A 110,449-nucleotide genomic window follows, 5' to 3' on the forward strand; every position below is an offset into this window, starting at 1 on the left:
CGGAGAGCGTTGAATTGCAGAGACGCCAGCAAAGCATTGCAGACGCGTCGGCGCAATGGCTCCGTTGAATTCCTCCCGCACCCAGGGATCATGCGACAGTGCCCCCTGCCCGCTGGGCGGCCGTCGCTGCTGCATCATCCGCAAAAAGGCATCGGTGCGGGCGCAAATTGATGCTTTTCGCGTGCAGCGATATTTCCTACTCACTGTCGCAACGGCAATGAGAGGCGCGGCGATGGCAATGCCATTTTACTGGAACGAACTGAACAGCTCCGACTTCGCCGGACTTTCGCCCGACACGACCATTGCCATCCTGCCGATCGCCTCGACCGAACAGCACGGTCCGCACCTGCCGATCGCGACCGATGTGGCGATCGCTAACGGCATGCTGGCCGAACTGCGGAAACAGAAGCCCGACAACCTCGATTTCCTGGTTCTGCCGACGCAGGAGATCGGCAAGGCGAACGAACATATCTACGGGCCGGGAACTCTGTCGCTCGGTGCTGAGCTGCTCATTCCCGTCTGGACGGCAATCGGCGCCAAGGTTGCCGAAGCCGGCATCCGCAAGATGGTCATCGTCAATTCGCATGGCGGCAATGTCGACATCATGAGCATCGTCGCGCGCGAGTTGCGCGTCCGCTATCAGATGGCCGTCGTCTCGACGCAATGGGGCCGCTTCGGTCATCCCGAAGGCATGATCAGCGAAGACGAGTTGAAATACGGTATCCATGGGGGCGAGGTCGAGACCTCGCTGATGCTCCATTTCCGCCCCGATCTGGTGCGGATGGACAAGGCACAGAATTTCACCTCCAAGGCCGAATGGATGCGCGGACAATCGAGATATATCCAGCCGCTGCCGCCGCATTCGCTTGCCTGGATCGCCCACGACCTCAATCCGCACGGCGTCGTCGGCGACGCCTCGCGCGGAACGGTGGAGAAAGGCGAAGCGATCTGCCGCCATCAGGTCAAGGGCTTCATCGAGTTGCTGTCCGACCTGAAGCGCTATCCGCTTTCCAGCCTCTATTCACAATAACGCCGGCGAGAGCGACCTAAGGGCCGACAGGCTTTTCCATCGCGATATGGCCTTTGGTCTGCAGTTCCTGCACGAGGCCGGCAAGTTCGGCGAGCAGATATTCGACGAACAGGCTGGTGGCGGAATCGAGCGGCGCGCGGGCGCGGGCAAAAAGCTTCATCGGCTGCTGGCGCGCATGCGGTTCGGCGATCGCCCGGAAGACGAGCTCGCCCTGCCGGCATTCGGTGATGACGTCGAGCGGGTTCAGTATCGTCAGCCCCGCCCCCGATTTTACCAGCTTCTTCAGCATCTCCGACGCATTGGTCTCAAGCACCGGCTCGACATGCACGTCGAGGCGCGCCAAGGCCAGATTGATCACATCACGCAGGCTGGTGCCCTGCTGGGCCAGCACCAGGCGCTCCTGGACGATATCCGCCAGATTGATCGGGCCTGAACCGATCAGGTGATGGCCGGGCGGCAGCACCACGCCGATCGGGATGTCGAAACTGCCAAGCGTTCGGATGCCCGGTGTCGCCGGAATGTTGAAGCCGAGGCCGATATCAACCTCGCCCGACAGCACCGGATTGACCGTCATCGTGCCCGCGTCATTGCGCAGCTGCATGAAGACGCGCGGATGCTCCGCCTGGAACCGAGCGATGATGTCAGGCAGCGGGCCGGCGGCAAGTCCAACCGTGGTAACGATGCGGACCTTGCCGGCCTGCTGCATCTTCAGGCTGCGGATGCGGCCCTCCAGCCGCTCGTAATTCTTCAGCACTTCGCGAATATGTTCGATGCAAAGTTCGCCGGCTGCCGTCAGCCGCAGGCCGCGCGGCAGCCGCTCGAAAAGCGGCGCGCCCATTTCCTCCTCCAGCGCGAGGATCTGCCGGTTGATCGCCGATGACGCCACATTCAGCCGCGCCGCCGCCTTGCGGATCGAACCGGTGCGGGCGATCTCGTTGATGTAGATGAGCTTTCGGGAATGCAGCATCGCAACCTCGTTGCATGAAAATAAAGCAGACGCACAAATTAGGCACAGGCTGCCGTTGAGATGCCAAAAAGGCATCGTTGCGCACGAAATTTGATGCTTTTCAAAGAGCAAAGCAATCGTTCCAATGAAGAAAATCCGACGTCATCACAGGCGTTGCGAACTCAAAAGGGGAACGCTGATCATGCCCAATGCACTGAAGAATACGGTCTTTTCCGCTCTCCTGGGTCTCGGTGGCGCGCTCGCCGCTGCCGGCGCGGCGCATGCGGCCGACAAGGTCAGCTACGGAACGAACTGGCTGGCGCAGGCCGAGCACGGCGGCTTCTACCAGGCGGTCGCCGACGGCACTTATGCGAAACACGGCCTCGACGTCACGATCGTGCAGGGCGGCCCGAACGCGGCCAACAGCGCGCTGCTGATCTCCGGCAAGATCGATTTCTACATGGGTGGGCCGCAGGGCGAGATCTCGGCTGTCGAACAGGGCATCCCGCTCGTCGATGTCGCGGCGATCTTCCAGAAGGATCCGCAGGTGCTGATCGCACACCCCGACGTCGGGATCGACAAATTCGAAGATCTTGCCAAGCTCAAGACGCTGTTTCTCGGCAAGGACGGCTATCTCACCTATTTCGAATGGATGAAGGCGAACTTCAAGGGCTTCAAGGACGAGCAGTACAAGCCCTACAATTTCAGCCCCGCGCCCTTCCTTGCCGACAAGGAATCCGCCCAGCAGGGTTACCTCACCTCCGAGCCATACGAGATCCAGAAGCAGGCCGGCTTCGAACCGAAGGTCTTCCTGCTCGCCGACAACGGCTATTCGCCCTATTCGACGATGATCACCACTACGCAGACGATGATCGACAGCAAGCCGGATGTCGTCCAGCGCTTCGTCGATGCCTCGATCGAGGGCTGGTACAAATACCTCTACGGCGACAACAGCAAGGCCAATGAGCTGATCAAGAAGGACAATCCTGAAATGACGGATGGCCAGATCGCCTACTCGATCGCCAAGATGAAGGAATACGGCATCATCGAATCCGGCGACAGCCTGGACAAGGGCATCGGCTGCATCACCGACGCGCATTACAAGGCGTTCTTCGACGAGATGGTTGATATCAAGGTGTTCAAGCCGGAGACCGATTACGGCAAAGCCTTCACGACGAAATTCGTCTGCAAGAGCATCGGAATGGCGATGAAGAAGTAGGCCCCTCCGACGTCGGCCGATGGTCCGCCCGAGGTGGCGGACCGCATACTCCCCTGGTGAATGAGACAGGCAATGCCGTTAGCAAAGGCCCAGGCCCTATCCCCGCAAGAGACGCGCAAGCGGCCGCTGGTCGTGATGCAGTCGGTCTCGAAGGTCTTTTCCAGCGGCACTGTCGCCCTTTCCGACATGTCGCTCACCGTCGAAAGCGGCGAGTTCGTCAGCCTGCTCGGCCCTTCGGGCTGCGGCAAGTCGACGGCGCTGCGCATCATCGCCGGCCTTGGCGACGTGACGTCGGGGGCGATCGACTGGCCGAGTTCGCGCATCAATGCCAGGGGCCTGCCGGAGGGCGATATCGGCTTCGTCTTCCAGGAGCCGACGCTGATGCCGTGGAAGAACGTATTCGACAATGTCCACCTGCCGCTGAGATTGAGGCGGATTTCGAAGGTGGCGGCGCATGGAGAGATCATGCAGGCGCTGACCACCGTCGGCCTCCAAGATTTCGCCAAAGCCTATCCACGCGAACTTTCCGGTGGCATGAAAATGCGCGTCTCGATCGCCCGCGCGCTGGTGACCAAACCGAAGCTGCTTTTGATGGATGAGCCCTTCGCCGCGCTTGACGAAATCACCCGCCAGAGGCTGAACGACGATGTGCTGCGGCTCTGGAAGACGACAGGCATCACCGTCATCTTCGTGACCCATTCGGTCTATGAGTCCGCCTATCTTTCGAACCGCATCGTGGTGATGAAGGCAAGGCCCGGCCGTGTCCATGCCGATGTTCCGCTGACCACCAGCCTGGAACGCGACGAGCATTACCGCACCTCGGAAGAATACCGGAAGGCGTGCGAGACGGTCTCCCTTTCGCTGATCGGGGCAATCAACGCGGCGGGAGAGCATTGATGCGTAACGAAACGGATACGCCGCAGCTCCTTCATCTTTCTGTAAATGCCGCAGGCGCAAGACGCCGCGATCTCGCGCTGCGCATCGCCATCCCCTTCCTCGTTATCGGCCTGCTGGTCCTGATCTGGTATGCCTATGTGAAGCTCTCAGGCGTGCCGCCCTATATCCTGCCGGGTCCGGCCGCAGTCGCAAACGCTTTCGTGACGGACTGGGATACGCTTGCCCCTGCCCTCTGGGTCACCACCAAGATCACCTTGCTGTCGCTGATGCTGGCCCTTGTCGGCGGCGTCGGCTTTGCGATCTTCCTGGTGCAGTCGCGTTGGATCGAGCTCGCCTTCTATCCGCTTGCCGTCATCCTGCAGGTGACGCCGATCGTGGCGATCTCGCCGCTGATCCTGATCTATGCGCCGTCGACCCAGGTGGCGCTGCTGATCTGCGCCTTCCTTGTCGCCTTCTTCCCGATCCTTTCGAATATGGTTCAGGGGCTGAAGAGCGTCGACCACAATCTCATCAATCTCTTCGAGCTTTACGGCGCCTCGCGCTGGCAGACGCTGCTCTTCCTCAAACTGCCCGCCGCCCAGCCCTATTTCATGACGGGCCTCAGGATCGGCGGCGGCCTGGCGCTGATTGCCGCCGTCGTCGCAGAATTCGCGGCCGGCTCGGCGGGCGCCGGCTCCGGCCTTGCCTTCCGGCTGCTCGAAGCACAGTACCGGCTCAACATTCCGCGCCTCTTCGCCGCGCTGCTGATGCTCTCCCTGCTTGGCGTGGCGATCTTCGCCGTCACCTCGTTCATTTCCTGGCTCGCCCTGCATCGTTGGCATGAGAGCAGCCTGAAACGGGAAAACTGATGACCCATTCCTTCATTTCGCCGCCCAATGCCGGTCGCTTCGTGCTGAGCAATGCGACGCTGCCTGCCGTCGCCGTCGAGGGATTTGACGCGCCGGCGATCGAGGGGCTGGTCAAGGCGGATATCGTCATCGCCGATGGCGTCATCTCCGCGCTGCTGCCGGCAGGTGCAGCACCAGTGGAATTGCCGCGGTCCGATCTGAAGGACGGCATGGTCTGGCCCTGCTTCACCGATATGCACACCCATCTCGACAAGGGGCATATCTGGCCGCGCAACGCCAATCCCGACGGCACCTTCATCGGCGCCCTGGACGCAGTGCGCGCGGACCGGGAGGCGTACTGGTCGACGGCGGATGTCGGCAAACGCATGGAATTCTCACTGCGTTCGGCCTATGCGCACGGCACCAGCCTGATCCGCACGCATCTCGATTCGCTGGCGCCTCAGCACCGGATTTCCTTCGAGGTTTTTGCCGAGATGCGCGATGCCTGGAAAGACAGGGTCGCGCTGCAGGCGGTGGCGCTCTTCCCGATGGAGAATATGGTGGACGCGGCCTATTTCGCTGACCTGGTCGCCGTCGTGCGCGAAAAAGGCGGGCTGATCGGCGGCGTCACCCGAATGAATCCCGATCTCGACAGCCAGCTCGATGTGCTTTTCAGGGCTGCCGCCGACAACGGTCTTGACGTCGATCTTCATGTCGACGAAAGCGACGATCCCGCCGCCGAGACACTGAAGGCGATCGCGCAAGCCGTGCTGCGTAACCGGTTCGACGGCAAGGTGACGGCAGGCCATTGCTGCTCGCTCGCCAGGCAGGACGAGGAGACGGCAAAACGCACGGTCGAGCTCGTCGCAAAGGCCGGCCTCTCCATTGTCTCGCTGCCGATGTGCAACCTCTATCTGCAGGACCGATATCCCGGCCGGACCCCTCGCTGGCGCGGCGTCACCCTGTTCAAGGAACTGGCGGCCGCCGGCGTTGCGACGGCGGTGGCCTCCGACAATACCCGCGATCCCTTCTATGCCTATGGCGATCTCGACCCGGTCGAGGTGTTGCGTGAAGCAGTCCGCATCCTGCATCTCGATCACCCGCTGGACACGGCCGCGCGCGTCGTCACTACCTCGCCTGCGGATATTCTCGGCCGGCCTGACAAGGGGCGCATCGCCGCCGGCGCGCTGGCCGATCTCGTGCTCTTCAGCGCCCGGCGCTGGACCGAATTTCTCTCCCGTCCACAGTCCGACCGCGTCGTGCTTCGTCGCGGCAAGGTGATCGACCGCAGCCTGCCGGATTACCGTGAACTCGATAACATCGTTGGAGCCTGACATGCCGGATTATCAAACGATCAAAAAGGAACTCGAGGGCATCGCCATCGAGGACAATCCGGCGCTGGTGCGCCAGAAGAGCCGCGATTTTTACTGGTATTCGCCGATCCTGAAAGCGCAGCTCGACAATGTGACGGCCGATCTCGTCGTCACGCCGAAAAACGAGCAAGAGGTCATCCAAACGCTGAAGGTCGCCTTCGCCCATGGCGTGCCGGTGACGCCGCGTGGCGCCGGCACCGGCAATTACGGCCAGGCCATGCCGCTTTCCGGCGGGATCGTGCTGAACCTTGCCGCCATGGACAGGATCAAAGAAATCCATCCCGGTCGGGTGGTCTGCGAACCAGGCATCGTCATTGCTCAGCTCGACAAGCAGACCAAGGCGCATTCCGGTCAGGAACTGCGTTTCCATCCGTCGACGGCGCAGACGGCAACGGTCGGCGGCTTCGTCGCCGGCGGCTCCGGCGGCGTCGGTTCGATCACCTGGGGCGGACTGCGCGATCTCGGCAATATTCTGCGTCTGCGCGTCGTTACCATGGAGGCCGAGCCGCGCGTGCTCGACCTGACCGGCTGGGATCTGCAGAAGGTCAGCCATGCCTACGGCACCAACGGCATCATCACCGAAATCGAAATGCCGCTCGCCCCTGCCTATGATTGGGTCGACGCGCTTGTCGGCCATGACGACTTCATGGCTTCGGTGCGCTTCTCGGATGCGCTGGCAAAATGCAACGGCATCCTCGTCAAGGAAATCGCCCCGATCGCGGCGCCGATCCCGCACGATTATTTTACCCGCCACAGACCCTATATCCGCAAGGGCCAGTCGGTGGTGGTGCTGATGATCGCGCCGCATTCGATGGATGCCTTCCTCGCCTTTTCAGCCGCCCACAAGGGCGAGATCATCTTCCGCTCCGACACGGTCGAAAGCATGAAGGGTATTCCGCATGCCTATGAGCTTGCCTGGAACCACACGACGCTGCGTGCCTTGAAGGTCGATCCCGGCTTCACCTATCTGCAGGTTCAGTATCCGGGCCCGGATCACGTCGCCAAGGTCGCCAAGATGGTGGAGATTTTCGGTGATGAAGTGCCGGGCCATCTCGAATTCATCAGGTTCGACGGGCAGATCCAATGCTCCGGCCTGCCGCTGGTGCGCTACACCACGGAGGAACGGCTCGAAGAGATCATCAAGATCCACCAGGACCACGGCTGCCCGATCTTCAATCCGCACCGTTACACGCTGGAGGAAGGCGGCATGAAGCGCACCGACAAGGTGCAGCTCGCCTTCAAGCAGGAAACGGACCCGAGGGGGCTGTTGAACCCCGGCAAGATGATCGCCTGGGAAAATCCCGATTTCGATTTCAATGCCGGCAAGAATTATCTCTTCCCGGGGCTCGCGAGGGTCATGGAGGCCTGATGAGAGTTCTCGTTCTTCACTCACATCCGGTCGAGGAAAGCTACGGCAAGGCGCTCTACAAACAGACGCTGGAAAGCCTGCAAGAGGCCGGTCACGAGGTGGATGCGTGCGATCTCTATGCAGAGAATTTCGATCCGGTGCTCTCCCGACACGACCGGCTCGCCTATCACGATTATCCCGGCAATACCGCGCTGGTGAAATCCTATGTCGAGCGGCTGAAGCAGGCCGAAGCGCTGGTGCTGGTGACGCCGATCTGGAATTTCGGTTTCCCGGCGATCCTCAAGGGCTATTTTGACCGCGTCTGGCTTCCCGGCGTCTCCTTCGAACTGGTCGACGGCAAGGTGGAATCGCGCCTGCGCCACATCAGGAAACTCGCGGCCGTGCTGACATATGGCGCCACGCCGTTTCGCGCCTTCGCCGCCGGCAACCCGCCGAAGAAGATCGTCAAGCGTGTACTGAGGGCGCAGATCAATCCGCTGCGGCCGGTCACCTTTCTTGCCCATTACGACATGAACAACTGCACGCCGGAAAGCCGGGCCAGGTTTTTGGCGAAGGTGAAGACGGCGATGGAGCGGTTTTGAGAGCCCGCATCGTCCTCGTTGCACCCTAGGAAAGGCCTATGAAGATTTTCAATCCCCCGTCTGTCCGCCGTCCATTCGGAAATTACAATCACGGGCTGCTGGTGCCGGCGGGCGCCTCGCTGCTCGTGACCTCCGGCCAGCTCGGCATCGGTCTTGACGATAAAGTGCCGGAGGATATCGCCGCGCAGGCAGAATTTTGCTTCGAGGCTATCAAGGCAATTCTCGCCGAGGCGGAAATGAGTTTTGCCGACGTCATCCGCATCTCCGGCTTTGTGACGAAGCGCGAGGATTTCCCTGCCTATATGGCTATCCGGGATCGCTATACGCTCGATCCGAAGCCGGCCTCGACGCTGATCATCGTCAGCGGCTTCACCCGCCCAGAATTCCTCGTGGAAGTCGAAGTCACGGCCGCCAAACTGTTTTGCTGAAGCGAGCCTGGGGAAGCGCCCTCGTCAGCCGCCCTCTCCCTTGGATTCTCCCACGGCGCCGCCGGTATCACCGCCGATATCCTCTGCAAACTTCCGCATCAGCCGCACCAGCTCGTCGAAGTCGTGCTCGTCCCAGCGCTCGAAAATGGCGCGGCCGATCCTTTCGCGCGCCAGGTCAATGCGGTCGGTCATCGCCTTGCCTTTCGGGCTGATGACCGCCTCGCGCACGCGGCGGTCGGCGGCACTTCCGCGACGCTCCACCAGATCGAGGCTTTCGAGCTTGGCGACCTGACGGCTGACGGTGGTGTAGTCGCGGCCGGCACGGTCGGCGAGTTCGACCACGCCGATCGGACCGAGGCGTTCCACCGTCACCAGCAGCGGAAACAGCGCACGATCGAGCGAAATTCCTGCCTCGCGCACCATCTGCTCGTCGCGCTGCGGACGGTTCATGACGCTGACGATCTCGATCAAAGCCCCGTGCAGCTCGCGCAGCTTCTCAGACATATGTGTATTTTGCACATTTTTTCTTGACGACATATCGATTCTCCTATTATGTGCATAATACACATATGGAGATGACGATGACACAGAATTCTGCAGTCGACGTGCTGATATCGGGCGCTGGTGCTGCCGGCCTGACGCTGGCGATCGAGCTGGCGCGGCGCGGCGTCAGCTTTCGCCTGATCGAAAAATTGAACGACCCGTTCCGCGGCTCGCGCGGCAAGGGCATCCAACCAAGAACGCAGGAGGTCTTCGAGGATCTCGGCATCCTCGACCGGATCGTCGCGCTCGGCGGCACCTATCCCCGGCAGCGGGAATATCGCGACGATGGAAGCTTCAGCGAATCCGATGCCGTCCTGCGCGAGGAGCCGACGCCTGCCGAGCCCTACCATTTTCCGCTGATGGTGCCGCAGTTCCTGACCGAAAGCGTGATGCGCGAGCGACTGCTCGAACTTGGGCACCGCCCGGAATTCGGATGTGAACTCATCGGTTTCGAGCAGGATGATGCTGGTGTAACGGCGTGGCTCCAGGGCCCATCCGGCGAAGAGGCCATTCGCGTGCGCTGGCTGGTCGGCGCCGATGGCGGGCGCAGCTTCGTGCGCCACGCACTCGATATCGGCTTTCCCGGCAAGACGCTCGGCGTGCGCGCCATCGTCGCCGATGTCGTTCTGACGGGCCTGGATCGCGACGCGTGGCACCGTTTCGGCGAAGGCGACATGCAGCGGCAGATCGGGCTTTGCCCACTCGCCGGAACCGAGCTGTTCCAGATCCAGGGACCGATCCCGCTCGAAGGCGAGGTCGATCTCTCCGCGGCGGGATTGACCGCCTTGGTGGCCGAACGCACCGGCCGCGACGATATTCGCGTCCGATCGGTCTCCTGGGCATCGGCCTTCCACATGAATGCCCGGCTTGCCGATCGCTACCGGCTCGGCCGCGTCTTCCTGGTCGGCGATGCCGCCCATACGCATCCGCCGACCGGCGGCCAGGGTCTCAATACCAGCGTGCAGGACGCCTATAATCTCGGATGGAAGCTGGCGGTGGTCGCCGGCGGCGCGCCGGATGGCCTGCTCGACAGCTATGAGGAAGAGCGCCGCCCCATCGCGGCGGCGATGCTTGGTCTTGCCACCGGTCTTCTCGATGCTCTGAAGCGCGGCGATTTCAGGCGCGGCCGCGAGGTCCATCAGCTCGATATCGGCTATCCCGAATCTTCCCTCGCGCTGGAAAAGCCGGAGCGGCGCGGCGGTCTGCTGGCAGGCGACCGTGCGCCCGATGCACCGATCATGGGTGCGGCCGGCCAGCCGAGGCGTCTGTTCGACCTGTTCAAGGGCGCGGCACTGGACGCTGCTCGGCTATGAGGTCGGGCAAGTCACCGTGCCGCCGCGCCCGGGGCTGCACATTCACAGGATTTGCCAAGGCGGCGACGTCATCGATAAAGCCGGGCATTTCCGCGAGGCCTATGGCTTGGCCCCAGGAGACTGGGTGCTGGTGCGCCCGGATGGTTATGTCGGCGCCATCGTCGCCTCGGCTGAGGCCTGGGCGCTGGAAGCCTATCTGGCACATGTCGGTTTCGCGCATGATGCCTGAGCGCCAGGCCGTGGGAAAAGTCCGTGAAGGCTGCCGTTCAAAACGCGGGGCCATCGCCCGTCTGCGCGGCTTGCTGAGGTCGACGCGCGCGTCGACGATCTCTCAATCCTGCCTCGGCTGCGCGACGAGGTAAGAGCGAAACATGATCGTCAGCTGCTTTTCGGCCTCGTGAGCATCGGCAACGGACAAAATGCGGTGGCAGAAGGGCGGAACCGTTCCGTAAAGCGCTGCCGTCAGCGTTTGCGCCAGCAGGCCCGGATCGGCGAAACGGCCATTCCCTGATGTCGACAGCATCGCCTCGATGGCGCTTGCGCTTCGCCTGGCCGCCGCCTCGATCAACGCACGGGCGTCGAGTTCCATCGCGATGCGATAGAGGGCGGGAGAGACCTCGGCGCGCGCTATCTGCGTCTGAAGATAGGCCTTCACCACGGCCTCGGCGATCATCTCTTTCGCAGGATACGGGTTGTGATCACCCGCCTTCTCGATGGCGCCGGCAAGCATGTCGAGGTGCCGCTCCAGCACCGCGAAGAGCAAAGCCTGCTTGTTCGGGAAATATTGGTACAGCGTTCCCACGGAAACGCCGGCACGAAGCGCCACCCGCGTGGTGTTCAGACGGATCAGGCCATCGCTCGCCAAAACCTGAAGGGTTGCCTCGAAAATGGCGTCCACGGTGGCGACGGCGCGGCCCTGACGCGGGGATTTCCGGGGGGTTAGCGGTGGCGGAGAACCCGTTTCCATAGGCGAATCCAAAAGCTGAAGGATGCTTCATATATAACTTCCGGCCCCGCTGCTCCAGCAATCATGCACGTCATGCCGGGGTCGTTCAGAGAAGAATTGGAGACGAATGTGGGTAAATTGGACGGAAAACTCGCTGTCATCACCGGCGGCAACTCGGGAATGGGACTGGCGACAGCCAAGCTCTTTGCACGCGAAGGGGCAAAACTCGTGATCACCGGCCGCGATCAGGCGACGCTCGATGCTGCCGCGCAAAGCATCGGCAACGGCGTTGACGCCATCCGCAGCGATATTTCCAGGATCGCTGATATTGACGCGCTTCGCGACCATATCGAGAAAAAGCACGGTCGCGTCGACATCATCTTTGCCAATGCCGGCGGGGCGAAGCCAAACCTGTTCGAATACATGTCGGAGGAAGAATTCGATTTCTCGATCGCCAACACCTTCAAGGGAACCTACTTCACCGCTGCCGCTGATGCGTTCCGGCGGCTCGATCATCCTCAATACCTCGACGCTCAGCAGACAAGGCCGCCCCTATGTCAGCGTCTACTCAGCGGGGAAAGCGGCCATTCGCTCACTGGCACGCTCGCTGACCGTGGAACTGAGCGAGAAAGGGATACGCGTCAATGCCATGGCTCCCGGCTACATCGATACGGATCAGGCGCGCAAAGCCGGCGTGAGGGAGGAGATGATCGAACAGACCAAGGTGCAGGTGCACGCCCAAATCCCCATGCACCGCAGCGGCACGATCGATGAGATCGCAAAGGCCGTCCTGTTTCTCGCCTCCGATGACTCGGCCTACATCACGGGCTCGGAATTGTGCGTCGACGGTGGCTGGGCGCAGATCTGACGCCGCTTCGGCGCTCGTCGTGAGACGCGTCTGAAAAGACGCGCGGCGTTGCGGGAGGCCCTATTGTGTCAGAGGGCGCCGCGTTTGTATCGCGGCGTCCAGCCGCGGGTCATCCCGCGACTCATCGCCCCCTCCGCCAGCGCCAGTTGCTGGCGGAGATGTTTGCAGTCGTCGAGCAGCGAGCGGATCGCCGCCTTGGCATTGTCGTCGTGCCAGGCCAGCACTGCTTCGACTTCCCAGGCCGCATCTGGCCAAGCGGGATCAGGCCGGGCAGCATCGGGCCAAGCAGGATCAGGCAAGGCCGAACGGGGCCACATGGGATCGGCTTCCGGGATCTTCGCCGGCTGCATCAGTTCAACGCCAATGGCAATTGAACCGGACGCGGCAAGGGAGGCAGCGGCCGGCTGAGTTCGACCTTCCTCTGCCAGGCGGCGCGTCGCAGCTGATCGCGCTCGCGCGCCGCACGCGAAGCTTCGACAAGGGCTAGGGCGTTGGCGATCACTTGTTCCGTATGCGTCATGACCATCTCCAATGTTCATGTTTTGTTCTAAATTAGACTTTCAGCCGGAAAAGTCAAGTCGGGGATCTGCTGTTCAGGACGATGGATCAGATGGACGTTCAGTCCGCCGCTTCGATGACGGCGATGCCGGCTTCCTGCGCGGCTCTGATAAAGGATGCTCTCACCTCTTCCGGCGGGAGATCGCCGATGATCGCATCCAGGCATGACTTCACGGCTTCGAAATAGTCTTCGCCGTCATCGACCGGCCAATCGTGCAGCAGCGTGCGCGCGGCGTCCCACACAGAGTTAATAACGGCATAATGGCCGAGCCCCACTGAGGCCAAGCCGACCGGTCGAAAATGTGCCGTCTGTCTCACTTTACTACAGCTTTTCCAATTTCGGTGAGCTTACGAGTTAGAGATGCAATTTGCATGCCGTGGGGCGGGCGGGAACCGACATGCTCCTCGCCCCCTCCAGCCAGGCGCTTTGAGCACGCGCAACGCTTGAAGCGTCCCGATCGGCCCCGAGAAACCCGCGCCCAGTTACCAAACGACAGATTATGGTAAATATCAGGCTTCACCCTCCTGTTCCCCTCATTAAAATCCGGACTTTGCCTAGTATTCTATAGAATTTATAGCAACGAATCGACTTTTCCGGAAGCAACAGCCAGAATATTCATTCATTGATTGCGCCAAAGGTGGACGAGGAAGCATCCAGACCGTACAGTATCATTCCTTGCACGCGGCGGATCTGGGAGGACGCGCGATGCCTATTTTCATGGACCGGCACTTTCTCGAGGGAATTTCGGCGGCCGACGTTGCCCAGGCGCATCGCATGGATCTCGACATTCAGGATCGCTACGGCGTCAAGTTCCTCACCTATTGGTTCGACCAGCGGCGCGGGACTGCCTTCTGTCTCATCGATGCTCCCGACATGGAAACCGCCCAATGTGTGCATCGCGAGGCGCACGGCTTCGTCGCCGGCGAGGTCGTCGAAGTGGCTTTATCCGCGGTCGAGGCTTTTCTCGGCCGCATTCATGACCCCGAGCCGGCGCCTGGCCAATCCTCCGCCGATATAGATCCCGGCCACAGGGCAATCCTCTTTACCGATATCGTCGGCTCGACCGCGATGACGGCACGGCTCGGCGACCGCATCGGGACCGAAATGGTGAGAGCCCATGACGCGATCGTGCGCCGATGCCTCGGCCAGAATTCCGGCCGCGAAGTGAAGCACACCGGCGATGGCATCATGGCGGCCTTTTCCTCGACAACGGCGGCCGTCGAATGCGCCATGGCGATCCAAAAGGAATTCCAGCTTTACAACGGCGGCAACACCGAGCCGATCCATATCCGCATCGGGCTGGATTGCGGCGAGCCGGTCGAGGACAGCAACGACCTGTTCGGCTCGACCGTACAACTCGCCGCACGGCTCTGTGCGGCCGCTTCCAGCGACCAAATCCTCGTCTCGGAGAATATCTTTCGGGAATATGGTGCCGCCGATCTCTTCGGTCATGCCTCGCGCCGACGCCTCAAGGGCTTTTCGAAGCCGATGATGGTCTTCCGGTGCGACTGGGCGAATGGCGGGCTTGCTTGAGGTTCCGCCAAAATCCCCCACGGTCGCCTCTGCCTCATGCAGATGTTTGTCGTCACGCTTTTTTGGCGAAGAAATAGACGTCCGGCAGGCAGCCGCCATCAAAACCAAAACGCGCCGCAGATGATCTGACGGCGCGTTTTTGTTCATTCTCTCTATCAGGCATTGCCGATATTTCGATCGCCCATCAGCTGCTCGAATTTAGGGGCGCCCTCGACCTTGGCAAGCACACCAGACATCTTCAGAAAACGCCGGAAATTCTCGCGCGCAGCGCTCAGCGGGAAGCGCCCGCTGGCGGTGTCTCTGCACGCCTTCAACAGCGTGTCATATGCCAGACCTCGTTTGTCCTCCGGCCATTCATCCAGAAAATCGAAGATTTCATCGAGACATGTGATCTCCGCGATGAAATGTTGACGATGAAGCAAAACCGGATCGAACCGAGTTTCCGTCATAGTATCCTCCCATTTATATTACTTTTTTATGGCATAATATTACTGAAAAACCTTGATTCATTCAAGACAAAATCGGCCACCCTTACCCAAAAGCATCCGCAACTACTTCCATAACGGCAGAATAGCCCGATGAGCTTATCTTGAGTGAATTGATCAGCGATCAAGGTTCAAACGCACATGCTCAAGGTTGGCTGACCCATCGCACACGTGTTCAGCTAAGCGTGATCGAGCGCGCCGGAAGTTTTCGTATAGGCTCGTGACGGCGTGGTAGATTGTGACCAAGATCAACTCCGCAAGGGAGAGCCCAGATGAATCGATTTCTGACATTTGTCGCAGCCGGGGCGCTGCTCGGCGCGTCCGCGATTACGGCTTCCTGCACCTCGCCCGGCAAGCCCGATCGCGAGGATTTTCAGTACCAACGGGATACATCGATCAACCCGGCCTGCGCGGGCGGCTTCAGGCCCGGCAACGCGCGCTCGTGCAGTTATTGAATACCCCGGCGGCCCGACATTCGTTCAGCGCCTCGCGGCGATTGCCGGGCCGCCGAAGCAAGCCGCTGCCGAACCCCGCTTTGCGGGAGCGCCGCCGCGTTGCAGCAATAGGAGTGGTTAGGGAACCGCAAGCCCGCCCCGCAGTTAAGTCAACGGGTCACGGTTGGCTCAATTCAAACAGGAGAACGGTTCCCAATGAACAATTTGATCTGGCTTGTCGGCGCTGTCGTCATCGTGCTCGCAATTTTGAGCTTCTTTGGCTTTCGCTGATTTAAAGACCTTGCTGATGTAAATCGCGGCGATGGGGCCTTATCTCCACGGCGATCGGATGGAGATGGCACCCGCTGGCGCCGATGGATCGATAAGCTTGGGAGCGACTTGTCTCTCGTGGCCGGACGTTATTTGCGCGCCTTGTCCGCCGAGGTCGACCCGCGCTCCATCGCGTGATTCGTCAAAAAGAGGCCGAGGCGATATCGGATTGCGGTCCTATGCCGCTGGCCGCTTAAGTCGGAGTCTTTCCGGCATTAGCTGGCGCTCCGAACCAGTTGTTCATCGCCTCGCGGAGGCCATCCGTCGTCCCCTCGCCCACCCAGGCCACATAGCCATCGGGCCGGATCAGCACTGCGGTTGGGGCGGAGACTGCGCCCAGCGCCGGCAGTTCCCATGCGCCGTCATAGCCCGCGTCAACCAGTTGGACGCGGCCTGCCCATCGCGCGATGTTAAGGCTGCCGGGTGCGCCGAGATTCAAGAGCAGTGGCCGCGCATTTTGAAGCAGCGCATAGACGCGGTGCCGGCCATCGGGCGTGGTGAGGTCGAGGTCGGGCATGCGGCGGCCGAGCAGCGGATGCCCCTCGCCGAGGTCGTAATGGATCGCCAGCCCGGACATTTCGGCGGCGATCTTCTTGCGTGGCTCGTCCGTCGCGAGGAGTTCCAAGACGATGTCCCGCAAGGCTTCGGTGCGGTCATCGGTCCGTTGCAGCGCGACCTGCGCCATCGTCGTGCGCAGCACGCGGGCGGCCACTGGATGGCGCTCGGCATGATAGGTGTCGAGCAGGCTTTCAGGCGAAGTTCCCTTCACCACTTGCGCCAGCTTCCAGCCGAGATTGACGGCATCCTGCACACCGGTGTTGAGACCCTGCCCGCCCACCGGAGAATGCACATGCGCGGCATCGCCGGCTAAGAAAATCCGGCCCTTGCGGTAGGCCTCGGCCTGCCGCGACATGTCGGTGAACCTGGAAATCCACCTCAGGCCATGGATGCCATAATCCGTCCCGCAGGCGGCGATGAGGGCCTCCTTAAGATCGCCGAGCGTCGGCTCGGTCGTGCCGCCGGCAGTCTCTTCCGTCACCATGACATTGATCGGACCTTCGCTGGCGAAGACGACCTTGCCGTCACGGATTTCGTATTCCTCCCGGCCGAAGGCATGCATGCCGAGCGCCGTCCGATGGACGCCGAGCGGCGGCGGCTCCTCCATCTCGGCCTCGGCGAGAATATTGCTGGTCGTCGCATCCCATCCCGGAAATTCAATGCCGGCGATCTTGCGAACCAGACTGCGGCCGCCATCGCAGCCGACGAGGTAGGCTGCCCTGAGCTTGAAACCATCGGAGAGTTCGATGGTGACGCCGGTGTCGTCCTGCGCAAATCCGGTCAACTCGCGGCCACGATAGATCGTCACCGGCAGTTCGCCGATCCATCCGGCCAGAATGCGCTCGATATGCTTCTGCCGCAGCGCCAGCCCATAATTGTGCCGGGTCGGAAAATCGCTGATATCGAGCCGCGTCACGGCGAACCCGGTGACCTGGGCGATCTGCCCTTCCACGAGGAACCGGTCGACCACGCCCCGCTGATCGAGAACCTCGAGCGTGCGCGCGCTCAGCCCGCCGGCGCGCGAACCGACGACCTCCTGGTTCGGCCGGCGCTCGACGATGGCGACGTCGACACCTGCCAGGGCCAATTCGCCCGCCAGCATCAGCCCCGTCGGCCCGCCTCCGGCAATCACGACGGCATGTTCTCTCATCCGCAAACTCCTCCGTTCCGACTGTCCGAGGGCGATATAGGGGCTTCAGTGCTTCCGGGAAGCCAAATTGATCGGGCGTGCATGCCGTCGATCTGGGCTGGCGCAGGCCGTTCCCTATCAGGCTGGCTCGTGAGCCCGCTCACAAAGCCATGCGCAGAGCTGCCTGGGCGCGGGACGGGAGTCGCCGGCGCGCATCAACGCGAAATGCCAGGCCGGCCCGGTCAGCACATATGGGAAGGGTGCGATCAGCAGTCCTTTCTCCAAAAGCGGTCGAAACAAGGACGGCGACAACAGCGCCACGCCGACACCTGCCACCGCCGCACTGGCGTCCAATTCGTGCGTGGGATAATCGACCATCGCAAACCGCAGAGCCGGCGGCGTCTCGCATTGAGCACCCTGGAACCAGGCATCCCAATCCGGATGCGGCAAAAGCTCGAAATCGGCCAGCCCCTCCGGTCCGTTCAGGGTTCTCGTTCCAAGCAGTGAGGGCGCCAGCATCGGAGTTGCCTCGACCGGGGCGAGCTGATATTCGTCAAGCCCTTCCCATCCGCCACGCCCTGTCCGTATGGCGACGTCAAATGCGCTGGGATCGCGAATATCGGCGGAGACGTCGACCTCGATCGGTGATGTTCCCACGGAGGGATAGCGGGACAGCCGCGGGGCGAGCCAGCGCGAGGCGAATGTCGGCGGCGCCGTCAGCCGGAGCGGTGGCATGGCCGCCTGGAACTCATCAAGCGCGCCGGCAATGCCATCCAATGCCGCCCGAATTCGGCCCGCCAGAACAGCGGCGGCAGCCGTCGGCACAACGCGGCGCCCGGCGCGCCGGAACAGCGGCTGGCCAAGTTCGGTCTCCAACGACCGGGTACGCAGGCTGACGGCCGCTGGGGTGAGGCACAAACGCTCGGCCGCACGGGCAAAGCTGCCGGCAGAAACGCACGCTTCCAGAATTCGCAAGGACTCCAACGGCGGCCGCATCATCTCTTCGCTTTTGATGAGTTTTTCTTGTGATGCTCACAAGCAAAGCGCGTTTTTGGGACAGAGCGCTTGCAGCTAGGGTTGAAGTCAACAATAGGCGATCTGACATGACCCTGCAATCTCGGCCCTTATTCAGACTTTTCATGACACTTCATCCGGCGTTGGAGCTCGGCCAGACGCCGGCCGGAGGTCGCCGCATATTTTCCGTTTCCGGCGGATATTTTGAGGGCGAGCGCCTGAAGGGCGAAGTGTCGCCGCTGATTGGCTCCGATCTCCTGCTTGCGCGCGCAGACGGTACGTTTCAGCAGGATGTCAGGCTCCTGCTCGTCACCGATGACGGCGATTTGATCTTGATGACCTATCGCGGCATCAGGCGCTCCACCCTGGCGGTTGACGAGCGTCTGGCGCGCGGCGAAGCGGTTGACGCCTCCGAATATTATCTGCGGACAACTCCTTATTTCGAGACGGCCGCGCCACGGCACGCGTGGCTCAACCAAATCGTCGCCGTTGCGCAGGGCGGACGGTGTCCGGGCGGCGTTGAGTATGACGTATTTGAAATTCTCTAGATGAGCTACCAAGCCATCGGCGATGGGTAAGCATAATGACGCAACGGCTTCTCTCAGCAGAGGCTGATTCCGTGTCGCAGGTTGTTCTCCCTATAAATAGAGATCCCTACTGGTTGGAACGACTTGCGACAAGAGTTTCTGCCTTGCGTTCCAAAGCCAGGTTGCTTGCCGCTTGCTGCTTTCTTGCCGTGGAACCCGGCCGTTTCAACACGACCTGACCGGGTGGGAAGCCGCTGTCGCAGGTGCTTTCCCGGGTCACCGTTTGTTCTCAAAGGCCGATCAATCAAAAAGCTGGTGTGATGTGCCTCAACGCGGCGCCTGCGCCTTTTGCGGGATCGTCTCCGCCGCCGGCCGCTCGGACGGGTCGGCGGGATGGCCATAGAGGGTGTAAGCGGCACCCGCCAGAACGCCCAGGACGAGAAGAGCGAGTACGTACAACATCATCCCACGGATTGCCGTTTTCGGTGTTCTGTCCATGACGATCTCCAAGATTGCTCAGTGCTCAAATTCACTGCGAGCGCTTCCGGTTCCGAGAATGGAGGTCTGTCGATGATCGCCTTTCCCACCTACCGCGTTGCACTTCATCGAAGCCGCGACCGGCACACATAAGCCGCCGACCAAATGCCGGCGGCTTGAGACAGGCGATGTCTCGCTTACCAGGGCTGGCGGCCGTACCAGTCGTCGATGTCTCTCTTTGCACGGTCTTTTTCGTAACCGTAGCGCTCCTGGATCTTGCCTTCGAGCTGGTCGCGCTTGCCATCGATGATATCAAGGTCATCGTCAGTCAGCTTGCCCCACTGCTCCTTTACCTTGCCCTTCATCTGCTTCCAGTTACCTTCAACGCGATTCCAATCCATGGGTATTTCCTCCTATCGTTGGAATAGAGGAACGGGGATGAAGGGTAAGTGTTCCGATGGACAATGGGCGATTCGAAAACCCGATGGCGCGGGTCGATTTCATGAACAATCGCGTAGCGGTGGTGACGCGGGAACAATCAGATCCTGATCTGGTTTAACCTACACCCTGGTCCCTAGCGGAGGCGACGATGTGGGCAATCCTGATCGGTGCGGCCCTCATAATTGGAGGGCTCGTTTTTCTCTTTCGGTCGACGCTCAGCCGAAGGCCGAGTGACCCGCACCAGATGCCGCAAGGCGGCAGCACGCTGGAACCACGGCACCAAGGCCTCAGATTCCTCGGCGTATCGCAAAATTGGCCAGCCCTGGCTGTGATTGCGGTTGGCGCACTTCTTTTGGCTTTTGGCGGATATTCATGACAACGAGCTGCGCTCGACCGGCGACCTGCGCGTGGTGAAAGAGATTCTGCAGCGGATCGAGGCGACGCAGAAGCGGTTGACCAACTAAAACCGCCGTGTGAGGCGTGTGAGGAATTTCGCCTCACAAATCTCACAAATTTTCCGGTAAGTTATTGATTTTATGGTGAGAGCGTCGGGGTTCGAACCCGAGACCTACTGATTAAAAGTCAGTTGCTCTACCGGCTGAGCTACGCTCTCCCGCTCCGCGGGTGAAGCACCCCGGCTGAAGTGGGCGGAACATAGGCAGGCGACCCATTGCGGTCAACCGAAAAATTCGGCTTTTTCCGGCAGTCGGCACATTTCTTGCCGACGCAAGCCACATATCTTGCGAGCGCAAGCCACATATCTTGCGAGCGCAAGGCACACGACGAGAAATCGGCGGCGAGCAGTCATCGAATCTTTGGCGATGTTCTACGGCCCACAGCGGTTGTCGCTCCTGACCGCACGATCCGGACAGGCCGCCAATCAAACGCAAAAAGGTGATTGGCAATCCACGCCCTGCAAAGCTAGGAACAGGGCGCAGATTGCAGCCGGAGAGAATGTGTGTCGATTGCCGATATTTCCCTGTGGAGCGCGTTGATAGCAGGGGCGCTTTCCTTTCTTTCGCCTTGCGTGCTTCCCCTCGTTCCGCCCTATCTCTGTTACATGGCCGGCATCTCAGTCGAGCAGTTTCGCGGCGGCGGCGCGGTTGCGGTCGCGCCCGATATCAGGCGCGGCGTGCTGTTTTCGGCCCTGCTGTTCACGCTCGGCTTTGCCACCGTCTTCGTGGCGCTTGGCGCCGGCGCTTCCAGCATCGGCATGGCGCTTCGCCAGCATCTCGACCTGTTGTCGAAGCTCGGCGGGCTGATCATCATCGTCATGGGGCTGAATTTCCTCGGCCTCTTCCGGTTAGGGATCCTTGCCCGCGAGGCGCGCTTCCAGGGCGGCGGCAAGCCGGCGACGCTGACGGGCGCCTATGTCATGGGCCTTGCCTTCGCCTTCGGCTGGACGCCCTGCATCGGCCCGGTGCTCGGTGCGATCCTCGGCGTCGCCGCCTCGCGCGAGACGGTCGGTTCCGGCGCCGGGCTGCTCGCCGTCTATTCGCTCGGCCTTGCCATCCCCTTCTGGATCGCCGCCGGCTTCTCCGGGGCCTTCATGCGCTTCCTCTCGCGCTTCCGCCGCCATCTCGGCACTGTGGAAAAGGTGATGGGTGTCTTCCTCGTGCTGACCGGCCTCGCCTTCCTGTTCGGATGGGTCAGCGACGTGGCGATCTGGTTTCAGCAGACTTTTCCGATCCTGATGCAGATCGGGTAAATATCCCCCGGCAAAGCCGGGGGCTTTAGGATATGAGCCGCTCAAAGCGGCTTGAGCGGGACGCAATTGCGTCCCGACGGGCTGGAACCGCCTAAAGGCGGATAATTTCCACATTTCAAGTTGCTCCAGCCTCAAATCCTCTTTCTCCTGGTTGCGAATGTATTGCCTGATCGCTTCCTCGTTTCTCCCAACGGTCGAGACAAAATAGCCCCGCGCCCAAAAGTGCTGCCCGGCGTAGTTTCGTTTGCGCTCGGCATAGGTCCTGGCAAGGTGGATCGCACTCTTGCCCTTCATGTAGCCAACAACCTGGCTCACCGCATATTTCGGCGGGATCGACAAAAGCATGTGCACGTGGTCAGGCATCAGGTGCCCTTCCTCAACTCGGCACTCCTTCTGCTGCGCAAGTTGGCGGAATACCTTTCCAAGGTGCGGCCCCAATGTTCCATAGAGTGTCTTGCGCCGGTATTTCGGTATGAACACAACGTGATATTTGCACTCAAATACGCTGTGGCTTAGGCTTTCATAAGCGTCCATCGGTGTCGGTCCTTGTGTCTGCGTGGTGGCGACACTGCAAACCTTCATCGATGGACTGCCGGAACTGTCAAACTGCTACTGCCTCCCCGGCAAAGCCGGGGGCTCCCGCTGACGCTATATCAAGCACGGCCGGTCGATCGATCCGGTTCACGCAACCTGCATGACAAGACCTATGCGGTGGTATAGCTCGCCCTGTCCTTGGCCCCACTCCCCCTTATCCCTCGACCCAATCGATCGCAGACACGCCTCCGTGTAGCGTCGTCAGTGCCGTGTTTAAGGCGGCGGTCATAAGGAGACGAACATGAACCTTGAGACAAAGATGAGCCCTCGGCTCGACGAGTTGGTTCCGTCGCGCTACGCACTTAATATCGGCGAGATTGAGGTGCTGGTGGTCAGTGATGGAGTGCTGCCGCTCCCAACCGCAATGCTGGGCCACAACGCCGATCCGGCCGCCCGGGCGGCTTGGCTGAAAGACATGTACCTGCCGCTGGACGCTTTGGATTGGGCGCTCAACGTCGTCGTGGTGCGCAGCGGCGGCCAGACCATACTCCTCGACGCCGGGCTGGGGGTCGATCCGGACTTGCACTTGCCGCGAGCCGGACAGTTGATCAAGCGACTGGAGGCGGCCGGCATCGATCTTGCGACCGTGACCGACGTGGTGCTGACCCACATGCACATGGACCACATTGGCGGGCTGCTCGTCGACGGGGTTAAGGACCTACTGCGTCCGGACCTGCGGATCCACGTGGCCGCCGCCGAAGTCAAGTTCTGGGAGGCGCCCGATTTCTCCCACGTTTCCATGCCGCCGGGCTTCCCGGACGCGCTTCGGGCGGCTGCCAAGCAGTTCGCGAAAGAATACAGCGGCCATTTGCGGCTGTTCGACGAGGAGTACGAGGTGGCGCCGGGCGTGGTCGTCCATCGCACCGGCGGCCACACCCCCGGGCACAGCGTCATCCGCATCGCGTCCGGTGGGGACCGGCTGATGTTTGCCGGCGACGCCGTGTTCGCGGTCGGGTTTGAACACCCCGACTGGTATAACGGCTTCGAACACTACCCGGAGGAGGCGGCTCGCGTTCGGGTTCGTCTTTTACGGGAACTGGCGGAGACCGGCGAGCAACTGGTGGCCACTCACCTGCCGTTCCCGTCCGTCGGCCGGGTAGCGGTCGACGGCGACGCCTTTCGCTGGGTACCGGCCTTCTGGGACTACTGACCGCTCGTTAGGTTAGGCCTCAATAAAATTAGAGCGTTTCCGTCTTTCTTCGAACGACGAAAACGCTCTATCTCTTTGTTTTCACGCAACTCCAGCAAAACCGCTGTGCACTTTGGCTGGAATTGCTTTAAAGCGGATCCCTACCCGCCTGTAATCCCCGCGCACTGGAAGACCTCTTGGCCGATATCGTCAGCCTGCTCCTGCCGTTCTTCGGCTTGATCCTCATCGGCTATGCCGCCGCCAAGGCGACGAAGCAGCCGGCCGAAGCGCTCGGCTGGCTGAATACCTTCATCATCTATGCCGCCCTGCCCGCTCTGTTCTTCAAGCTCGTCTCGCGCACACCGATCGAAGAGCTGACGCGCGTCGATTTCATCGTCACCGATATCGCGGCCACCTATGCGGTCTTCATCCTGCTTTTTCTCATCGGCCGCCTCGTGCGCGGCAATTCACTCGCCGATTGCACAATCCAATCCTTCGCCGGCGCCTATGGCAATATCGGCTATATGGGTCCGGGCTTGGCGCTGCTGGCGCTCGGCGAAGGCGCTGCCGTGCCGGTGGCGCTGATCATCTGCTTCGAGAATGCGCTGCATTTCATCGTGGCGCCGGCGCTGATGGCGGCGGCCGGCGACGACAGGCGTTCCGCCGGACGGCTTGCCGCCGATATCGCCCGCAAAGTGGCGCTGCATCCCTTCATCCTGTCGACGGCGGCAGGTTTTGCGGTCGCCGCCCTGCATCTCGACCAGCCGCTGGCGTTTCAGCGGCTCGTCGATTACCTCGCCCAGGCGGCGGCGCCCTGCGCGCTGTTTGCCATGGGCGTGACCTTGGCGCTGCGGCCGCTGAAACGAGTCCCGGCGGAGATCGGCTACATCGTGCCGGCCAAGCTGATCCTGCATCCGATCGTGGTTTTCCTGGCGCTGACTGCTGTCGGCGGTTTCGAGTCAGTGTGGATCCAGGCTGCCGTGCTGCTCGCCTCGCTGCCGACGGCGACCAATGTCTTCGTCATCGGCCAGCAATATGGAGTGTGGCAGGAGCGCGCCTCGGCGACGATCCTGATCACGACGGTGCTTTCGGTGGCGACGGTTTCGCTGTGGCTGCTCGCGATCCGCTCAGGCCTTCTTCCGCTTCAGCTTTTCCCGTAGCGCATCGGGAATATCGCGGAAGCCCCGGCCGGGCTCGATGCCTTCGCGCATCACGATGCTGCGCAGCGGCGGAATGGCCGAGAGGATATGCAGGCCGGCGGCCCGTAGCATCTGCACCGGCAGGAAATCCGAGAGCAGCGAGCGGTTGAGAAGATCGACGCTTGCGGTGCGCGTCATGATGTCGGCACGGCGCTTGCGGTCGAAACTTTCGCCGGCATCGGCTGGCACCGGCAATTCCGCCCTGTCGCAAAGGATGTCGGTCAGCGCCATGATATCGCGCAGGCTGAGGTTCAGCCCCTGCGCCCCGATCGGCGGGAAGACATGGGCGGCCTCGCCGATCAGCGCGATGCGTCCCTTGCCGAAACGATGCGCCATCATGCCCGACAGCGGCCAGAGCTGGACGCCCTCTTCCACACTTACTTTGCCGAGCATGGACTGCATGCGCGCCTCAACAAGGAGGCCGAGTTCGGCAAGTGGCAATTCCATGCGGCTTGCTGCCTCGGCGGGATCCTGCACCCAGACCAGGCTGGAGCGGCTTCCCGGCAGCGGCACCTGGGTGAAGGGGCCGTGTTTGGTGTGGAATTCGCTCGAAATGTTCTGGTGCGGCAGGGAATGGGCGAAATTCAGCACCATGGCCGATTGCGGATAAGACCAGTTGCGCACGCCGATCCCTGATGTTTCGCGCAGTTTCGAGCCGCGACCATCGGCGCCGACGGCAAAATCGGCGAAAAGCGTCTCGCCGCCGGCTAGTGCGATCGACACTTTCTCGGCCGAGATCTCGATCGATTCGGCCATATCGGTGAAGCGGGTGATATTGCCCTCGTCGGCCGTGGCCTGTTCGAGGATCGCGGTCAGCGCCTTGTTGGGGAAATTATAGCCGAAGGCATCGAGGCCCACTTCGGCGGCGCGGAAGGTGGTGGTCGGCGCGCGCAGCAGCCGGTCGGTGCCGTCGATGATGCGCATGCTGGCAAGAGGTGCCGTCGCCGGGCGGAGCTTGTCCCAGAGCGCCAGCCGATCGAGAAAGCGGATCGACTGATCCATCAGCGCCGTGGTGCGCCGGTCCTCCTTTGCGGCAACGGGCGCCACCAGCGCCACGCTGCGGCCGCCGCGGGCGAGCGCGATTGCCGCGATCATACCGGCGAGGCCGCCGCCGATCACCGCCACTTCGAATGTCTTCATGCTACCGTTCCGTCATCGTGAAAAGACGGAGCGGCCGCTTATGCGGCCGGCTTCGCCTGACGGCGCCAACTATAGCCCTTGCCGGCTTCGGCGTCACGCACCGCCGGCTGATAATGATGGGGAATGGCGGGAAGACGGTTTTCGGAAAGCCGCTTCAGCGCCGTGGCATTGCTGACAGCAAAACTGTCGATGCCGACGCGCTGCATCAGCGGCACCTGATCGATCAGCACGTCGCCGACGGCGCGCAGCTCGTTGGTATAGCCGAGACGCTGGCGCAGCAGCGAGGCATGGCTGAAGGCGCGGCCGTCGTTGAAGGCCGGAAAGGCGACGGCAACGATGTCGAGGCGGGATAGATAGGGCTCTAGCCGGCGCACGTCGTCGGCCGGCTTGATCAGCACGCCGAGGCCGACATCATTGCTTTCGTCGGCCTTGGCGATCAGTTCGTCGAGGCCGAGCAGCGGCTTCTGCTCCCCGCTCGCCTTCACCTCGTCGGTCTCGATCACCCAGGGATCGTTCTCGACAAAACCGGTCTCTCTCCAGATCTTCGTCATCATCGCCTCCTTACGCCGCTTCCGCGGCGGCGCCATAGAGCGCGGTCTTGAAAGGCTGCGGTCCGACGCGGCGATAGGCGGCAAGGAAGATTTCGGACGGATCGAGGCGCAGGCCGAGATAGGTGTCGACGATCGTCTCGATCGCGTCCGTCACCCGGTCCGGCTCGAAGCCGCGGCCGATGATTTCACCGATCGAGGTATGTTCGTCGCCGGAGCCGCCAAGCGTGATCTGGTAGAGTTCGGCGCCCTTCTTCTCCACACCGAGCAGGCCGATATGGCCGACATGGTGATGGCCGCAGGCATTGATGCAGCCGGAGATCTTGATCTTCAGCTCGCCGATCTCGGCCTGGCGTTCGGCGCTGCCGAAGCGGCGGGAGATTTCCTGCGCCAGCGGAATGGAGCGCGCATTGGCGAGCGCGCAGTAATCCAGCCCGGGACAGGCAATGATATCGGTGATCAGGCCGGCATTGGCTTCGGCCAGATCGATGGCGACGAGACCGCGATAGACGGCTTCGAGATCGGCCAGCGCCACATGCGGCAGGATCAGGTTCTGCTCGTGGCTGACGCGGATTTCGTCGAAAGCATATTCCTCGGCGAGATCGGCGATCGCATCCATCTGCGCGTCGGTGGCGTCGCCCGGAATACCGCCGATCGGCTTCAACGAAATCGTCACCATGCCGTAATCGGGGTTCTTGTGCGGCTGCACATTCTGCTGGACCCAGCGGGCGAAAGCCGGATCGGCCTTCTTCCAGCGGGCGAGGTTTTCCCAGCCCTCGGCGCGCTGAGGCAGGTCAGGCAGCGCGAAATAGCTGGTGATCGCCTCGACATCCTGTTCCGGCAGTTTCAGCTCACTATCCCTGAGCGAGGCGAATTCGGCCTCCACCTGGCGCGTCAATTCCTCGGCGCCGGTTTCGTGCACCAGGATCTTGATGCGGGCCTTGTATTTGTTGTCGCGGCGGCCATGCAGATTGTACACGCGCACGATTGCCGTGGTGTAGGAGAGCAGATCCTCCTCGGGCAGGAAGTCGCGGATCAGCTTGGCGATCATCGGCGTGCGGCCCTGGCCCCCGCCCACATAGACGGCAAAGCCGATCTCGCCCTTGTCGTTCTTCTTCAGGTGCAAGCCGATATCATGGACCTGGATGGCGGCGCGGTCGCGCTCGGCGCCGGTGACGGCGATCTTGAACTTGCGCGGCAGGAAGGAGAATTCCGGATGGACCGACGACCACTGGCGGAGGATTTCGGCATAAGGCCTGGGATCGGCAATCTCGTCGGCGGCTGCACCGGCGAAGTGATCGGCGGTCACGTTTCTGATGCAGTTGCCCGAGGTCTGCAGCGCATGCATCTCGACGCTGGCAAGATCGGCGAGCGCATCGGGGATTTCCGACAGCTTCGGCCAGTTGAACTGCAGGTTCTGGCGCGTGGTGAAATGGCCATAACCGCGGTCATAGGTGCGGGCGATATGGGCGAGCATACGCATCTGGCGCGCGCTCAGCGTGCCATAGGGAATGGCGATGCGCAGCATATAGGCATGAAGCTGCAGGTAGACGCCGTTCATCAGGCGCAGCGGCTTGAACGCATCCTCGGCAAGCTCGCCGGCAAGGCGGCGCTGAACCTGGTCGCGGAACTGCTCGACACGCTCGCTGACAAAGGCATGGTCAAATTCGTCGTAACGGTACATCGTCTTCCTCAGACTGCAATGAATTCGGGATCGGCCGGAGCGTAGCCCGGTGCATATTCCATGGTCGGACCTTGCGCACGGATGCGCTCACGAAGGCGAAGCGGCCAGAGAATACCGTCGGTTTCCTGAACGTCGACGACGGCGACGTCAACCACCTCGTTGTCGGCATAGGACTTCTTGCCGATCGCCTCCAGCGCTTCGACGGCTTCGTTATGACGGGCAACAAGCGCCTCCTGCAGCGAGGTGGACCACTTGCCGTTCGCATCCAGCCAGACGGCAATGCCGTCCGTCAGCCGGTTGGCCGTCAGAACCTTGTCTACCATATTCAGCTCCTTGCAAGTTCCTCGAGCCGGGCGTTCGCACGCACCAGCGGCTCGGACAGTTCGAAATTGGCGCCGGCAACCGCATCGCCGATAATGACCATGACCGGTCCCGTCAACTCGTCACGGTGCTGCAGATCGGGAAGATCGGCAAGCGTGCCATGCAGCAGACGGCGCTCCGCGCGGCTGGCATTTTCGATAACGGCGACTGTGGTCTCGGAGGGAATGCCGGCCTGCATCAGCCGCTCGGCGACCGAGGCGGCAACCGTGCGGCCCATATAGACGGCGATCGTCGCGCCCGAGACGGCAAGGCTTGCCCAATCGGGCAGCACGTCGCCGGTGAGATCATGGCCCGTGGTGAAGACGAGCGAGGAGGCAACGCCGCGCAGCGTCAGCGGCAGCTCGAAATCGGCAGCGGCGGCGAAAGCCGAGGTGATGCCGGGCACGACCTCATAGGTGATGCCGGCAGCGCGCAATGCGGCCATCTCTTCGCCTGCCCGGCCATAGACCAGCGGATCGCCTGATTTCAGGCGGACGACGCGTTTGCCCTGGCGGCCGAGGTCGACGAGGAGGTCGTTGATCTCTTCCTGCGATTTCGAATGGCAGCCCTTGCGCTTGCCGACGGAAAGCCGCTCGGCGTCGCGCCGGCCCATATCGACGATCGCCTGCGGCACGAGCGCATCGAAGACGATGACATCGGCTTCCATCATGACCCGCTGGGCGCGCAGCGTCAGCAGATCCTCGGCGCCCGGGCCGGCGCCGACCAGCCAGACGTGGCCGGCGACTTTGTCCATCGACCCCAATAGCCGGTCGGCGGCGTGGCGGGCCTGCGGCAGGTTGCCGTTGGCGACCGCATCGGCAACGGAACCGGAGAAGAAACGGCGCCAGAAGACCCGGCGGGAGACGCCTCTGGGGATCAGTTGGTCGACGGCCTTGCGGTAGCTCGTTGCCAGCCCGGCAAGGCGGCCGAGCGAGGGCGAAAGAAGCTGGTCGATCTGCGCCCGGATCATCTGCGCCAAAACTGGCCCTGCCCCTTCGGTGCCGATCGCTACAGCGACCGGGGCGCGATTGACCAGCGCCGGGGTGAAGAAATCGCAGTAATCGGGCTGATCGACGGCATTGGCCGGAATTCGGGCGGCGCGGGCGGCATCGACGATCTCGCGATCCTCGGCTTCATCGCCGGTGGCGGCGAAAACCAGTGCCGAATCCGCGACCTGCTCGGCGGAAAAGCCGGCGCGTACGGTCTCGATGCGGTTGGCAATCAGGAAGGCGTGATAATCGGCTTCCGGCCTGTCGGCATAGGCAACGATCCGCGCCCGCGTGTTGAGCAGCAGCCGCACCTTGGCGAAAGCCTCGTCGCCATTGCCGAAGACACCCGTCTTCTGGCCTTCCACGCGAAAGAAGGCTGGAAATACCGAAAGCTGCTCAGTCTTGGGAGACATCATCAATCCACTTCGAAGTTGCCAGAATATGCCCGTGATCGACAAGGGATTGAAGGAACAGAAATTCGAAAGCCCCAGCAAGCGCGTATTCTTTTGCTCGCGTCGTCGGCGATTTGAGAAAAGTCACCCGTGCTGACGAAAACCACCTGATCCCACTCTCTTTGCTGCAGCGCAGTATAAAGCCTGTGACAAACGGCGTCCACCGGCGTTTGTCGCATTTCGCTCGCGCCGCCAAGACGATAGACTGAGGGAAACCGGAGACGCCAATGCCTGACAAGACCATCGCCGCCCGCCTGCTTTCGGTCATCGAGAACGATATCCTGCCGCTGACCGAGCACGGCGTTTCCTTGGGCAACAAGGTGTTCGGCGCGGCGATCCTGCGCAAATCCGATCTATCGCTCGTCGTCGCCGAGACCAATAACGAGTTGGAGAACCCGCTCTGGCACGGCGAGGTGCATACGCTGAAGCGCTTCTACGAACTCGGCGAGAAGCCGGCGACCAAGGATCTGATCTTCCTGTCGACGCACGAACCCTGCACCATGTGCATGTCGGCGATCACCTGGGCGGGCTTCGACAATTTCTATTATTTCTTCAGCCATGAGGATTCCCGCGATGCCTTCGCCATTCCGCACGACCTGAAGATCCTCAAGGAGGTCTTCGGACTTGAACCCGGCGGCTATCGCAGGCAAAACGGCTTCTGGAATAGCTTTGCCATCGCCGATCTCGTCGAGACCGAAGAGGCTCAGCCGAAGACCGCGCTCACGGCGCAGACCGCCCGCATCAAGGCCCGCTACGACGCGCTTTCCACGACCTACCAGTCGTCGAAGAGCACCAACGATATTCCCCTTAACTGAGTCCCGCTCAACTGAGGCACCATGGAACCTTCCAAAGATATTTCCCGGCTGATCGAGATCATGGCGGCGCTACGCCATCCCGAAACCGGCTGCCCCTGGGACATCGAGCAGAATTTTCAGACGATCAAACCCTATACGATCGAGGAAGCCTATGAGGTCTCCGACGCGATCGAGCGCGGCGATATGGACGATCTCTGCGACGAGCTGGGCGACCTGCTGCTGCAGGTGGTATTCCATGCCCGCATGGCCGAGGAGGCCGGCGAATTCTCCTTCGGCGACGTCGTCAACGCCATCACCACCAAGATGATCCGCCGCCACCCGCATGTCTTCGCCCGCTCGGCAGCCGACACACCGGACGCGGTGAAGATCCAGTGGGACGAAATCAAGCAGGCGGAAAAACGCGATCGCGCCGAGCGCCGGGCAAGGCGCGGGATTACCGAGGATTTCAAGGGCGGCTTCCTGGGATCGGTGCAGCGCAGCTTTCCGGCTTTGACGGAAGCGCTGAAGCTGCAGGAACGCGCCGCCAAGGTCGGTTTCGACTGGTCGGCGCCCGAGCCGATCCTCGACAAGATCGAGGAAGAGATTGATGAGCTGCGGGTGGCGCTGAGAGACGGTGATCGGGCAAAAGTCAGCGACGAACTCGGCGACCTGATCTTTGCGGTGGTCAATATCGGCCGGCATGTGAAGGCCGATCCAGAACAGTCGCTGCGCGGAACGAATACGAAATTCCGGCGTCGTTTCAATCACATCGAGAATGTTCTTGATGCAGCAGGCGAGACACTGGAAGCGGCCAGCCTGGAGCGGATGGAGGAGATCTGGCAGGCGGCGAAGGCGATTGAGCGGGCTGTGATCTCGGGCGCTGAGTGAGCACTCGGCGGCATCGCCTCTCGGCCCATCTGACACGGGATATTCACTTGCTTTGAAAAAAGTGATTCACCGCGCAGACGCGCGGTGGCTGGATTCCTGTGACAGGCACAGGAATGAGGGAGGGTGAGTTTGGCGCCTTCCAAGTCCTTGAGCGCGAACGATTCAGTGGCTGGAGCCCAGAGAGAATAGGTGCCCTACCGCTCCCAATCTTCCTTCGAAGCCTTCGGCCCATTGCCGATGCGGCGTTCTAGTTCGGTGGCTTCGGTTTCGGAGAGGCGCAGATCGAGCGTGATCGAGCCGTCTTCATTGTCCTCGCGGCCGTCGACGATCGCGTGGTCGTAGAGCCAGGGCAGCAGCGCCAGCTTGTCAACGGGAAGGCGGACGGTGGTTTCGGTCATAACGCCGGAGAGCCTGCGGCTGATCTCGTCCATCAGCGTGTCGACGCCCTCGCCGCTGACGGCCGAGACTGCGACGACGTTGCTGGCGCCTATTGATTTCTGCACCATGGCGTCGTGGACCTCGGGCTCCAGCCGGTCGATCTTGTTCCAGACCTCGATCAGCCGCTTGCCGGCTTCGGCCTCGTCGATGCCGAGGTCGCCGAGAATGCGCATGACGTCGGAGCTCTGCGCCTGGTTGTCTGGATCGGACATATCGCGGACATGCAGGATGAGATCGGCTTCCAGCACCTCTTCCAGCGTCGCCCGGAAGGCGGCGACCAGATGAGTCGGCAGGTCGGAGATAAAGCCGACGGTGTCGGACAGGATGACGGTGCGGCCATGCGGCAACTTCATTCGGCGCAGCGTCGGGTCGAGCGTGGCAAAGAGCATGTCTTCGGCCAGCACGCCGGCGCCGGTGATGCGGTTGAACAGCGTCGACTTGCCGGCATTGGTATAACCGACGAGCGCCACGATCGGGTGCGGCACCTTGCGGCGCTTGGCGCGGTGGAGCTGACGGGTGCGCACGACCTGTTCCAGCTCGCGTTCGAGCTTGATGATGCGGTCCTGAAGCAACCGCCGGTCGGCTTCGATCTGGGTTTCGCCGGGGCCGCCCATGAAGCCGCCGCCGCCGCGCTGGCGTTCAAGGTGGGTCCAGCTTCTAACCAGCCGGCCCTTCTGGTAATTCAGATGGGCGAGATCGACCTGCAGCGTGCCTTCCTTGGTGGAGGCGCGGCGGCCGAAGATTTCGAGGATGAGGCCCGTCCGGTCGATGACCTTGGCGTTCCATTCCTTTTCGAGATTGCGCTGCTGCACCGGGGTCAGCGGGTGATCGACGATGACGAGACCGGAATCGCGCTCGTCGAGCAGCGCCTTTATTTCCTCGATCTTGCCGGTACCGAGCAATGTCGCCGGTCGCGGGTCGTTGACCGGCACGATCGAGCCGCTGACGACGTCGAGGTCGATCGCCTGGGCAAGGCCCGTCGCCTCTTCGAGGCGGCTTTCCGGCGTGCGGGTCGAGGCCGATTCGGTCTGACCGCCGCGGCTGCGCGATTTCAGAACCGGCACGACGACGGTCGCGCGCATGTCGTCCCTGTGCTTGGCGGCCTCAGGGATGATCGAATCGTTCTTGGTATCGCGTGTCGAAATGACGGCTGATCCTGTTAGGACGCTGCTTCTTCGCTCTCGAACATCTGCATGGGCTGGCCCGGCATGATCGTCGAGATCGCATGCTTATACACGAGCTGCGAATGGCCGTCACGGCGAAGAAGAACACAGAAATTGTCAAAAGACGTAACAACGCCCGTGAGTTTCACGCCGTTGATCAAAAAGATCGTCAGGGAAATCTTTTGCTTGCGAACAGTATTAAGAAATAGATCCTGAAGATTCTGAGAACGTTCCGCCATCGCGCCGCTTCTTTCTTTATTGCCGACCTGAGCTGGCCGGTGGAGTATCAATCAACCTCACCATGAAAGACCGGTGGCACCCTCATTCCACCCGTCCAGCAAATCTTGGTATCAAATCGCAATCTTTTCCGCAACGTCGAAAAAGGCTTCGCGGACTTTCTGCGAAACGCTGCCCGGATGACCGTTGGCGATCGTCTGGTCATCGACGGAAACGACCGGAAAACAAATACTTGTGGCTGCGGTGAGGAAGACCTCGCGGGCCGCGAGCATCTCGGAAACCGAGAAATTCCGCTCGGCGATTTCAAGGCCGAGCTTGGCTGCGACATCTATTAAGGTGGTGCGGGTAATGCCGCGCAGGATGCCGTGTTCGGCCGGCCGCGTCACCAGCATTCCCTCGGAATCGACGATCCAGATATTGGTCGCGGCCCCTTCCTTCACCATGCCGTCGGCGTCGACATAGATCGCTTCCTGGGCGCCGGCCTCCTTGGCCTGCTGGCGGGCCATGGCATTCGGCAGCAGGCCGACGGATTTGATGTCGACGCGGTCCCAGCGATTGTCGGTAACGGTGATCGCCCTGATGCCGTTGGCATTCTTGGCGGCGATGATTTTGGGATCGGTGCTCTTGGCGGTGATGACAAGCGACGGCGGCGTGCCCTCGGCCGGAAAGACATGATCGCGGCGCGCCACGCCGCGCGTCACCTGCATATAGAAAAGCCCGTTGCGGACGTGGTTGCGGCGCAGAGTCTCGCGGATGACCTGCGTCAGCGCCGCCCGGCTCATCGGCCAGGCGATGCTGAGCTCACCGAGCGAACGGTCGAGACGGTTCAGATGGCGCGTGAGGTCGACGATATAGCCGTGACGTACCTCGCAAACCTCGTAGACGCCATCGGCGAACTGGTAGCCGCGGTCCTCGATATGGACGCTCGCATCGGAATGCTTGACGTAACGGCCATTCACATAGGCAATTCTCGGCATGGGAAACCTGGTCTTGCAGAAAGCTATAAGGAAATGCGGCGCGGCAATGGCCGCGCCGGAAAGATCAGACGCCGAGCGACTTCAGCTTGCGGTGCAGCGCCGAACGCTCCATGCCGACGAATTCGGCAGTGCGTGAGATATTGCCGCCGAAGCGGTTGATCTGGGCGATCAGATAATCCTTCTCGAACATCTCGCGGGCTTCGCGCAGCGGCAGCGTCATGATGTGATAATCGTTCTTGGCCGACACCTTCGGCAGCATGTCGCCGAGATCGGTCGGCAGCATGTCGGCGGTGATCGGCGCGTCCGGGCCGTCGGTACGGGCAAGGATCATCAGCCGCTCGATATTGTTGCGCAGCTGGCGGATGTTGCCGGGCCAATCATGCGCCTGCAGCACCGCCATGGCGTCGTCGCCGATGCGGCGCGGGCGAATGCCGGCCTGCTCGGAAATCTGGCGCATCAGCTGATCGACGAGGAAGGGGATGTCCTCGCGCCGCTCGGCCAGCGCCGGCACCCGCACCGGCACGACGGCCAGGCGATGATAGAGATCCTCGCGGAACCATCCCTCGGTGATACGGCTTTCGAGGTTATAGGCGGTCGAAGAGATGATGCGGACATCGACCTTGACGCGCTTGGAGCCGCCGACGCGCTCGAACTGCTGATCGACCAGCACGCGCAGGATCTTGTTCTGCGTTTCGCGCGGCATCTCGCCGACCTCGTCGAGATAGAGGATGCCGCGATGGGCTTCCTCGAGCGCGCCGATCTTACGCGCCTGGCCGGGCGTGCCCTCGGTACCGAACAGCGCCACCTCCATACGATCGGGCGTGATGTTGGCGGCGTTGATCGCCACGAAGGGGCCGTTAGCGCGGGTCGACTTCTTGTGGATCATCCGCGCCACCAGCTCCTTGCCGGAGCCGGATGCGCCGAGGATCATGATGCGGCTGTTGGTCGGCGAGACCTTCTCGATGGTCTGGCGCAGCTGCGACACGGCGACCGAGGTGCCGATCAGCTCCAGCGCGTCGCCGGTGCGGCGCTTCAGTTCGGAGACCTCGCGCTTCAGCTTGGAATTCTCCAGCGCCCGTTCGGCGATCAGGATCAGCCGGTCGGCCTTGAAAGGCTTTTCGATGAAATCGAACGCGCCGCGCTTGATCGCCGAGACGGCGGTCTCGATGTTGCCATGGCCCGAGATCATCACCACCGGCAGATCCGGATGGCGGGTCTTGATCTCGTCAAGCAGCGAAAGACCGTCGAGCTTGCTGCCCTGCATCCAGATATCGAGGAAGATCAGCCGCGGCACCCGGTCTGATATTGCCGCCAGCGCACTGTCGCTGTCATGGGCCGTGCGCGTCTCGTGTCCCTCATCCGAGAGAATGCCGGAAACGATCTCGCGAATATCGTGCTCGTCGTCGACGACGAGAATATCAGAGGCCATAAACGCTTTCCTTGTCATTGGCTGCGGGAGAGGCGGGCGTCGAATCCCGGCGTGGCAGATGCACGCGGATCATGGCCCCTCTTCCCCGGTCAAAATCGGCGGGCGCATCATGCAGCTCGAGCTGCCCGCCATGTTCTTCGATGATCTTCTTGACGATGGCGAGACCGAGGCCGGTGCCCTTCTCACGCATCGTCATATAGGGTTCCAGAATGCTGTGCCGGTTCTCCACCGGCAGGCCGCGGCCATTGTCGATGACATCGACGGTGAAGCGGTCGCGGCCGGCATCGAGGGCGGCCCGCACCAGAATTTTGCGCTCGTCCCGTTCGTCGCTCGGCACGGCCTCGATCGCCTCAACGGCATTCTTGATCAGATTTCCGAAAGCCTGGCCGAGCATGCGGCTGTCGAACAGGCCCTCCAGCGGCTGGTCCCCGAAATCCTGCCCGAAGGTGACGTGGTTGTTGCCCATCTCGCGCAGGAAGATCGCGTCGCGCAGGATATCGCGCAGGTCGCTCGGCTCCTTGGTCGGCTTCGGCATGCGGGCGAAGGCGGAGAATTCGTCGACCATGCGGCCGATATCGCCGACCTGGCGGATGATCGTATCGGTGCACTGATCGAAGACGGTTCGGTCGTCCGGGTCGATCTGCTTGCCGTAACGGCGCTGGATGCGCTCGGCGGACAGCTGGATCGGCGTCAGCGGGTTCTTGATCTCATGAGCGATGCGTCTTGCCACGTCGCCCCAGGCGGTCGAGCGCTGGGCGATGACGAGATCAGTGATGTCGTCGAGCGTGATCACGTAGGATTCGCTCATATCGCGCACTTCCTCGCGGGTGACCTGCACGCTCAGTGTGCGCACCGTGCCGCCGCGCACGAGCGCGATCTGCTTGCGGAAATCGCCGCGATGACGCGACGCCGCCTCGGTCAGCACCTGATCGACCTCGGGCGCGATGTCGGCCAGCTGCTTGCCGAGCATCTCATCGGCCGACAGCGACATCAACGTTTCGGCCGAACTGTTGACGATGGCGATGCGGCGGTCATGCTCGACGCCGATGACGGCGGCGGTAACACCAGACAGCACCGCCTCGATGAAGCGGCGGCGGTCGTCGACCTCGTCCTTGGCCTCGAGGATCTCGTCGCGCTGGGTGCGGATTTCCGAGATCATCTTGTTGAAGGTGCGCGACAGATTGGCAACGTCGCCATCGACGGCGTGCACCGGCACGACGATATCCATATTGCCCGATGCGACGCTGTCGGCCGCGGTGATCAAGAGCCGGATCGGCCGGACGATGCGGTCGGCAACCGCGATCGCCGTCCAGATCGCCGCGAGCAGCACGATCAGCGCGAAGCCGATATAGAGCACGGCGAAGGCGATCTGCAGCGAGAAGCGGTTGGCTTCCATCGACCGGTATTCGGTAGCGTTCTCCTCCATCATGCGCATGGCGCCCATGACCTTGGGATCGACGGCGCGCACCGTATAGAGGAAGGTGCCCTGGATGGCATCGAGCTTGATGATGGCGCCGACGAGGTTGGTAACGCCGGGCGGAATCAGCGTCGGCTGGCCGGCAGCGGCCTTCTCCAGCGCGTCCTGCGGAATCGCCGGCAACGGCTTTTCGGTGGCGATGTCGGCCTGGACGATCACCGAGCCGTCGCGCTCGACGAGGAAGGAGCCGAGCAGGCCGCGGCCCCTCGCCTGGCGGGTCATCAGGTCGGCAAAGCCCGTCCGGTCGAGGCTGTAGAGTGCGCGGTTGCGCTCCAGGTCGTTGGCCATGGAAACCGTCTGCCCCTGCAGGTAGCTGGCGTTTTCCATCATATAGGCCTGGCCGATATTGCGCGACGAACTGACGATCGACTGGGTGCGCAGTGCAAACCAGCGGTCGAGACCGGCATTCAGCGTGATGCTGGCAAAGATGGCGACGAGAATCGCCGGCGTGATCGCGACGATCGAGAAGAGCACGACGATGCGGATATGCAGGCGTGCCGCCGCCCTGCCCCGGGTGCGCGCCTTGAGCAGCCTTGCCACCTCACGGGCAATCAGCGCCAGCAGCGTCAGGACGAAGAAGGAGTTGACGATCACCGAGGTGATGACGACATGCGAACTCGGCGCGATCGGGGTGAGACCGAGCAGTACGAAAAGTGTGGCCGTGGCGCAGAGGAGCGCGCCGCCGGCGAGCACCAGGCCGGGCACGGCGAAAAGGGCGCGGCGATCGGTCACCGTGGTCACCGCCTCGCCCGCCGCCGCCGGCGATACCCCATCCTGCGTCATTCGGCCTCTCTTCGGACGGCATCCGCCGCCCTCGCCATCCGATCGAAACCAAAGAACGCCGGCTCAAGAAAGCCAGCGCTGCAACGACTCGATCGGGAGCGAATGTCCAAAACCCTGCGTGACCTTTAAGCAACGCAATGTGGCGAAAATGCAACGCACGCCCCCACATTGTCAAGCCGCGCAGGATCGCGTTCCGTCACTAAGGAGAGTTGCCCACGAATATGGGCAATCCCGCATCGTGACATGAGCGTGGGCTAAGCAGCGGTCAACCCATGCGCTCCGACGCGTAGGAGCCGGGTGAAGCCGGGAATACGACGGTCTTGTTGCCGTTGATGAACACCCGGCCGTGGATATGGGCGTGGATGGCTCGGGCGAGCACCTGGCTTTCGACGTCACGGCCGAGGCTGACATAGTCCTCGCCGCTCTGTGCATGCGTCACGCGGACGATGTCCTGCTCGATGATCGGGCCTTCGTCGAGGTCTGCGGTGACGTAGTGCGATGTCGCGCCGATGAGCTTCACGCCCCGTTCGAATGCCTGCTTATAGGGATTGGCGCCCTTGAAACTCGGCAGGAAGGAGTGGTGGATGTTGATGATCCGCCCGGACATCTTGCGGCACATGTCATCGGACAGGACCTGCATGTAGCGGGCCAGCACGATCAGTTCGGCGCGTGAGTCCTCGACGATCTGCATCTGCTTCGCCTCGGCCTCAGGCTTGTTTTCCCTCGTCACCTTGATGCAGTGGAATGGGATGTCGTGGTTCACGACGACCCGCTGGTAATCCGTGTGGTTGGAGATCACGCCGACGATGTCGATCGGCAGCGCCCCGATGCGCCAGCGGTAGAGGAGATCGTTGAGGCAGTGGCCGAAGCGGCTCACCATAAGGATCACCTTCTTCTTTTCGCTCTCATCGAAAAATTCGGCACTCGCCTCGAACTTCCCGGCGATCGGTTCGAAACCTTGACGAAGCTGGTCAAGCGTATGTCCGTCATGCGGCTGGAAGCTGATCCGCATGAAATAGCGTCCGGTGTCGGCGTCGTCGAATTGCGCGCTGTCGGAGATGTTGCAGCCGTTCTGGGAGAGATAGCCGGCGATGGCGGCCGTCACGCCGCGGATCGACGGGCATGCGGCACGCAGAGCGTAGCGGGGAGCCGTGGTGGTCATGTCTATCTCCTTGTTCGTCGTCTCAGGCCGCGGTGATCATCGCGTGATGGCGGCGGAATGCCGTCAGCGTGTTGGACAGCAGGCATGCGATCGTCATCGGGCCGACGCCGCCCGGCACCGGCGTGATGGCCCGCGCGTGGCCGGCTTCGCCATATGCCACGTCGCCGACGATCCGCGATTTCTCGCCGTCCTGGATCCGGTTGATGCCGACGTCGATCACGACGGCGCCGGGTTTGATCCAGTCACCCCGAACGAGGCCCGCGCGACCGGCCGCGACGACAAGAATGTCGGCCGCCCGGCAAAGTTCTGCCGCGTTCCTTGTCTGCGAGTGAACGACCGTGACGGTGCAGTGGGCATTCATCAGCATCTGCGCCATCGGCTTTCCAACGATGTTGGACTTGCCGACGATGACGGCATGAAGGCCGGAGAGGCTCTCGCCGAGCGTATCCTTGATGAGCATCATGCAGCCGAGCGGGGTGCAGGGAACCAAAGCTGGGTTGCCGGTGGCAAGGCGGCCCGCATTCGACACATGGAAGCCGTCGACATCCTTGTCGGGATTGATGGCCTGGATCACGGCGTTCGGATCCAAATGCGCCGGCAGCGGCAACTGCACAAGAATTCCATGCACTTCTGTATCGTTGTTAAGGTGATGCACGAGGTCAAGAAGCTCGCCCTGGGTGGTTTCCGGAGCAAGCCGATATTCGAAGGACTTCATTCCGGCGGCAACCGTCTGACGGTGCTTTGAAGCCACATAAATTGCGCTTGCCGGGTCGTGCCCCACCAGAACGACGGCCAGACCGGGAACGGCTCCAGTCGTTGCCTCCAGCGTTTCGACATCGGCCTTGATGCGCTGCAGGAGCCCTGCTGCGTACTCTTTGCCATCGATGTTTGCGGCGCGTGTGAATCTGTCCATTCCCATGGGGTGCTCCATTGCATCCAAGCTCGAACCAGCAAAATGCCGCGCCCGGAGATGTGGGCGGGGCATTTCCGCATCCTGGGTACGTTGCCTTAGTGGCCGTAGACCGGGAACTTCTCGGTCAGTTCCGCGATCTTCGCCCTGGCAGTTCCGACGATCTCGTCGGTCCTGCCCTCTGTCTCGGCGTCAATGAGATCCGCGATGACATGGCCGAGAACCCGGAATTCCTCCTCCTTCAAGCCACGTGTCGTCGCAGCGGAGGAGCCAAGGCGCATGCCGACCCACTCCGGAGGACGGGGGCTGTCGCCGGGGATCGGGTTCTTGTTGGATGTGATGTTCGCCTTGGCGAGCAGCGTCTCAGCCTGCTTTCCAAGCAGTCCCTTGCTCGACAGATCGAGCAGGATGATGTGGGTGTCGGTGCCGCCGGAAACGATGCGAACGCCACGATCCGCAAGCGTTTCGGCGAGGACTTTTGCGTTTTCAACGACCTGGCGGGCGTAGAGCTTGAAATCGTCGCGGAGGGCTTCCCCCAGGCAGATCGCCTTGGCGGCCAGAACGTTGCTATGCAGCGACCCCTGGACGCCGGGAAACACCGCGGCTTGCAGCTTCTTGTACCATTCCTCGTTGTTGGTGAGGATCAGGCCGCCACGCGGACCGCGCAGCGTCTTCGTGGTGGTGCACGTCACGATGTCGGCATGCGGGAATGGCGAAGGATGAACGCCGCCGGCAACGAGGCCGGCGATGTGGGCCATGTCAACCAGGAAGTGGGCGCCGACCTTCTTTGCGATTTTTGACATGCGCTCGAAGTCGAGTTCGCGCGGATATGCGGAGCCGCCGGTGATCAGCAGCTTCGGGCGGATCTCTTCGGCGATGCGCTCCATCTCATCAAGGTCGATGACCTCGTTCTGCGGATTGACGTTGTAATTGCTGGCGTCAAACCAGCGGCCCGACAAGTTCGCCTTCATGCCGTGCGACAGATGGCCGCCTGCCGCGAGGTCCAGCGAAAGCACCTTTTCGCCCGGCTTCAGCAGCAGGAAGAAGACGGCAAGGTTGGCCTGCGTCCCCGAGTGAGGCTGGACGTTGGCATAGCCGCAGTTGAACAGCTGCTTCGCGCGGTCGATTGCGGCCTGCTCCGCAATGTCCACAAACTGTCCGCCACCGTGGAAACGGTTGCCTGGGTAGCCTTCGAGCGTCTTGTTGGTGATCTCATGGCCCAAGGCGTCCAGAACCGCGCGGCTGACGATATTCTCCGAGGCGATGAGCTCGATCTGATTCTGCTGTCGGGCCCGCTCGGAGGCGAGAGCATCGGCGACGAGTGGATCAGCCTCCTGGACGGTGGTGTTGAAATGCACCCTTGCAGCGTTGGTCATCAAAGTTCTCCAATTCCTCGAAATTTGATGAGAACCTAGATCGACCGACACACCAGAAAAAGTTAATAATATTTGCTTATACGTTCAGCCGTGCTAACGATTCCGCTAAGGAGATCGTTATGGACATCGGACGTCTGCGAGCACTGCGCGAACTATCCATCCGCAAGACCATGGCCGCGGTGGCGGAAGCCTTGCACGTTTCGCCGTCGGCAGTGTCGCAGCAAATTGCGCTACTCGAAGAGGAGGTTGGCTTACGGCTCGTCGAGCGACGCGGGCGGGGCGTTGTCATGACACCTGCCGGCCAGCAGCTGGTGCTGCGCGCGGAGAAGATTCTCATCGAAATCGAATCGGCGAAAGCAGACATCGCCGAATTGAAAAGCGTCGTTTCCGGCGAGCTTCGGGTGGCTGCGTTCCCTTCCGTAGCCGCCGCGGTCATTCCGAAGGTCGTCTATGATCTCGCCGAACGGCACCCTCACCTCATCGTCCAGTTCGAAGAAATGGAGCCCGGCGAAAGCGTCGCCGCGCTGCGGAGTTGGCAGACTGATGTCGCGATTATCGATGACCTGAACATGCCGACCGGCGCGCTCGATCCCAACATCGAGACGATTTTCCTGATGGAGGACGTGTTCAACGTCATGGTCTCGAGGGATCACAGGCTGTCGGAGCGGCCAACTGTCGGCCTGCATGAGCTTCGGGAGGACCGGTGGGCGATCGACACCGCGTCCGACACCTATACGAGGATGCTGGTGGAAGCCTGTCAGGAAGAGGGCTTCAAGCCCAACATCGTGGCGAGGTGCAAAGGTTTCGAAGTGACCATCGCGCTGATCCGGCAGAATTACGGTATCTCGATCCTGCCTGGCCTGCGCGCGAGCTACGATCTCGAAGACGTCTGGGTCTGCAGGCTCGTTCCGGAAATCCGCCGGAGGATATTTATCGCCTTCCGCAAAGAGGAAAAGCGCAGTCCGGCCCTTCAGGTGTTCCTTGACCGAATGGCCGAGAAGCCGCCCCTGTCTTGACGCCGGATGCCGGCGCAACAAGCCCCATGCCGAGCACCTCAATGCGGTGTTGAGGCAACAAAACAACAGATTTCCTAATGTATTACCTCAAGAGAATTAAGTAGATTTGAAGTGACCCCGCTCCTACTCTCCATCTGCCAATTGATGGGACTGGGAGCGAGGATCGCACGCAGACCTTGGCCAATAGTGGGAACGGCGCAGTCAGAAAGGCGATAACGCCTCCAGCGTCTTACCGGACTTTCGATCGAGCCATCGCTCATTGATTTGGCGTCACCGTCACTATGCGATCCGAAAGGGGAACTTCGATGAAACTACTCAAAATCCTGACTGCCGGCGTTTTCGCAGGCGTTGCGTTCACGGCTGCCAATGCTTCCGCTTCCGTTCTCGACACGGTCAAGCAGCGCGGTGTGCTCAACTGCGGCACCGACAACACCGCTCCCGGATTCGGATATCTCAATACCACGACCGGACAGATGGAAGGGCTCGACGTCGACTTCTGCAAAGCGGTTGCCGCCGGCGTTCTCGGCGACGCCTCCAAGGTCAAGTTCATCACGGTGACCGACAAGAGCCGCTTTGACGCAGTCCTTACCGGCCAGGTCGATGTCGTCTTCGCCCACACCACGATCAAACCGGCGCGCGAATCGTCGATCGCGATCGATTTCCTGCCAATCAACTTCTACGACGGTACCGGCCTCATGGTGAAAACCGATGCCGGGATCAAGGAATTCGCAAACCTCGATGGCGCAACGATCTGCACCACCCAGGGATCGGCCACCGAGACCGTTCTGGCTGCCGCTTTCAAAGCGCGTGGCTGGAAGGATTCCAAGGTTCTGACCTATGAAAACCTCGAGAAGCTTTTCTCCGCTCTCAACTCGGGGCGCTGCAACGCGATGAGCACCGACAAATCAGCCCTTGCCGCCTGGGCGGGGAACGCGCCAAAGCCGGCCGACTATGTGATCCTCCCGGACACGCTGGACAAATCCCCGTTCGGTGGCTTCGTGGCTGCCAACGACTCCAAGTGGCGCAACGCGCTGCGCTGGATCGAATACGGCCTCTTCCAGGCAGAGGAGTCCGGGATCACCCAGGCTAATCTGGCCGAAAAGCTGAAGAGCGAGGACCCCTTCATTCAGAAGTTCCTCGGCAGCAATGGCGGCGGCTACGGCAAGGACTTCGGCCTCTCCGACGACTTCATTGCTCAGGCGATCAAAGCCGTCGGCAACTACGGCGAGGCCTATGATCGCAACCTAGGCCCGAAGACCAAGATGTATCTCGACCGCAAGGGCACGCCGAACGCCTTGTGGACGCAGGGCGGCGCCATCTACTCGCCGCTCTGGAACTGATGCCTTCCGGGGGTCGGAACCACAACGTTTCGCCCCCCAAGCTCTTGGAGCCTGAACATGACAATCCACGAAACGAGTGCGATCCGCGGCATGGCAGAGAGCGATAGACTGAGGTCGCGGCGCCTGCGCAATCGCATCCGGCACGAAGCGATCCAGCTCGGAATCGTCGCTCTGGTCGTCGTGCTGCTCGGCATGCTGGCATATGCGGTCAAGGCTGGCCTTGCCGAGAAGGGCATACGATTCAGCTTCTCGTTTCTTGCCAACACCGCCGGCTTCGATATCAGCGAAGGATGGACGCTGACATCCGATGAAGGCGTCGTCCCCAACCTCGCCCAGTTCTCTTCGGAGATGTCGATCGCGTCGGCTTTCGTCACAGGCATTTTCAACACCGCGAAGATCGCACTGCTGGCAATCATCCTCAGCACGACCCTCGGAACGATGCTGGGCGTCGGCCGTCTCTCCACCAACTGGGTGGTGAGGAACCTCTGTTTCTGGATCGTCGAGTTCGTCCGCAACACGCCGCTGCTCATACAGCTCGTCTTCTGGTATTTCGCGGTCGTCCTGCGCTTTCCTCCCATGGCGTCTGCAGCAAAGCTCTACGGCGGTCTTATCGTCAGTCAGCAAGGCATATATGTTCCCACCTTGTCCTGGAGCGGCGGCGTCTCCACTCTTTCGCTCATCCTCGTCACCGCCACATGCGTGTCGGTTCTCGGAGCAGTGTTCGACCCCATCCGTGGAATGCGGCGCATATGCATTTTCGCAGCTGCCGTCTGCTTCGGGCTCCTGATCGCGACCGGCGGAATGACCGTCGATTTTCCCGTCGCCAACAAGTTCAAGGCCAGCGGTGGAACCAGCATAAGCCCTGAGATGGCGGCTCTCCTGCTTGCCGTCGTCGTGAACAGCGCTTCCTTCATTGCCGAGATCGTCCGCGGCGCGATCGACGCTCTTCCGAAGGCCCAGTGGGAAGCCGCGGGGTCGCTCGGCCTCAGCCGACGCGACACCGTCAACGACATCGTCCTTCCTCAAGTATTCCGTGTCGTTCTCCCCTCTTTCGGCAACCAGTATATCAGCCTGACCAAGAACACCGCGCTCGGGATCGCGGTCGGATATCCGGATCTGTTCAACATCTACGGCACGATCGCCAATCAGACCGGTCACAGCCTCGAAGGCATCATCATCGTCATGGCGTCCTACCTGATCCTCAGCTGGATCATCAGTTCGGCCGTGTACTGGGCGAACCGCCGTCTCAACCCAATGGGAGTGTCGCGATGATCACCGCCTCGATCAACTGGACCCGTCACAACCTCTTTGGAAAGCCTTTCGACGTCGTCCTGTCGCTACTGGTCATCCCTGGTGTTCTCTGGCTCGCCTATTCCATCTTTGACTGGGCGCTGACCACGGCACGGTGGGACATCATCGCAGCGAGCCTGCGGGTGTTGATGATTGGCATATTCCCCGCTGATCAGGCGTGGCGGGCATGGACGGCGTCAGCGATCATCGGCGCGATACTCGGCGCCGGTCTCGGCTGCGTGTTTTCGTTCAAGCCCCATCACGGTCTCGTACTCGTTGTCGTGCCGTTGCTGCTTTTGATCGTCGATCATGGCGATCCGGGCAATGCACTGCCGGCAGCAGGCGTCGTCGGCGCGACGATGCTGGGCTGGGTGCTGACGTCGTATATGCCATTGTCCAGGAAGGTGATGCCTGCCGCGGCGTTCACCGGCTTCATCGTCGTTGTGGCGGTCATGGCCTCTCCGGGCGTGGGGCTCTGGGGCGGACTTCTTCTCAGTGTGCTCCTGACGCTGGTGACGTCGGTCCTGTCTCTGCCGATCGGCATCCTGCTCGCGTTCGGACGGCAGAGCCGGCTCTCAAGTCTCAGGATCATCTGCACCTGGTACATCGAGGTGATGCGGTCGGTCCCGCTCATCCTCGTCGTTTACTGGATCTGGATCCTCATGCCGGTCCTTGCGCCGCAGTGGGGACTGGCTGACGTCGCGCGCGGCATGATCGGGTTCACGGTCTTCTATTCCGCCTACGTCGCCGAATACGTCCGCAGCGGCCTTCAGGCGGTTCCCCGCGCCCAGATCGAGGCCGCAAGGTCTCTCGGCATGAGCGAATTCGACATCAACCGCTCGATCGTTCTGCCGCAGGCGCTCCGGGTCGTGGTCGCTCCGCTGGTCGGCAACGTCCTCGATATCTTCAACTCGGCGCCGCTCGTCTTCATCATCGGACTGACGGATTTTCTCCGCGCGGGGCAGATGATCCTGGCGAATCCCCAATATGGCGACCGGACCTTCGAAGTCCTCTCGTTCCTGCTCGTCACCTATTTCCTGGTCGGCTCGATGATCACCTATGCCGCCAGAAAGCTCGAAGACCATATGGCAACGAGCGCCCGGTGAGCTGTTCCAACACGGAGACATCACGATGAACGCCATCGTCGAAATGAAAAGCATGAACAAGTTCTACGGCGCTCACCATGTGCTCAAGGACATCGATCTCGCCGTCACACGCGGTGAAGTGATGGTCATCCTCGGGGCCAGCGGCTCAGGAAAATCGACCCTGATCCGCTGCGTCAACGGCCTCGAAATGTACCAGAACGGCAGCCTCGTGGTGGACGGCTATGAAATGCCGGTCGAGGCGGACCGGAAGCTCGGCGGCGAACGCGAACTCGCGGCGATCCGCAAGGGCGTCGGCATGGTGTTTCAACAGTTCGGCCTGTTCCCGCACAAGACCGTGCTGGACAATATCACCATTGCGCCGATGCGCGTTCGCAGGAAGTCACGGGAAGAAGCCGAAGCGACCGCTGTGAAGCTTCTCGGCCGAGTCGGCCTCAAGGCGCATGCGCACAAATATGCCAGTCAACTGTCCGGCGGCCAGCAGCAACGCGTGGCCATTGCGCGCTCGCTGGCCATGGAGCCGCATGTGATGCTGTTCGACGAGCCCACCAGCGCGCTCGATCCGGAAATGGTCGGCGAAGTCCTTGATGTTATGCGGGAACTGGCCGCCGAAGGCATGACGATGATGGTCGTGACGCATGAAATGGGGTTCGCAAGAGAGGTTGCCGACCGTGTCGTCTACATCGACCAAGGTTCGATCATCGAGGTCGGAAAGCCGGACGAGTTCTTCGACAATCCGAAAAACGACCGGGCTCGCTCTTTCCTCGCCCGCGTCCTAAGACACTGACCCACCGCTGCCCGGCTCACGAATGGAAATGTCCATGAACACGATACTGCCCACGGACCCCGCTCGCGACGATGTTCTCGCGGGCCGGCCGACCCTCTGGCTCAATCCGTCCTACCGGAAACAGGCGATCGATACCTCGGACCTGCCGGTTTCGCCGGCCGACGTGGAGAGCGCGCGCCAGAACTGGCAGCGCCTGGCGCCGCTTCTTGCCACCTGCTTTCCGGAACTGAAGGATACGGGCGGCGAGATCCGCTCCGAACTGGTGGAACTCAAGGAGCTCCGCGAGGCACTCGGCTATCGAACGAGAGAGTTCGGCAATGTCTTCATCAAGGCCGACAGCCACCTGCCAGTCGCCGGCTCCATCAAGGCTCGCGGCGGCGTCTACGAGGTTTTCCTGTTTGCCGAAGGCCTCGCCCGTCAGAACGGACTGCTCGGTGACGGCGAAAATATCCGGAAGCTGGCAACCGAAGAGGCCCGCGCGATATTTTCCTGTTATACCGTGGCGGTGGGCAGCACCGGCAATCTGGGTCTCAGCGTCGGCATCGCCGCGCGCGCCCTCGGCTTCAAAGCTACGGTTCACATGTCGTCCGACGCCAAGGCCTGGAAGGTCGAGCGCCTGCGGAAGCTCGGCGTCGATGTCATCCAGCACGAGGCGGACTACACGACAGCCGTCGAAAACGCCCGCGACATCGCCGGCGCCGATCCGACGATCTATTTTGTCGACGACGAACAATCGCGGCACCTGTTCCTCGGTTACAGCGCAGCGGCGTCGGAGCTGGCAGCGCAGCTCGACGAGCGTGGGATCACCATCGACGAGGAGAACCCGCTTTTCCTCTACCTGCCATGCGGGATTGGTGGAGCGCCGGGCGGCGTCGCCTTCGGCGCCAAAGCGATCTTCGGCGACAACGTGCACGCGTTCTTCGTCGAGCCGGTTCAGTCGCCCTGCGCCCTCGTCCATATGATGTCGGGTTCGCAGGAACTGGTGTCGGTCTACGACGTCGGCCTGACGAACAAGACCGAAGCCGATGGCATGGCCGTCGCCCGCATGTCGGCCTTCGTCGCCAAGGTGATGCGAGAGATGCTCGCCGGCGTCTACACGGCCGCCGACGACGATCTGTTCAAGCTGCTTCGAATGGCGTGGATCACTCAAAGGCAGAAGCTGGAGCCCTCGGCCGCCGCCGCCTTGCTCGGCCCGGACTTCCTTTTGCGCCATAGGGAAGGCCGGCGTTTCCAAACAGTGCACGGCATCGAGAAGAAGATGTCGCGGGCGACGCACATCCTCTGGACGACAGGCGGTTCGTTCGTCCCGGAGGAGCAGTTCCAGAACTTCCTTCGTCAGGCGGAAGCCCTCGCTTAGGCCCACATGCCGAATGGTGCCACAGGCGCGGATCGTTCCCGATCCGCGCCTGTCGACCTGATGCCGCGGCCTTCAGGTCTTTGTTTTCATGCAGGTCGTTAGCGCACAGTCTCGCGCGACAGGTTCTAGAATCGACGCGGGCCTTCCGGTTTGTTTCCGACGATCCCGTCGATCCGGTCCAGCACCTCAGGTGTCATCTTCTGCCTGTGGGACAGCGCCGCGAGATTGTCCTGCAATTGGCTGGCGCGCGAGGCGCCGAGAATGACGGTGGAGACGTTGCGATTGGCAAGGCACCACAACAAGGCGAGATGGGTGATGGACAGGCCGATCTCGTCCGCAAGCTTGGCGAGTTCGCCCACCTGTTTGAGCTGGGCGCGGCCGGCATCGCTGGACCATTTCTCCTTCAGCCATTCGTAGCCCGGCAGGTTCATGCGGCTGTCGGCCGGCACACCGTTATTGTATTTGCCGGTCAGGACGCCGGAGGCGAGCGGAGACCAGATCGTGGTGCCGAGGCCGATCAGGTCGTAGAGCGGCAGATAGTCGGATTCGACCTTCTGGCGTTCGAAGATATTGTACTGCGGCTGCTCCATGGTCGGCGGCGTGATGCGCAGGTCGCGCGCCACGGCATAGGCTTCCGTCAGTTGCTGCGCCGACCATTCCGACGTCCCCCAATAGAGCACCTTGCCCTGGGCGACGAGATCGTGCATCGCCCGCACCGTTTCCTCGACCGGCGTGTCGATGTCAGGGCGGTGGCAGAAGTAGAGGTCGAGATAGTCGACCTGAAGCCGCTTCAGCGCGGCGTGGCAGGCATCGGTCACGTGCTTGCGCGACAGGCCGCGCTGCGTCGGCTTCTGGCCGCCCCAGAAGACCTTGCTCGAGACGACGAAGCTGTCGCGGCTCCAGCCAAGCGATTTCAACGCCTCGCCCATGACGATCTCGGACTTGCCGCTCTCATAGCCTTCGGCATTGTCGAAGAAGTTCACCCCATTGTCATAGGCAAGCTTCATGAGGTCGACGGCGTCGCCTCCATGGACCTGCTTGCCGAATGTGACCCACGAGCCGAACGAGAACTCGCTCACCTGCAGACCCGACTTTCCCAAACGACGATATTCCATCATGCAGCTCCCGAAAAATGTGCCGGCCGGTCACCGGCGTTGCGCGATCGATCGACGACCGACTGGCGTAATCTATGGCATGAGCGACGATATGCGAGGAGCGGAAAGAAAAAGGGCGCTCAACGACATCAGCCGGAGCGCCCGTAGCATGCAATCGACGACGTTTGCGGCGGATGTCGACAGCAGCAACGGCAGATGATGAGATTCGGAACGGATTGGCAACATGCAAATGAAACAGGGACGTTATCGCGAGCCGATCGACCCCTGTCATCCACCTGTTATCCACAGCCTATCCACAGGCGCTGGAGCTACGACCGCAGCAACTTCAATGACATTCGCCAGGCGGCAAACCGCTGGTCGCAAATGCTCTGTGACCGTTGAATGACACTGCGCTTTTGTTTGTCCGCCCGGATATAAACCGCGACCCGGCTCAGCTAGATTCAATCTCTTCCCGACCGTGGCGGCGGACGCCGGGAGGAAGTGGGCGGTGGGCAACATGAGGGCCCGCCGCCCTCTTTTCATTCAGGCAGTTTTCATTCAGGCGGTGCGGGAGCTTCTATAGACCGAAACACCGAGTTCCCTGATCTTCTTGCGCAGGGTATTGCGGTTGAGGCCGAGAAGATCGGCCGCCTTGATCTGGTTGCCGCGCGTTGCCGTGAGTGCCGCCAGGATCAGCGGATATTCCATTTCCGTCAGCACGCGGTCATAGAGGCCGGGCGGCGGCAGGTTTTCGCCGAAGCCTGAGAAATAGGTGCGCATGTTCTCCTCGACGGCTTGCGCGATCGTCATCGAACCGCTGCGGATCGGACCCTTGTCGATCGGGCTGTCGGGCACGTCGGAGCGCAGTTCCGCGTCGATGATCTCGCGGGTGATGACATCCTGCGGATAGAGCGCCATCAGCCGGCGGATGAGATTTTCTAGCTCGCGGACATTGCCCGGCCAGGCATAGGCCTTCATCAGTTCCAGCGCTTCCTGATCGAAGCGCTTGGAGCCGAGGCCTTCCTTTTCGGCCTGCTGGATGAAATGGCGCACGAGATCGGGAATATCCTCGGCGCGGTCGCGCAGCGGCGGCAGGCGCAGCGGCACGACGTTGAGGCGGTAATAGAGGTCCTCGCGGAAGAGGCCCTGGTTGATCGCCTGCTTCAGATCCTTGTTGGTGGCGGCGACGATGCGCACATCCGTGCGGATCGGCGTGCGGCCGCCGACGGTGGTGTATTCGCCCTGCTGCAGGACGCGCAGAAGCCGGGTCTGGGCGTCCATCGGCATGTCGCCGATCTCGTCGAGGAAGAGCGTTCCGCCTTCGGCCTGCTCGAAACGGCCGGTCGAGCGGGTCTGCGCGCCGGTGAAGGCGCCTTTCTCATGGCCGAAAAGTTCCGATTCGATGAGGTCGCGCGGGATCGCCGCCATGTTGATCGCAACGAAGGGGCCGTTGCGGCGCTTGCCGTAATCATGCAGCGCCCGGGCAACGAGCTCCTTGCCGGTGCCGGATTCGCCGGTGATCATCAGCGTCAGGTCCGTCTGCATCAAGCGGGCGAGCACGCGGTAGATTTCCTGCATCGCCGCCGAGCGGCCGACGAGCGGCATGCCGTCCTGCATGTCTTCTTCGAGCTTGGCCGGCTTGCGCTTCGGCTCGGCGAGCGCGCGGCCGATGATGCCGATCAGCTCGGTCAGGTCGAAGGGCTTCGGCAGGTAGTCGTAGGCGCCCTTCTCAGAGGCCTTGATGGCCGTCATGAAGGTGTTCTGCGCGCTCATGACAAGAACCGGCAGGTCGGGACGCGCCTTCTTGATGCGCGGCAAGAGGTCGAAGGCGTTCTCGTCGGGCATCACCACATCGGTGACGACAAGATCGCCTTCACCCGCCGAAATCCAGCGCCAGAGGGTAGCGGCGTTGGAGGTGATGCGAACGTCATAGCCGGCGCGGCTCAAAGCCTGGTTGAGCACGGTCCGGATGGCCGCATCATCATCTGCAACGAGGATCGTGGCTGTCATCGAGAAGGTCCTGTCGAGCTTGCGGAAGAGGCGTCTTCAAGCGAGGCGTCCTTCGACGCCGGCATAAGAACGCGGAATGTCGTGCGGCTGTTCTGGCTGTCGCATTCGATGATGCCGCCGTGATCGCCGATGATCTTGGCGACCAGCGCCAGGCCGAGGCCGCTGCCGTTCGTCTTGGTGGTGATGAAGGGATCGAAGAGATGCGGCAGCAGATCGGCAGGAACGCCGGGGCCGTTGTCGTGCACGCAGAATTCCAGCGGCAGCGAGATTTTTTCACGGGTGCCGGCGACGGAGAGACGGATGCCGGGGCGATAGGCCGTCGTCAGCAGGATCTCGCCGTCCGGCCGATCGCCCACGGCTTCGGCGGCGTTCTTCACCAGATTGAGGAAGACCTGCACTAGCTGGTCGCGATTGGCATAAACGGCCGGCAGCGACGGGTCGTAGCTCTCGGTAACGCGGATGTTGCGGGCAAAACCCGCCTTGGCGACGGCCTTCACGTGATCGAGCACGGAATGGATGTTGACCGGCATGCGGTCGACCGGGCGTTCGTCGGAAAAGACTTCCATACGATCGACCAGCGAGACGATGCGGTCGGTCTCGTCGCAGATCAGCCGGGTCAGCGCCCTGTCGTCGTCGACCGCGGATTGTTCGAGCAGCTGAGCGGCGCCGCGGATGCCGGAGAGCGGGTTCTTGATCTCATGCGCCAGCATCGAGGCGAGACCGGTGACCGAGCGGGCGGCGGCGCGATGCGTCAGCTGCCGGTCGATCTTGTCGGCCATCGAGCGTTCCTGAAAGACGATGACGACGGCGCCGGGCTCGCTGAGCACCGGGGCGACGTAGAGATCGACGAGCTTGTCCTGGCCGAGGCGGGGCGAACTCAGGTCGACGCGATATTCGTTGACCGGCGCCTTGCGCTCCCGCACCTGGTCGATCAGGGCGAGCAGCGGGCTGCCGAAGGGAATGAAGGTCGAGATGCGATAACGCGCCAGATGCGGGGCGCTGGCGCCGAAGAAGGCCTCCGCCTCCCAATTGGCGAAAACGACGAAGCCGGATTCGTCGACCATGACGACGGGGTTCTGGATGGCGTTGAGCACGGCCATGGCGACGGTTCCGCCGGCGTGATCGGGCGGAGAAGTCGTATCCTTCGTCATGCCGCCTCCCGGCTGTCGACAACACCCGATGCCAATGCCTGATAAAGGGCCTGATAAAGGCGTGCGGCCACCTCGCGCGGATCGCGGGAGGTCATGATCGCAGCCTTATCGCCGCCGGCGAGATCAGGGGCGAAACGATCGAGATACCAGCCGAGATGCTTGCGGGCATGGCGGATCGCCACCGCCTCTCCGTAGAAATCCAGCATCATCGCGTAATGTTCGACAGCGATATCGGCGATCTCCTGGGGTCGCGGCGCGGCGGCACCAGCAATGACGCCGGCATGCCATGGCCTGCCCTGGCAACCCCGGCCCATCATCACGGCATCGGCGCCGGAGCGGCGCAATATTTCCTGCGCGTCCTCTGCAGTTTCGACATCGCCATTGGCGATCAGCGGAACCGAGATGACCTCGCGGACGGGACGGATCGCGTCCCAATCGGCGCGGCCTTCGTAAAACTGCATGCGGGTGCGTCCATGAATGGTCACGAGCTGAATGCCGGCCGCTTCGGCGCGGCGCGCAATCTCAGGCGCGTTGATCGAATTCTCGTCCCAGCCGAGGCGCATCTTCAGCGTCACGGGAATATCGACGGCCTTGACCGTCGCCTCGATCAGGCCGAGCGCATGATCGGGATCGCGCATCAGCGCCGAGCCGGAGTAACCGCCGATCACCTTCTTTGCCGGGCAGCCCATGTTGATGTCGATGATATCGGCACCGTGATCGGCAGCGATCTTCGCGGCCTCGGCCATCCAGTGCGCCTCCCTGCCGGCAAGCTGCACCATATGCGGCCGGAAGCCGGCGGCCCTGAGCCGCGACCAGGATTCGGCCGTGTCGTTGACCAGTTCGCGGCTCGCCACCATTTCGGTGACGACAAGGCCGGCGCCGAAGCGCCAGGCGAGCTCGCGGAAAGGCATGTCCGTGACGCCGGACATCGGCGCCAGCACGACACGGTTCCGCACCGATACGGGTCCGATTCGGAAAGGCGCTGCGAGGTCCTTGGAAATCAAATGATTATCTTTCGGGCACACTGTGGAACTGCATGATTTTTAGCCATTGTTCCCTTGCTTGCCAAGGGGGCTCTGATCGAAATCGATATTTTTCGGGCGGATGCTGGAAAAGGCCAATGCAAGACGTTAGAGCACTCGGGTCAATTCCGCATATTTTAGGGGATTTATGCTGCAAATGCCTTCTAAGCAACCGATATCGGCTGGAATTGTCATCGTCGCCGCCGGCCGCGGCGAGCGTGCAGGCTCCTCCAAGGAAGGCCCCAAGCAGTATCGCCTGATCGGCGGCAAGCCGGTTATCGCCCATACGCTTGAAAACTTCATGACGTGGGGGCCGGCGACCGAGATCGTCGTCGTTATTCATCCTGATGACGAGGCACTGTTTGCAAAGGCGTTGCGCCACATCGTCTCGGCAACCCCGATCGAAACCGTGCATGGCGGGGCGACCCGGCAGCAATCCGTGCTGGCGGGGCTGCGACATCTCAAGGGCAAGCAAATCAGCCATGTGCTGATCCATGACGCGGTGCGGCCGTTCTTCGACCATGTGCTTCTCGACCGCATCGCCGAGAACCTTGGCGACGGCGCGGCCGCTGTCCTGCCGGCGACACCCGTGACCGACACGCTGAAACGCGCCGACAGCATTGGCGCCGTGCTGACGACGGTGTCGCGCGAGCACCTCTACGCCGCGCAGACGCCGCAATCCTTCGCCTTCGAAACGATCCTCGACGCGCATGAAAAGGCAGCGGCGAGCGGGCGCAGCGATTTCACCGACGATGCCTCGATCGCGGAATGGGCGGGCATTCCGGTAACGATCGTCGAGGGCACGGCCGATAACGTCAAACTGACGGTGAAGAAGGATATCGCCATGGCCGACGACAAACTGTCGACGTCGCTGCTTCCTGATGTGCGCACCGGCAATGGCTACGACGTGCACCAGCTCGTAGCGGGCGATGGCGTGACGCTCTGCGGCGTGTTCATTCCGCACGACCAGAAGCTGAAAGGCCATTCGGATGCCGACGTCGCGCTGCATGCGCTGACCGACGCGCTGCTCGCCACCTGCGGCGCCGGCGATATCGGTGACCATTTCCCGCCCTCCGACCCGCAATGGAAGGGAGCGGCGTCGCGCATCTTCATCGAGCATGCCGCCGCAATCGTCCGCGAGCGCGGCGGCACGATCATGAATGCCGATGTCTCGCTGATCGCCGAGGCGCCGAAGGTCGGCCCGCATCGCGAGGCCATGCGGGCGAAATTGTCGGAATATCTCGGCATCGAGATCGAGCGCTGCTCGGTCAAGGCGACAACCAACGAGACGATCGGCTTCGTCGGCCGGCGCGAAGGCATCGCGGCGATCGCCACGGCGACCGTCGTCTATCGCGGGGGGAAACGATGAGCCTTTTTCCCGAGGACATTCTGTCGGCGGCGCAGACAATCATCCGTGACTTCACGGCCGCGGGGCTGATGATCTCGACCGCCGAATCCTGCACTGGCGGGCTGATATCAGGCGCGCTGACCGAGATATCGGGATCGTCGGCGGTCGTCGACCGGGGCTTCGTCACCTATACGAACACGGCAAAGACCGAGCTGCTTGGGGTCCAGGCGGAAACATTGCTGCGTTTCGGGGCGGTGTCCGAGGAAACGGCGCGGCAGATGGTGCATGGCGCCCTCTTCCGCTCGCGTGCCGACATCGCCGTCGCCGTCACCGGCATTGCCGGCCCCGGCGGCGGATCGGCCGAAAAGCCGGTCGGCCTCGTGCATCTCGCCGCCCAATCGCGCGCCGGCGCGCTCATCCATCGGAAAATGCTCTATGGCGATATCGGCCGCAGCGAAGTTCGGCTGGCAACGGTCCGGACGGCGCTGGAGATGGTGCGTTCGCTCCTGACGCCCTGACGGTGCTGCAGCCGCCCCTCAGGCCGCCGTGTAGATCTTGCTCGCGCGCGTCTCGAAGGCTTCGGTGAACATGCGGAAGGCGCGGTCGAACATCGAGCCCATCAATGCCCCGAGAATGCGGCTCTTGAACTCGTAGTCGATGAAGAAATCGACGGTGCAGCCGCCGGTCGGCGTCTCGGCGAAATGCCAGCGGTTGTCGAGATATCTGAACGGGCCGTCGATATATTTGACCTCGATGACGCGCTCGGCCCGGTTCAACAGCACCTGCGTCGTGAAGGTCTCGCGGATCGCTTTGTAGCCGACGGTCATATCGGCCACGAGCAGGATCTTGCCGTCACGCTCTTTGCGGCTTCTGACCGACAGCGCCTCGCAAAGCGGCAGGAACTCGGGATAACGTTCGACATCGGCAACGAGATCGAACATCTGGTCGGGCGTATGCGGGACGGAACGGTGCGTTTCGAAGTGCGGCATAGGCGGCACTTAAGCGGCTGCGCCAAGAAGATCAAGAAGCTGGCGCATCCGACGGCGGGATTTTAGCTGAGAACGGGGCGACGGCGGCGCGACTATCTCGTCGCAAGCGCTAGCAGGGCGCTGAGATGCAGATTTTCGGTCTCAGCGCCCATACCACATACGCCGGAGCAACCTGTCGCTGCGGACGAACTGATGGAACAGCGCCGCTCCAACATGTGCGGAAAGCAGTGCCAGCAGAAGATTTGCCCCAAGCCCATGCGGCAGGCGCGGCGGATAGAGGTGGAAGTTCGGCAGTTCCGTGCCGGCACCGAATATGGCTTGCGCCGCGCCGCTCAGCGCGATCATGCCGATGCCGCTCGCAATCATGCCCAGGATGACCACGTAGAAGGCAAGATGCACAGTGCGCGCCAGCCGCTCTTGCCACAAGGGCGCGCCCTGAACAGGCAGCGGCTTCCTGTCGAAAAGCCACCACCAGACGATGCGGCACACAGTCAGCAGAAGAACCATGATCGCCGCTGGGATATGGACACGAAGAAGCGTCGCCTTTGCGACCGGTTCGACGATGTTGCTTGCTCGGAAGCCGGAGACCAGGGCAACGAGCAGGAATATGGCGGTCAGCCAATGCAGGGTGATGGCGATGGCGCCGTAGCGATCAGTCGTGCTTTTCAGCATCAATTTCTCCTTCGAGACTGTTGCGCAGCCTCGTCATGACGCGATGCGCGGTTTGGATTTCGGCAAGTGAAAGCCCTCCGGCCATGGCATTGACCCTCGGATTGTAAGCAGCGATCGCGGCATCGTAAGCTTGCTGTCCTTTCCCGGTCAGCACGACGAGCTGCGCCCGCCGGTGATGCGGGTTGGGTTCGAATGCGACCAGCCCTTCTCCATGCAGATCATTGACGATGCGCTGCACGTTCTGGCGGTTAGCGCCGAGGTCCCGGGCCAGCCATGCCACCGGCTGCGGCCGATCCGCATGCACGATCGCCCCCAATATCTGCCAGCGTGCGCTGGTCAGCCCGTAGGGCGCCACAAGTCGATCTCCCCAGGTCAAGGTCAAGTTGTTCACCCGAAACATCGAGAGGATCAGATCCGTCAAGGCCTCACCTATCGGGGTTCGCGTCGCTTCCTTCATTTGTCACCATCTATCTTTATTGACATCATTATGTCAAGTTATTATGTGTGCACTACACCAGATTGACATCATTATACCAACTCGACAGGAGTCTGTAATGACGCACATGCAACCACTTGATGCGATCGTGTCCCAGGGAGTGGTGTAGCTGGATTTCATAGCCATCGGTGATTTCCGGTAGGGTCGGGTTGCTTAGAGCCAACCTGAAGGACTCCACCGATGACCGACGACATGATGAACCTACGCTCACTCGTTGAGAAGAGCGCTGACGCCGATTTGCTGCGCGAGATGATCGGCTTTGCTGCCGAGAAACTGATGGCGCTGGAAGTCGGCACGAAGACCGGTGCGGGCTATGGCGAGAAGAATGGCTTTCGACTTGCCCAGCGCAACGGCTACCGCGACCGAGACTGGGAGACGCGGGCGGGCACCGTCGAGCTGCGCATTCCCAAGCTTCGTACCGGCAGCTATTTCCCGAGCTTCCTTGAACCACGCCGTATGGCCGAGAAGGCTCTGACGGCGGTTATTCAGGAGGCCTATATCCAGGGCGTTTCGACCCGCTCGGTTGATGACCTCGTCAAGGCGATGGGCATGTCGGGCATTTCCAAGAGCCAGGTCTCCCGGCTGTGCGAGGAGATCGACGAGAAGGTGAAGGCCTTTCTCGACCGGCCTATCGAGGGCGAATGGCCCTATCTGTGGATCGATGCTACCTACCTGAAGGTCCGGCGTGGCGGGCGCATCGTCTCTGTTGCAGTCATCATCGCCGTCGGCGTCAACACCGACGGCCGACGCGAAGTGCTCGGCATGGAGATCGGCACGTCCGAGGCCGAGGCGATCTGGACGGAATTCCTGCGCAAGCTGACCAGGCGGGGTCTGCGTGGCGTCAAGCTCGTCGTCTCCGATGCCCATGAGGGCATCAAAGCCGCAGTATCGAAGGTGCTCTGCGCCACCTGGCAGCGCTGCAGGGTCCACTTCATGCGCAATGCTTTGGCCCATGCTGGAAAGAGCGGACGGCGCGTCGTCTCCGCCTTCATTGCCACGGCCTTCGCTCAAGACACGCCGGAGGCGGCAAGCACTCAGTGGCGCAACGTCGCCGACCAGATCAGGCCAAAGGTCCCGAAGCTTGCCAGTTTGATGGACAACGCTGAGCAAGACGTACTCGCCTACATGACCTTTCCCAAGCAGCATTGGGCCAAACTTCACTCGACCAACCCGATTGAGCGATTGAACGGCGAGATCAAGCGGCGGACAGAGGTCGTCGGCATCTTCCCCAACGACGACGCCATCGTGCGCCTGGTCGGTGCGCTGCTGCTCGAACAGAATGATGAATGGGCCGTCCAGCGATCTCGCTATATGACCCTTGAGACAATCGCTACGATGAGCGATGATCCACTCATCAGCCTGCCAGCAGCAAGCTGACACTCATCCGGCCCTCTGGGATGAGCCGTGGCCGTCTAAGCTACACCACTCCCTGGGACACGATCCTTGATGCGAATTTTCCCATCCAGCGCCAGATCGATATCGATGCTGCCCCGGTCGTGCTGATCAACCTTTTCACGCTCGATCCCGCTGATGAGCCGCGTTTCCTCGAAGTCTGGAGCCGCGATGCCGAGTTTATGAAGCGACAGCCGGGCTTCATCTCGACTCAACTCCATCGAGCACTCGGCGAGAGCGTGACCTACCTGAACTATGCGGTGTGGGAATCGAACGAGGCATTCCGAGCTGCCTTCAATCATCCCGACTTTCGCGCCCAGGTCGCTGCATATCCGGCATCCGCCGTCGCCAGGCCGCACCTGTTTCAGAAGGTCGCCGTATCCGGCATCTGCACAGCTTGAGGGCCATGAAAGGGAAGATATCACATGTCACTGCTGTTCAGAATCATGGCAATCGCCGGTCCCGCAGGGTTCGGGGGCGTCATGCTTGCCATCGGCATCATTCTTGGCGGACATTGGAAGAGCCTGCCTCCCGCCGATTTCCTTGACTTGTTCGGCAGATATGGCGGCTTTATCCAACGCGCCATTCCACTCGTCGTTATCCCAACACTGATCGGGCTGGCCGGCATGCTCTGGATCGACTGGAACAATGCGGCAACCCGCAATCTCTGGCTTGCCGAGGCGGGCTGTATCGCCGCCATCCTCGTGCTGACAATGGCTTATTTTGCGCCTAGCAATGACGCTTTCGCTGCGAGGGCCGTGGCCGTCGACCAGGCTTCGGCGAAGCTCGATACCTGGCTGTTCGTTCACAACTTCCGCATCGCCCTTGCCTTTGCCGCCTCCTCGCTCGGAGTGTGGGCTCTCAGCCGATGAAAGGAAACGCCGCGCCGAGAATCATTCTTCCCGGTGCGGGTTTGGGCGACTGCTGCCGGGGCAGCCGATCACCAGGATACGGCGGGCTTCGGCCAGCGTCGATTTCAACCCGGATGCACTCTTCATCGGCGACCGCCCAAAGAAGAACCGCGGCAGAATCGCCGCGGTCAGCTTGTTCACCAACCTCGCTCTCACTGGATGTCGTCCTCGGCCTTGCCGAGGATCTGCTGCGCATCGACCGGCGGCAGATGCCCGGGACAAGCCCGAGCACGACCAAGGAGAGGTTGGCAGACATTTCGCCAGCAGCCTGACCGTGGGCGAAAGGTTGCGAAATCTTACTCGGCTGCCATCAACAGCTTCTTTTCCCGAGCCGCTCTCAGCCGCGCGAAGTCGTCGCCGGCGTGGTGGGAGGAGCGGGTCAGCGGGCTGGAGGCGACCATCAGGAAGCCCTTGCTGTAGGCGACCGTCTCGTAGGACTTGAACTCGTCCGGGGTGACGAAGCTTTCGACCTTATGGTGCTTGCGGGTCGGCTGCAGGTACTGGCCGATCGTCAGGAAGTCGACATCGGCGGTGCGCAGGTCGTCCATCAGCTGCAGCACCTCGTTTCGCTCCTCGCCGAGGCCGACCATGATGCCCGACTTGGTGAACATGGTCGGGTCGAGTTCCTTCACCCGCTGCAGCAGGCGGATGGAATGGAAATAGCGGGCGCCGGGGCGAACCGTGAGGTAATTGCCAGGGACGGTTTCCATATTGTGGTTGAAGACGTCGGGCTTGGCGGCGACGACGCGCTCCAAGGCACCCGGTTTCTTCAGGAAGTCCGGCGTCAGGATTTCGATCGTCGTTGCCGGCGAGGCCGCACGGATCGCCCAGATCACCTTTTCGAAGTGTTCGGCGCCGCCATCCTCCAGGTCGTCGCGGTCGACCGAGGTGATGACGACGTGGGATAGGCCCATCTCCTTGACGGCTTTGGCGACATTCTCCGGCTCTGCCATGTCGAGCGCGTTCGGCTTGCCGGTGGCGACGTTGCAGAAGGCGCAGGCGCGGGTACAGATCTCGCCCATGATCATGAAGGTGGCGTGTTTCTTGTCCCAGCACTCGCCGATATTCGGGCAGCCGGCTTCCTCGCAGACGGTGACGAGCTTGTGCTCCTTCACGATCGCGCGCGTCTCGGCATAACCCTTGGAGGTCGGCGCCTTGACGCGGATCCAGTCCGGCTTGCGCATGACTTCCGTATCCGGCCGATGCGCCTTCTCCGGATGGCGCACGCGCTTGGCGTCGGGATTGATCGTGTCGAGAATGGTCACCATTGCAGTTTCAGCTTTCTACCGCCCCTATGCGGCAAATCATCAGGACCTAGCGCCGCACCAGCCGCGCAAGGAATATCAGCAGGCATGCGCCAAGGAAACCCGTGACGAAATAACCGAGCCGTCCGCTGGCGAGCTGGACATGGAACTGGGCGAGGATGGCGGTTGCAACGACCGAGCCGACGATGCCGAGCACGATATTCAGGAAAATCCCGTACCGCGCGTCCATCAACTTGCCGGCGAGCCAGCCTGCAAGCCCGCCGATGATGATTGCCGAAATCCAGCCCACGCCTTCCATCCCTGCCCTACCTTTAAGCGACCGCCCTGGCGATCAGCACCACGATAATGGCGCCGACGGTGGCGTGGATGATCTGAACCACCAGCGCATTGTCGATGCCCAGCGAAATGCCGAGCGCGCTGAACAGATAACCGCCGACGAAGGCGCCGATGATGCCGCTCAGCAGGCATCTGATCAAGCCGCCGCCACCGACGACCAGACTTGCGAGGAAGCCTGCAACCAGGCCGATCAGCAAAAACACCAGCAACGCCTGCGTCTCCATAGACATGATGATTTCCTTTCATCTTTTCCACCCCGGAGTGGCTTTCCACTCCTGGAGTAAATTTCCACCCCGGACAAAGAGGGCGGCCCCGGAAATTATCAAGCGTTCAGCACGCGGCCATAGGCATCCAGCACCGCTTCCTTCATCGTCTCGGAGACCGTCGGATGCGGGAAGATGGTGTGCATCAGCTCTTCCTCGGTCGTCTCGAGGTTCATCGCCACGACGAAGCCCTGGATGAGCTCTGTAACTTCGGCGCCGACCATGTGGGCGCCGAGCAGTTCGCCGGTCTTCTTATCGAAGATCACCTTGACCATGCCCTGGTCTTCGCCGAGCGCGATCGCCTTGCCGTTGGCGGCGAAGGAGAAGCGGCCGACGCGGATGTCGCGGCCCAGCTCCTTGGCCTTGGCTTCGGTGATGCCGACGGAAGCGACCTGCGGGTTGCAATAGGTGCAGCCCGGGACCTTGCCCTTGTCGGTCGGATGAACGTTCGGCAGGCCGGCGATCTTCTCGACGCAGACCACACCCTCATGCTCGGCCTTGTGGGCCAGCATCGGCGGACCGGCGACATCGCCGATCGCATAGATGCCGACGACATTGGTCTTGCCGTAGCCGTCGGCAACGACGCAGCCGCGGTCGGTCTTGATGCCGAGCGCTTCGAGGCCGAGATTTTCGATGTTGCCCTGAACGCCAACGGCGGAGATCATCCGATCGGCGGTGATCTGCTGCACCTTGCCATCTGCCGTCTCGACATGGGCGGTGATGCTGCCCGCACCCTTCTCGACCTTCGTGACCTTGGCGCTGGTGAAGATCTTGAGGCCGCGCTTTTCCAGCTGCTTGCGGGCGATGGCGGTGATTTCGGCGTCCTCGACCGGCATGATCGTCGGCATGACTTCAACGACCGTGACGTCGACGCCCATCGAGCGGTAGAAGCTGGCGAATTCGATGCCGATCGCGCCCGAGCCCATGACGATCAGCGACTTCGGCAGCGCATCCGGCTTCAGCGCCTCGAAATAGGTCCAGATCAGCTTGCCATCAGGCTCGATGCCGGGCAGCGCGCGCGGGCGGGCGCCGGTCGCGATGATGATGTGCTTGGCACTATAGGTGCCCTCGCCCTTGACGTTTTTCGGCAGCGGATGCTGCGGCTCGACCACAGGCTTCGAGGACTTGCCGACGACGATCTCGCCGGGCTTTGAAAGCTTCGCCTCACCCCAGATGATGTCGATCTTGTTCTTCTTCATCAGGAAGCCGACGCCGGCATTCAGGCGGGCGGAAACGGCGCGTGAGCGGCCGACGACGGCCTTGGCATCCGGCTTGACCGAGCCTTCGAGAACGAGGCCGAAATCCTTGAAATGATTGGCATGGTCGAGCACCTCGGCCGAACGCAGCAGCGCCTTTGTGGGGATGCAGCCCCAGTTCAGGCAGATGCCGCCCATATGCTCGCGCTCGACGATCGCGGTCTTGAGCCCGAGCTGGCTGGCGCGAATGGCGGCGACATAGCCGCCCGGGCCCGAGCCGATGATGATGACGTCGTAGGATTCAGCCATGTGTGTCCTGCCCTTTGTTACGCTGCGCTGCGGGTCATGAGCACCCACGCGTGGCTCTTGCTGTTGTCGAAGAGCGGCACGGCATCGGCGCGCGCAGCCTCCAGGAATCCGTTTCTTCCATAAAGCGACAGAGCCGCCTCGTTATCACTTGCGGTAATGAGACTGACGGGGCGGCGATCGGCCCTGTCGATCTGATCCTCCAGCAGTCTGCGTCCGATGCCGATGCCGCGCAGGTGGCGATAGACGCCGAGACTGCCGATGAACCAGCTTCCCACAACCGTTTTCTGCAAGGCGAGCATCGGCGCGGTCGCCGGGATCGTCGCCTCGATATCACCTATGCCGTCCTCCAGCGCATGGCCGATCGCCACACCGGCGACCTCGCCATAAGCCTCGGCGATGACCGCATCCCGCCAGCCGCCAACGGCCTCCTCCTCACCCATCTTCAGCCGCCCCCGCTCCAAGGGCGTGTCGCTGACGCCATTCGCCACATCGGCAAACCAGAGCCAGGAGGCAAACCCATGCGATGCGATATCCGCCAGGATCGCCAGCTCCGAGGCATCCCGCCGTGAGGCCTGCCGCAGGGCGATGAAGGCGGTCATATCCTCAGATCCCCAGCATCATCCGCACGATCGATTCCAGCCCGCGACCGAGCGAACGCGTATTCTCCGCATCGAGGTGAATGCCGTCGATCGGCGTGGTCCTGGCGACGGAGTTGCCGTCGAAGAAACCGCAGCCGAGTTCGTCGGCAAGATCACGATAAAGCGTTGCAAGCTTTGCCGATTCCTCGATGCCGCCGGGAAAGGAGGCGGCGAAGGGCACATTGCCGGTCGCGCAGATCGCCGGCGGCGCCACGATCAGGATCTCCGGCCCGTCGAATTCGAAGGGCCAGGCGTGGTTGCGGATCAGCCGCACGAGGCGGCTGATGCCTTGGCAGGCGGCAAAGGCCGAACCGGCCACGACCGGCTTCATGTCGTTGGTCCCGAGCAGAAGGATGACGAGGTCGAGCGGCGCATGCGTCTGCAGGATCGTCGGCAGAACGCGCGCGCCGTTGCGGTCGCAATCGGCGAGGTGGTCGTCGAAGGCGGTCGTGCGACCGTTCAGCCCTTCGGCGATGACGCGCGCCTCGCTGCCGAGCGCTGCCTGAAGCACGCTCGGCCAGCGATTCTTGTACTCATGACGACCGATCGTCTCGGCGTCATAACCCCAGGTCAGCGAGTCGCCATAGCAAAGAACGGTCTTGGTCATTTCCGCCTCCGCCCAGCGATCAGACAAGCATGCCCATCGGGTTTTCGATGTAGCCCTTGAAGGCCTGGAGCAGCTCGGCGCCGAGCGCGCCGTCAACGCAGCGATGGTCGGTCGACAACGTGACGGACATCACGGTGGCGATCGCCATTTCGCCGCCCTTGACAACGACCCGCTGTTCGCCGGCGCCGACGGCGAGGATCGTCGCATGCGGCGGGTTGACGACGGCTGCGAAGTTCTTCACGCCCATCATGCCCATGTTCGAGACCGAGCTGGTGCCGCCCTGATATTCCTCGGGCTTCAGCTTGCGGTCCTTGGCCCGCTTACCGAGATCGCGCATCTCGTTGGAGATGACAGACAGCGTCTTCTGCTCGGCCTTGCGGATGATCGGGGTGATCAGGCCGCCGGGGATCGAGACGGCGACGCCGACATCGGCGTGCTTGTGCTTGACCATGTTGCTATCGGTCCACGACACGTTGGCGTCGGGAACATCGCGCAGCGCCAGCGCCATGGCTTTGATGACCATGTCGTTGACCGAGAGCTTGTAGGCCGGAGCGTTGTCCTTGCGGGGAGCCGCATCGTTCAGCTGGGCGCGCAGCGCCATCAGCGCATCGAGCTCGCAATCGACGCTGACGTAGAAATGCGGGATCGTCTGCTTGGATTCGACCAGGCGCCGGGCGATCGTCTTGCGCATGCCGTCATGCGGCACGAGCTCGTAAGAACCCGGTTCGAAGAGCTTGAGCACGGCTTCCTCGGAAGCGCCCTTCGGCACTGCGGCGGCCGGAGCCGGAGCTGCGGCAGCCTGCGGAGCAGCAGCGGCCGGTGCGGCGGCAGCCTTGGCGCCACCGCCGGCAACGGCGGCTTCGACATCGCTCTTGACGACGCGGCCATGCGGGCCGGAGCCTGCGACCGCCGCAAGGTCGATGCCGGCTTCCTTGGCGAGCCTGCGGGCGAGCGGCGAAGAGAAGGTGCGGTTGCCGCTTGACGAAACCGCCGCGGGTGCGGCGGCAGGCGCCGGTGCAGCAGCCGGAGCGGGCTCAGCCTTCGCCGGTGCAGCCTCAGCCTTCGGCGCGGGTGCGGCTTCAGCCTTGGCCGGAGCGGCGGAACCGGCGCCGCTTGCGGCGGCGGCGACATCCTCGCCATCGGCGGCGAGAACGGCGATCAGCGCGTTGACCTTGACGCCTTCGGTGCCGGCCGGAACGACGAGCTTGGCGACCGTGCCTTCATCGACTGCTTCGACTTCCATCGTTGCCTTGTCGGTCTCGATCTCGGCGATCACATCGCCAGACTTGACCGGGTCGCCTTCCTTGACCAGCCACTTGGCCAGATTGCCTTCTTCCATGGTCGGAGAGAGGGCGGGCATCGTGATATTGATCGGCATCGAAATACCCTCCCCTTATTTGTAGCAAACAGCCTTCACCGCATCGACGACTTCGCCGACGTTCGGAAGCGCCAGCTTTTCGAGATTGGCGGCGTAAGGCATCGGCACGTCCTTGCCCGCAATCGTCAGGATCGGCGCATCGAGATAGTCGAAGGCCTGCTGCATGACGCGGGTGGCGATTTCGGTGCCGACCGACGACTGCGGGTAACCTTCCTCGACGGTGACCAGACGGCCGGTCTTCTTGACCGATTCGATGATCGTCGGCAGATCCATCGGGCGGATGGTGCGAAGGTCGATCAGCTCGACATCGATGCCGATCTTTTCGAGTTCGGCGGCGGCCTTCGTCGCATAGGTCATGCCGATGCCGAAGGAGACGACCGTGACATCCTTACCCGGACGGTGGATGCGGGCCTTGCCGATCGGCAGCACGAAATTGTCGAGCTTCGGCACGTCGAAGTGCTGGCCGTAGAGAATTTCGTTTTCGAGGAAGATCACCGGATTCGGATCGCGGATCGCAGCCTTCAGCAGGCCCTTGGCGTCGGATGCCGTGTAGGGCATGACGACCTTCAGGCCGGGGATCGCGCTGTACCAGGCGGCGTAATCCTGGCTGTGCTGGGCGCCGACGCGGGCGGCCGCACCGTTCGGGCCGCGGAAGACGATCGGCGCGCCCATCTGGCCGCCGGACATATAGAGCGTCTTGGCGGCCGAGTTGATGATGTGGTCGATCGCCTGCATGGCGAAGTTGAAGGTCATGAATTCGACGATCGGGCGAAGGCCGGCCATGGCGGCGCCGACGCCGACACCGGCGAAGCCGTGTTCGGTGATCGGCGTATCGATGACGCGGCGGGGGCCGAATTCCTGCAGCAACCCTTGAGTGACCTTGTAGGCGCCCTGATATTCGGCGACTTCCTCGCCCATGACGAAGACGTCGTCGCTGGCGCGCATTTCTTCGGCCATGGCGTCGCGGAGCGCTTCGCGCACGGTCATCGACACCATTTCGGTGCCGGCGGGGATTTCCGGGTCGTTCGGAACGGCAGCCTTCGGCTCGGCGGGAACGGGAGCGGCAGCCGAACCGCTGTTGGTCGGCTTTTCCTCCTGAGCAGCGACCGGAGCCGGCTGAGCAGCAGCAGGAGCGGCAGAAATCGCGTCGGCCGATTCGCCGTCCTGCAGCAGCACGGCAATCTTGGTGTTGACCTTGACGCCTTCGGTGCCGGCATCGACCAGCAGCTTGCCGATGACGCCTTCGTCGACGGCTTCGACTTCCATCGTCGCCTTGTCGGTTTCGATTTCGGCAATGACGTCGCCTGAAGTGACCTTGTCACCTTCCTGCTTCAGCCATTTGGACAGCGTGCCTTCTTCCATCGTCGGAGAGAGGGCGGGCATGAGGATATCGATAGGCATGGGTTCCCTCCCCCGATTAGAGCAGAATGTCGGTGTAGAGCTCGGATGCATCCGGCTCCGGATCGGCCTGGGCGAAATCGGCGCTGTCGGCGACGATGTCGCGGACATCCTTGTCGATCGCCTTCAGATCGTCTTCGGAGGCCCAGCCCTTTTCGATGAGGCGTGCCTTCACCTGCTCGATCGGATCCTGCTCGGAGCGCATCTTCTGCACTTCTTCCTTCGAGCGATATTTCGCCGGATCCGACATGGAGTGGCCGCGGTAACGATAGGTCAGCATTTCGAGAATGATCGGGCCCTTGCCGGAGCGGCAATGTTCGAGCGCCTCGTCGGCGGCCGCCTTGACGGCGCGAACGTCCATGCCGTCGACCTGGATGCCGGGGATGCCGAAGCCGGAGCCGCGCAGCGAGTAGTTCGACTGCGCAGTGGCGCGGGCCGTCGAGGTGCCCATGGCGTAGCGGTTGTTCTCGACGATATAGACGATCGGCAGCTTCCAGAGGGCCGCCATGTTGAAGCTCTCGTAGACCTGGCCCTGGTTGGCCGCGCCATCGCCGAAATAGGCGATCGAGACATTGCCGTTGCCGCGGTAATGGTTGGCAAAGGCAAGACCGGTTCCGAGCGAAACCTGGGCGCCGACGATGCCGTGGCCGCCGTAGAAATGCTTCTCTTTCGAGAACATGTGCATCGAGCCGCCCTTCCCGTGGGAATAGCCGCTGCGGCGGCCGGTCAGCTCGGCCATGACGCCGCGCGCTTCCATGCCGGTTGCCAGCATGTGGCCGTGGTCGCGATAGGCGGTGATGACCTGGTCACCTTCCTTCTGCGCCATCTGCATGCCGACGACGACAGCTTCCTGACCGATGTAGAGATGGCAGAAGCCGCCGATGAAGCCCATGCCGTAAAGCTGACCGGCCTTCTCCTCGAAGCGGCGGATCAGAAGCATCTCGCGATAGGCCTTGAGTTCCTCATCCCGATCGAAGTCGGCTACCGGGCCTCCATTCGATGCTTTGGCTGCTGGTTTTGCTGCAGTTTTGCGGCTGGAAACGGTCGCGGTCTTTCGCGGCGCCATTCAACCCTCCCTATGGGTTTGTCGTTTCTCGATGGCGCGTACCATAGGGAAGAAATATGACCACAGCAATGCCATAATTGCATGGCTCGTATTCGACACTAAACTATTGGAAATACATAGAAAATTCCAATTAACCTAATTCCGGTTAATTGGAATAATGGTTGAATATGACGATCTCGTCCGCGCGCGACATATTGAGCTGATAGCGCGCTTTTTCGTCCAGCATATCCTTGTCGAGCGAGCCATCACTCAGCAGCGCGACCTGATTTTCCAGATGTTCGCGCTTCGCCTTCAAGATCGCAAGCTCTTTTTCACGCGCGACGCGCTGATGCTCGAACGTCTCCGTTGCGCGCAGGCCGTAATCGCCGTGAATGCAATGATAGCCGAAATAGGAGAGGAAGGCGACCGTCATGGCCGGAATGACGAAGCGGCCGAATTTTCTCTTCTTATGATGCTTTGTCCACATACACGCATGCTCTTGAACGCATTACCAATTCGTTCAGCATAACGCCCAGAGATTAACCGTTCGTTGACCGTAAAAACGGGCAACAAAAAACCCGCGCCGGGAGGGGCGCGGGTCAAATTGTCGAAAGCAGATTCGATCAGCCGCGGATGATCGAGCGGCCGGCATACTGGGCCTGGGGGCCGAGGCCTTCCTCGATGCGGATCAGCTGGTTGTACTTGGCAAGCCGGTCGGAACGCGACAGCGAGCCGGTCTTGATCTGGCCGCAGTTGGTGGCGACCGCGAGATCGGCGATGGTCGAATCTTCGGTTTCGCCGGAGCGGTGCGACATGACGGCGGTGTAGGCAGCCTTATGCGCCGTGTTGACGGCGTCGAGCGTTTCCGTCAGCGAACCGATCTGGTTGACCTTGACGAGGATCGAGTTGGCGACGCCCATGCGGATGCCGTCGCGCAGGCGGGCGGAGTTGGTGACGAAGAGATCGTCGCCGACGAGCTGGGTCTTCTTGCCTGTGAGGTCGGTCAGCGTCTTCCAGCCGTCCCAGTCGTCTTCAGCCATGCCGTCCTCAATCGAGATGATCGGGTACTTGGCGGCAAGTTCGGCCAGATATTCGGCCATGGCGCCCGATTCGAGCGTGCGGCCTTCACCTTCGAGGACGTATTTGCCGTCCTTGAAGAACTCCGTCGAGGCGCAATCGAGACCGAGGTAGATGTCCTCACCCGGCCTGTAGCCGGCTTTCTCGACCGACTTGACGATGAAGTCGAGGGCTTCCGACGCGCTCTTCAGACCCGGTGCGAAGCCGCCTTCGTCGCCGACATTGGTATTGTGGCCCTGGGCTGCCAGTTCCTTGCGCAGCGTATGGAAGACTTCCGAACCCATGCGCACGGCTTCGGCGATCGTATCGGCGCCGACCGGCAGGATCATGAATTCCTGGAAGTCGATCGGATTGTCGGCATGGGCACCGCCGTTGATGATGTTCATCATCGGCACCGGCAGCAGGCTCGCCGAAGCGCCGCCGACATAACGGTAGAGCGGCAGGCCGGAGGCCTGGGCGGCAGCCTTGGCGACAGCCAGCGACACGCCGAGGATGGCGTTGGCGCCGAGGCGCGACTTGTTCGGCGTGCCGTCCAGCTCGATCATGATGTTGTCGATCTGGATCTGGTTTTCGGCGTCGATGCCGCCGATCGCGTCGAAAATCTCGGTATTGGCCGCATCGACCGCCTTTTGCACGCCCTTGCCAAGGTAGCGCTTGCCGCCGTCGCGTAGCTCGACCGCCTCATGCGCGCCGGTCGAGGCGCCCGAGGGAACGGCCGCGCGGCCCATGCTGCCGTCTTCGAGATAGACATCGACTTCGACGGTGGGATTGCCACGGCTATCGAGAATCTCGCGGGCGATGATATCGGTGATTGCAGTCATGGGTTCTTCCTGCTCGGTGGGTGATCAATCGTTCGAAGCCTGTCATAATCGAAGGCGTGCAAATTACAATGGCGCATTGCGGCACCCTCGACCTGCATGTCCGATCGTCGCTATAGCACGAACATGTCAGGCTTTTGACTGTCAGCCCTTGGCGACGGCGTCGAAGGCCAGCAGCTTTTCCAGAAGCCGCGGCATGTCCTTGAGATAGACCATGTTCGGGCCGTCGGACGGTGCGTTGTCGGGGTCCTGGTGGGTTTCGACGAAAACGCCGGCAATACCGGTCGCCACCGCTGCGCGCGCCAGCGTTTCCACGAATTCCCGCTGACCGCCGGAGGAATCGCCCTGCCCGCCCGGCTGCGCCACGGAATGGGTCGCATCGAAGACGACGGGCGCGCCCATCGATGCCATGATCGGCAGTGAGCGCATGTCGGAAACCAAAGTATTGTAGCCGAAGGAGGCGCCGCGTTCGCAGAGCAGCACGTTCGGGTTGCCGCTGGCGTTGAGCTTCTTCAGCACGTTCTTCATGTCCCAAGGAGCAAGAAACTGGCCTTTCTTGACATTGACGGCGCGGCCGGTCTCGGCGGCGGCGATCAGAAGGTCGGTCTGGCGGCAGAGGAAGGCCGGGATCTGCAGGACATCGACCACCTTTGCCACTTCGGCGCATTGCTCGGCCGTGTGAACGTCGGTCAGGACGGGAAAGCCGAACTCCTTCTTCAGGTCGGCGAAGACTTCCATGCCCTTTTCAAGCCCGATGCCGCGCTCGGCCGAGAGCGAGGTGCGGTTCGCCTTGTCGAAGGAACTCTTGTAGACGAGGCCGATTCCGAGCTTGGCACAGAGCTCTTTCAGCGTGCCGGCAACCATGAAGGCATGGTCGCGGCTCTCCATCTGGCAAGGGCCGGCAATCAGCGACAGGCGGCCGCTATTGGAAAAGGTGACCTGGCCTGCGCCCTCGCCGATCCTGACTTCCGAATTCGTATCAGTGCTCATCATCTTTCCTCGAAGGCGAAAAGCGTGCCTTGCCCGGGCGCCGGCTTCACCAAAATGCGGTTGTTCTTGCGCGTGTATGTCACTCCGTTAGCAGCCAAATGCGCTTCTGTCACGGCAAGATCGGCAACAGTGAAGAGGATCGCCCGGCCGCGCAGACCGCGATCGGCGGATGAGACGGCGGCCTCGAAATAGGCCTCCAGTCCTTCCGATGTCATCAGGCTGATTTTCGCATTCGGCGCCGCGATATTGACCCCGAAACCGGTTTTCTCGACGGCCGATTGCGCCATGGCAAGGCTGACGAAGCCGGCGAAGGCGGCGGCATCGGGCGCGCTGAGCGCGATCTCGGCAATGCCGGTCACGCCATTGGCGTGTGTCTCCAGCGCGCCGCGGTCGGCCGGCAATGGATTGATGCGCTGGCAGGTGAAGAGAAAGAAATCGGGTGCCCGCAGATCGCCCGCAAAGGCCAGTTTGAAGCTGCCGACGCTTTCAGAACCATCCGGCATTTTCATCGGCCGGCTGAACTCCAGCATCTCGCCGGCGCTCGATCCGCCTGAAATGAAGCTTTGATGGTCGATGCCGGCATCTTCAGTGCCGAAAACCACCGCCGAAAGCCCCTCATCGCCGCAGCGGAAGCGGAAAGCGCGGTTGCGGGCGGTGAAGACATTGCCTTGCCGCGCCGATGCCTCGCTCTCCTCGACGCTCGCGATACCGAGCGGCTCCAGATAGGTCTTGTCGGCAAAGAAGACGCAGGCATTCTCCGTTCCGAAGGGATGGCGGGCGTCGGCGGCAACGGTGAAGCCGAGCTTGCCGAGCCTTTCGCGCGCCAGATCGATATTGACGACCGGCAGCACGACATGATCGAGCGGGTGCGGTTTGGCGGCATGCGTGTTCATGATATCCCCTTCTGCAATCGCGAAGAGATGTGCGACGGCGCTATCCTCAATGCAAGACATGGCGCCAATCCGGCGAATGAAAATAAAAATCTCAACGAGTTGGCGGCAAGTTTTACGGAAATTTAGCCACTTGCGGAACACATATGGAACATATAGTGTCTGTTCTGGATTTGTTTCAATCAGGGGTCACACGCCGATGCTCACGCGCAAACAACAGGAGCTTCTCCTTTTCATTCATGAGCGCATGAAGGAATCCGGCGTTCCACCGTCTTTCGACGAGATGAAGGATGCCCTGGATCTGGCCTCGAAATCCGGCATTCATCGCCTGATCACGGCGCTTGAGGAACGCGGCTTCATTCGCCGCCTACCGAACCGCGCCCGGGCGCTCGAGGTCATCAAGCTTCCCGAAGCTTACAGCCCCAGCATCCAGCCCCGGCGCGGCTTTTCGCCGAGCGTCATCGAGGGCAGCCTCGGCAAGCCCCAGCCGGTCGCCGCCCCCGCACCGGTCAAACCCGCCGCCGACAACGGCAACTCGGTCTCGGTGCCGGTCATGGGCCGAATCGCTGCGGGCGTTCCGATCTCGGCGATCCAGAACAACACCCACGACATCGTCGTTCCCTCAGACATGCTCGGCTCCGGTGAACATTACGCGCTGGAGGTCAAGGGCGATTCGATGATCGACGCCGGCATCTTCGACGGCGACACGGTGATCATCCGCAACGGCAGCACAGCAAGTCCCGGCGATATCGTCGTTGCCCTCGTCGACGACGAGGAAGCGACGCTGAAACGCTTCCGCCGCAAGGGCGCCTCGATCGCGCTTGAAGCGGCCAACCCGGCTTACGAGACCCGGATCTTCGGACCGGACCGCGTCAAGGTGCAGGGCAAGCTCGTCGGCCTCATTCGCCGCTATCATTGACGCTGGACGGGCCGGTTTCGGCAAAACTGTTGCTGCGCCAGTCATAGGCACGATGGCGCATCCACGGCCGCGACAGGCTCTCGAATGCGGTTGCGACCTCCAGGCCGGCGTCCGCGAAGCGCAATTCGACGGAACCGGACCTGCGCAGCGTCTCACCGGTGAAGAGCGTCGCGCCTGAGCGGCAGCCGTTGAACCGCAGGCGAACAGACGTCACGACAATATCCGCCGCGTCGCAGGCCGAACCGAGATAGGCGGCATTGTCGATGACCGTTATGACGCGGCCATTGCCAAGCCTCGATGTACACCAGGCCTTCTTGACGCAGGAAAAGCGGTTTGCTTCACCGCCCGCGGCGGCCGCCCGCATCGCCGTCCTCGCTTCGTTTTGCTGATCGCGGGAAAGCCTGACGCGGCGGTCTTCTCCCTCCGGAGGAATAGCGGGGCCGTCCAGCATTTTCGGCGGGTGATGCGTCGGCAGGACCAGCGCTCTCTGCCATTGGTCGAAGATGAAATCCGGCGGGTTTTCACGGTTGGAAGCCATTGCCGCCACTGCAACCAGCGCGACCAGGCTGCCATCCTCGGAAATCACCAGATCCGGCGGTCGAGGGGCCGGGAGAACCAGCAGGATGAGCGTCGAGACGGCGAGGATCGATGTGCCGGCATGGCGCAGCCGGGTGCGCAGCAGCGTCAGCAACAGGAAGCCTGCCACGGCGACGGCGAAATACCAGGCGGGCAGACGGCCGACGCCGATATCACCGCCCCAGCCGGACACCGTCTTGGCGACAGCGATCACCAGGTCGAGACCGAAGCCGACCACCTCCCAGAGCGGAGCGTCCAGACCGAACGGCATCAGCAACATCGCCAGCAGCCCGGCCGGCATGACGATGAAGGAGATGATCGGCATCGTCGCGAGGTTTGCCGGCAGGCCGTAAGCGGTCAGCCGATGAAAATGCTCGATCGAAAACAGCGCCGTGGAAAAACCGCCGATCAGCGAGGTCAGCAGGACGCCGCCGAAGAAACCGGCGACGGCCACGACCGGGCGGAAGATCGGCAGCTTGAGCAAGGCGTTTTCGCGGACGCGCCGATCCTTCCACAGCTGATAGCCCGATACCAGTGCCAATGTCGCGGCAAAGGACATCTGGAAGCTCGGGCCCAAGACTTCGGAGGGTGAAATGGCGATGATAACAAGCGCCGAGAGAACGACATTGCGCAGGCTGATCGACGGCCGATCGAAGAAGACGGCGATCAGCATGATGGCCATCATGATGAAGGCGCGTTCGGCCGAGACCCCGAAGCCGGAGATCAGAAAGTAGGCGGTGACGGCGATGAGCGCGCCAGCGGCTGCGATCTTCTTCGTCGGATAGGCCTGAGCGACAACAGGAAAGAGGCTGAGCAGCATGCGAAAGCCGACGAAGAAAATGCCGGCCGACAGCGCCATGTTGAGACCCGAGATCGCGACGATATGGGCAAGGCCCGACTGGCGCAGCGCCTCCGTCGTCGCATTCGAGATGGCGCGCCGCTCGTCGGTCACCAGCGCGGCGGCAAAGGCGCCGGTGTCGCCGGGCAGGATCGACCGTATGCGGTCGCCGATGCTGCTGCGCAGCCGGTAGAGCCATTCGAGCAGAGCGTCCGACGTCGATCTTGCCGCTTGCGGACCCGCCTCCAAATCCTTCTCCGGAGCGCCGTAGAAGAGGCCGTTGGCGCCGATGCCGTCGAAATAGGCGCTGAAGGAGAAGTCGTTGAGTTCGGGAAGTGCGGGGCCTGACGGCGGCGTCAGCCGTGCCCTGCCGGTGACGATGTCGCCGATCTCGAAAGGCGTGTCGGCGCCGCGGACAATCGCGGTTATGCGCCCCGGCGGCCGCTTCAACTCCGGCGCTTCAGTGCCGGTGAGCGCAAGAATGTAGCGCCAGCGCCCGCGGCCGTCGCCTTCGCGCCGTTCGACACGGCCGGTCACGGTCGTCGTCACCGAGGAATCGAGGATCACGGTCGAAGCCCGCCAGCTCTCGAACTGTGCGCAGAGCATGCCGCAAACCACCAGTGCAAGCGCCAGCAGCGTTGCCCGCAACGCCGTCCGGCTGCGGCCGGTCATGAGAACCGCGATCGTCAATACGGACAGCGAGAGCAGCGATGCAATGAGCGGAAAATCGGATGCCGCCAGAAACCAGAAGGCTGCGCCGGCGCCAAGGAAGACCGGTGAAAGCAGCAGCAGGCGGCCGTGATCCGCCTCCTCGCTCAGCATGTGCCTGCAGGCCCGCAGCGAATGCCGGGCTGCGGCCGGCAGCCGGTGGCGCCAGGGTGTCGCCGACTGCGTCCTTGCCGGTCGCGGCACCACGGCAGGCAGAGAAAAACCGGAGGGGCCGGCTGAGCCGGCGCCAGCTTCCGGCCGCAATTCGACTGTCGTCAGTTCCTGCATGCGCCGCCCAAGGTCACCCGCGAAGGCGGCCAGAATGCAACCTCCAATCAAATCCGGCAAGAATAATCGATTGAAATATGAGGGAAAATCGCGAGCGTCAAAAGGCCAGTCGAATCATTGGCTTCCGATATGCGCGCCGCTCATCGCTGCAGTGCCTAAAAGGTGATACTGCAATGCACAAAATGCCGTCACGGTAACTTGGCATTAGCTTCGCGATCATATAGCTATCGGTGAGGACGCTTAACCCCTATGGCGCTTTTATGGCGCCACCGCCATTTCGGAGGATCAGCATGACGGATCAAAGCGCTACAATAAAAATCGGTGACAAATCTGTCGACCTAGCCGTCAAGAGCGGCACGATCGGCCCGAGCGTCATCGATATCGGTGCTCTCTATAAGAACACCGCCTCCTTCACTTACGATCCGGGTTTTACCTCGACCGCATCCTGTGAATCCAAGATCACCTACATCGACGGCGACGAAGGTGTGCTGCTGCACCGCGGCTATCCGATCGAGCAGCTGGCCGAGCATGGCGACTTCCTCGAAGTCTGCTATCTGCTTCTTTACGGCGAACTGCCGACCACCGCGCAGAAGAAGGATTTCGATTACCGCGTCACGCACCACACCATGGTGCACGAGCAGATGAGCCGCTTCTTCACCGGCTTCCGCCGCGACGCGCATCCGATGGCCGTCATGTGCGGCTGCGTCGGCGCGCTGTCGGCCTTCTATCACGACTCGACCGATATCACCGATCCGCATCAGCGCATGGTCGCCAGCCTGCGCATGATCGCCAAGATGCCGACGCTTGCCGCCATGGCCTACAAGTACCATATCGGCCAGCCCTTCGTTTACCCGAAGAACGACCTCGATTACGCCTCGAACTTCCTGCGCATGTGCTTTGCCGTGCCTTGCGAGGAGTATGTGGTCAATCCGGTGCTTGCCCGCGCCATGGACCGCATCTTCATCCTGCATGCCGATCACGAGCAGAACGCCTCGACCTCGACCGTCCGTCTTGCCGGTTCGTCGGGCGCCAACCCGTTCGCCTGCATCGCGGCCGGCATCGCCTGCCTCTGGGGCCCTGCCCATGGCGGCGCCAACGAAGCAGCGCTCAACATGCTGAATGAGATCGGCTCGGTCGACCACATTCCTGAGTATATTGCCCGCGCCAAGGACAAGAACGATCCGTTCCGCCTGATGGGCTTCGGCCACCGCGTCTACAAGAACTACGATCCGCGCGCCAAGATCATGCAGAAGACGACGCATGAAGTGCTCGGCGAACTCGGCATCAAGGACGATCCGTTGCTCGAAGTGGCGATGGAGCTGGAGCGCATCGCACTTACCGACGAATATTTCATCGAAAAGAAGCTCTATCCCAACATCGACTTCTATTCCGGCATCACGCTGAAGGCCCTGGGCTTCCCCACGACCATGTTCACCGTGCTGTTTGCGCTTGCCCGCACCGTCGGCTGGATCGCGCAGTGGAACGAGATGATCGAGGATCCGGAACAGCGCATCGGCCGCCCGCGCCAGCTCTATGTCGGCGAACCGAAGCGTGACTACATCCCGGTTTCGAAGCGCTGATCGCTCCGATCAATCGGCTCAAAAGAAAACCCGGTCAGAACTGACCGGGTTTTTTCTTTTTCAGCACGTCGAGAAGGATTTCGGCGGCATGTTCGCCCGGTGGTTTTTCGGTCTGCATGCGCTGCCAGATGAGATCGTAGCCTTCCTTCATCGCCTTGAGCTGATAGGTGTCGGCCGACAGCCTCTCCATCCAGCGTGCGAGACTTGCGCCGCGAACGATATCGTTCAGATATTCCGGCACGACCGCGTAATCGGCAATCAGGTTCGGCAGCGCGCCGGTCCAGGTCTTGATGGCCGATGTCAGCAGCCGCATGATCCAGTCGACCTTGTAGGCGGAGACGACGGGAACATCGGCGAGCGCCAGTTCGAGAATAACGGTTCCGGATGCCGCCATGGCGGCATCGGCTTCCGCGAAGGCCTGCCATTTTGCTTCAGCGCCGACAACGATTTCCGGCTTGACCGCCCAGTTCGCCGTCAATTGGCGAACCAGCGCTTGCCTGTGCGTCACGGTCGGCAGAACAAAGCGCATCGGTCCGTTGCGGGCGACAAGTTCGCTTGCCGCCACCTCGAAATGCGGCAGCAGCTTCTGAATTTCGGAGGAACGTGAGCCGGGCAGAAGCAGGATTGCGCCGTTGCCGGGCTGCCGGCCGGAGCGCAGGCGCCGGGTTTCCAGCAGCGATGGGTCGGCCGTCAGGCGATGGCCGACATAGGTGGTTCGCGGCCCGCCGAGGCGCTGCATCGTCGCCGGCTCGAAGGGCAGGACGGCCAGCACATGATCGACATAGGCGAGCATGCGCGTGGCGCGATATTCTTTCCAGGCCCAGACGCTCGGACAGACATAATTGACGACAGGCAGATCGGGCAGCGCCGTGCGGACGCGCTTTGCAACGCGATGGGTGAAATCCGGGCTGTCGATAATGAGCAGAACATCGGGCCTTGCAGCCACGATGGCGGCGGTCGTCCGGCGGATCAGCGTATAGAGCTTCGGCAGCCGGCTCAACACCTGGGTAATGCCCATGATCGACAGTTCGGAGAAATCGAACAGGGATTGCAAGCCTTCCGCCTGTAGTCCCTCGCCGCCGACGCCGACAAGTTCCACCGGCCCCGAATGAATCCGCTTCAGGGCGGCGATGAGATCGGCACCGAGCAGATCACCCGACACCTCGCCGGCAATGACGGCAATCTTCAGCGGCGCCCCGTTCATTCGAGCCCCCATGCCGGCAGCCCGCGATCGATGCCGCAGACAAAAAGCCCCGCCTCATCAGCGGCCTGGATGACGGCGGCGCGATCGAGCACCAGCGAGCGGCCGGCCTCCACCGCGATGCCGCCGAGACCGGCTTTTTTTGCGTTCAAAATGGTGGAAACGCCGATCGCCGGCAGGTCGGCGCGGATATCCTGTTGCGGCTTGCAGAGCTTGACGAGCGCGCCGCGACGCCGCGGCGAGATGCGCCCGGCGGCTCGGAGACCTGCGACACGGTCCAGCATCTCATCCGTGCCCTCGAGCCCCTCGAGTGCCACGACACGCCCGCCGATGCTGATAGCGCCCTGCCCGACATCGAGCCGGCCGAGCATGTCCGCCGCTTCGGCGGCGCGGCGGATATCGCGCCGGTCTTCCTCAGCGGGCGCTGCTGCGCCAAGCGGGCCGACAGAGGCAAGCAGATCGGGGGCAATTTCATGGGCGCCGACAACGCGGCGGCCGTTTCCTTCGATCAGCCGGATGACCATCTGCAGAACCGTGTCGTCGCCGCCGGAGAGCAGCGTGCGGATGGCGGCCGGGACTTTCATCAGGATGCGCAGCGTCGGGCGCACTTCGCGCCATTCCGGCCGGCGGGCCACGCTGCCCGACATCACCACACGGCCGACGCCATAACGGTTGAACAGCCCGTCAAGAGCGGCGAAATCGCCGATGCCGATGACGGCGTGATCGTAGTCTTCCCAGCGCCGGTCGCTCTCGTCCTTCAGGGCGACGATGACGGGATTTTCACCCGCCGCACGCGCGGCTTCGGCGACATAAGAAGGCAGGAGACCGCCGCCGGCAATGATCGCCAGCCGGCCCGCAGCGGTGTCGCCCGATAAAGCCACGGATCAGCCCTTCTGCCCCCGGGTCGGCGAGGACAGAGCGCGGTCGCTTTCGGCCGCGATGAAGTCGAGGATCTGGACCACCTGCTCGCAATCGGCATATTCGTCGCGGATGGCGGCGGCGTTTTCGCGGACCGAACCCGCTCCTTCGAAGATCGACTTATAGGCGCGACGCACCCGATGAATGACGGCGCGGTCGACGCCGGCGCGCGTCATGCCGACGACATTGAGGCCGCTCAGCAGGCCGGGATTGCCGTTCAGCATGCCGTAGGGAATGACGTCGTAACTCACCGCCGAAAGCCCGCCGACAAAGGCCTGCCGGCCGACGCGGGTGAACTGGTGAACGGCCGAGCCGCCGCCCAGGATGACGCGATCCTCGATAACGACATGGCCGGCGAGCATGACGTTGTTCGACATGATCACGTGATTGCCGACCTTGCAGTCATGCGCGACGTGGGAATTGGCCAGGAAGAGGTTGTTGTCGCCAACGACCGTCCGGCCGCCGAAATCGGCCGTGCCGGTATTCATCGTCACGCCTTCGCGCATCGTGCAGTTGGCGCCGACCGAAAGCGTCGTCTCCTCGCCGCCGTGATGCACGCTCTGCGGATCGCCGCCGATGACGGCCATCGGAAAGATGCGCGTGCCCTTGCCGATCACGGTGCGGCCGGTGACGACCGCATGCGACAGGAGCTCGACATTTTCATGCAGGACGACGTGCGGCCCGACATGGCAGAAGGGACCGATCTTGACGCCCTCACCGATCACAGCCCCGTCTTCGACGACAGCCATCGGGTGAATGCGGGCGCTTTCGGCGATAGTGCTCATGCCTGTTCCTTACGAACGATCATCGCGCCGATATCGGCTTCGGCGACAAGCGCGCCGTCAACCTTGGCGTCGCAATGGAATTTCCAGATATTGCCGCGCTGCTTGTGCTTGCTGACATGGAATTCGACGCGATCGCCGGGAACGACAGGCTTGCGGAAGCGCGCGTTCTCGATGGTCATGAAGTAGACGAGGTTGCCGGGCTGGCCTTCCTTCTTGGCACAGATCGCACCCGCGGTCTGCGCCATGCCCTCGATCAGGAGAACGCCCGGCATGATCGGAGCCTCCGGAAAATGGCCGGTGAAATGCGGTTCGTTCACCGTGACATTCTTGATGCCGATCGCGCTGTTGTCACCGTCGATCTCGATGATCTTGTCGACCATGAGGAAGGGATAACGATGCGGCAGCAGCTTCATGATCTCGATGATGTCAGCCGAAGAAAGCGTTGTCGTGGCTTCCTCAGTCATTTTCCTTGCCTCCAGGGTTCCGGCCGCGCAACTTGGACTTCGACACTTGTTGTGCAGCCTCTCTCAGATAGTCTTTTAGCGGACGAGCAGGTACACCGCCATATTGTCCGCCGGCGGCAAGATCGGTCATGATACCGCTTTTGGCGGCGATCTGCACGCCGTCACCGATCGTCACATGTCCCTTGATGCCGGCCTGGCCGCCGATCTGTACGCCGTTGCCGATCTTCGTGCTGCCGGCGATGCCGACCTGCGCGACAATGGCGCAATGGCGGCCCATCTGGACGTTGTGGCCGATCTGCACCTGGTTGTCGATCTTGGTGCCCTCGCCGATCACCGTATCGTCCATGGCACCGCGGTCGATCGTGGTATTGGCGCCGATCTCGACATTGTCCTGGATGATCACCCGGCCGATCTGGACGATCTTGATCATGCCGCGCGGGCCGGGCGCATAGCCGAAACCATCCTGACCGATGCGAACGCCGTTGTGGATGATGACGCCGTTGCCGATCAGCGCGCAGAGAATGCTGGCGCCGGCTGCGATCGAACAATCGCGGCCGATCTTGACGTTCGGGCCGATGACACTGTGGGCGCCGATGCGCGTGCCTTCGCCGATTTCGGCATGCGCGCCGATAACCGCCAGCGGCTCGACGATCACGCCCTTTTCCAGCCTGGCGGTCGGATCGATCACCGCGCTCGGCGCGATCTCGCCTTCCCCCGGCGAAATGGCGACAGGACGCAATGCCGCGGGATAAAACAGGCCGCCCGCCATCGCGAAGGCCGCGTGCGGATTGGACGACAGGATGAGCGGGATGTGCGGGGGGACGAGATCGACGAGCGCCTTGTCGCAGATCACCGCCGAGGCTTCGCATGTCGCCAGCTCATCGCGGCTGCGGCGCGACAAGATATAACAGACATCACCTGCCCGAGCCCTGTGGATCGGGGCAACTGACCTGACGATAACATCGGAATGCTCGGAATTGGCAAGTTCCGCCCCAAGAAACTCTGCCAGCTCAGCGAGCTTCAGACCTTCATGGGGCAGAAAAAAAACGTTTTGCTCCATCGGCAATGCTCCAGAACGGAATTGAGTCTTACAGTTCCGGACTGCCGATATCAGAATTGGTTGTTGATGCCAAACTTGAAGTTCTGCGTCTTGTCGAAGTCTTCCTTGAGAACCGGGATCGCGTAATCCAGGCGCAACGAACCGAAGGGAGACTGCCAGACGACGCCGACACCGACGGAAGCGCGCAGCGAGGCGTCTTCGCCCTCAATGCCGTCACCTCTGAGGTCGACGTCGTTGCCGAACAGCGTGCCGGCATCAGCGAAGACCGCGCCGCGCAGATTGAAGTCGCGCGGGAAGCCCGGCATCGGGAAGGTTGCTTCGGCCGATGCGGTGAAATAGGTCGTACCACCCAGCGGATCGTCATTGGTGCCGGCAACGCGCGGGCCGATGCCCTTGTTTTCAAAGCCGCGAATGTCGCCGTTGGTCAGCGTGAACTGGTCGAAGACGTTCAAATGCTCACCGAAGCCGACGACATAACCCGCCGAGGCCGAAACCGAGCCGATGATATCGGCATCGTCAGCGAGCAGACGGTAATAACGGGCCTTGCCGTAGATCTTGTAGAATTGCGAGTCGCCGCCGAGACCGGCGATTTCCTGCGTCGCCGTCGCGTAGATGCCTTCGCGCGGCAGGACGGTGTCATCAAGCGTGTTATAGGTCAGCGTCTGCGAAATGGAAGACCGCGTCCAAGGGCTGTCCTCGACGAGGTGCTGATACGGCGCCGACAGATCGGAAAGATCGCTGCTATCAGCGTCATACTTCATCTGCTTGTAGTTATAGCGGAAGGTCGTCGCCAGATCCTCGGTGATCGGCGCGGTAACGCGCAGGACGACGCTGGTTTCCTCGTAGTCGTAATTGTCGTTGCTCGACGTTTCGCTGTGGTTGACGTCGAAGCCTGCCGCCAGGCGGTAACCGAGGAAATAGGGCTCGGTGAAGCTGACGCCGTAGGCGCGCGAACCTTCCTGACCGCCGCCGGCCGAGATGCGGATGTACTGACCGCGGCCGAGGAAGTTCTTTTCCTCGATCGATGCTTCAAGCAGCAGACCGTCGCCGCCGGCGGCATAACCTGCGCCGACACCGAACGAACCTGTGGACTGATCCTGCACGTCGACGACCACCACCACGCGATCCGGCGAGCTGCCCGGCTGGGTGGAGATGTTGACGGACGAGAAGTAACCGAGCGCTTCGAGACGGCGCTTGGCCTTGGTGATCATCTGCTGGTTGAAGGCGTCGCCTTCGCTCATATCGAATTCGCGGCGGATCACGTAATCGCGCGTGCGGCTGTTGCCCCGGATTTCGATGCGCTCGACATAGGCGCGCTCGCCCTGGTCGACCAGATATTCGACGCCGATCGTATTGTTGTTGAGGTCGCGGTTACCGCGCGGCGTAACGCGCGCAAAGGGATAACCGGCAGAGGCGACCTGATCGGAGATCGCTTCGATCGACTTCTGCACTTCCTTGGCGTTGTAGACGTGACCTTCGTGGGTGCGCACGAGCGGCTGCAGCTGCTCGGAACCGACGCCTTCGACGGTCGACTGGACCGTCACCGGGCCGAAGTCGTAACGCTGGCCTTCCTCGATGTTGAAGGTAAGCGTGTATTTGTTGGTCGCGTCGTCGAAGGTCGCATCGGAAGAGACGATGCGCATGTCGGCGTAGCCGCGATTGTAATAGAACTGGCGCAGCGCTTCCTCGTCGGCATGCAGCTTGTCGTCGTTATAGACGTCCTTGCGGGTCAGGAACGACAGGAAGTTCGAACGCTTGGTAGCGATGACGGCAGCCAGGCGGCCGGCGCTGTAGGCATTGTTGCCGACGAAGTTGATCGAATCGATCTTGGTGCGGTCACCCTCGTTGATGACGAAGGCAAGGTTGACGCGGCCTTCGCCGAGCGGCACGACCTGCGTCGTCACTTCGACTTCGCTGCGGCCGGTCGCGGCATAGGCTTCCTTGATCGCCTGGATGTCGGCCTGGATCTGGGTGTCGCTATAGGGGCCTGCGGCATGCGTCTGGACGATGGTCGCGAGCTTGTCGTCCTTGATCTTGCGATTGCCGTTGAAGACGACCTGATTGACGAGCTGGGCTTCCTGGACGTTGACGACAAGCGTACTTCCGGAGACCGAAATCTTGACGTCGGAGAAGTAACCCGTCCCATAGAGCTGCTTGACCGAGTCATCGATATCAGTGTTCGAAAAACTCTTTCCGGGAGCGATGGTCAGGTTCGACCGGACAGCTTCCGCGCCGACGCGGCTGGCGCCGCGCACATCGATGCGCTGGATGACCGCGGCCTCGGCGGCCGTAGCGGAAACGAACGTCAAAGCACCTGCGCCCGAAGCAACAACACTAGCAGACAGCGCAACCGCCGATACTGCGTTCAAAAACTTTGAACCAGCCTTCATTTCACCTATTACCTTTTTTTCCCTCGTCCCCGGTTCCGGGAGAACCCGATTCCGGTCACGTGTGTCGTTTTACCCGCTTTTGACATACAAGCAAGGGAGGTCGTTAATTTCTGTTTACTTCATTTCGAAGCGTGACCCATTCGCCACTACAGCCTTGAAACATCGTAAATAAATAGTAATTCCCTTGCCTTGCGCGTTTACCCTCTGATCGCGCCAACGTCGTTCCAGGTCGTGAAAACCATCAATGTCAGTATCATGGCCAAGCCAATGCGAAATGCGATTTCCTGAGCCTTGGCGCCCAGCGGTTTTCCTCTGACCGCTTCCACCGCATAGAACATCAGGTGGCCGCCATCAAGTACCGGAACCGGCATCAGGTTAAGCAATCCTATCGAAACTGAAAGCATGGCGGCAAGCTGCAACACTGCCCCTATACCAAGCGAAGCCATCTGGCCCGAGGCTTGCGCAACGCGGATCGGCCCGCCCAGTTGATCGGCCCGCATCGTACCGCGGAAAATATTGCCGATATATTTGAAGGTTCCGGTGACGATATCCCGGGTCTCGATCACACTTTCGCGCAGCGCCTGGAGCGGCGTATAGGTCTGCAGGCGGAAATTGCCGACTTCCTTGCTGGTGACGATGCCGATCTGGCCGACTTCGATCTTGTTGCCGAACTGGTCGGTCCTGTCGACGCGTTGCGGCACCATCGGCAAGTCGAGCTTCTGGCCGCCCCGCTCGATGGTGACGACGATCTGCTGGCTTGGGCGGATGCCGACATAACGGCGCACATCGTCGAAGGTCTCGACCTTGCCGCCGTCGATGGCGACCAGGAGATCGCCGGGAAGGATGCCCGCGGCAGCCGCCACACCATCCGGCGTGACCTCGGAAACGACGGGATCGGCAACCGAACGGCCGTAGACCGAGAACAGAATGGTGAAGATAGCGATCGCCAGCAGGAAATTGGCAATCGGGCCGGCGGCAACCGTCGCGGCGCGTTTCCACAGCTTTGCGCCGGCAAAGGAACGCGCCCTGTCCTCCTCGGACATGGCAGCGAGCTTGTCGCTGTCGGGCTTGCTGGACGCGTCTTCGTCGCCAAAGAACCGGACGTAGCCGCCAAGCGGGATTACCGCGATCTTCCAGCGCGTTCCATGGCGGTCGGTGAATCCGAATATCTCCGGACCGAAACCGACTGAAAAGGCAAGGATGCGGATGCCGCACCAGCGTCCGACGAGGTAGTGGCCCATCTCGTGCACGAAGACGAGCAGCGAGAGCACGAGGATGAAGGTGACGATATTCCCCATCAGGAATGCGTATATATCGGCCATCACTTCTATCAGTTCCTTCCGTCAGGCTGCCGCGTCATCAAAGGCCGAACAAGGCCGCACCGAGCGACGTCATCGCAGTCCCCTTTATCAGGGAAAATAATCCAGCTAGCAAGAACGCCGAAAAACAGGCGAAAATCAGTCCGTCGACACGGTCCATCACGCCGCCATGGCCCGGAATGAGACGGCTTGAATCCTTGACGCCGAATTTCCGCTTGATGAACGATTCAAACAGATCTCCCGACTGGCTGCAAACCGACAGAACAAGCGCTGCAAAGCCGGCGATGAGTTCAGCGCCAGGAAGGAGAAAGTGGATGAGAACGACGCCGGCTGCGACTGCCGAAACGGCGCCGCCGATTGCGCCCGACCATGTCTTTCCAGGCGAGATCGAAGGGGCAAGCTTCGGTCCGCCAAGCGCCCTGCCGACGAAATAAGCAAGGATGTCGGTTGCCCAGACGACGGCAAAGACGAAGAGCATGGCGTAAAGACCGGGCCGGTCATCGCTTCTGATTGCGGCCAGAGCCAGGCCCGTGGCGCCGGCATAAAACAGGCCCACCGGCAACCAGCGGCTGGTGCCGTGCAGGATGATCAGCGCTATGCCGACGGCGGTGACGCCGGCCAGCATGCCGGCGGCGAATTCGAAATTGCCGACAAGCACGAGGAAGGCAACCGCCGCCTGACCGATCCAGCCGACCGCATTGGCGACCCAATCACGCGCGATGCCTGATATCGTCGACCATTCATAATAGACCAGCAGGCCGATCACGGCCGCCAGGACGCGGAAGGCAACCCCCCCATACCAGGTGGCGGCAAGAACGATGGCTGCAAGAATGAGTCCTGAAACGATGCGGAGCTTCAATTCCTGCTGCATCAGGTGCCAACCGCGGCTGCCTGCGACGACAGGCCGCCGAAGCGCCGGTCGCGGGAGGCGAACTTCTCGAGTGCCGAGCGGAAGATCTCGGGGCTGAAATCCGGCCAATATTCCGGAACGAAGATGAATTCCGAATAGGCGGCCTGCCACAGCAAGAAATTGGAAAGCCGCTCCTCGCCGCTGGTGCGGATGATGAGATCCGGATCGGGGATACCCGCCGTGTCGAGACGGGCGTCGATCAGCGCGGGCGTGATGTCCTGCGCCCTCAGGCGACCGGCCTCGACGTCTCTCGCCAGGCTCACCACGGCCCGAGAGATCTCGTCGCGCGAACCGTAGTTGAAAGCGATGACCAGCGTCAGCGCCGTATTGTCCTTAGTGGTTTCCTCCGCCTCGAGCAGCAGGCCGAGGATATCGCTGCGCAGGCTGTGGCGATCGCCGATGACCCTGATCCGCACATTCTGGCGGTGAAGCTCGGCGAGGTCACGGCGGATGAAAGCCTTGAGCAGACCGAGCAGATCGGAGACTTCGGCCTCGGGCCGGCGCCAGTTCTCCGAGGAGAAGGCAAAGAGCGTCAGATATTTTATGCCGGCCGCGCCGGCGGCGCGCACTGTCTCGCGCACAGCCTCGACGCCCTTGCGATGACCCATCGTGCGCGGCAGGCCACGTTGCTTGGCCCAGCGGCCATTGCCATCCATGATGATGGCAACATGCTCTGGCACAGTCACAAATACAGATTCCGACATTTCCCGTCCGGTCTTTCCAGGCAAAGGCACAGATCCACTAGACCTGCATGATTTCCTTTTCCTTCTCGCCAAGCAAGCGGTCGATTTCGGAAATCGTCTCGTCCGTCATCTTCTGTACACGTTCCGACTGCGCCCTGCCCTCGTCCTGGCCGATTACGCCGTCCTTTTCGGCCTTCTTAAGGCCGTCCATGCCATCGCGGCGAACATGGCGAATCGCGACCTTGCTCTTTTCGGCATAGTCATGAGCCACCTTGACGAGCGATTTGCGACGCTCCTCGTTCAGCTCCGGCAGCGGGATGCGCAGGTTCTGGCCGTCGACGATCGGGTTGAGGCCGAGATTGGATTCGCGGATACCACGCTCGACGGCGCTGACCATCGACTTGTCCCAGACGGAAACCGACAGCATGCGCGGCTCGGGCACGGTGATGTTGGCGACCTGGTTCAGCGGCATGCGCGAACCATAGGCCTCGATCGTGACCGGATCGAGGATGTTGGCCGAAGCACGGCCGGTGCGCAGCGATGCGATGTCGCTTTTGAATGCGGAAACCGCGCCGTCCATGCGGCGCTTCAGTTCCTTGATATCGATACCTTCACTCATGTCGGTGCTCCCGTATAAAACGCGTCACGATGGCTGCGCCTGATAAAGCGGCGCAGTCTCTATCAGTTGTCGGAGACGATGGTCTTGAGGCCACCGCCCGTCAGGATTTCAGTAAACCCGCCTTTCTCGTGGATCGAGAAGACGATGATCGGAATGGAATTCTCTCTGGCGAGCGCCACGGCGGCAACGTCCATTACCGCAAGCCCCCTGTCCAGGACTTCCTGGTGCGTCAGGCGGTCGAGGCGGGTCGCATCGGGATATTTCTTCGGGTCGGCGGTGTAGATGCCGTCCACCTGCGTGCCCTTGAAGATCGCTTCAGCGCCCATTTCGGCGGCGCGGAGTGCCGCGGCCGAATCGGTGGTGAAGAAGGGGTTGCCGGTGCCGCCGGCAAAGATCACCACACGTCCCATCGACAGATGATAGAGGGTCGCGCGCTGCGAAAAGCTCTCGCAGATCTCGGGCATGGAGATGGCCGAAAGCACCACCGTATCGATGTTCAGCTTGCGCAGCGAGGTCGCCAGCGCCAGCGCGTTGATGATGGTGCCGAGCATACCCATGTGGTCGCCGGTGACCCGGTCGCCGCCCTTGGACGCCACCGCGACACCGCGGAAGATATTGCCGCCACCGACGACGACGCCGACTTCCACGCCCATATGCCTTGCCGCGGCGATATCGGATGCAATGCGGTCCGCCACCGCAACATCGATCCCGAAACCCTGGCTACCCATGAGCGCTTCGCCGGAAGCCTTGAGTAGAACGCGTTTATAGACAGGCTCTAAAGACATCTTGGCTCCTCGTAAATTGCCGTGAATGCCCGATACACGAAGGGCACCGCGTTGTCACGCGATGCCCCTGTTGTTTTCCCAATTATGGCTGGAAGATCAACCCTTGACGGCAGCCGCGACTTCAGCCGCGAAATCGGTCTCTTCCTTCTCGACGCCTTCGCCGAGCAGCAGGCGGGCCATGCCGGCGACTTCGATCGGGGCGCCGACGGCCTTTTCAGCTTCCTTGACGGCGGCTGCGACGGTCAGATCCGGATTGATGACGAAAGCCTGCGAGAGAAGGGCGACCTCTTCGAAGAACTTGCGCATGCGGCCGTCGACCATCTTCTCGATGATGTTATCAGGCTTGCCGGAGGCGCGCGACTGCTCGATGAAGACGTTGCGCTCGCGCTCGGCGACGGCGGCATCGACTTCCTCGGGGCGGATCGCCAACGGTGCGGTCGCAGCGATATGCATGGCGACCTGGCGACCGATTGCGTTCAGGGCTTCCTTGTCGCCGGTCGACTTCAGGGCGACGAGAACGCCGAGCTTGCCGAGGCCGTCGGAAACGGCATTGTGGATATAGGTGGCGACGACGCCGTCCTCGACGGAGAGCGCGACCGAGCGGCGCAGGTTCATGTTCTCGCCGATCGTTGCGATCGCGTCCTTGATCGTGTCGGAAACGGACTTACCGGATGCCGGGTAGGACGCAGCCGCAACGGCGTCGACGGTGCCGTTTGTGGAGACGGCGACCTTGGCGATGCCGCGGACGAGATCCTGGAAGGCATCGTTACGGGCGACGAAGTCGGTTTCGGAATTGACTTCGACGACAACAGCCTTGGTGCCCTGGCTCGAAACGCCGATGAGGCCTTCGGCAGCGGTGCGGCCCGACTTCTTATCGGCCTTGGCTATGCCCTTGGCGCGCAGCCAGTCGATCGCCGCTTCCATGTCGCCGCCGGTCTCAGCAAGAGCCTTCTTGCAGTCCATCATGCCTGCGCCGGTCTTTTCGCGCAGTTCCTTCACCATTGCAGCCGTAATCTCGGTCATTAGCTTCCTCTTGTCGGTTCATACGGTGGGCCGCAAAGCGCGGCGCGGCACCGGATTGAGGCACGAAATGTACCTGTATGTATGACAGCGTGATGAAGACGCGTCATATCGAAACTTGATCTGGCAAAGAGCCTGATGCCCTCGCCCTGAAACAGGCAAGGCCGCCGAACTTCGATGAGTCGCAAGCGGCCTTTCCCAGTCATGCAAGCTTTGGCGGAGCTATCGTTCCGCCGGCTTTCATCAGCCTTCGGCTGCTTCCTCGAGAGCCGGTTCGACCGGAACTTCGGAGGATGCGCCGAGATCGCGGCCGGAAGAGCTCTGCTGACGCGCAATGCCGTCGATGGCCGCACGGGAGATCAGCTCGCAGTACAGAGCGATGGCGCGCGATGCGTCGTCGTTGCCCGGGATCGGATAGTCGATCAGGTCAGGATCGCAGTTCGAGTCGATGATGGCGACAACCGGGATGCCGAGGCGCTTGGCTTCGTCGATCGCGATCTTTTCCTTGTTGGTGTCGATGATGAACATCAGGTCCGGCGTGCCGCCCATATCGCGGATACCGCCGAGGGCCTTGTCGAGCTTTTCGCGCTCGCGCTCGAGGTTCAGACGTTCCTTCTTGGTGAAGCCCTGGGCTTCGCCGTTGAGGATCTCATCGAGCTTGCGCAGGCGCTGGATCGAGTTGGAGATCGTCTTCCAGTTCGTCATCATGCCGCCGAGCCAGCGCGAGTTGACGTAGTACTGGGCTGAACGCTTGGCGCTGTCGGCGATGATCTCGGACGCCTGGCGCTTGGTACCGACGAAGAGAACGCGGCCGCCGCGGGCAACGGTGTCGCTGACGACCTGCAGGGCGCGTGACAGCATCGGAACGGTCTGGGCCAGGTCGATGATGTGGATGTTGTTACGATCGCCGAAGATGTACGGCTTCATCTTCGGGTTCCAGCGGTGCGTCTGGTGGCCGAAGTGGACGCCTGCTTCGAGAAGCTGGCGCATAGAGAAATCGGGCAATGCCATGCCTTTGTATCCTTTTCCGGTTGAACCTCCGCAAGGCGAACAGCATCCTCTTCGAGAATGCCACCGGGCGGAACGATCCGGATTTCTCCCGGACAATCCCATGCCTTACGTGTGGAATGCGGTGCCCATACATTCGATTTGGCGCAAAATCAAGGCTTGCGCTGAAAAATCCGGGAATTCGCCTGGCAGCCCATGAAATGGGATAATGAAGAGCTGGATGGCTGGCTGGCGAATGCCGCCTTCAGTCATCGAAGTGCGTGTCGCAGCTTCCCTATTTGCAGGCCTCGGCCTTGCGGTCGAGCAGTTCGAGCTTGGCGAGCTTTCCGGTCAGAACGAAATCGCCGTAATCCATCGTCAGGTCGCGGGTGATGCCGTTCTCGTAGAGCTTGAACGACATGCGGTAGACCGGCAAAGCGTCCGACTTCGCATTCTCGTTGAAATAGGCGATCGTCACCGGCCAGAAGGCCGTCTTGGAGAAAGCGCCGGCGTTGCCGGCATCGGCCTCCTCGGCAACCGGCGTCTCCTGCTTGCCGACGATCGTCGTCGTCACCAGCGACTTGTCGCCGTCGTCGGAGCCGTCGAAGACGCGGGCCTCGAAGAAGCGCTTGCCGTCCTTGGCATGCTGGATCACGTCGAGCATATGTTCGGTCGGGAACCGGCTTTCGGCAAGCTGCAGTTCACGGCTCGACGGCTGCTTGAGAGCGACCTTGACGCCATCCGGCTGATCCTGAGCCGCACCGTTGACCTCCTTGTCGAGCTGTTCGTCGGTGAAGGATTTGGTGTCGAAGGTGAACTTGCCGTCCTTGAGATTCTCGAAGGTCTTCGTCTGCTGGTCACTGACGCGGACGCTGTCGCCGGTGTCGATCTGCGTCACGAAGCGGAAGTTGGTGGTGAAGCCCTGGCAATAGCTGCCGTCGAACTCATAGACCATGCGACCGTACATGCCGGAGATGCCGGAGCGGTCCGAAGCATCCTTCAGTTCCAGATCATAGACCGCGCGATGTGCGACGAGGCCGGTCGCGATCGCAGCGCTTACCGCGGGCGCAGCCGCCCATGCATTGGCGGAAACGCTGGCGAGAAGCAGAGCGACAAGACCTGATCGGAACATTCATTAACTCCTGTTGGACTCGGTCGCGATGTTATAAGAACGCTTTCGGCCAAATCGAGGCTCGAACCTGTCATATTAAAGATTCTAGTCTTGATGCATAATTTTTGAAGCATTGACAACAAAAGCGGAGACGAAAATGTCCGATGAAATTGCAAAGCGCCTGACTGAGATGGGGATAACCCTGCCCGAAGCCGCAGCCCCTGCTGCAAATTACGTTCCCTACGTCATCAGCGGCAATCTTCTCTACATCTCCGGCCAGCTGCCGCTCGAAGGCGGCAAGATCGCCGTCTCCGGCCATCTCGGCCAGACCGTCGACGTTGCCGCGGGCCAGCGCGGCGCCGAACTCTGCGCCATCAACATTCTTGCGCAGGCGAAGGCGGCACTTGGCGGCGATCTCGGCCGTATCCGGCGCGTCATCAAGCTGAACGGCTTCGTCGCCTCGGCGCCCGACTTCGTCGAGCAGCATCTCGTCATCAACGGCGCGTCGAACCTGATTGCCGGCGTGCTCGGCGAGGCCGGCAAACATGCGCGTGCCGCTGTCGGCATGGCCGCCCTGCCGCTGAACGCCGCCGTCGAGATCGATGCTATCATGGAAATCGCGGAATGACCAATGCGGCTTGGATCCGGGACGTGCCGGTCGCCCACCGCGGCTATCACGATCTCAACAAACTCGTCTGGGAAAATACGCTTTCGGCCTTCGCGCGCGCCGTCGAAGCGGGCTTTGCGATCGAATGCGATCTGCATTACGCCTCCGACGGCGTGCCGGTCGTCTTTCACGACGAGGACCTGCAGCGGCTCTGCAATCTCACCGGCGACGTCCGCGAGCGCACCTCCCGCGAACTCGGGCTGATCGCCGTCGGCGGTACGGGAGACAAGGTGCCGACGCTCCGCCAGCTCCTCGATCTCGTGCAGGGCAAGGTGCCGCTGGTGCTGGAGCTCAAGGGCCGCGAGGCCGATGACGAGGGTTTCGCCGAAGCCGTGCTCGAGGTGCTTGAGGGATATGAGGGCAAGGTGGCGCTGATGAGCTTCGACCATTGGCTGCTGCGCGATCTGAAGGCGCTTGGCGCACCCTACCCGCTCGGGCTGACCGCCAACGGCAACACGCCGGAGGAGTTCGCAACGCATGCCAAGGCGATGGAGATCGGTCTCGATTTCATCTCCTATTATTATGACGATCTGCCGAACGCCTTCATCTCAGGCGAACGCGAAAAGAGCATCCCCGTCATCACCTGGACGGTGCGCGACGAAGAGGCACGCCGGCGGACCTTCGCCAACGCGGACCAGATGACCTTCGAAGGCTTCGACCCGCGTGTGGCGGTTTGACGCTCGCTTTTTGGCCAAGATCATGCGCAGATTGCCGCATAATTCCTTAAATCGGAATCGATTTAAGGATAAAATTATGCAGCAACTCAAAGCGTTACAGCGTCCTTTGCGCGTCTGAAAAGACGCGCGGCGCTGTAAGGCAGAGCCGAAACCGGCCGCCCACAGGCTTCGCATTTGCCCCATGACCGATGACCTCACCATTCGCGTAGAACGCTCCTTCACCGCGATTTCCCCGGAAAGCTGGGCTAGGCTTGCCGGGACGTCGAAGAGCGGCACGACGCTTGCCTACAACCCCTTCGTCTCGCACGCCTTTTTGTCGTCGCTGGAGGAATCCGGTTCTGCCGATGCCGAGACCGGCTGGCTCGGCCATCATCTACTGCTCGAAACGGATCGCGGCGAGCTGATCGGCGCACTGCCCGGCTATCTCAAAAACCACAGCCGGGGCGAATATGTCTTCGATCATGGCTGGGCCGACGCCTTCGAGCGGGCCGGCGGGCGTTATTACCCCAAACTTCAGTGTTCCATTCCGTTCACCCCGGCGACAGGCCCGCGCCTTCTCGTTGCCGAGGGGCTGCAGCGGCTGCCTGTCCAAAGCGCGATTGCCGAAAGCCTGAAGGAGGTCGTGCGCCGGCTCGGCGTCTCCTCGGCTCATATCACCTTCGTGCCGGATGAGGAGATCGGCGTCTTCGAGATGGACGGCTATCTCCACCGAACCGACCAGCAGTTCCATTTCATCAATGACGGCTATGCCAATCACGACGAGTTTCTCGAAACGCTCGCCTCGCGCAAACGCAAGGCGTTGCGCAAGGAGCGCCGTGCCGCCCTCGAAAACGGCATCAGCATCGACTGGCTGACCGGCCGCGACCTGACGGAACGCATCTGGGATCAGTTCTTCAACTTCTATATGGATACCGGCGGCCGCAAATGGGGCCGGCCCTACCTCACCCGCAAATTCTATTCGCTGATCGGCGAGCGCATGGCCGACGACATCCTGCTGGTCATGGCCAAACGCGACGGGCGCTATATCGCCGGCGCGATCAACTTCATCGGCGGCGATACGCTTTATGGCCGTCACTGGGGCTGCATCGAGGATCATCCTTTCCTGCATTTCGAGGTCTGCTATCACCAGGCGATCGACTTCGCCCTTTCGAAAGGGCTGAAACGGGTCGAGGCCGGCGCCCAGGGCGAACACAAGTTGGCGCGCGGTTACCTGCCGGTGACGACGCATTCGGCCCATTATGTCGCCCATGCCGGCCTTCGCCGCGCGATCGGCGATTATCTCGCCCGCGAGCGCGCCGATGTCGAACAGATGAGCGAGCTGCTCGCCGAGCACAGCCCCTTCCGCAAGGGCGAGCGTCAGCAGGAGGATTGACGCCGCCCTGCCGGCCGCGTTACCCGATCAACGACTGCAGAAAGAGGAGATTTCGCGATGACCAATCCGGCCGCTTATGACGACAACAATATCTTCGCCAAGATCCTGCGCGGCGAAATTCCCTCGCACCGTATCTATGAAGACCAGCATACCGTCGCCTTCATGGATGTGATGCCGCAGGCGCCAGGCCATGTGCTGGTCGTTCCGAAGGCGGCGTCGCGTAATATCTTCGATGCCGATCCCGCCACCCTCACCCATGCCATTACAGTCGTCCAGAAGGTCGCCAATGCGGTCAAGGACGTCTTCGACGCCGACGGCGTGTTCATCGCCCAGTTCAACGAACCGGCTGCCGGGCAAACGATCTTTCATCTGCATTTCCACGTCATCCCACGCTATGAGGGCGCGGCACTCAAGCCGCACTCCGGCAAGATGGAGGATGGCGCCGTGCTTGCGGCCAATGCCGAAAAGATCAGGGCGGCACTGGCGTAAAGTCGACCCCAGTTTCACAAGGACTGAGAACGAAAAAGGCCGCGGATGACGCGGCCTTTTCCAATTCAATGACGAAAGCTCACTTCTTGCGCGGGACCTTCGGAACCGTGCTTCCCTTCTTCGGGGCGTCGCGGACCTCGGGCTCGGCCTGCGGGACCGTCTTGGCGCGGGTCTTGGGCGCCGGCTTGGTCTTCAGCTCGCCATCGCTCTCGCCGTCGGCATCGGGATGGGCGACTTCGGCTTCCGGCTTCGGCTTGATCGGCGCCGTATCCGGAATGGCTTCCAGCACGATGCCGGGCTTGCCGTCTTCCTTCTGACCGACCGTGACGTTGACGACGCCGCCCTTCTTCAGCTTGCCGAAGAGGATTTCGTTGGCAAGCGGCTTCTTGATCGTATCCTGGATCACGCGGGCAAGCGGGCGGGCGCCCATCTTTTCGTCGTAACCCTTTTCCGACAGCCAGGCGATCGCATCCTCATGCAGGTCGAAGGTAACGTTCCTTTCGGAAAGCTGGGCCTCCAGCTGCATGATGAACTTCTGCACCACCTTGTGGATGACGGCCGTCGGCAGCGCCGCGAAGGGAATGATCGCGTCGAGGCGGTTGCGGAATTCCGGCGTGAACAGGCGGGTCAGCGCCTCCTCGTCCTCGCCGGTGCGCTTGGACGAGCCGAAGCCGATCGCCGCCTTGGCCATTTCGGACGCGCCCGCATTCGTCGTCATGATCAGGATGACGTTGCGGAAGTCGATCTTCTTGCCGTTATGGTCGGTCAGCGTGCCGTGGTCCATGACCTGCAGCAGGATATTGTAAATGTCAGGATGCGCCTTCTCGATTTCGTCGAGCAGGACCACGCAATGCGGGTGCTGGTCGACGCCATCGGTGAGAAGACCGCCCTGGTCGAAGCCGACATAGCCTGGAGGTGCGCCGAGCAGGCGCGACACCGTATGCCGCTCCATATATTCCGACATGTCGAAGCGCAGAAGCTCGACGCCGAGCGACGATGCCAGCTGCTTTGCCACCTCGGTCTTGCCCACACCGGTCGGACCGGAGAAGACATAGGCGCCGATCGGCTTGTTCGGCTCGCGAAGGCCGGCGCGCGCCAGCTTGATCGAGGTCGACAAGGCTTCGATGGCGATATCCTGGCCGTAGACGACCGAACGCAGTTCCTGCTCGAGATTGGCAAGCACCGCTTCGTCATCCTTGGAGACGGTCTTCGGCGGAATGCGCGCCATCGTGGCAACCGTCGCCTCGATCTCCTTTTCGGTGATCAGCTTGCGGCGCTTCGACGGCGGCAGCAGCATCTGGGCAGCACCCGTTTCGTCGATCACGTCGATCGCCTTATCCGGCAGCTTGCGGTCGGAGATGTAGCGGGCCGACAGTTCGACGGCCGATTTGATCGCGTCGTTCGAATAACGCAGGTGGTGATACTCTTCGAAATAGGGCTTCAGGCCCTTCATGATCTCGATTGCATCGTCGATCGACGGCTCGCTGACGTCGATCTTCTGGAACCTGCGGACCAGCGCCCGGTCCTTTTCGAAGAACTGACGATATTCCTTGTAGGTGGTCGAACCGATGCAGCGGATCGCACCCGACGACAGAGCCGGCTTCAAGAGGTTCGATGCATCCATCGCTCCGCCTGAGGTGGCGCCGGCACCGATCACCGTGTGGATCTCGTCGATGAAGAGCACGGCGCCCGGATATTCTTCCAGTTCCTTGACGACCTGCTTCAGGCGCTCTTCGAAGTCGCCTCGGTAGCGCGTGCCGGCAAGCAGCGTGCCCATGTCGAGCGAGAAGATCGTCGCATCGGCCAGCGCTTCGGGAACCTTGCCCTCGACGATGCGCTTGGCAAGGCCTTCGGCGATCGCCGTCTTGCCGACGCCGGGATCACCGACATAGAGCGGATTGTTCTTCGAACGGCGGCACAGGATCTGGATGGTGCGGCTCACCTCGGCGTGACGGCCGATCAGCGGGTCGATCTTGCCGCCCTTGGCCTTCTCGTTGAGATTGACGCAATAGGCTTTCAGCGCATCCTGCTGTTTCTTGGGGCCGCCCTCTTCCTCGCCGCCGCGTGCCGTCGGCTTGCTGCTTTCCGCTTCCTCCTCGGCGCCGCGCGGGGGGCGCGCTTCCGAAGCGCCCGGGCGCTTGCCGATGCCGTGGGAGATATAGTTGACGGCGTCGTAGCGGGTCATCTCCTGCTCCTGCAGGAAATAGGCGGCATGGCTTTCGCGCTCGGCGAAGATCGCGACGAGCACGTTGGCGCCGGTCACCTCTTCGCGGCCGGACGATTGCACATGGATGACGGCACGCTGGATGACACGCTGGAAGCCGGAGGTCGGCTTCGAATCCTCGTCATATCCGGTGATCAGATTGGAGAGTTCGTTATCGACATATTCGACGAGCGTCTTGCGCAGCGCGTCGAGGTCGACGTTGCAGGCGCCCATGACCGCGGCCGCATCGGCATCGTCGATCAGGGCGAGCAGCAGATGCTCGAGCGTCGCATATTCGTGATGCCGCTCGTTGGCAAAGGTCAGTGCCTGATGGAGCGCCTTCTCTAAACTAGGCGAAAATGTTGGCACGTTCAGATCCTCACTTCTTTTCCATGACGCATTGCAGCGGATGCTGGTGCTGCCGGGCGAAGTCCATCACCTGGCTGACCTTCGTTTCCGCCACCTCGTATGTGAATATTCCGCATTCGCCGACGCCGTGGTTATGGACATGGAGCATGATGCGGGTGGCACTTTCACGATCCTTTTGAAAAAAACGCTCCAGAATATGGATGACGAATTCCATGGGCGTGTAGTCGTCATTCAAAAGCAGCACGCGGTAGAGATTGGGCTTTTTGGTCTTCGGCTTGGTGCGTGTGATGACCGAGGTTCGATTTCCGTTCTCCCCGTTCCTATCGCTGTCGTTCTGCATCCGGATCGGCTTTGCGATCATTGTCATTCATTCCTCAAGCAATCCGGCGGAGCATGGGAGGGTGCTTTTCCCGCCGAATATCTGAAACACTAACTTAGTTCATAATAGGCCGATTTTAAGCCCCCTGTCAGTCACTGCAATCAAGAAATGGCCGGCATGCACGGGAAAGACCAAAAAAGTCCCCGGCCGAATACCATGGAGGCGTTGCAGCGAAAGTAGAAACAAAAAGACCGGCCACAGATGCGTAGCCGGTCCTTGAATTTCAATATGTAGCGCAGGTTGCGCCGTTGCAATCAATTCATGCAGCGGCGGGTGTGGAAGGCTGCGCCTGCCTGGGGGTTTTGGCGACGGCAGCGGCGATCGGCGCTTCATAGGGCTTGTAGGCGGATTTGGCGAGATCGGCATACATCTCGCCGAGCTTCGTCGTCTCGGAAACGAGACCTTCGAAATAGGACTTGACGTAATTGGTCTGAAGTTCGAAAGCGGCCTCGAAGCTCTTGGCACCGGCCAGCGTTTCGAAATGCGTCACCGCGTCCTGAAAGGATTTCTTCGAATAGTCAGCGGCTTCGGCGGCGATCGCCTGGAAGCCCTTGGTCGTATCGGAATAGGTTCTCAGCGCCGTGTCGACGGCTTCCTTGCTCTTCCTGTTTGCATCGTCAAAGTTGAACATGACCGTCCTCCGTTGGGCTGTGGGATGGCGGCAGGGTAGCTGCAACGCACAAATAGTCAAGTAGTCTTGTGCGATGCAAAACATCCATGAGTTGTGCAGAAATAATAAAACAAAGGATGCGCGCCGGGGCACGTACGTCTTTAACTGATTTTGCTAATATATATCAGATCAGCGCAACCGGAAGCTTTAAATAAATTTTCGGCCCGAGCCCAGAAAACAAAAAAAGACCGAACGGATCGCGCCGTTCGGTCCTTTGAAAGCGTTCGAGCGCGATCAGAGATCGACGTCGAGGATCGCCATCGAAAAGTTGTAGGAGCGGTCGCCGTCCTCGTCATCGATGTAGACAACGCCCAGAAATTCTTCGCCGAGATAGACTTCCGCAGAATCATTCTTGCGCGGACGCGCCTTGACGACGATCTGCGGGTTGAGCATGCGTTTGAAATAGGCGTCGAGCTTCTTGATTTCTTCTGGCTTCACTCTGTCATCTCCGTAAACGGTCTTGATTGGCCGCTTCTTGCACAGGAAAAGCAGCGGTGTAAAGGCAAGGTTGCCACTTGGCAATTTCCGTCCCCACCTGGGGCCTGCCGACTTTTCCCAATCCTTTTTTTCCGGCAGCCGATCAGATATCGGCGCCGATCACCTGGTCCATGTTGCGCGACGGCTCGGAACAACCGGCTTCGCCGACGACCTTGGCCGGCACGCCGGCGACGGTCTTCTTCGGCGGCACCGCCTTCAGGACGACGGAGCCGGCTGCGATGCGTGAGCAGTAACCGATCTCGATATTGCCGAGGATCTTTGCGCCGGCGCCGATCATGACGCCGCTGCCGATCTTCGGATGGCGGTCGGCGCCCTCTTTGCCGGTTCCGCCGAGTGTCACGTTATGCAGGATCGAGACATTGTCGCCGATCACAGCCGTCTCACCGACGACGAGGCCGGTGGCGTGATCGAGGAAGATTCCCTTGCCGATACGGGCGGCCGGATTGATATCGGTCTGGAAGACGCTGGAGGAGCGGCTTTGCAGGTAGAGCGCAAAATCTCGCCGGCCGCGGTTGAGCAGCCAATGGGCGAGACGATGCGTCTGCAGCGCATGGAAGCCCTTGAAATAGAGCACGGCCTCCATAAAGCGCAGGCAGGCGGGATCGCGGTCGTAGATGGCCTGGATATCGACGCGCAGAATGGAGCTCCATTCCGGCCAATCGGAGAGCATTTCCTCGAAGGTCTGGCGAAGCAGGTTCGCCTGCATGTCGGGGTGATCGAGACGTTCGCAGATGCGGTGGATGACGCATTCCTCGAGCGAATGGTAGTTGATCACCGTCGAGTAGAGGAAGGCGGCGAGAACCGGATCCCGTTCGGCGGCGAGCCGGGCTTCCTCGCGCAGGCTGTCCCAGATGGGATCCATCACCTTCAGCGGATGGCCTGTCTCAAAAGCACGAATGTCAGTCTTGGCGACCATCGCCGCTCTCCTCGTTGCCAACGGGAATGCCGTTTTCGGAATGCCAATATATAGTGGAAAACGCCAATAACATAAATGGGTGCCGTCGCCATGGTTTTTTAGCATGAGGTTTCGGCATCACGATGATGTCATCCGCGACATCACCCCCTGGCGACTTTCGCGTAGAATGCCAGCACCGCCTGCTTGAAAACCCTGTCGCCGACGGCGAGCATGTGATCGCGGCCCGGAATATCGAGCGCTTCGGCATCGGGCATCAGGCCCGCCAAATCCTGCGGCGAGCCGGCGATATCGTCTTTCGTGCCGACACCGATCAGTGCCGGCATGTCGAGCTTTGCCATATCCGCGCGGGCGACGAGATCGCGCGAGCCGCGAATGCAGAGCGCAAGGGCGACGCGATCGCTCTTCGTCTGCTCGGCGAAGGCCCGGAACATCCGGCCGCGCTCATGCGTGACATCCTCGAGCGAAGGAGCAAGCAGCGCATCGGCGATCGGGTCCCAGTCGCCGACGCCGTCCGTCATGCCGATACCGAGGCCGCCGAGCACCAGCGAACGAACGCGATGCGGATTGGCAAGGGCGGCAAAGACCGAAATGCGCGCGCCCATCGAATAGCCCATGACATTGGCTTCCGGAATGCCGAGATGGTCGAGAAGAGCGATCGCATCGCCGGCCATCACCCACGGACGGTAGGCCTCAGTGTCGTGCGGCTTGTCGCTTGCGCCATGGCCGCGATTGTCGATGGCGATCACCCGGTAGCCGGCATCCCCCAGCGTCTTCAGCCAGCCCGGATGCACCCAGTTGACGTTTGCGGTCGAGGCAAAACCGTGGATCAACAGGACGGGCACGCCGGCCGGATCGCCCTCATCGAAGAAGGAAAGCTGCAATCCGTCATGGGTGAAGCTTGAAAATGCAGGCGTGTTCAGGTTCATCGGGTCTTCCTTTTGGCGCGACCATAGTCGAGCCGCCTCTCAGCGTGAAGCCAAAACTGTGGCTAAAAACAGTACCCATCGCGGCGCTTTGGCTCTACACATTTGCGGAGAAGGCTTATAAGGTCCGCGCAGATTTCAAGCATTCGGAGAACGACATGGCCGGCCACAACATTCCCCACTTCCAGAACGATGGCGGTCACCGGGTTATCGAAGTCGGCGTCAAGGAATTCATGTGCACCGGCGCTTCGGCTCCCTTCGATCATCCGCATATCTTCATCGACATGGGCGACGACAACGAGAAGGTCTGTTCGTACTGCTCGACGCTCTATCGGTTCAATTCGGCGCTGAAGCCCAGCCAGACCAACCCGGCCGGCTGCGTTTTCCACGTGAAGGCGGCCTAACCCGCCAAGATCCGGATCGGACTGACAATGCCGGTCGAACATGCCGCCATCATCGGCGCGGGGATATCGGGGCTGACCGCTGCGCTTTCGCTTTCGCGCCGGGGCATCAGCTCCGACATCTTCGAACAGGCGGGCGAACTCACCGATGTCGGCGCCGGCTTGCAGGTTTCGCCCAACGCCTCCCGCATCCTTGCCGAGCTCGGCATCCTTGAGGGGCTGTCGAAGGTCTGGCTCGAACCGGAGACGATCCGGCTGATCTCGGGCAGTTCGCTGCGCCAGCTGGCGGCGGTACCCGCAGGCACATTCGCGCGGCAGCGCTGGGGCGCTCCGTATGGGGTTCTGCACCGCACGACGTTGCAGAAAGCGCTTCTGGCGGCGGTCGAGGCCGATCCGCTCTGCCGGCTTCACCTCGGTATCAGGATGGAATCGGCGCTGCCGGATTTCGAGCGAGCGCCTGATGTCGTCATCGGCGCCGACGGCGTCTGGTCGAAGCTGCGGCAATTGGTTCCGGGTGGCCCCTCCCCGCGCTTTTCCGGCAATATCGCCTACCGCTTCACCATTGCCGCGGATGAAGCGCCCGGTTTCCTCGACCGGGTCAGCGTTTGCGCTTTCCTCGGCGGGTCGGCGCATCTCGTCTGTTATCCGCTGCGGGAGACCGGCAGCTTCAACATGGTGGCGATCACCGCCGGCAATATCGCGCCGCAGACCTGGCAAAGCGAACCGACGGCCGAGCAGCGCGCAGAGCTCAGGAAGCGCTTTTCCGGCTGGAACGCGGCGATCGTCTCACTCTTCGAAGGACACCGGAAGCTGACATTCTGGCCGCTGTTCGAAACCACATCAGGTGCGTGGCAGGACGGCCGCAAGACGGTGCTGATCGGCGACGCCGCGCATGCGATGATGCCGTTTGCCGCCCAAGGCGCGGCCATGGCAATCGAAGACGCCTACGAGCTTGCCGCCTTTCTTTCCAATCGTCCGGTGACGGAAGCGCTGGTGCTCTTCGAAAGACATCGCGCGCCACGCATCGCGAAACTTCGTCAGCGCGGCGCCTTCAACCGGTTCGCCTATCATGCGAAGGGGCCGATCCGGATCGGCCGCGATCTCGTGCTTGGCCTCAAGCCGCCGCAAAGCCTGGCCGCCGATCTCGACTGGATTTACGGCTATCAGGCCGTGCGCCTGCCGTAAAACGCGGCAGGCGGCTCTCATTCCTGTCAGACCGCGCTTGCGGCCGCAAAACCGCGTTCGATATCGGCCTTGAGGTCAACCACATCCTCGATGCCGATCTGCAGGCGGATGACCGCACCGTCGGTCGGGGCCTTGGCGACCTTGCGATCGGCGAGATAGGCGTGCAAGGCGAGGCTTTCAAAGCCGCCCCAGGAATAGCCGAGACCGAAAATCCTGAGCGCGTCGAGAAAGGCATGCGCCTTTGCCCTGGATTTTTCGGGACTATCGGCGGCAAGCACGAAGGAAAAGATGCCGCTGGCGCCCTTGAAATCGCGCTTCCATAGATGGTGAGAGGGGAAACTCGGCAAGGCCGGGTGCAGCACGCGGGCGACATACTCCCTGCCCTCAAGCCATTGCGCGATATCGAGCGCGCTTTCATAATGCCGCTCGAGGCGGAGCCCCATGGTGCGCAATCCGCGCAGGATCTGATAGGCATCGTCGGGTGCGCCGCAGATGCCGAGCACGCCGTTCGCTTCCTTCAGCCGCTCCCAGTGCTCGGCATTGGCCGACACCGTTCCGAGCAAAATATCGGAATGGCCGGACGGATATTTCGTCGATGCGTGGATCGAAATGTCGACGCCGTGATCGAGCGGCCTGAAATAGAGCGGCGTCGCCCAGGTATTGTCCATCATGACGACGGCGCCATGGCGGTGCGCCACCGCCGAGATCGCCGGGATATCCTGCATTTCGAAGGTGTTGGAGCCGGGAGCCTCGGTGTGAACGAGCTTGGTGTTGGGCCGGAACAGCGCCTCGATGCCGGCGCCGATGGACGGGTCGAAATATTCGACCTCGACACCAAGACGCTTCAACATCGTGTCGCAGAAATGGCGCGTCGGACCATAGACCGAATCGACGACGAGCGCATGATCGCCGGCGGCGACGAAACCCAGGAACGGAATGGTGACGGCCGCAAGGCCCGAGGGAACGAGGATCGTGCCGGCCGAGCCTTCAAGTGCGTCGATCGCCTCGCAGAGCGCATCCGTCGTCGGCGTGCCGCGCGTTCCATAGGTGTATTTCTGCGCCCGCGTCTCCATCGTCCGCGCATTCGGAAACAGCACCGTCGAGGCATGCACGACCGGCGGATTGACGAAGCCGTGATAGTCGAACGGGTCGTTGCCGATATGGGTCAGGCGGGTGTTGATGCCGGCGTTCTGCAGCAAGCTGTCTTTGTCTTTCATGTCGGAAATAGCCTATGACGAGGGGCACGAAACCAGACTTTTGGACGCCCCGCGGTTTGTGGTCAACCCCTTGACGATTGCTTGCGGGTAAGGCTGGGGAATGATGAAATTTCCGAATTTCGCGTTATTTTTCCGCAACTGGACGCCTATTTCATAGCCAACCGCCCTCGAATGCGGCGCAATCTGTCAAAATTCTGAATTTTGCCGCAATTATTGATGGCGACACTTGACCATGGTGACATTTGCGACTGTGATAGGGCACTCGCGCCGGGAGGGTGTCGAGACGATGGGGGCGGCTGGATTTTTCCGCCGGACTCCCCACAACAAAATATAAGCCAATGGAAAAGGTTGGGAAAAAAATGAAGAACAAGCTTCTGTCCGCCGCAATCGGCGCAGCAGTTTTCGCTCTTGGCACCTCGGCTGCCTCGGCCACCACTCTCGGAGATGTAAAGGCAAAGGGTTTCGTTCAGTGCGGCGTCAATACCGGTCTGGCCGGATTTGCCGCTCCTGACGCATCCGGCAATTGGGCCGGCTTCGATGTCGATTTCTGCAAGGCTGTCGCTTCGGCCGTCTTCGGCGACCCCACCAAGGTGAAGTTCACCCCCCTCAGCGCCGCCAATCGCTTTCCGGCTCTTCAGTCCGGTGAAATCGATGTACTGGCCCGCAACACGACCTGGTCGATCAACCGCGACACGGCTCTCGGCCTGAACTTCCGTTTCGTCAACTACTACGACGGCCAGGGCTTCATGGTTCGCAAGAGCCTGAACGTGAAGTCGGCGCTCGAGCTCTCCGGCGCATCCGTCTGCGTGCAGTCGGGCACGACCACGGAACTGAACCTCGCCGACTACTTCAAGGCGAACAACCTTCAGTACAACCCCGTCGTCTTCGAAAAGCTGGACGAGGTCAATGCCGCCTATGATGCTGGCCGCTGCGACGTCTACACGACCGACCAGTCCGGTCTCTATTCGCTGCGCCTGACGCTGAAGAACCCGGACGAACATGCGATCCTGCCGGAAATCATCTCCAAGGAGCCGCTCGCCCCGGCCGTTCGCCAAGGTGACGACCAGTGGTTCGATATCATCAGCTGGGTCGGCTATGCCATGATCAATGCCGAAGAATTCGGCATCACTCAGGCGAATGTCGACGACATGAAGAACTCGCCGAACCCCGATATCAAGCGCTTCCTCGGTGTCGAGGCCGATACCAAGATCGGTACCGATCTCGGTCTGACCAACGATTGGGCCTATAACGTCGTCAAGAACGTCGGCAATTACGGCGAAGTCTTCGAGCGCAACATCGGCCAGGGCAGCCCGCTCAAGATCGCGCGCGGCCTCAACGCCCTGTGGAACAAGGGCGGCATCCAGTACGCTCCGCCGGTTCGCTGATCGGAACTGCATGAAAGCCGGAAAGGCGGGCGACCGCCTTTCCTCCTCTTATAAAAAAGCTCCGAAAAGGAGCACATAACATGGGGAATTGGCCAGGCATGACGCATCATGTTGCGGATTCGGCACCTTTGCCTAGGAGCGGCTGGAGCTTCCAGTCCGCCCTCTACGACCCGAAAATTCGGGGTATCTTCTTCCAGGTTCTTACCATCGTGTTGCTGGTCACCTTCGTGTGGTGGGTTGCGCACAACACCGCCGTCAATCTGGCGCGCGCCAACATCGCATCGGGATTCGGCTTCCTGAACGGCCGCGCCGGCTTCGAAGTCGGCCAGTCGCTGATCCCCTATTCAAGCGATTCGACCTACGGCCGCGCGCTGGTGGTCGGCCTGCTGAACACGCTGCTGATCGCCGTTACCGGCATTATCACCGCTACCATCATCGGCTTCATTATCGGTATCGGCCGTCTGTCGCGGAATTGGCTGATTGCCAAGCTGTGCACGGTTTATGTGGAAGTGTTTCGCAATATTCCGCCGCTGCTTGTGATCTTCTTCTGGTATTCGGGCGTTCTGGCGGTTCTGCCGAACGCGCGTGAATCGCTGCATCTGCCGCTCGGATCGTATCTGAACAATCGCGGCCTTTCCTTCCCCAAGCCGATTTTCGGTGAAGCTTTCTGGCTCGTCGGCGTGGCCTTCGTCATCGCGATCATTGGCGCCATTGTGACGGCCCGATGGGCGCATCGCCGGCAGGCGGCGACAGGTCAGCCGTTCCACACGATCTGGGCTTCGATCGGCCTGCTGGTCGGCCTGCCGCTTGTTGCGTTCCTGCTCGCAGGCATGCCGCTTTCCTTCGACTATCCGATCGCGGGCAAATTCAACCTCACCGGCGGCTCCATCGTCGGGCCGGAGTTCATGTCTCTCTTCCTGGCGCTTTCCTTCTATACCGCCGCCTTCATCGCCGAGATCGTGCGCGCAGGCATTCGCGGCGTGCCGAAGGGGCAAACGGAAGCCGCAGCCGCACTTGGGCTGCACCCCTCGTCGATCACCCGCCTGGTCGTTATTCCACAGGCCTTCCGCATCATCATTCCGCCGTTGAGCAGCCAGTATCTCAATCTCACCAAGAACTCGTCGCTGGCGATCGCCATCGGCTTTGCCGATCTCGTCGCCGTCGGCAGCACGACGCTGAACCAGACCGGTCAATCCGTCGAGGTGATCCTCATCTGGATGGTCATCTACCTCAGCCTCAGTATCGTGACCTCGCTGTTCATGAACTGGTTCAATACCAAGATGGCGCTGGTGGAGAGATAAGATGAGCAACAGTTTCGTCAGAACCGCCATGCTGGCGCCGGAACCGCCTCCTTCGGGAGAAAAGGGTGCCGGAGCCTGGATCCGCCGCAACCTGCTTGCGACACCGAAGGACATGGCCCTCACCATCCTGGCCCTGGTCTTTCTTGCTTGGGCCCTCCTCCATGCGATCGATTGGCTCTTCGTACAGGCGGTCTGGACCGGGTCGGATCGCACATTTTGCGCCACTGCCGTCCAGGGCGGCATCCAGCCGGACGGTTGGAATGGTGCATGCTGGGCCTTCATCGCCGCCAAGTTCGACCAGATCATCTACGGTGGCTACCCGCTCGATGAGCGCTGGCGGCCGACTCTGGTCGGCATTCTCTTCGTACTCCTGCTGGTGCCGATGCTCATCCCCTCGGCGCCGCGCAAAGGAGTGAACGCCATCCTGCTCTTTATCGTGCTGCCGATCGTTTCCTTCTTTCTGCTTCACGGTGGATTTGGCCTTGAAATCATCGAGACTCCACGCTGGGGCGGGCTGCTGGTGACGCTGGTGCTCTCCTTCGTCGGCATCGCGGTCTCCTTCCCGCTCGGCATTATCCTGGCGCTCGGAAGACGCTCGCAGATGCCTGTCATCCGCACGTTCTGCGTCATCTTCATCGAAGTCGTCCGCGGCGTGCCGCTGATTACCGTCCTCTTCATGGCGAGCGTCATGCTGCCGCTTTTTCTGCCGGCCGGCTGGACGGTGGACAAGCTCCTGCGTGCGATCATCGGGGTATCGATCTTCGCCTCCGCCTATATGGCCGAGGTCATTCGCGGCGGTCTTCAGGCAATTCCCAAGGGTCAGTTCGAGGGTGCGGATTCGCTCGGCCTCGGCTACTGGCAGAAGATGCGGCTGATCATCCTGCCGCAGGCGATCAAGCTGGTGATCCCGGGTATCGTCAACACCTTCATCGGCATGTTCAAGGATACCTCCCTGGTGTCGATTATCAGCATGTATGACCTGCTCGGCATCGTGCGCTTCTTCTTTACCGATCCGAACTGGGCAACCGCGGTAACGCCGCTGACAGGGCTGATCTTCGCCGGCTTCGCCTTCTGGCTTTTCTGCTTCGGCATGTCGCGCTATTCGGCATTCATCGAACGTCACCTCGACACCGGCTACAAACGATAAAAATGAGGGAAAACAATCATGGCTGAAGCTCCAGCTAAAAAGCTCACCGTTTCCGCAACGGAAGTGGCGGTCGACATCATCAACATGAACAAGTGGTACGGTGATTTCCATGTGCTGCGCGACATCAATCTGAAGGTCATGCGCGGCGAGCGCATCGTCATTGCGGGGCCGTCGGGTTCCGGCAAGTCGACGATGATCCGCTGCATCAACCGCCTCGAAGAGCACCAGAAGGGCAAGATCATCGTCGACGGCACCGAGCTCACCAACGATCTGAAGAAGATCGACGAGGTGCGCCGCGAGGTCGGCATGGTGTTCCAGCACTTCAACCTCTTCCCGCATCTGACGATTCTCGAAAACTGCACGCTGGCGCCGATCTGGGTGCGCAAGATGCCGAAGAAGCAGGCGGAAGAGATCGCCATGCACTTCCTCAAGCGCGTCAAGATCCCGGAGCAGGCCAATAAATATCCGGGACAGCTTTCCGGCGGCCAACAGCAGCGCGTGGCGATCGCCCGCTCGCTGTGCATGAACCCGAAAATCATGCTGTTCGACGAGCCGACCTCGGCGCTCGATCCCGAGATGATCAAGGAAGTGCTCGACACCATGGTGGGTCTTGCCGAAGAAGGCATGACCATGCTCTGCGTCACCCATGAAATGGGCTTTGCCCGCCAGGTCGCCAACCGCGTCATCTTCATGGATCAGGGCCAGATCGTCGAGCAGAATTCGCCGGCCGAGTTCTTCGACAATCCGCAGCACGAACGCACCAAGCTGTTCCTCAGCCAGATCCTGCATTAAGCCAGATCCTGCATAGGCTTGGGAGCTGAATATTTAGAAGACCCGCCGCACCTTCCGGTTCGGCGGGTCTTTCACGTTCAGCGAGAAGCTGACGCCTGCAGCAGGCTGCAGAGACCGGCAAGGCCGGAATCGGAGCCGCCTGAGACCGAGCCAGAGGATGAGATATCAGCGCAACGGACAAGCATCTTGCGCTGCTCGTTGACCGGCCTCGACCGGAAGTCGTCCAGGATGCGGGCCTGCGACGCGCTGAGGTTACCGTCAGCCGCGGATTTGTTGCTGCCGCCTGCCTCGCCGATGGCGAGATTGTTATCGACGCCGCTGCCGCCTCCGACCGAGGCCGTGACGTTGCTATCAAGCCGATCGGAGCCGCCGATGCGGGCATTGAGATCGGCATCCATGCCCTGCCTGCCGCCGGCATTGGCGGTCGCGTCGGCATTGACGCCGCGCGAACCGCCGACGGACGCACCGGCATCGGCGCTGACGCCGCTGCCACCGCCAAGCGATGCCCCGACGTCGGCGCTGACGGCATTGCCTGCATTCACCGATGCGCCGACGTCGATAGCGCGTGCATCGCTTGCCGGCACGGCAAGCAGGGCGCAGGTGGATGCAAGCACGGCCAGGGATAGTCTGTTGTGGTTATGGGTCATGTTTTCCTCCGTTTCCATTCGCCGAGCAATCTGCCCGGCAATCGAAAATCGAGGAACGCGCGTGCCTTCGATCGTCTGGCGCCTGCAACCTGCAGGACATCCATGGCAAGGCAACGTGAAGGAATGTCGAATGTTTCACGAGATGGCACGGCAAGTCGCCTCGGCGGCAGGCAATGATCTTTCACGGTTATTGAAATACCAATGCCGACCGGACTGTGCCGAAAGCGCACATGTCCTGCCGCAACTGGAGCGCCGGCCGAGTATTTCCCTCCCGGCCGCGCCAGGAATATTCCATGCCGGCAAGCAAAGCTCAGTTCTCCGTACGATTGGATTGATCTATCCGCAGCCTTTTGCAGATCGCCTGCACCTTGCCGTAGAACTGCCTCCCCACCATTGATTGAGACGACGAAAAAGAACGCCCTTCCGTCTGGATATATCAGGCCGGAAGTCCATGTTTCAGCATGTTCTCATCTAATGAAGCCGGAGGTTCAAGAATGGGCATTTTCGACAAGATCAAACATGCAATATTCGGAGAAGCAAAAGCAGCCGAACCCGCAGCATCAGGCGCGCCGAAGACGCAGACCGCCCAGGCTCCCGTCTCACCGTCGGCAGCGCCCAGCCCCACCCCTGCGGCCTCTCCCGCTCAGAGCAAGCCGGCCACGGCCCCGTCCGCAGCCAACGTCGACATCGTCCCGATCCTCGACGCGGCCGTGAAAAAGAGCGGCCAGAAACTCGATTGGCGCCACTCGATCGTGGATTTGATGAAGGCCGTCGGGATGGACGCGAGCCTCACCGAGCGCAAGGAACTTGCCGCTGAACTCGGCTATACCGGCGACAGTGGTGATTCCGCAAAAATGAATATGTGGCTGCACAAGGCGCTGATGAAGCGGCTTTCGGAAAATGGCGGCAAAGTACCGGCCGATCTCTTGGATTGATCGATGAGCGAGATCTGCCGGCGCTTCGCGATAGAGGCTCATCTGTCGCGGAAGCGTCGGCAATCCAGGGCAAACGCCGATCGGATCCGAGGCCTTGAGCCCCCTTGCCCGCAGGCATTGGAACCAATAATCTTCCGCTCGATTACTTCGATAATCGATCACGGGAGAATGAAATCCAATGAGATTGATGGCAGTCGTTGGCGTTGCACTTAGCTTGGGCTGTATTTCGGCCGCGGAATCTCCTTCAAACTATCGATCCTACAGCGGCATCCGGGTCGATACCGACCCGATCCTCCTGGCTCGATACGACAAAGCGCTCCGGTGGTGCGTGCCGGAGGCAGGCTCCTTGCGACGCGGCTCGCCGGATGCGCACAGCCTGCATTACAACGCGGCGCTCAGAAGCTGCCTCTACAGACACGGCTTCGTCGATCGAGGCGTCTACGCCTACCCGATCCCCGAGGTCTACTTCGAGCACTTCCTGGATCGCTGAGAAGAGCCCAAGCTCGCGACAGCGAGGCATGCGGTCATAATAACCATTCCGGCCGCAGCTGCGGCGATCCACAACAAGAAAAATCGCTTCTACCTTCCGGCGAAATCCTTACGATTTCGCGTGGCGTCTTTCCCGCGTCGCACGAATCGAAATAAACATCTGGCGCCGATCATTGGGTAATAAAGGAAATAGAATAATAATGCGCGCTCGTACTATAACAGTAATGATTGCCATAGGATTGCTCACTGCCTGCGTGCCGACGCGCGAGGACTACGATGCTTACGTCACATTGCTGCAGGGCAGCTCAAGAGCGAGAAATGAAGCAATTAAAGATTGCGCGAGCGGCTTCGACGCAAACGCCCGTCGCATCTTTGGCCTTCTGACCGACGCCTCGGACAAGGACGCTCCGCGAGTTGCCTGCAGTCGATTTGTGAATGCGGTGATTTCCGGTCGCGCCACCTATGACGATATCGTCGACATCAAACGCCACCGCCCCTCACCGAAGCTGATCAAAATTCTTCAGGGTCGCTAGACGGGATCGAGACGCCCGAATTCGCTTAGGGCGGCGGCGAACCGATCTTGGCGTGCCGGTAATGCGATCAGCGCTTGCCTGATCGCGTTACGGCAACTTTACGACGTCCGGCGCTATTGCTAGTTGTTGCCATAGAGGGCATGGAGGCTGAGGCATGGCAGATTGGTATTATGCGTTCGAGCAGGATCGAAAGGGTCCTGTTGGCCAAGACGAACTTCAAGAACTCATCAAGAACGGGCAGATCAAAAAGGAAACCTACCTGTGGCATGAGGGGATGGATGCATGGCAACCAGCCATCGAATATCCAGAGTTTGCATCCGCCTTCGTTGTGCCGCCACCTTTTCCTGTTAAGCAGTCTTCGAAGCGGCCACCGCCCGCATTCGAGCCGCGGGCGGAAGGAGAAGGCGTGGTCATCTCGTCCCGACCATGGCCTCGTTTCTGGGCGAGGTTCATCGACAATCTTTTATTTGTGCCGCTGTTGGCGTTCGCTGTCGGGCTCCTGTCGGCCTTGTATGCGCCCGACATCTACTTACAGATCGCCACGATGAACAGCAGCCTATTCGGTCTCCTTCTGTTACCGTTCGTCGCTCTATTCCTCGCCCTATGCATGGTCGCAACGGGTTCTACGCCCGGCAAGGCTA

Annotated in this window: 113 protein-coding genes, 2 tRNA genes and 3 pseudogenes (1 of these 118 only partly in view); 49 read left to right on the forward strand and 69 right to left on the reverse strand. The window is 61.5% G+C overall.

Annotated elements, in window-relative coordinates; translation table 11 throughout:
• Positions 1-232 precede the first annotated feature (232 nt).
• A complete protein-coding gene (locus QMO80_RS02695; RefSeq protein ID WP_283198797.1) occupies positions 233-1,030 on the forward strand; it encodes a creatininase family protein in 798 nt (265 codons plus the stop codon).
• Between the two features lie 16 nt (positions 1,031-1,046).
• Here the strand turns inward: QMO80_RS02695 and QMO80_RS02700 are convergent, their stop codons facing one another.
• Positions 1,047-1,997, reverse strand: coding sequence for a LysR family transcriptional regulator (locus tag QMO80_RS02700; protein ID WP_283198798.1), 951 nt, complete (start codon positions 1,995-1,997; stop codon positions 1,047-1,049).
• A gap of 181 nt (positions 1,998-2,178) precedes the next feature.
• Here QMO80_RS02700 and QMO80_RS02705 point away from each other — a divergent pair, with 181 nt between their 5' ends.
• The 7 genes from QMO80_RS02705 (at position 2,179) to QMO80_RS02735 (ending at position 8,670) form a co-directional block, all read left to right on the forward strand.
• Positions 2,179-3,195, forward strand: a complete 1,017-nt coding sequence (locus QMO80_RS02705) for an ABC transporter substrate-binding protein (RefSeq protein WP_283198799.1) — start codon at positions 2,179-2,181, stop codon at positions 3,193-3,195.
• A 72-nt stretch (positions 3,196-3,267) separates the two neighbouring features.
• Entirely contained in the window at positions 3,268-4,092 is an 825-nt protein-coding gene (locus QMO80_RS02710) for an ABC transporter ATP-binding protein (protein ID WP_283198800.1), read from the forward strand.
• Positions 4,092-4,940 carry an ABC transporter permease gene (locus tag QMO80_RS02715; protein WP_283198801.1) on the forward strand — a complete coding sequence of 283 codons (849 nt, stop codon included), beginning with the start codon at positions 4,092-4,094 and terminating at the stop codon, positions 4,938-4,940. Before QMO80_RS02710 ends, QMO80_RS02715 begins: the two co-directional genes overlap by 1 nt.
• Positions 4,940-6,253 carry a cytosine deaminase gene (locus QMO80_RS02720; RefSeq protein WP_283198802.1) on the forward strand — a complete coding sequence of 438 codons (1,314 nt, stop codon included), beginning with the start codon at positions 4,940-4,942 and terminating at the stop codon, positions 6,251-6,253. The genes QMO80_RS02715 and QMO80_RS02720 overlap by 1 nt, the downstream gene beginning before the upstream one ends.
• Position 6,254: 1 nt before the next feature.
• A complete protein-coding gene (locus tag QMO80_RS02725; protein ID WP_283198803.1) occupies positions 6,255-7,661 on the forward strand; it encodes an FAD-binding oxidoreductase in 1,407 nt (468 codons plus the stop codon).
• A complete protein-coding gene (locus QMO80_RS02730) occupies positions 7,661-8,242 on the forward strand; it encodes an NAD(P)H-dependent oxidoreductase (protein WP_283198804.1) in 582 nt (193 codons plus the stop codon). Before QMO80_RS02725 ends, QMO80_RS02730 begins: the two co-directional genes overlap by 1 nt.
• A 38-nt stretch (positions 8,243-8,280) precedes the next feature.
• On the forward strand, positions 8,281-8,670 hold the full coding sequence (locus tag QMO80_RS02735; protein ID WP_283198805.1) for a RidA family protein: 390 nt from the start codon (positions 8,281-8,283) through the stop codon (positions 8,668-8,670).
• Positions 8,671-8,694: 24 nt separating this feature from the next.
• Here QMO80_RS02735 and QMO80_RS02740 read toward each other — a convergent pair whose 3' ends face one another.
• Positions 8,695-9,207, reverse strand: coding sequence for a MarR family winged helix-turn-helix transcriptional regulator (locus QMO80_RS02740; protein ID WP_283198806.1), 513 nt, complete (start codon positions 9,205-9,207; stop codon positions 8,695-8,697).
• Between the two features lie 44 nt (positions 9,208-9,251).
• Here QMO80_RS02740 and QMO80_RS02745 point away from each other — a divergent pair.
• A pseudogene (locus tag QMO80_RS02745) lies at positions 9,252-10,755 on the forward strand (FAD-dependent oxidoreductase).
• 102 nt (positions 10,756-10,857) lie between these two features.
• Here QMO80_RS02745 and QMO80_RS02750 read toward each other — a convergent pair.
• The gene (locus QMO80_RS02750; RefSeq protein ID WP_283198807.1) at positions 10,858-11,493 is read right to left on the reverse strand and encodes a TetR/AcrR family transcriptional regulator; all 636 of its coding nucleotides are present in this window, start codon (positions 11,491-11,493) and stop codon (positions 10,858-10,860) included.
• 159 nt (positions 11,494-11,652) lie between these two features.
• Here QMO80_RS02750 and QMO80_RS02755 point away from each other — a divergent pair.
• Both QMO80_RS02755 and QMO80_RS02760 read left to right on the forward strand, forming a co-directional pair.
• Positions 11,653-12,340, forward strand: a pseudogene (locus QMO80_RS02755) (SDR family oxidoreductase).
• A gap of 53 nt (positions 12,341-12,393) precedes the next feature.
• A tRNA-Thr gene (locus QMO80_RS02760) sits at positions 12,394-12,479 on the forward strand.
• Between the two features lie 210 nt (positions 12,480-12,689).
• Here QMO80_RS02760 and QMO80_RS02765 read toward each other — a convergent pair.
• Together QMO80_RS02765 and QMO80_RS02770 are read right to left on the reverse strand one after the other, a co-directional pair.
• Positions 12,690-12,860: a hypothetical protein gene (locus tag QMO80_RS02765; protein ID WP_010069037.1), complete on the reverse strand. Its 171-nt coding sequence runs from the start codon at positions 12,858-12,860 to the stop codon at positions 12,690-12,692.
• Between the two features lie 98 nt (positions 12,861-12,958).
• Positions 12,959-13,216: a DUF982 domain-containing protein gene (locus QMO80_RS02770; protein WP_283198808.1), complete on the reverse strand. Its 258-nt coding sequence runs from the start codon at positions 13,214-13,216 to the stop codon at positions 12,959-12,961.
• A gap of 388 nt (positions 13,217-13,604) precedes the next feature.
• Here QMO80_RS02770 and QMO80_RS02775 point away from each other — a divergent pair, with 388 nt between their 5' ends.
• Positions 13,605-14,432, forward strand: a complete 828-nt coding sequence (locus QMO80_RS02775; RefSeq protein WP_283198809.1) for a nickel-binding protein — start codon at positions 13,605-13,607, stop codon at positions 14,430-14,432.
• A gap of 155 nt (positions 14,433-14,587) precedes the next feature.
• On the opposite strand, the gene QMO80_RS02780 is transcribed toward QMO80_RS02775, so the two are convergent.
• A complete protein-coding gene (locus tag QMO80_RS02780) occupies positions 14,588-14,881 on the reverse strand; it encodes a DUF982 domain-containing protein (RefSeq protein ID WP_049735564.1) in 294 nt (97 codons plus the stop codon).
• Positions 14,882-15,189: 308 nt separating this feature from the next.
• On the opposite strand from QMO80_RS02780, the gene QMO80_RS02785 reads away from it, so the two are divergent.
• Positions 15,190-15,372 (forward strand): hypothetical protein, encoded by a 183-nt coding sequence (locus QMO80_RS02785; protein ID WP_283198810.1) that lies wholly within the window; start codon positions 15,190-15,192, stop codon positions 15,370-15,372.
• Positions 15,373-15,874: 502 nt separating this feature from the next.
• Here the strand turns inward: QMO80_RS02785 and QMO80_RS02790 are convergent.
• The gene (locus QMO80_RS02790) at positions 15,875-17,389 is read right to left on the reverse strand and encodes an FAD-dependent monooxygenase (protein WP_283198811.1); all 1,515 of its coding nucleotides are present in this window, start codon (positions 17,387-17,389) and stop codon (positions 15,875-15,877) included.
• A gap of 117 nt (positions 17,390-17,506) precedes the next feature.
• A complete protein-coding gene (locus tag QMO80_RS02795; RefSeq protein WP_283200094.1) occupies positions 17,507-18,364 on the reverse strand; it encodes a LysR family transcriptional regulator in 858 nt (285 codons plus the stop codon).
• 107 nt (positions 18,365-18,471) lie between these two features.
• On the opposite strand from QMO80_RS02795, the gene QMO80_RS02800 reads away from it, so the two are divergent.
• The gene (locus QMO80_RS02800; protein ID WP_283198812.1) at positions 18,472-18,930 is read left to right on the forward strand and encodes a DUF3237 domain-containing protein; all 459 of its coding nucleotides are present in this window, start codon (positions 18,472-18,474) and stop codon (positions 18,928-18,930) included.
• Between the two features lie 306 nt (positions 18,931-19,236).
• Here QMO80_RS02800 and QMO80_RS02805 read toward each other — a convergent pair whose 3' ends face one another.
• Both QMO80_RS02805 and QMO80_RS02810 read right to left on the reverse strand, forming a co-directional pair.
• The gene (locus QMO80_RS02805; protein ID WP_283198813.1) at positions 19,237-19,407 is read right to left on the reverse strand and encodes a hypothetical protein; all 171 of its coding nucleotides are present in this window, start codon (positions 19,405-19,407) and stop codon (positions 19,237-19,239) included.
• Positions 19,408-19,583: 176 nt separating this feature from the next.
• A complete protein-coding gene (locus QMO80_RS02810) occupies positions 19,584-19,787 on the reverse strand; it encodes a CsbD family protein (protein ID WP_283198814.1) in 204 nt (67 codons plus the stop codon).
• Positions 19,788-19,975: 188 nt separating this feature from the next.
• Here QMO80_RS02810 and QMO80_RS02815 point away from each other — a divergent pair, with 188 nt between their 5' ends.
• Positions 19,976-20,203 (forward strand): hypothetical protein, encoded by a 228-nt coding sequence (locus tag QMO80_RS02815; protein ID WP_283198815.1) that lies wholly within the window; start codon positions 19,976-19,978, stop codon positions 20,201-20,203.
• Positions 20,166-20,291, forward strand: coding sequence for a hypothetical protein (locus tag QMO80_RS02820; RefSeq protein ID WP_283200260.1), 126 nt, complete (start codon positions 20,166-20,168; stop codon positions 20,289-20,291). The genes QMO80_RS02815 and QMO80_RS02820 overlap by 38 nt, the downstream gene beginning before the upstream one ends.
• Positions 20,292-20,364: 73 nt before the next feature.
• On the opposite strand, the gene QMO80_RS02825 is transcribed toward QMO80_RS02820, so the two are convergent.
• A tRNA-Lys gene (locus tag QMO80_RS02825) sits at positions 20,365-20,440 on the reverse strand.
• A gap of 345 nt (positions 20,441-20,785) precedes the next feature.
• Here QMO80_RS02825 and QMO80_RS02830 point away from each other — a divergent pair.
• Positions 20,786-21,535 carry a cytochrome c biogenesis CcdA family protein gene (locus tag QMO80_RS02830; RefSeq protein ID WP_071086633.1) on the forward strand — a complete coding sequence of 250 codons (750 nt, stop codon included), beginning with the start codon at positions 20,786-20,788 and terminating at the stop codon, positions 21,533-21,535.
• 105 nt (positions 21,536-21,640) lie between these two features.
• On the opposite strand, the pseudogene tnpA reads toward QMO80_RS02830, so the two are convergent.
• Positions 21,641-22,069: pseudogene (gene tnpA, locus QMO80_RS02835) on the reverse strand (IS200/IS605 family transposase); the annotation flags it as partial.
• 301 nt (positions 22,070-22,370) lie between these two features.
• On the opposite strand from tnpA, the gene QMO80_RS02840 reads away from it, so the two are divergent.
• Both QMO80_RS02840 and QMO80_RS02845 read left to right on the forward strand, forming a co-directional pair.
• The gene (locus QMO80_RS02840) at positions 22,371-23,279 is read left to right on the forward strand and encodes an MBL fold metallo-hydrolase (protein ID WP_283198816.1); all 909 of its coding nucleotides are present in this window, start codon (positions 22,371-22,373) and stop codon (positions 23,277-23,279) included.
• 176 nt (positions 23,280-23,455) lie between these two features.
• On the forward strand, positions 23,456-24,418 hold the full coding sequence (locus QMO80_RS02845) for an AEC family transporter (protein WP_283198817.1): 963 nt from the start codon (positions 23,456-23,458) through the stop codon (positions 24,416-24,418).
• Here the strand turns inward: QMO80_RS02845 and QMO80_RS02850 are convergent.
• Genes QMO80_RS02850 through cysG form a run of 5 tightly spaced genes read right to left on the reverse strand, consistent with a single transcriptional unit; the run spans position 24,386 to position 29,591 of the window.
• Complete coding sequence (locus QMO80_RS02850) at positions 24,386-25,597, reverse strand: UbiH/UbiF family hydroxylase (protein ID WP_283198818.1); 1,212 nt, start codon at positions 25,595-25,597, stop codon at positions 24,386-24,388. The two genes, QMO80_RS02845 and QMO80_RS02850, sit on opposite strands and share 33 nt — an antisense overlap.
• A gap of 38 nt (positions 25,598-25,635) precedes the next feature.
• Positions 25,636-26,148 carry a DUF934 domain-containing protein gene (locus tag QMO80_RS02855; RefSeq protein ID WP_283200095.1) on the reverse strand — a complete coding sequence of 171 codons (513 nt, stop codon included), beginning with the start codon at positions 26,146-26,148 and terminating at the stop codon, positions 25,636-25,638.
• A gap of 10 nt (positions 26,149-26,158) precedes the next feature.
• Positions 26,159-27,829 (reverse strand): nitrite/sulfite reductase, encoded by a 1,671-nt coding sequence (locus tag QMO80_RS02860; RefSeq protein ID WP_283198819.1) that lies wholly within the window; start codon positions 27,827-27,829, stop codon positions 26,159-26,161.
• Between the two features lie 8 nt (positions 27,830-27,837).
• Positions 27,838-28,152 (reverse strand): DUF2849 domain-containing protein, encoded by a 315-nt coding sequence (locus QMO80_RS02865; protein ID WP_064838392.1) that lies wholly within the window; start codon positions 28,150-28,152, stop codon positions 27,838-27,840.
• Positions 28,153-28,154: 2 nt separating this feature from the next.
• The gene (cysG, locus tag QMO80_RS02870; protein WP_283200096.1) at positions 28,155-29,591 is read right to left on the reverse strand and encodes a siroheme synthase CysG; all 1,437 of its coding nucleotides are present in this window, start codon (positions 29,589-29,591) and stop codon (positions 28,155-28,157) included.
• Between the two features lie 266 nt (positions 29,592-29,857).
• Here cysG and QMO80_RS02875 point away from each other — a divergent pair, with 266 nt between their 5' ends.
• Together QMO80_RS02875 and mazG are read left to right on the forward strand one after the other, a co-directional pair.
• A complete protein-coding gene (locus QMO80_RS02875) occupies positions 29,858-30,445 on the forward strand; it encodes a deaminase (RefSeq protein ID WP_283198820.1) in 588 nt (195 codons plus the stop codon).
• A 21-nt stretch (positions 30,446-30,466) separates the two neighbouring features.
• Positions 30,467-31,312, forward strand: a complete 846-nt coding sequence (gene mazG / locus QMO80_RS02880) for a nucleoside triphosphate pyrophosphohydrolase (protein WP_283198821.1) — start codon at positions 30,467-30,469, stop codon at positions 31,310-31,312.
• Between the two features lie 194 nt (positions 31,313-31,506).
• On the opposite strand, the gene hflX is transcribed toward mazG, so the two are convergent.
• The 8 genes from hflX to glyA form a co-directional block, all read right to left on the reverse strand.
• On the reverse strand, positions 31,507-32,832 hold the full coding sequence (gene hflX / locus QMO80_RS02885; protein WP_283198822.1) for a GTPase HflX: 1,326 nt from the start codon (positions 32,830-32,832) through the stop codon (positions 31,507-31,509).
• Positions 32,833-32,909: 77 nt separating this feature from the next.
• Positions 32,910-33,152 (reverse strand): RNA chaperone Hfq, encoded by a 243-nt coding sequence (gene hfq / locus QMO80_RS02890; RefSeq protein WP_003539403.1) that lies wholly within the window; start codon positions 33,150-33,152, stop codon positions 32,910-32,912.
• A 111-nt stretch (positions 33,153-33,263) separates the two neighbouring features.
• Positions 33,264-34,127, reverse strand: coding sequence for a D-amino-acid transaminase (locus QMO80_RS02895; RefSeq protein WP_283198823.1), 864 nt, complete (start codon positions 34,125-34,127; stop codon positions 33,264-33,266).
• A 64-nt stretch (positions 34,128-34,191) separates the two neighbouring features.
• On the reverse strand, positions 34,192-35,556 hold the full coding sequence (locus tag QMO80_RS02900) for a sigma-54 dependent transcriptional regulator (RefSeq protein ID WP_003586617.1): 1,365 nt from the start codon (positions 35,554-35,556) through the stop codon (positions 34,192-34,194).
• Positions 35,546-37,816 (reverse strand): PAS domain-containing sensor histidine kinase, encoded by a 2,271-nt coding sequence (locus tag QMO80_RS02905; RefSeq protein ID WP_283198824.1) that lies wholly within the window; start codon positions 37,814-37,816, stop codon positions 35,546-35,548. The genes QMO80_RS02900 and QMO80_RS02905 overlap by 11 nt, the downstream gene beginning before the upstream one ends.
• Before the next feature lie 265 nt (positions 37,817-38,081).
• A complete protein-coding gene (purU, locus tag QMO80_RS02910; RefSeq protein WP_283198825.1) occupies positions 38,082-38,978 on the reverse strand; it encodes a formyltetrahydrofolate deformylase in 897 nt (298 codons plus the stop codon).
• A gap of 22 nt (positions 38,979-39,000) precedes the next feature.
• Positions 39,001-39,897 carry a bifunctional methylenetetrahydrofolate dehydrogenase/methenyltetrahydrofolate cyclohydrolase FolD gene (folD, locus tag QMO80_RS02915; protein ID WP_283198826.1) on the reverse strand — a complete coding sequence of 299 codons (897 nt, stop codon included), beginning with the start codon at positions 39,895-39,897 and terminating at the stop codon, positions 39,001-39,003.
• 89 nt (positions 39,898-39,986) lie between these two features.
• Positions 39,987-41,264, reverse strand: a complete 1,278-nt coding sequence (glyA, locus tag QMO80_RS02920) for a serine hydroxymethyltransferase (RefSeq protein ID WP_283198827.1) — start codon at positions 41,262-41,264, stop codon at positions 39,987-39,989.
• Between the two features lie 119 nt (positions 41,265-41,383).
• On the opposite strand from glyA, the gene QMO80_RS02925 reads away from it, so the two are divergent.
• From QMO80_RS02925 to QMO80_RS02950, 6 genes are all read left to right on the forward strand, one after another.
• The gene (locus QMO80_RS02925; RefSeq protein ID WP_283198828.1) at positions 41,384-42,280 is read left to right on the forward strand and encodes a LysR family transcriptional regulator; all 897 of its coding nucleotides are present in this window, start codon (positions 41,384-41,386) and stop codon (positions 42,278-42,280) included.
• A gap of 305 nt (positions 42,281-42,585) precedes the next feature.
• Positions 42,586-43,620: a transporter substrate-binding domain-containing protein gene (locus QMO80_RS02930; protein WP_283198829.1), complete on the forward strand. Its 1,035-nt coding sequence runs from the start codon at positions 42,586-42,588 to the stop codon at positions 43,618-43,620.
• 57 nt (positions 43,621-43,677) lie between these two features.
• A complete protein-coding gene (locus QMO80_RS02935) occupies positions 43,678-44,892 on the forward strand; it encodes an ABC transporter permease subunit (protein ID WP_283198830.1) in 1,215 nt (404 codons plus the stop codon).
• Positions 44,889-46,016, forward strand: a complete 1,128-nt coding sequence (locus QMO80_RS02940; protein WP_283198831.1) for an amino acid ABC transporter permease — start codon at positions 44,889-44,891, stop codon at positions 46,014-46,016. The genes QMO80_RS02935 and QMO80_RS02940 overlap by 4 nt, the downstream gene beginning before the upstream one ends.
• 25 nt (positions 46,017-46,041) lie before the next feature.
• Positions 46,042-46,800, forward strand: coding sequence for an amino acid ABC transporter ATP-binding protein (locus tag QMO80_RS02945; RefSeq protein WP_283198832.1), 759 nt, complete (start codon positions 46,042-46,044; stop codon positions 46,798-46,800).
• Positions 46,801-46,834: 34 nt separating this feature from the next.
• On the forward strand, positions 46,835-48,157 hold the full coding sequence (locus QMO80_RS02950; RefSeq protein ID WP_283198833.1) for a D-serine ammonia-lyase: 1,323 nt from the start codon (positions 46,835-46,837) through the stop codon (positions 48,155-48,157).
• A 125-nt stretch (positions 48,158-48,282) separates the two neighbouring features.
• Here the strand turns inward: QMO80_RS02950 and QMO80_RS02955 are convergent, their stop codons facing one another.
• The 4 genes from QMO80_RS02955 to dusB form a co-directional block, all read right to left on the reverse strand.
• Complete coding sequence (locus tag QMO80_RS02955) at positions 48,283-49,272, reverse strand: aldo/keto reductase (RefSeq protein WP_283200097.1); 990 nt, start codon at positions 49,270-49,272, stop codon at positions 48,283-48,285.
• Between the two features lie 537 nt (positions 49,273-49,809).
• Positions 49,810-51,261, reverse strand: a complete 1,452-nt coding sequence (ntrC, locus tag QMO80_RS02960; protein ID WP_283198834.1) for a nitrogen regulation protein NR(I) — start codon at positions 51,259-51,261, stop codon at positions 49,810-49,812.
• Positions 51,258-52,412, reverse strand: coding sequence for a nitrogen regulation protein NR(II) (locus QMO80_RS02965; RefSeq protein ID WP_064838373.1), 1,155 nt, complete (start codon positions 52,410-52,412; stop codon positions 51,258-51,260). The genes ntrC and QMO80_RS02965 overlap by 4 nt, the downstream gene beginning before the upstream one ends.
• On the reverse strand, positions 52,409-53,437 hold the full coding sequence (gene dusB, locus QMO80_RS02970; RefSeq protein WP_283198835.1) for a tRNA dihydrouridine synthase DusB: 1,029 nt from the start codon (positions 53,435-53,437) through the stop codon (positions 52,409-52,411). Before dusB ends, QMO80_RS02965 begins: the two co-directional genes overlap by 4 nt.
• A gap of 145 nt (positions 53,438-53,582) precedes the next feature.
• On the opposite strand from dusB, the gene QMO80_RS02975 reads away from it, so the two are divergent.
• Together QMO80_RS02975 and QMO80_RS02980 are read left to right on the forward strand one after the other, a co-directional pair.
• The gene (locus tag QMO80_RS02975) at positions 53,583-54,803 is read left to right on the forward strand and encodes a bifunctional 2-C-methyl-D-erythritol 4-phosphate cytidylyltransferase/2-C-methyl-D-erythritol 2,4-cyclodiphosphate synthase (RefSeq protein WP_283198836.1); all 1,221 of its coding nucleotides are present in this window, start codon (positions 53,583-53,585) and stop codon (positions 54,801-54,803) included.
• A complete protein-coding gene (locus QMO80_RS02980) occupies positions 54,800-55,300 on the forward strand; it encodes a CinA family protein (RefSeq protein WP_283198837.1) in 501 nt (166 codons plus the stop codon). The genes QMO80_RS02975 and QMO80_RS02980 overlap by 4 nt, the downstream gene beginning before the upstream one ends.
• Before the next feature lie 18 nt (positions 55,301-55,318).
• Here QMO80_RS02980 and QMO80_RS02985 read toward each other — a convergent pair whose 3' ends face one another.
• The 3 genes from QMO80_RS02985 to QMO80_RS02995 form a co-directional block, all read right to left on the reverse strand.
• Positions 55,319-55,771, reverse strand: a complete 453-nt coding sequence (locus QMO80_RS02985) for a type II toxin-antitoxin system RatA family toxin (protein WP_283198838.1) — start codon at positions 55,769-55,771, stop codon at positions 55,319-55,321.
• A gap of 141 nt (positions 55,772-55,912) precedes the next feature.
• On the reverse strand, positions 55,913-56,443 hold the full coding sequence (locus QMO80_RS02990; protein WP_283198839.1) for a cytochrome b: 531 nt from the start codon (positions 56,441-56,443) through the stop codon (positions 55,913-55,915).
• Positions 56,424-56,900 carry a MarR family winged helix-turn-helix transcriptional regulator gene (locus tag QMO80_RS02995; RefSeq protein WP_283198840.1) on the reverse strand — a complete coding sequence of 159 codons (477 nt, stop codon included), beginning with the start codon at positions 56,898-56,900 and terminating at the stop codon, positions 56,424-56,426. The genes QMO80_RS02990 and QMO80_RS02995 overlap by 20 nt, the downstream gene beginning before the upstream one ends.
• Positions 56,901-57,119: 219 nt before the next feature.
• On the opposite strand from QMO80_RS02995, the gene QMO80_RS03000 reads away from it, so the two are divergent.
• The 3 genes from QMO80_RS03000 to QMO80_RS03010 are packed head-to-tail and all read left to right on the forward strand — an operon-like array spanning position 57,120 to position 59,203.
• Positions 57,120-58,316, forward strand: coding sequence for an IS256 family transposase (locus QMO80_RS03000; protein WP_283197540.1), 1,197 nt, complete (start codon positions 57,120-57,122; stop codon positions 58,314-58,316).
• Positions 58,317-58,336: 20 nt separating this feature from the next.
• Entirely contained in the window at positions 58,337-58,732 is a 396-nt protein-coding gene (locus QMO80_RS03005; protein WP_283198841.1) for an antibiotic biosynthesis monooxygenase, read from the forward strand.
• A 24-nt stretch (positions 58,733-58,756) separates the two neighbouring features.
• The gene (locus QMO80_RS03010) at positions 58,757-59,203 is read left to right on the forward strand and encodes an anthrone oxygenase family protein (protein ID WP_283198842.1); all 447 of its coding nucleotides are present in this window, start codon (positions 58,757-58,759) and stop codon (positions 59,201-59,203) included.
• A gap of 21 nt (positions 59,204-59,224) precedes the next feature.
• Here the strand turns inward: QMO80_RS03010 and QMO80_RS03015 are convergent, their stop codons facing one another.
• The 14 genes from QMO80_RS03015 to QMO80_RS03080 form a co-directional block, all read right to left on the reverse strand.
• On the reverse strand, positions 59,225-59,383 hold the full coding sequence (locus QMO80_RS03015; protein ID WP_283198843.1) for a hypothetical protein: 159 nt from the start codon (positions 59,381-59,383) through the stop codon (positions 59,225-59,227).
• A 155-nt stretch (positions 59,384-59,538) separates the two neighbouring features.
• Positions 59,539-60,510 carry a lipoyl synthase gene (gene lipA / locus QMO80_RS03020; protein WP_003586642.1) on the reverse strand — a complete coding sequence of 324 codons (972 nt, stop codon included), beginning with the start codon at positions 60,508-60,510 and terminating at the stop codon, positions 59,539-59,541.
• A 46-nt stretch (positions 60,511-60,556) separates the two neighbouring features.
• On the reverse strand, positions 60,557-60,805 hold the full coding sequence (locus tag QMO80_RS03025; protein WP_283198844.1) for a GlsB/YeaQ/YmgE family stress response membrane protein: 249 nt from the start codon (positions 60,803-60,805) through the stop codon (positions 60,557-60,559).
• Positions 60,806-60,818: 13 nt separating this feature from the next.
• Complete coding sequence (locus QMO80_RS03030; RefSeq protein WP_003573335.1) at positions 60,819-61,073, reverse strand: GlsB/YeaQ/YmgE family stress response membrane protein; 255 nt, start codon at positions 61,071-61,073, stop codon at positions 60,819-60,821.
• Positions 61,074-61,165: 92 nt separating this feature from the next.
• A complete protein-coding gene (lpdA, locus tag QMO80_RS03035; protein WP_283198845.1) occupies positions 61,166-62,611 on the reverse strand; it encodes a dihydrolipoyl dehydrogenase in 1,446 nt (481 codons plus the stop codon).
• A 17-nt stretch (positions 62,612-62,628) separates the two neighbouring features.
• Positions 62,629-63,210 (reverse strand): GNAT family N-acetyltransferase, encoded by a 582-nt coding sequence (locus QMO80_RS03040; protein ID WP_283198846.1) that lies wholly within the window; start codon positions 63,208-63,210, stop codon positions 62,629-62,631.
• A 4-nt stretch (positions 63,211-63,214) separates the two neighbouring features.
• Positions 63,215-63,856, reverse strand: coding sequence for an SGNH/GDSL hydrolase family protein (locus QMO80_RS03045; protein WP_283198847.1), 642 nt, complete (start codon positions 63,854-63,856; stop codon positions 63,215-63,217).
• A gap of 19 nt (positions 63,857-63,875) precedes the next feature.
• Positions 63,876-65,234, reverse strand: a complete 1,359-nt coding sequence (locus QMO80_RS03050) for a pyruvate dehydrogenase complex dihydrolipoamide acetyltransferase (RefSeq protein ID WP_283198848.1) — start codon at positions 65,232-65,234, stop codon at positions 63,876-63,878.
• A 15-nt stretch (positions 65,235-65,249) separates the two neighbouring features.
• A complete protein-coding gene (locus QMO80_RS03055) occupies positions 65,250-66,635 on the reverse strand; it encodes a pyruvate dehydrogenase complex E1 component subunit beta (protein WP_283198849.1) in 1,386 nt (461 codons plus the stop codon).
• Between the two features lie 16 nt (positions 66,636-66,651).
• Entirely contained in the window at positions 66,652-67,698 is a 1,047-nt protein-coding gene (gene pdhA, locus QMO80_RS03060; protein WP_003579069.1) for a pyruvate dehydrogenase (acetyl-transferring) E1 component subunit alpha, read from the reverse strand.
• A 145-nt stretch (positions 67,699-67,843) separates the two neighbouring features.
• Positions 67,844-68,164, reverse strand: coding sequence for a septum formation initiator family protein (locus QMO80_RS03065; protein ID WP_049735204.1), 321 nt, complete (start codon positions 68,162-68,164; stop codon positions 67,844-67,846).
• Positions 68,165-68,300: 136 nt separating this feature from the next.
• The gene (gene eno / locus QMO80_RS03070) at positions 68,301-69,575 is read right to left on the reverse strand and encodes a phosphopyruvate hydratase (RefSeq protein WP_064838359.1); all 1,275 of its coding nucleotides are present in this window, start codon (positions 69,573-69,575) and stop codon (positions 68,301-68,303) included.
• Positions 69,576-69,716: 141 nt separating this feature from the next.
• Positions 69,717-70,562, reverse strand: coding sequence for a 3-deoxy-8-phosphooctulonate synthase (gene kdsA / locus QMO80_RS03075; protein WP_283200098.1), 846 nt, complete (start codon positions 70,560-70,562; stop codon positions 69,717-69,719).
• Complete coding sequence (locus tag QMO80_RS03080) at positions 70,562-71,455, reverse strand: VOC family protein (protein WP_283198850.1); 894 nt, start codon at positions 71,453-71,455, stop codon at positions 70,562-70,564. The genes kdsA and QMO80_RS03080 overlap by 1 nt, the downstream gene beginning before the upstream one ends.
• Before the next feature lie 196 nt (positions 71,456-71,651).
• On the opposite strand from QMO80_RS03080, the gene lexA reads away from it, so the two are divergent.
• Positions 71,652-72,371: a transcriptional repressor LexA gene (gene lexA / locus QMO80_RS03085; RefSeq protein WP_283198851.1), complete on the forward strand. Its 720-nt coding sequence runs from the start codon at positions 71,652-71,654 to the stop codon at positions 72,369-72,371.
• On the opposite strand, the gene QMO80_RS03090 is transcribed toward lexA, so the two are convergent.
• The gene (locus tag QMO80_RS03090) at positions 72,352-74,781 is read right to left on the reverse strand and encodes a ComEC/Rec2 family competence protein (RefSeq protein ID WP_283198852.1); all 2,430 of its coding nucleotides are present in this window, start codon (positions 74,779-74,781) and stop codon (positions 72,352-72,354) included. The two genes, lexA and QMO80_RS03090, sit on opposite strands and share 20 nt — an antisense overlap.
• A 290-nt stretch (positions 74,782-75,071) precedes the next feature.
• Here QMO80_RS03090 and gltA point away from each other — a divergent pair, with 290 nt between their 5' ends.
• Positions 75,072-76,361, forward strand: a complete 1,290-nt coding sequence (gene gltA, locus QMO80_RS03095; protein ID WP_049735207.1) for a citrate synthase — start codon at positions 75,072-75,074, stop codon at positions 76,359-76,361.
• A gap of 34 nt (positions 76,362-76,395) precedes the next feature.
• Here the strand turns inward: gltA and lpxB are convergent, their stop codons facing one another.
• The 14 genes from lpxB to QMO80_RS03165 form a co-directional block, all read right to left on the reverse strand.
• Positions 76,396-77,565 (reverse strand): lipid-A-disaccharide synthase, encoded by a 1,170-nt coding sequence (lpxB, locus tag QMO80_RS03100; RefSeq protein WP_283198853.1) that lies wholly within the window; start codon positions 77,563-77,565, stop codon positions 76,396-76,398.
• Positions 77,562-78,443 carry an LpxI family protein gene (locus tag QMO80_RS03105; protein WP_283198854.1) on the reverse strand — a complete coding sequence of 294 codons (882 nt, stop codon included), beginning with the start codon at positions 78,441-78,443 and terminating at the stop codon, positions 77,562-77,564. The genes lpxB and QMO80_RS03105 overlap by 4 nt, the downstream gene beginning before the upstream one ends.
• A gap of 3 nt (positions 78,444-78,446) precedes the next feature.
• Complete coding sequence (gene lpxA / locus QMO80_RS03110) at positions 78,447-79,265, reverse strand: acyl-ACP--UDP-N-acetylglucosamine O-acyltransferase (RefSeq protein ID WP_283198855.1); 819 nt, start codon at positions 79,263-79,265, stop codon at positions 78,447-78,449.
• Complete coding sequence (gene fabZ, locus QMO80_RS03115; RefSeq protein WP_283198856.1) at positions 79,262-79,729, reverse strand: 3-hydroxyacyl-ACP dehydratase FabZ; 468 nt, start codon at positions 79,727-79,729, stop codon at positions 79,262-79,264. Before fabZ ends, lpxA begins: the two co-directional genes overlap by 4 nt.
• Positions 79,722-80,789: a UDP-3-O-(3-hydroxymyristoyl)glucosamine N-acyltransferase gene (lpxD, locus tag QMO80_RS03120; RefSeq protein WP_283198857.1), complete on the reverse strand. Its 1,068-nt coding sequence runs from the start codon at positions 80,787-80,789 to the stop codon at positions 79,722-79,724. Before lpxD ends, fabZ begins: the two co-directional genes overlap by 8 nt.
• A gap of 50 nt (positions 80,790-80,839) precedes the next feature.
• Positions 80,840-83,179 (reverse strand): outer membrane protein assembly factor BamA, encoded by a 2,340-nt coding sequence (gene bamA / locus QMO80_RS03125; protein ID WP_283198858.1) that lies wholly within the window; start codon positions 83,177-83,179, stop codon positions 80,840-80,842.
• Between the two features lie 197 nt (positions 83,180-83,376).
• Complete coding sequence (rseP, locus tag QMO80_RS03130) at positions 83,377-84,510, reverse strand: RIP metalloprotease RseP (protein WP_283200099.1); 1,134 nt, start codon at positions 84,508-84,510, stop codon at positions 83,377-83,379.
• Between the two features lie 28 nt (positions 84,511-84,538).
• Positions 84,539-85,369 carry a phosphatidate cytidylyltransferase gene (locus QMO80_RS03135; RefSeq protein WP_283198859.1) on the reverse strand — a complete coding sequence of 277 codons (831 nt, stop codon included), beginning with the start codon at positions 85,367-85,369 and terminating at the stop codon, positions 84,539-84,541.
• Positions 85,369-86,112 (reverse strand): isoprenyl transferase, encoded by a 744-nt coding sequence (locus QMO80_RS03140; RefSeq protein ID WP_283198860.1) that lies wholly within the window; start codon positions 86,110-86,112, stop codon positions 85,369-85,371. The genes QMO80_RS03135 and QMO80_RS03140 overlap by 1 nt, the downstream gene beginning before the upstream one ends.
• A 37-nt stretch (positions 86,113-86,149) precedes the next feature.
• Positions 86,150-86,710 carry a ribosome recycling factor gene (gene frr, locus QMO80_RS03145; protein ID WP_097625357.1) on the reverse strand — a complete coding sequence of 187 codons (561 nt, stop codon included), beginning with the start codon at positions 86,708-86,710 and terminating at the stop codon, positions 86,150-86,152.
• Between the two features lie 62 nt (positions 86,711-86,772).
• Complete coding sequence (gene pyrH / locus QMO80_RS03150; protein ID WP_049735218.1) at positions 86,773-87,495, reverse strand: UMP kinase; 723 nt, start codon at positions 87,493-87,495, stop codon at positions 86,773-86,775.
• Positions 87,496-87,591: 96 nt separating this feature from the next.
• Positions 87,592-88,518 (reverse strand): translation elongation factor Ts, encoded by a 927-nt coding sequence (gene tsf, locus QMO80_RS03155; RefSeq protein ID WP_283198861.1) that lies wholly within the window; start codon positions 88,516-88,518, stop codon positions 87,592-87,594.
• A gap of 240 nt (positions 88,519-88,758) precedes the next feature.
• Positions 88,759-89,526, reverse strand: a complete 768-nt coding sequence (gene rpsB, locus QMO80_RS03160; RefSeq protein WP_003573382.1) for a 30S ribosomal protein S2 — start codon at positions 89,524-89,526, stop codon at positions 88,759-88,761.
• Positions 89,527-89,797: 271 nt separating this feature from the next.
• On the reverse strand, positions 89,798-90,634 hold the full coding sequence (locus tag QMO80_RS03165) for a cell envelope integrity EipB family protein (RefSeq protein WP_283198862.1): 837 nt from the start codon (positions 90,632-90,634) through the stop codon (positions 89,798-89,800).
• Between the two features lie 136 nt (positions 90,635-90,770).
• Between QMO80_RS03165 and QMO80_RS03170 the strand changes: the two genes are divergently transcribed.
• The 4 genes from QMO80_RS03170 to QMO80_RS03185 all read left to right on the forward strand — a co-directional run bounded on the left by QMO80_RS03170 (position 90,771) and on the right by QMO80_RS03185 (position 93,818).
• Complete coding sequence (locus QMO80_RS03170; RefSeq protein ID WP_283198863.1) at positions 90,771-91,241, forward strand: RidA family protein; 471 nt, start codon at positions 90,771-90,773, stop codon at positions 91,239-91,241.
• Positions 91,238-91,957: a glycerophosphodiester phosphodiesterase gene (locus tag QMO80_RS03175; protein WP_283198864.1), complete on the forward strand. Its 720-nt coding sequence runs from the start codon at positions 91,238-91,240 to the stop codon at positions 91,955-91,957. The genes QMO80_RS03170 and QMO80_RS03175 overlap by 4 nt, the downstream gene beginning before the upstream one ends.
• 181 nt (positions 91,958-92,138) lie before the next feature.
• Complete coding sequence (locus tag QMO80_RS03180; protein WP_283198865.1) at positions 92,139-93,329, forward strand: GNAT family N-acetyltransferase; 1,191 nt, start codon at positions 92,139-92,141, stop codon at positions 93,327-93,329.
• A gap of 57 nt (positions 93,330-93,386) precedes the next feature.
• Positions 93,387-93,818: an HIT family protein gene (locus tag QMO80_RS03185; RefSeq protein WP_283198866.1), complete on the forward strand. Its 432-nt coding sequence runs from the start codon at positions 93,387-93,389 to the stop codon at positions 93,816-93,818.
• Between the two features lie 79 nt (positions 93,819-93,897).
• Here QMO80_RS03185 and clpA read toward each other — a convergent pair whose 3' ends face one another.
• From clpA to QMO80_RS03215, 6 genes are all read right to left on the reverse strand, one after another.
• Complete coding sequence (clpA, locus tag QMO80_RS03190; protein ID WP_283198867.1) at positions 93,898-96,390, reverse strand: ATP-dependent Clp protease ATP-binding subunit ClpA; 2,493 nt, start codon at positions 96,388-96,390, stop codon at positions 93,898-93,900.
• Positions 96,391-96,400: 10 nt separating this feature from the next.
• A complete protein-coding gene (gene clpS, locus QMO80_RS03195) occupies positions 96,401-96,751 on the reverse strand; it encodes an ATP-dependent Clp protease adapter ClpS (protein ID WP_003586692.1) in 351 nt (116 codons plus the stop codon).
• A 277-nt stretch (positions 96,752-97,028) separates the two neighbouring features.
• A complete protein-coding gene (locus QMO80_RS03200) occupies positions 97,029-97,400 on the reverse strand; it encodes a phasin family protein (RefSeq protein ID WP_283198868.1) in 372 nt (123 codons plus the stop codon).
• A 273-nt stretch (positions 97,401-97,673) separates the two neighbouring features.
• Entirely contained in the window at positions 97,674-97,877 is a 204-nt protein-coding gene (locus QMO80_RS03205) for a DUF3126 family protein (protein ID WP_037094675.1), read from the reverse strand.
• Between the two features lie 142 nt (positions 97,878-98,019).
• Entirely contained in the window at positions 98,020-98,853 is an 834-nt protein-coding gene (gene cysE, locus QMO80_RS03210; RefSeq protein ID WP_012557537.1) for a serine O-acetyltransferase, read from the reverse strand.
• Between the two features lie 140 nt (positions 98,854-98,993).
• The gene (locus tag QMO80_RS03215; RefSeq protein WP_283198869.1) at positions 98,994-99,779 is read right to left on the reverse strand and encodes an alpha/beta fold hydrolase; all 786 of its coding nucleotides are present in this window, start codon (positions 99,777-99,779) and stop codon (positions 98,994-98,996) included.
• Between the two features lie 155 nt (positions 99,780-99,934).
• Between QMO80_RS03215 and QMO80_RS03220 the strand changes: the two genes are divergently transcribed.
• On the forward strand, positions 99,935-100,180 hold the full coding sequence (locus QMO80_RS03220; RefSeq protein ID WP_003539274.1) for a zinc-finger domain-containing protein: 246 nt from the start codon (positions 99,935-99,937) through the stop codon (positions 100,178-100,180).
• Positions 100,181-100,207: 27 nt separating this feature from the next.
• Positions 100,208-101,362 carry an FAD-dependent monooxygenase gene (locus QMO80_RS03225; RefSeq protein ID WP_283198870.1) on the forward strand — a complete coding sequence of 385 codons (1,155 nt, stop codon included), beginning with the start codon at positions 100,208-100,210 and terminating at the stop codon, positions 101,360-101,362.
• Positions 101,363-101,388: 26 nt separating this feature from the next.
• Here QMO80_RS03225 and QMO80_RS03230 read toward each other — a convergent pair whose 3' ends face one another.
• Positions 101,389-102,579: a cystathionine beta-lyase gene (locus QMO80_RS03230; RefSeq protein ID WP_283198871.1), complete on the reverse strand. Its 1,191-nt coding sequence runs from the start codon at positions 102,577-102,579 to the stop codon at positions 101,389-101,391.
• A 359-nt stretch (positions 102,580-102,938) separates the two neighbouring features.
• Here QMO80_RS03230 and QMO80_RS03235 point away from each other — a divergent pair, with 359 nt between their 5' ends.
• The 4 genes from QMO80_RS03235 (at position 102,939) to QMO80_RS03250 (ending at position 107,204) form a co-directional block, all read left to right on the forward strand.
• Complete coding sequence (locus tag QMO80_RS03235) at positions 102,939-103,964, forward strand: amino acid ABC transporter substrate-binding protein (RefSeq protein WP_283198872.1); 1,026 nt, start codon at positions 102,939-102,941, stop codon at positions 103,962-103,964.
• 98 nt (positions 103,965-104,062) lie between these two features.
• The gene (locus QMO80_RS03240) at positions 104,063-105,265 is read left to right on the forward strand and encodes an amino acid ABC transporter permease (RefSeq protein ID WP_283198873.1); all 1,203 of its coding nucleotides are present in this window, start codon (positions 104,063-104,065) and stop codon (positions 105,263-105,265) included.
• 1 nt (position 105,266) lies between these two features.
• The gene (locus tag QMO80_RS03245; RefSeq protein WP_283198874.1) at positions 105,267-106,412 is read left to right on the forward strand and encodes an amino acid ABC transporter permease; all 1,146 of its coding nucleotides are present in this window, start codon (positions 105,267-105,269) and stop codon (positions 106,410-106,412) included.
• Positions 106,413-106,430: 18 nt separating this feature from the next.
• Positions 106,431-107,204: an amino acid ABC transporter ATP-binding protein gene (locus tag QMO80_RS03250; RefSeq protein ID WP_283198875.1), complete on the forward strand. Its 774-nt coding sequence runs from the start codon at positions 106,431-106,433 to the stop codon at positions 107,202-107,204.
• A 77-nt stretch (positions 107,205-107,281) separates the two neighbouring features.
• Here the strand turns inward: QMO80_RS03250 and QMO80_RS03255 are convergent, their stop codons facing one another.
• A complete protein-coding gene (locus QMO80_RS03255; RefSeq protein WP_283198876.1) occupies positions 107,282-107,851 on the reverse strand; it encodes a hypothetical protein in 570 nt (189 codons plus the stop codon).
• A 130-nt stretch (positions 107,852-107,981) separates the two neighbouring features.
• Here QMO80_RS03255 and QMO80_RS03260 point away from each other — a divergent pair, with 130 nt between their 5' ends.
• The 5 genes from QMO80_RS03260 to QMO80_RS03280 form a co-directional block, all read left to right on the forward strand.
• Positions 107,982-108,248, forward strand: coding sequence for a hypothetical protein (locus tag QMO80_RS03260; RefSeq protein ID WP_283198877.1), 267 nt, complete (start codon positions 107,982-107,984; stop codon positions 108,246-108,248).
• 97 nt (positions 108,249-108,345) lie between these two features.
• Positions 108,346-108,786: a DUF3597 domain-containing protein gene (locus tag QMO80_RS03265; protein WP_283198878.1), complete on the forward strand. Its 441-nt coding sequence runs from the start codon at positions 108,346-108,348 to the stop codon at positions 108,784-108,786.
• A gap of 178 nt (positions 108,787-108,964) precedes the next feature.
• Positions 108,965-109,276, forward strand: coding sequence for a hypothetical protein (locus tag QMO80_RS03270; RefSeq protein WP_283198879.1), 312 nt, complete (start codon positions 108,965-108,967; stop codon positions 109,274-109,276).
• A gap of 199 nt (positions 109,277-109,475) precedes the next feature.
• Entirely contained in the window at positions 109,476-109,808 is a 333-nt protein-coding gene (locus QMO80_RS03275) for a hypothetical protein (protein WP_283198880.1), read from the forward strand.
• 154 nt (positions 109,809-109,962) lie between these two features.
• Positions 109,963-110,449 carry the 5' end (the start) of an RDD family protein gene (locus QMO80_RS03280; RefSeq protein ID WP_283198881.1) on the forward strand. It continues 743 nt past the right edge of the window, so 487 of the gene's 1,230 nt are visible here — the first part of the coding sequence; its start codon is at positions 109,963-109,965; the stop codon falls past the right edge of the window.

The sequence above is a fragment of the Rhizobium sp. BT03 genome, assembly GCF_030053155.1.
Taxonomy (GTDB): Bacteria; Pseudomonadota; Alphaproteobacteria; order Rhizobiales; family Rhizobiaceae; genus Rhizobium.

Excerpts from the sequence above, each read along its gene's own strand:
- QMO80_RS02900 (WP_003586617.1), bottom strand. The coding sequence starts at position 35,556 with ATGGCCTCTGATATTCTCGTCGTCGACGACGAGCACGATATTCGCGAG.
- tsf (WP_283198861.1), bottom strand. The coding sequence starts at position 88,518 with ATGACCGAGATTACGGCTGCAATGGTGAAGGAACTGCGCGAAAAGACC.
- ntrC (WP_283198834.1), bottom strand. The coding sequence starts at position 51,261 with ATGACAGCCACGATCCTCGTTGCAGATGATGATGCGGCCATCCGGACC.
- cysE (WP_012557537.1), bottom strand. The coding sequence starts at position 98,853 with ATGGTCGCCAAGACTGACATTCGTGCTTTTGAGACAGGCCATCCGCTG.
- QMO80_RS03185 (WP_283198866.1), top strand. The coding sequence starts at position 93,387 with ATGACCAATCCGGCCGCTTATGACGACAACAATATCTTCGCCAAGATC.
- QMO80_RS02875 (WP_283198820.1), top strand. The coding sequence starts at position 29,858 with ATGCCTGACAAGACCATCGCCGCCCGCCTGCTTTCGGTCATCGAGAAC.
- QMO80_RS03240 (WP_283198873.1), top strand. The coding sequence starts at position 104,063 with ATGACGCATCATGTTGCGGATTCGGCACCTTTGCCTAGGAGCGGCTGG.
- folD (WP_283198826.1), bottom strand. The coding sequence starts at position 39,897 with ATGGGAATGGACAGATTCACACGCGCCGCAAACATCGATGGCAAAGAG.
- QMO80_RS02865 (WP_064838392.1), bottom strand. The coding sequence starts at position 28,152 with ATGGTAGACAAGGTTCTGACGGCCAACCGGCTGACGGACGGCATTGCC.
- rpsB (WP_003573382.1), bottom strand. The coding sequence starts at position 89,526 with ATGGCATTGCCCGATTTCTCTATGCGCCAGCTTCTCGAAGCAGGCGTC.
- QMO80_RS02730 (WP_283198804.1), top strand. The coding sequence starts at position 7,661 with ATGAGAGTTCTCGTTCTTCACTCACATCCGGTCGAGGAAAGCTACGGC.
- QMO80_RS02985 (WP_283198838.1), bottom strand. The coding sequence starts at position 55,771 with ATGCCGCACTTCGAAACGCACCGTTCCGTCCCGCATACGCCCGACCAG.
- QMO80_RS02850 (WP_283198818.1), bottom strand. The coding sequence starts at position 25,597 with ATGAAGACATTCGAAGTGGCGGTGATCGGCGGCGGCCTCGCCGGTATG.
- lpxD (WP_283198857.1), bottom strand. The coding sequence starts at position 80,789 with ATGGAGCAAAACGTTTTTTTTCTGCCCCATGAAGGTCTGAAGCTCGCT.
- QMO80_RS03200 (WP_283198868.1), bottom strand. The coding sequence starts at position 97,400 with ATGTTCAACTTTGACGATGCAAACAGGAAGAGCAAGGAAGCCGTCGAC.
- QMO80_RS02795 (WP_283200094.1), bottom strand. The coding sequence starts at position 18,364 with ATGCGGCCGCCGTTGGAGTCCTTGCGAATTCTGGAAGCGTGCGTTTCT.
- lipA (WP_003586642.1), bottom strand. The coding sequence starts at position 60,510 with ATGGTGACCATTCTCGACACGATCAATCCCGACGCCAAGCGCGTGCGC.
- QMO80_RS02860 (WP_283198819.1), bottom strand. The coding sequence starts at position 27,829 with ATGTACCGTTACGACGAATTTGACCATGCCTTTGTCAGCGAGCGTGTC.
- kdsA (WP_283200098.1), bottom strand. The coding sequence starts at position 70,562 with ATGAGCACTGATACGAATTCGGAAGTCAGGATCGGCGAGGGCGCAGGC.
- QMO80_RS02740 (WP_283198806.1), bottom strand. The coding sequence starts at position 9,207 with ATGTCGTCAAGAAAAAATGTGCAAAATACACATATGTCTGAGAAGCTG.
- QMO80_RS03265 (WP_283198878.1), top strand. The coding sequence starts at position 108,346 with ATGGGCATTTTCGACAAGATCAAACATGCAATATTCGGAGAAGCAAAA.
- fabZ (WP_283198856.1), bottom strand. The coding sequence starts at position 79,729 with ATGACTGAGGAAGCCACGACAACGCTTTCTTCGGCTGACATCATCGAG.
- QMO80_RS03040 (WP_283198846.1), bottom strand. The coding sequence starts at position 63,210 with ATGACCGCCTTCATCGCCCTGCGGCAGGCCTCACGGCGGGATGCCTCG.
- QMO80_RS03010 (WP_283198842.1), top strand. The coding sequence starts at position 58,757 with ATGTCACTGCTGTTCAGAATCATGGCAATCGCCGGTCCCGCAGGGTTC.
- QMO80_RS03135 (WP_283198859.1), bottom strand. The coding sequence starts at position 85,369 with ATGCAGCAGGAATTGAAGCTCCGCATCGTTTCAGGACTCATTCTTGCA.
- QMO80_RS02705 (WP_283198799.1), top strand. The coding sequence starts at position 2,179 with ATGCCCAATGCACTGAAGAATACGGTCTTTTCCGCTCTCCTGGGTCTC.
- QMO80_RS02780 (WP_049735564.1), bottom strand. The coding sequence starts at position 14,881 with ATGACGGAAACTCGGTTCGATCCGGTTTTGCTTCATCGTCAACATTTC.
- glyA (WP_283198827.1), bottom strand. The coding sequence starts at position 41,264 with ATGACCAACGCTGCAAGGGTGCATTTCAACACCACCGTCCAGGAGGCT.
- QMO80_RS02725 (WP_283198803.1), top strand. The coding sequence starts at position 6,255 with ATGCCGGATTATCAAACGATCAAAAAGGAACTCGAGGGCATCGCCATC.
- QMO80_RS03045 (WP_283198847.1), bottom strand. The coding sequence starts at position 63,856 with ATGACCAAGACCGTTCTTTGCTATGGCGACTCGCTGACCTGGGGTTAT.
- QMO80_RS02905 (WP_283198824.1), bottom strand. The coding sequence starts at position 37,816 with ATGACGCAGGATGGGGTATCGCCGGCGGCGGCGGGCGAGGCGGTGACC.
- QMO80_RS02965 (WP_064838373.1), bottom strand. The coding sequence starts at position 52,412 with ATGACGAAGGATACGACTTCTCCGCCCGATCACGCCGGCGGAACCGTC.
- QMO80_RS03065 (WP_049735204.1), bottom strand. The coding sequence starts at position 68,164 with ATGTGGACAAAGCATCATAAGAAGAGAAAATTCGGCCGCTTCGTCATT.
- bamA (WP_283198858.1), bottom strand. The coding sequence starts at position 83,179 with ATGAAGGCTGGTTCAAAGTTTTTGAACGCAGTATCGGCGGTTGCGCTG.
- QMO80_RS03235 (WP_283198872.1), top strand. The coding sequence starts at position 102,939 with ATGAAGAACAAGCTTCTGTCCGCCGCAATCGGCGCAGCAGTTTTCGCT.
- QMO80_RS02810 (WP_283198814.1), bottom strand. The coding sequence starts at position 19,787 with ATGGATTGGAATCGCGTTGAAGGTAACTGGAAGCAGATGAAGGGCAAG.
- QMO80_RS03055 (WP_283198849.1), bottom strand. The coding sequence starts at position 66,635 with ATGCCTATCGATATCCTCATGCCCGCCCTCTCTCCGACGATGGAAGAA.
- QMO80_RS02895 (WP_283198823.1), bottom strand. The coding sequence starts at position 34,127 with ATGCCGAGAATTGCCTATGTGAATGGCCGTTACGTCAAGCATTCCGAT.
- cysG (WP_283200096.1), bottom strand. The coding sequence starts at position 29,591 with ATGTCTCCCAAGACTGAGCAGCTTTCGGTATTTCCAGCCTTCTTTCGC.
- QMO80_RS02785 (WP_283198810.1), top strand. The coding sequence starts at position 15,190 with ATGAATCGATTTCTGACATTTGTCGCAGCCGGGGCGCTGCTCGGCGCG.
- QMO80_RS02815 (WP_283198815.1), top strand. The coding sequence starts at position 19,976 with ATGTGGGCAATCCTGATCGGTGCGGCCCTCATAATTGGAGGGCTCGTT.
- QMO80_RS03005 (WP_283198841.1), top strand. The coding sequence starts at position 58,337 with ATGAGCCGTGGCCGTCTAAGCTACACCACTCCCTGGGACACGATCCTT.
- QMO80_RS03250 (WP_283198875.1), top strand. The coding sequence starts at position 106,431 with ATGGCTGAAGCTCCAGCTAAAAAGCTCACCGTTTCCGCAACGGAAGTG.
- QMO80_RS03255 (WP_283198876.1), bottom strand. The coding sequence starts at position 107,851 with ATGACCCATAACCACAACAGACTATCCCTGGCCGTGCTTGCATCCACC.
- lpdA (WP_283198845.1), bottom strand. The coding sequence starts at position 62,611 with ATGGCTGAATCCTACGACGTCATCATCATCGGCTCGGGCCCGGGCGGC.
- QMO80_RS02695 (WP_283198797.1), top strand. The coding sequence starts at position 233 with ATGGCAATGCCATTTTACTGGAACGAACTGAACAGCTCCGACTTCGCC.
- QMO80_RS02950 (WP_283198833.1), top strand. The coding sequence starts at position 46,835 with ATGAACACGATACTGCCCACGGACCCCGCTCGCGACGATGTTCTCGCG.
- QMO80_RS02790 (WP_283198811.1), bottom strand. The coding sequence starts at position 17,389 with ATGAGAGAACATGCCGTCGTGATTGCCGGAGGCGGGCCGACGGGGCTG.
- clpS (WP_003586692.1), bottom strand. The coding sequence starts at position 96,751 with ATGATCGCAAAGCCGATCCGGATGCAGAACGACAGCGATAGGAACGGG.
- pyrH (WP_049735218.1), bottom strand. The coding sequence starts at position 87,495 with ATGTCTTTAGAGCCTGTCTATAAACGCGTTCTACTCAAGGCTTCCGGC.
- QMO80_RS02940 (WP_283198831.1), top strand. The coding sequence starts at position 44,889 with ATGATCACCGCCTCGATCAACTGGACCCGTCACAACCTCTTTGGAAAG.
- QMO80_RS03220 (WP_003539274.1), top strand. The coding sequence starts at position 99,935 with ATGGCCGGCCACAACATTCCCCACTTCCAGAACGATGGCGGTCACCGG.
- QMO80_RS03215 (WP_283198869.1), bottom strand. The coding sequence starts at position 99,779 with ATGAACCTGAACACGCCTGCATTTTCAAGCTTCACCCATGACGGATTG.
- QMO80_RS02700 (WP_283198798.1), bottom strand. The coding sequence starts at position 1,997 with ATGCTGCATTCCCGAAAGCTCATCTACATCAACGAGATCGCCCGCACC.
- gltA (WP_049735207.1), top strand. The coding sequence starts at position 75,072 with ATGACGGATCAAAGCGCTACAATAAAAATCGGTGACAAATCTGTCGAC.
- QMO80_RS02750 (WP_283198807.1), bottom strand. The coding sequence starts at position 11,493 with ATGGAAACGGGTTCTCCGCCACCGCTAACCCCCCGGAAATCCCCGCGT.
- QMO80_RS02955 (WP_283200097.1), bottom strand. The coding sequence starts at position 49,272 with ATGGAATATCGTCGTTTGGGAAAGTCGGGTCTGCAGGTGAGCGAGTTC.
- QMO80_RS03225 (WP_283198870.1), top strand. The coding sequence starts at position 100,208 with ATGCCGGTCGAACATGCCGCCATCATCGGCGCGGGGATATCGGGGCTG.
- QMO80_RS03165 (WP_283198862.1), bottom strand. The coding sequence starts at position 90,634 with ATGTTCCGATCAGGTCTTGTCGCTCTGCTTCTCGCCAGCGTTTCCGCC.
- lpxB (WP_283198853.1), bottom strand. The coding sequence starts at position 77,565 with ATGAACGGGGCGCCGCTGAAGATTGCCGTCATTGCCGGCGAGGTGTCG.
- QMO80_RS02930 (WP_283198829.1), top strand. The coding sequence starts at position 42,586 with ATGAAACTACTCAAAATCCTGACTGCCGGCGTTTTCGCAGGCGTTGCG.
- QMO80_RS03000 (WP_283197540.1), top strand. The coding sequence starts at position 57,120 with ATGACCGACGACATGATGAACCTACGCTCACTCGTTGAGAAGAGCGCT.
- frr (WP_097625357.1), bottom strand. The coding sequence starts at position 86,710 with ATGAGTGAAGGTATCGATATCAAGGAACTGAAGCGCCGCATGGACGGC.
- hfq (WP_003539403.1), bottom strand. The coding sequence starts at position 33,152 with ATGGCGGAACGTTCTCAGAATCTTCAGGATCTATTTCTTAATACTGTT.
- eno (WP_064838359.1), bottom strand. The coding sequence starts at position 69,575 with ATGACTGCAATCACCGATATCATCGCCCGCGAGATTCTCGATAGCCGT.
- QMO80_RS02990 (WP_283198839.1), bottom strand. The coding sequence starts at position 56,443 with ATGCTGAAAAGCACGACTGATCGCTACGGCGCCATCGCCATCACCCTG.
- QMO80_RS02710 (WP_283198800.1), top strand. The coding sequence starts at position 3,268 with ATGCCGTTAGCAAAGGCCCAGGCCCTATCCCCGCAAGAGACGCGCAAG.
- QMO80_RS02995 (WP_283198840.1), bottom strand. The coding sequence starts at position 56,900 with ATGAAGGAAGCGACGCGAACCCCGATAGGTGAGGCCTTGACGGATCTG.
- lpxA (WP_283198855.1), bottom strand. The coding sequence starts at position 79,265 with ATGAGCACTATCGCCGAAAGCGCCCGCATTCACCCGATGGCTGTCGTC.
- purU (WP_283198825.1), bottom strand. The coding sequence starts at position 38,978 with ATGACCACCACGGCTCCCCGCTACGCTCTGCGTGCCGCATGCCCGTCG.
- QMO80_RS02980 (WP_283198837.1), top strand. The coding sequence starts at position 54,800 with ATGAGCCTTTTTCCCGAGGACATTCTGTCGGCGGCGCAGACAATCATC.
- QMO80_RS03180 (WP_283198865.1), top strand. The coding sequence starts at position 92,139 with ATGACCGATGACCTCACCATTCGCGTAGAACGCTCCTTCACCGCGATT.
- QMO80_RS02800 (WP_283198812.1), top strand. The coding sequence starts at position 18,472 with ATGACCCTGCAATCTCGGCCCTTATTCAGACTTTTCATGACACTTCAT.
- QMO80_RS03140 (WP_283198860.1), bottom strand. The coding sequence starts at position 86,112 with ATGTCGGAATCTGTATTTGTGACTGTGCCAGAGCATGTTGCCATCATC.
- QMO80_RS03025 (WP_283198844.1), bottom strand. The coding sequence starts at position 60,805 with ATGGAAGGCGTGGGCTGGATTTCGGCAATCATCATCGGCGGGCTTGCA.
- QMO80_RS02805 (WP_283198813.1), bottom strand. The coding sequence starts at position 19,407 with ATGGACAGAACACCGAAAACGGCAATCCGTGGGATGATGTTGTACGTA.
- QMO80_RS03230 (WP_283198871.1), bottom strand. The coding sequence starts at position 102,579 with ATGAAAGACAAAGACAGCTTGCTGCAGAACGCCGGCATCAACACCCGC.
- QMO80_RS02945 (WP_283198832.1), top strand. The coding sequence starts at position 46,042 with ATGAACGCCATCGTCGAAATGAAAAGCATGAACAAGTTCTACGGCGCT.
- QMO80_RS03260 (WP_283198877.1), top strand. The coding sequence starts at position 107,982 with ATGTTTCACGAGATGGCACGGCAAGTCGCCTCGGCGGCAGGCAATGAT.
- QMO80_RS03245 (WP_283198874.1), top strand. The coding sequence starts at position 105,267 with ATGAGCAACAGTTTCGTCAGAACCGCCATGCTGGCGCCGGAACCGCCT.
- QMO80_RS03080 (WP_283198850.1), bottom strand. The coding sequence starts at position 71,455 with ATGAACACGCATGCCGCCAAACCGCACCCGCTCGATCATGTCGTGCTG.
- mazG (WP_283198821.1), top strand. The coding sequence starts at position 30,467 with ATGGAACCTTCCAAAGATATTTCCCGGCTGATCGAGATCATGGCGGCG.
- QMO80_RS03030 (WP_003573335.1), bottom strand. The coding sequence starts at position 61,073 with ATGTCTATGGAGACGCAGGCGTTGCTGGTGTTTTTGCTGATCGGCCTG.
- QMO80_RS03170 (WP_283198863.1), top strand. The coding sequence starts at position 90,771 with ATGTCCGATGAAATTGCAAAGCGCCTGACTGAGATGGGGATAACCCTG.
- QMO80_RS03275 (WP_283198880.1), top strand. The coding sequence starts at position 109,476 with ATGCGCGCTCGTACTATAACAGTAATGATTGCCATAGGATTGCTCACT.
- QMO80_RS02715 (WP_283198801.1), top strand. The coding sequence starts at position 4,092 with ATGCGTAACGAAACGGATACGCCGCAGCTCCTTCATCTTTCTGTAAAT.
- QMO80_RS02975 (WP_283198836.1), top strand. The coding sequence starts at position 53,583 with ATGCTGCAAATGCCTTCTAAGCAACCGATATCGGCTGGAATTGTCATC.
- QMO80_RS02775 (WP_283198809.1), top strand. The coding sequence starts at position 13,605 with ATGCCTATTTTCATGGACCGGCACTTTCTCGAGGGAATTTCGGCGGCC.
- QMO80_RS03090 (WP_283198852.1), bottom strand. The coding sequence starts at position 74,781 with ATGCAGGAACTGACGACAGTCGAATTGCGGCCGGAAGCTGGCGCCGGC.
- hflX (WP_283198822.1), bottom strand. The coding sequence starts at position 32,832 with ATGCGCGCGACCGTCGTCGTGCCGGTTCTGAAATCGCGCAGCCGCGGC.
- QMO80_RS02765 (WP_010069037.1), bottom strand. The coding sequence starts at position 12,860 with ATGACGCATACGGAACAAGTGATCGCCAACGCCCTAGCCCTTGTCGAA.
- QMO80_RS02720 (WP_283198802.1), top strand. The coding sequence starts at position 4,940 with ATGACCCATTCCTTCATTTCGCCGCCCAATGCCGGTCGCTTCGTGCTG.
- QMO80_RS02735 (WP_283198805.1), top strand. The coding sequence starts at position 8,281 with ATGAAGATTTTCAATCCCCCGTCTGTCCGCCGTCCATTCGGAAATTAC.
- lexA (WP_283198851.1), top strand. The coding sequence starts at position 71,652 with ATGCTCACGCGCAAACAACAGGAGCTTCTCCTTTTCATTCATGAGCGC.
- QMO80_RS02840 (WP_283198816.1), top strand. The coding sequence starts at position 22,371 with ATGAACCTTGAGACAAAGATGAGCCCTCGGCTCGACGAGTTGGTTCCG.
- QMO80_RS03270 (WP_283198879.1), top strand. The coding sequence starts at position 108,965 with ATGAGATTGATGGCAGTCGTTGGCGTTGCACTTAGCTTGGGCTGTATT.
- QMO80_RS02925 (WP_283198828.1), top strand. The coding sequence starts at position 41,384 with ATGGACATCGGACGTCTGCGAGCACTGCGCGAACTATCCATCCGCAAG.
- pdhA (WP_003579069.1), bottom strand. The coding sequence starts at position 67,698 with ATGGCGCCGCGAAAGACCGCGACCGTTTCCAGCCGCAAAACTGCAGCA.
- QMO80_RS03175 (WP_283198864.1), top strand. The coding sequence starts at position 91,238 with ATGACCAATGCGGCTTGGATCCGGGACGTGCCGGTCGCCCACCGCGGC.
- QMO80_RS03050 (WP_283198848.1), bottom strand. The coding sequence starts at position 65,234 with ATGCCGATCAATATCACGATGCCCGCCCTCTCTCCGACCATGGAAGAA.
- QMO80_RS02935 (WP_283198830.1), top strand. The coding sequence starts at position 43,678 with ATGACAATCCACGAAACGAGTGCGATCCGCGGCATGGCAGAGAGCGAT.
- QMO80_RS02855 (WP_283200095.1), bottom strand. The coding sequence starts at position 26,148 with ATGACGAAGATCTGGAGAGAGACCGGTTTTGTCGAGAACGATCCCTGG.